At 69.8% G+C, this 109,043-nt stretch carries 118 protein-coding genes, 4 tRNA genes and 2 pseudogenes (1 of these 124 running past the window's edge); 75 read left to right on the forward strand and 49 right to left on the reverse strand.

Annotated features, from left to right (window positions below):
• The 4 genes from ACF09C_RS31795 to ACF09C_RS31810 form a co-directional block, all read right to left on the reverse strand.
• The coding region (locus tag ACF09C_RS31795; protein ID WP_362016990.1) for a hypothetical protein at window positions 1-197 on the reverse strand (197 nt) is incomplete at its 3' end.
• 270 nt (window positions 198-467) lie between these two features.
• Window positions 468-1,127 carry a LuxR C-terminal-related transcriptional regulator gene (locus ACF09C_RS31800; protein ID WP_392096971.1) on the reverse strand — a complete coding sequence of 220 codons (660 nt, stop codon included), beginning with the start codon at window positions 1,125-1,127 and terminating at the stop codon, window positions 468-470.
• Between the two features lie 121 nt (window positions 1,128-1,248).
• The gene (locus ACF09C_RS31805; RefSeq protein WP_392096550.1) at window positions 1,249-2,538 is read right to left on the reverse strand and encodes a sensor histidine kinase; all 1,290 of its coding nucleotides are present in this window, start codon (window positions 2,536-2,538) and stop codon (window positions 1,249-1,251) included.
• A 213-nt stretch (window positions 2,539-2,751) separates the two neighbouring features.
• Entirely contained in the window at window positions 2,752-3,909 is a 1,158-nt protein-coding gene (locus ACF09C_RS31810) for a sensor histidine kinase (RefSeq protein WP_392096551.1), read from the reverse strand.
• A gap of 203 nt (window positions 3,910-4,112) precedes the next feature.
• Here ACF09C_RS31810 and ACF09C_RS31815 point away from each other — a divergent pair, with 203 nt between their 5' ends.
• From ACF09C_RS31815 to ACF09C_RS31875, 13 genes are all read left to right on the forward strand, one after another.
• On the forward strand, window positions 4,113-4,520 hold the full coding sequence (locus ACF09C_RS31815) for an NADH-quinone oxidoreductase subunit A (protein WP_362429959.1): 408 nt from the start codon (window positions 4,113-4,115) through the stop codon (window positions 4,518-4,520).
• Window positions 4,511-5,083: an NADH-quinone oxidoreductase subunit B gene (locus ACF09C_RS31820; protein ID WP_392096552.1), complete on the forward strand. Its 573-nt coding sequence runs from the start codon at window positions 4,511-4,513 to the stop codon at window positions 5,081-5,083. Before ACF09C_RS31815 ends, ACF09C_RS31820 begins: the two co-directional genes overlap by 10 nt.
• Window positions 5,080-6,240 (forward strand): NADH-quinone oxidoreductase subunit C, encoded by a 1,161-nt coding sequence (locus tag ACF09C_RS31825; RefSeq protein ID WP_392096554.1) that lies wholly within the window; start codon window positions 5,080-5,082, stop codon window positions 6,238-6,240. The genes ACF09C_RS31820 and ACF09C_RS31825 overlap by 4 nt, the downstream gene beginning before the upstream one ends.
• The gene (locus ACF09C_RS31830) at window positions 6,237-7,205 is read left to right on the forward strand and encodes an NADH-quinone oxidoreductase subunit H (RefSeq protein WP_392096555.1); all 969 of its coding nucleotides are present in this window, start codon (window positions 6,237-6,239) and stop codon (window positions 7,203-7,205) included. Before ACF09C_RS31825 ends, ACF09C_RS31830 begins: the two co-directional genes overlap by 4 nt.
• Window positions 7,205-7,771, forward strand: coding sequence for a NuoI/complex I 23 kDa subunit family protein (locus tag ACF09C_RS31835; protein WP_392096557.1), 567 nt, complete (start codon window positions 7,205-7,207; stop codon window positions 7,769-7,771). The genes ACF09C_RS31830 and ACF09C_RS31835 overlap by 1 nt, the downstream gene beginning before the upstream one ends.
• Window positions 7,768-8,334 carry an NADH-quinone oxidoreductase subunit J gene (locus tag ACF09C_RS31840; RefSeq protein WP_362429703.1) on the forward strand — a complete coding sequence of 189 codons (567 nt, stop codon included), beginning with the start codon at window positions 7,768-7,770 and terminating at the stop codon, window positions 8,332-8,334. The genes ACF09C_RS31835 and ACF09C_RS31840 overlap by 4 nt, the downstream gene beginning before the upstream one ends.
• Window positions 8,334-8,729 carry an NADH-quinone oxidoreductase subunit NuoK gene (nuoK, locus tag ACF09C_RS31845; RefSeq protein ID WP_392096559.1) on the forward strand — a complete coding sequence of 132 codons (396 nt, stop codon included), beginning with the start codon at window positions 8,334-8,336 and terminating at the stop codon, window positions 8,727-8,729. The genes ACF09C_RS31840 and nuoK overlap by 1 nt, the downstream gene beginning before the upstream one ends.
• Entirely contained in the window at window positions 8,726-10,714 is a 1,989-nt protein-coding gene (locus tag ACF09C_RS31850) for an NADH-quinone oxidoreductase subunit L (protein ID WP_392096561.1), read from the forward strand. The genes nuoK and ACF09C_RS31850 overlap by 4 nt, the downstream gene beginning before the upstream one ends.
• 27 nt (window positions 10,715-10,741) lie before the next feature.
• Window positions 10,742-12,295, forward strand: coding sequence for a NuoM family protein (locus ACF09C_RS31855; protein WP_392096972.1), 1,554 nt, complete (start codon window positions 10,742-10,744; stop codon window positions 12,293-12,295).
• A complete protein-coding gene (locus ACF09C_RS31860; protein ID WP_392096563.1) occupies window positions 12,292-13,791 on the forward strand; it encodes an NADH-quinone oxidoreductase subunit N in 1,500 nt (499 codons plus the stop codon). The genes ACF09C_RS31855 and ACF09C_RS31860 overlap by 4 nt, the downstream gene beginning before the upstream one ends.
• An 82-nt stretch (window positions 13,792-13,873) precedes the next feature.
• Entirely contained in the window at window positions 13,874-14,329 is a 456-nt protein-coding gene (gene mscL / locus ACF09C_RS31865; protein ID WP_392096564.1) for a large conductance mechanosensitive channel protein MscL, read from the forward strand.
• A 220-nt stretch (window positions 14,330-14,549) separates the two neighbouring features.
• On the forward strand, window positions 14,550-15,413 hold the full coding sequence (gene htpX / locus ACF09C_RS31870; RefSeq protein ID WP_392096566.1) for a zinc metalloprotease HtpX: 864 nt from the start codon (window positions 14,550-14,552) through the stop codon (window positions 15,411-15,413).
• Window positions 15,410-15,811, forward strand: a complete 402-nt coding sequence (locus ACF09C_RS31875; protein ID WP_392096568.1) for a YccF domain-containing protein — start codon at window positions 15,410-15,412, stop codon at window positions 15,809-15,811. Before htpX ends, ACF09C_RS31875 begins: the two co-directional genes overlap by 4 nt.
• A gap of 41 nt (window positions 15,812-15,852) precedes the next feature.
• On the opposite strand, the gene ACF09C_RS31880 is transcribed toward ACF09C_RS31875, so the two are convergent.
• A complete protein-coding gene (locus ACF09C_RS31880) occupies window positions 15,853-17,109 on the reverse strand; it encodes an APC family permease (protein ID WP_392096570.1) in 1,257 nt (418 codons plus the stop codon).
• Window positions 17,110-17,168: 59 nt separating this feature from the next.
• On the opposite strand from ACF09C_RS31880, the gene ACF09C_RS31885 reads away from it, so the two are divergent.
• The gene (locus tag ACF09C_RS31885) at window positions 17,169-17,438 is read left to right on the forward strand and encodes a GlsB/YeaQ/YmgE family stress response membrane protein (RefSeq protein WP_362430033.1); all 270 of its coding nucleotides are present in this window, start codon (window positions 17,169-17,171) and stop codon (window positions 17,436-17,438) included.
• Between the two features lie 20 nt (window positions 17,439-17,458).
• Here ACF09C_RS31885 and ACF09C_RS31890 read toward each other — a convergent pair whose 3' ends face one another.
• From ACF09C_RS31890 to ACF09C_RS31900, 3 genes are all read right to left on the reverse strand, one after another.
• The gene (locus ACF09C_RS31890) at window positions 17,459-18,079 is read right to left on the reverse strand and encodes an alpha-ketoglutarate-dependent dioxygenase AlkB family protein (protein ID WP_392096572.1); all 621 of its coding nucleotides are present in this window, start codon (window positions 18,077-18,079) and stop codon (window positions 17,459-17,461) included.
• A complete protein-coding gene (locus ACF09C_RS31895) occupies window positions 18,079-18,576 on the reverse strand; it encodes a methylated-DNA--[protein]-cysteine S-methyltransferase (RefSeq protein WP_392096574.1) in 498 nt (165 codons plus the stop codon). Before ACF09C_RS31895 ends, ACF09C_RS31890 begins: the two co-directional genes overlap by 1 nt.
• A 172-nt stretch (window positions 18,577-18,748) precedes the next feature.
• Window positions 18,749-19,240 (reverse strand): YajQ family cyclic di-GMP-binding protein, encoded by a 492-nt coding sequence (locus ACF09C_RS31900; protein ID WP_362430021.1) that lies wholly within the window; start codon window positions 19,238-19,240, stop codon window positions 18,749-18,751.
• A gap of 181 nt (window positions 19,241-19,421) precedes the next feature.
• Between ACF09C_RS31900 and ACF09C_RS31905 the strand changes: the two genes are divergently transcribed.
• Window positions 19,422-19,503 (forward strand) — tRNA-Tyr (locus tag ACF09C_RS31905).
• A gap of 84 nt (window positions 19,504-19,587) precedes the next feature.
• Here ACF09C_RS31905 and ACF09C_RS31910 read toward each other — a convergent pair.
• A complete protein-coding gene (locus ACF09C_RS31910; protein WP_392096575.1) occupies window positions 19,588-20,244 on the reverse strand; it encodes an SDR family oxidoreductase in 657 nt (218 codons plus the stop codon).
• Between the two features lie 2 nt (window positions 20,245-20,246).
• Entirely contained in the window at window positions 20,247-21,536 is a 1,290-nt protein-coding gene (locus ACF09C_RS31915) for an amidohydrolase family protein (RefSeq protein ID WP_392096576.1), read from the reverse strand.
• Window positions 21,537-21,844: 308 nt separating this feature from the next.
• Here ACF09C_RS31915 and ACF09C_RS31920 point away from each other — a divergent pair.
• From ACF09C_RS31920 to ACF09C_RS31965, 10 genes are all read left to right on the forward strand, one after another.
• Window positions 21,845-21,917 (forward strand) — tRNA-Thr (locus ACF09C_RS31920).
• 44 nt (window positions 21,918-21,961) lie between these two features.
• Window positions 21,962-22,034 (forward strand) — tRNA-Met (locus ACF09C_RS31925).
• 88 nt (window positions 22,035-22,122) lie between these two features.
• Window positions 22,123-22,287 (forward strand): 50S ribosomal protein L33, encoded by a 165-nt coding sequence (gene rpmG, locus ACF09C_RS31930; RefSeq protein ID WP_003956487.1) that lies wholly within the window; start codon window positions 22,123-22,125, stop codon window positions 22,285-22,287.
• Between the two features lie 82 nt (window positions 22,288-22,369).
• Complete coding sequence (locus ACF09C_RS31935) at window positions 22,370-22,822, forward strand: MaoC family dehydratase N-terminal domain-containing protein (protein ID WP_362418420.1); 453 nt, start codon at window positions 22,370-22,372, stop codon at window positions 22,820-22,822.
• Between the two features lie 3 nt (window positions 22,823-22,825).
• Window positions 22,826-23,254 carry a MaoC family dehydratase gene (locus ACF09C_RS31940; protein WP_392096578.1) on the forward strand — a complete coding sequence of 143 codons (429 nt, stop codon included), beginning with the start codon at window positions 22,826-22,828 and terminating at the stop codon, window positions 23,252-23,254.
• 91 nt (window positions 23,255-23,345) lie between these two features.
• Window positions 23,346-23,915, forward strand: a complete 570-nt coding sequence (locus tag ACF09C_RS31945) for a TetR/AcrR family transcriptional regulator (protein WP_392096580.1) — start codon at window positions 23,346-23,348, stop codon at window positions 23,913-23,915.
• 87 nt (window positions 23,916-24,002) lie between these two features.
• Window positions 24,003-25,469, forward strand: a complete 1,467-nt coding sequence (locus ACF09C_RS31950) for an MFS transporter (protein WP_392096581.1) — start codon at window positions 24,003-24,005, stop codon at window positions 25,467-25,469.
• 112 nt (window positions 25,470-25,581) lie between these two features.
• Window positions 25,582-26,661, forward strand: a complete 1,080-nt coding sequence (locus ACF09C_RS31955) for a UDP-N-acetylmuramate dehydrogenase (RefSeq protein ID WP_392096583.1) — start codon at window positions 25,582-25,584, stop codon at window positions 26,659-26,661.
• A 261-nt stretch (window positions 26,662-26,922) separates the two neighbouring features.
• Window positions 26,923-27,447, forward strand: a complete 525-nt coding sequence (locus ACF09C_RS31960) for a SigE family RNA polymerase sigma factor (RefSeq protein WP_392096585.1) — start codon at window positions 26,923-26,925, stop codon at window positions 27,445-27,447.
• Window positions 27,447-28,418 (forward strand): hypothetical protein, encoded by a 972-nt coding sequence (locus tag ACF09C_RS31965; protein ID WP_392096587.1) that lies wholly within the window; start codon window positions 27,447-27,449, stop codon window positions 28,416-28,418. Before ACF09C_RS31960 ends, ACF09C_RS31965 begins: the two co-directional genes overlap by 1 nt.
• Window positions 28,419-28,461: 43 nt before the next feature.
• On the opposite strand, the gene ACF09C_RS31970 is transcribed toward ACF09C_RS31965, so the two are convergent.
• Window positions 28,462-29,094, reverse strand: a complete 633-nt coding sequence (locus ACF09C_RS31970) for an NAD(P)-dependent oxidoreductase (RefSeq protein WP_392096588.1) — start codon at window positions 29,092-29,094, stop codon at window positions 28,462-28,464.
• Window positions 29,095-29,187: 93 nt separating this feature from the next.
• On the opposite strand from ACF09C_RS31970, the gene ACF09C_RS31975 reads away from it, so the two are divergent.
• Window positions 29,188-29,847 (forward strand): TetR/AcrR family transcriptional regulator, encoded by a 660-nt coding sequence (locus tag ACF09C_RS31975; protein ID WP_392096590.1) that lies wholly within the window; start codon window positions 29,188-29,190, stop codon window positions 29,845-29,847.
• On the opposite strand, the gene ACF09C_RS31980 is transcribed toward ACF09C_RS31975, so the two are convergent.
• Both ACF09C_RS31980 and ACF09C_RS31985 read right to left on the reverse strand, forming a co-directional pair.
• On the reverse strand, window positions 29,844-30,887 hold the full coding sequence (locus ACF09C_RS31980) for an adenosine deaminase (RefSeq protein WP_392096592.1): 1,044 nt from the start codon (window positions 30,885-30,887) through the stop codon (window positions 29,844-29,846). The two genes, ACF09C_RS31975 and ACF09C_RS31980, sit on opposite strands and share 4 nt — an antisense overlap.
• A 121-nt stretch (window positions 30,888-31,008) precedes the next feature.
• Window positions 31,009-32,235, reverse strand: coding sequence for a pyridoxal phosphate-dependent aminotransferase (locus tag ACF09C_RS31985; protein ID WP_362418390.1), 1,227 nt, complete (start codon window positions 32,233-32,235; stop codon window positions 31,009-31,011).
• A gap of 203 nt (window positions 32,236-32,438) precedes the next feature.
• Here ACF09C_RS31985 and ACF09C_RS31990 point away from each other — a divergent pair.
• The 10 genes from ACF09C_RS31990 to ACF09C_RS32035 all read left to right on the forward strand — a co-directional run bounded on the left by ACF09C_RS31990 (window position 32,439) and on the right by ACF09C_RS32035 (window position 45,697).
• Window positions 32,439-32,511: transfer RNA gene (locus ACF09C_RS31990), tRNA-Trp, on the forward strand.
• 103 nt (window positions 32,512-32,614) lie between these two features.
• On the forward strand, window positions 32,615-32,902 hold the full coding sequence (secE, locus tag ACF09C_RS31995) for a preprotein translocase subunit SecE (protein ID WP_137993978.1): 288 nt from the start codon (window positions 32,615-32,617) through the stop codon (window positions 32,900-32,902).
• Window positions 32,903-32,944: 42 nt separating this feature from the next.
• Window positions 32,945-33,853, forward strand: a complete 909-nt coding sequence (nusG, locus tag ACF09C_RS32000) for a transcription termination/antitermination protein NusG (RefSeq protein ID WP_392096594.1) — start codon at window positions 32,945-32,947, stop codon at window positions 33,851-33,853.
• A 178-nt stretch (window positions 33,854-34,031) separates the two neighbouring features.
• The gene (gene rplK, locus ACF09C_RS32005; RefSeq protein WP_392096595.1) at window positions 34,032-34,466 is read left to right on the forward strand and encodes a 50S ribosomal protein L11; all 435 of its coding nucleotides are present in this window, start codon (window positions 34,032-34,034) and stop codon (window positions 34,464-34,466) included.
• Between the two features lie 78 nt (window positions 34,467-34,544).
• The gene (rplA, locus tag ACF09C_RS32010; RefSeq protein WP_392096597.1) at window positions 34,545-35,273 is read left to right on the forward strand and encodes a 50S ribosomal protein L1; all 729 of its coding nucleotides are present in this window, start codon (window positions 34,545-34,547) and stop codon (window positions 35,271-35,273) included.
• A gap of 147 nt (window positions 35,274-35,420) precedes the next feature.
• Window positions 35,421-36,365: a hypothetical protein gene (locus ACF09C_RS32015; protein ID WP_392096599.1), complete on the forward strand. Its 945-nt coding sequence runs from the start codon at window positions 35,421-35,423 to the stop codon at window positions 36,363-36,365.
• Between the two features lie 275 nt (window positions 36,366-36,640).
• Window positions 36,641-37,171 carry a 50S ribosomal protein L10 gene (rplJ, locus tag ACF09C_RS32020; RefSeq protein WP_362418377.1) on the forward strand — a complete coding sequence of 177 codons (531 nt, stop codon included), beginning with the start codon at window positions 36,641-36,643 and terminating at the stop codon, window positions 37,169-37,171.
• A 111-nt stretch (window positions 37,172-37,282) separates the two neighbouring features.
• A complete protein-coding gene (rplL, locus tag ACF09C_RS32025; RefSeq protein WP_392096600.1) occupies window positions 37,283-37,666 on the forward strand; it encodes a 50S ribosomal protein L7/L12 in 384 nt (127 codons plus the stop codon).
• A 543-nt stretch (window positions 37,667-38,209) separates the two neighbouring features.
• Window positions 38,210-41,692 carry a DNA-directed RNA polymerase subunit beta gene (gene rpoB, locus ACF09C_RS32030; RefSeq protein ID WP_392096602.1) on the forward strand — a complete coding sequence of 1,161 codons (3,483 nt, stop codon included), beginning with the start codon at window positions 38,210-38,212 and terminating at the stop codon, window positions 41,690-41,692.
• 105 nt (window positions 41,693-41,797) lie between these two features.
• The gene (locus tag ACF09C_RS32035) at window positions 41,798-45,697 is read left to right on the forward strand and encodes a DNA-directed RNA polymerase subunit beta' (RefSeq protein ID WP_392096604.1); all 3,900 of its coding nucleotides are present in this window, start codon (window positions 41,798-41,800) and stop codon (window positions 45,695-45,697) included.
• A gap of 67 nt (window positions 45,698-45,764) precedes the next feature.
• On the opposite strand, the gene ACF09C_RS32040 is transcribed toward ACF09C_RS32035, so the two are convergent.
• The 13 genes from ACF09C_RS32040 to ACF09C_RS32100 form a co-directional block, all read right to left on the reverse strand.
• Entirely contained in the window at window positions 45,765-46,028 is a 264-nt protein-coding gene (locus tag ACF09C_RS32040; protein WP_392096606.1) for a hypothetical protein, read from the reverse strand.
• The gene (locus ACF09C_RS32045) at window positions 46,015-46,254 is read right to left on the reverse strand and encodes a hypothetical protein (protein ID WP_392096608.1); all 240 of its coding nucleotides are present in this window, start codon (window positions 46,252-46,254) and stop codon (window positions 46,015-46,017) included. Before ACF09C_RS32045 ends, ACF09C_RS32040 begins: the two co-directional genes overlap by 14 nt.
• A gap of 15 nt (window positions 46,255-46,269) precedes the next feature.
• Window positions 46,270-47,184 carry a peptidoglycan-binding protein gene (locus tag ACF09C_RS32050; RefSeq protein WP_392096610.1) on the reverse strand — a complete coding sequence of 305 codons (915 nt, stop codon included), beginning with the start codon at window positions 47,182-47,184 and terminating at the stop codon, window positions 46,270-46,272.
• A gap of 103 nt (window positions 47,185-47,287) precedes the next feature.
• The gene (locus ACF09C_RS32055; protein ID WP_392096611.1) at window positions 47,288-47,689 is read right to left on the reverse strand and encodes an ATP-binding protein; all 402 of its coding nucleotides are present in this window, start codon (window positions 47,687-47,689) and stop codon (window positions 47,288-47,290) included.
• A gap of 30 nt (window positions 47,690-47,719) precedes the next feature.
• Window positions 47,720-48,361, reverse strand: a complete 642-nt coding sequence (locus ACF09C_RS32060) for a hypothetical protein (RefSeq protein WP_392096612.1) — start codon at window positions 48,359-48,361, stop codon at window positions 47,720-47,722.
• A complete protein-coding gene (locus ACF09C_RS32065; RefSeq protein WP_392096613.1) occupies window positions 48,361-49,461 on the reverse strand; it encodes a hypothetical protein in 1,101 nt (366 codons plus the stop codon). Before ACF09C_RS32065 ends, ACF09C_RS32060 begins: the two co-directional genes overlap by 1 nt.
• 12 nt (window positions 49,462-49,473) lie before the next feature.
• Entirely contained in the window at window positions 49,474-50,619 is a 1,146-nt protein-coding gene (locus tag ACF09C_RS32070; protein WP_392096614.1) for a hypothetical protein, read from the reverse strand.
• Between the two features lie 33 nt (window positions 50,620-50,652).
• Window positions 50,653-51,840: a hypothetical protein gene (locus ACF09C_RS32075; protein ID WP_392096615.1), complete on the reverse strand. Its 1,188-nt coding sequence runs from the start codon at window positions 51,838-51,840 to the stop codon at window positions 50,653-50,655.
• 41 nt (window positions 51,841-51,881) lie between these two features.
• A complete protein-coding gene (locus ACF09C_RS32080; protein WP_392096617.1) occupies window positions 51,882-53,081 on the reverse strand; it encodes a hypothetical protein in 1,200 nt (399 codons plus the stop codon).
• Window positions 53,082-53,130: 49 nt separating this feature from the next.
• On the reverse strand, window positions 53,131-54,057 hold the full coding sequence (locus tag ACF09C_RS32085) for a phage distal tail protein (RefSeq protein WP_362418342.1): 927 nt from the start codon (window positions 54,055-54,057) through the stop codon (window positions 53,131-53,133).
• A gap of 115 nt (window positions 54,058-54,172) precedes the next feature.
• The gene (locus ACF09C_RS32090) at window positions 54,173-55,432 is read right to left on the reverse strand and encodes a tape-measure protein (RefSeq protein WP_392096619.1); all 1,260 of its coding nucleotides are present in this window, start codon (window positions 55,430-55,432) and stop codon (window positions 54,173-54,175) included.
• Entirely contained in the window at window positions 55,429-56,634 is a 1,206-nt protein-coding gene (locus ACF09C_RS32095) for a phage tail protein (protein WP_392096621.1), read from the reverse strand. The genes ACF09C_RS32090 and ACF09C_RS32095 overlap by 4 nt, the downstream gene beginning before the upstream one ends.
• Window positions 56,635-56,664: 30 nt before the next feature.
• A complete protein-coding gene (locus ACF09C_RS32100; RefSeq protein WP_392096622.1) occupies window positions 56,665-57,534 on the reverse strand; it encodes a hypothetical protein in 870 nt (289 codons plus the stop codon).
• An 89-nt stretch (window positions 57,535-57,623) separates the two neighbouring features.
• Between ACF09C_RS32100 and ACF09C_RS32105 the strand changes: the two genes are divergently transcribed.
• Window positions 57,624-58,046: a DUF3592 domain-containing protein gene (locus ACF09C_RS32105; protein ID WP_392096624.1), complete on the forward strand. Its 423-nt coding sequence runs from the start codon at window positions 57,624-57,626 to the stop codon at window positions 58,044-58,046.
• A 98-nt stretch (window positions 58,047-58,144) separates the two neighbouring features.
• Here ACF09C_RS32105 and ACF09C_RS32110 read toward each other — a convergent pair whose 3' ends face one another.
• A complete protein-coding gene (locus ACF09C_RS32110) occupies window positions 58,145-58,378 on the reverse strand; it encodes a hypothetical protein (RefSeq protein WP_392096626.1) in 234 nt (77 codons plus the stop codon).
• Between the two features lie 306 nt (window positions 58,379-58,684).
• Here ACF09C_RS32110 and ACF09C_RS32115 point away from each other — a divergent pair, with 306 nt between their 5' ends.
• Complete coding sequence (locus ACF09C_RS32115) at window positions 58,685-59,482, forward strand: hypothetical protein (RefSeq protein ID WP_392096628.1); 798 nt, start codon at window positions 58,685-58,687, stop codon at window positions 59,480-59,482.
• Between the two features lie 34 nt (window positions 59,483-59,516).
• On the opposite strand, the gene ACF09C_RS32120 is transcribed toward ACF09C_RS32115, so the two are convergent.
• From ACF09C_RS32120 to ACF09C_RS32150, 7 genes are all read right to left on the reverse strand, one after another.
• The gene (locus ACF09C_RS32120) at window positions 59,517-59,717 is read right to left on the reverse strand and encodes a hypothetical protein (RefSeq protein ID WP_392096630.1); all 201 of its coding nucleotides are present in this window, start codon (window positions 59,715-59,717) and stop codon (window positions 59,517-59,519) included.
• A gap of 215 nt (window positions 59,718-59,932) precedes the next feature.
• The gene (locus ACF09C_RS32125) at window positions 59,933-60,223 is read right to left on the reverse strand and encodes a hypothetical protein (RefSeq protein WP_384147949.1); all 291 of its coding nucleotides are present in this window, start codon (window positions 60,221-60,223) and stop codon (window positions 59,933-59,935) included.
• An 88-nt stretch (window positions 60,224-60,311) separates the two neighbouring features.
• Window positions 60,312-60,914 (reverse strand): phage tail protein, encoded by a 603-nt coding sequence (locus tag ACF09C_RS32130; RefSeq protein WP_362418323.1) that lies wholly within the window; start codon window positions 60,912-60,914, stop codon window positions 60,312-60,314.
• Window positions 60,915-61,062: 148 nt separating this feature from the next.
• Entirely contained in the window at window positions 61,063-61,470 is a 408-nt protein-coding gene (locus ACF09C_RS32135) for a hypothetical protein (protein ID WP_392096632.1), read from the reverse strand.
• 595 nt (window positions 61,471-62,065) lie between these two features.
• Window positions 62,066-62,278, reverse strand: coding sequence for a hypothetical protein (locus tag ACF09C_RS32140; RefSeq protein WP_392096633.1), 213 nt, complete (start codon window positions 62,276-62,278; stop codon window positions 62,066-62,068).
• Window positions 62,272-63,018, reverse strand: coding sequence for a hypothetical protein (locus ACF09C_RS32145; RefSeq protein WP_392096974.1), 747 nt, complete (start codon window positions 63,016-63,018; stop codon window positions 62,272-62,274). The genes ACF09C_RS32140 and ACF09C_RS32145 overlap by 7 nt, the downstream gene beginning before the upstream one ends.
• A gap of 58 nt (window positions 63,019-63,076) precedes the next feature.
• Window positions 63,077-63,361, reverse strand: coding sequence for a WhiB family transcriptional regulator (locus ACF09C_RS32150; RefSeq protein WP_392096635.1), 285 nt, complete (start codon window positions 63,359-63,361; stop codon window positions 63,077-63,079).
• A gap of 239 nt (window positions 63,362-63,600) precedes the next feature.
• Here ACF09C_RS32150 and ACF09C_RS32155 point away from each other — a divergent pair, with 239 nt between their 5' ends.
• The 5 genes from ACF09C_RS32155 to tuf all read left to right on the forward strand — a co-directional run bounded on the left by ACF09C_RS32155 (window position 63,601) and on the right by tuf (window position 68,879).
• Window positions 63,601-64,050 carry a helix-turn-helix domain-containing protein gene (locus tag ACF09C_RS32155; protein ID WP_392096637.1) on the forward strand — a complete coding sequence of 150 codons (450 nt, stop codon included), beginning with the start codon at window positions 63,601-63,603 and terminating at the stop codon, window positions 64,048-64,050.
• Between the two features lie 472 nt (window positions 64,051-64,522).
• Window positions 64,523-64,894 (forward strand): 30S ribosomal protein S12, encoded by a 372-nt coding sequence (rpsL, locus tag ACF09C_RS32160; RefSeq protein WP_003948652.1) that lies wholly within the window; start codon window positions 64,523-64,525, stop codon window positions 64,892-64,894.
• 2 nt (window positions 64,895-64,896) lie between these two features.
• The gene (gene rpsG, locus ACF09C_RS32165) at window positions 64,897-65,367 is read left to right on the forward strand and encodes a 30S ribosomal protein S7 (protein WP_362418309.1); all 471 of its coding nucleotides are present in this window, start codon (window positions 64,897-64,899) and stop codon (window positions 65,365-65,367) included.
• 39 nt (window positions 65,368-65,406) lie between these two features.
• Complete coding sequence (gene fusA, locus ACF09C_RS32170) at window positions 65,407-67,536, forward strand: elongation factor G (RefSeq protein ID WP_392096639.1); 2,130 nt, start codon at window positions 65,407-65,409, stop codon at window positions 67,534-67,536.
• A gap of 149 nt (window positions 67,537-67,685) precedes the next feature.
• Window positions 67,686-68,879 carry an elongation factor Tu gene (tuf, locus tag ACF09C_RS32175; protein WP_362418303.1) on the forward strand — a complete coding sequence of 398 codons (1,194 nt, stop codon included), beginning with the start codon at window positions 67,686-67,688 and terminating at the stop codon, window positions 68,877-68,879.
• A gap of 212 nt (window positions 68,880-69,091) precedes the next feature.
• Here tuf and ACF09C_RS32180 read toward each other — a convergent pair whose 3' ends face one another.
• Genes ACF09C_RS32180 through ACF09C_RS32200 form a run of 5 tightly spaced genes read right to left on the reverse strand, consistent with a single transcriptional unit; the run spans window position 69,092 to window position 74,531 of the window.
• Window positions 69,092-69,793 (reverse strand): tpaF, encoded by a 702-nt coding sequence (locus ACF09C_RS32180; protein WP_392096641.1) that lies wholly within the window; start codon window positions 69,791-69,793, stop codon window positions 69,092-69,094.
• Complete coding sequence (locus ACF09C_RS32185; protein WP_392096642.1) at window positions 69,790-71,415, reverse strand: tpaE; 1,626 nt, start codon at window positions 71,413-71,415, stop codon at window positions 69,790-69,792. Before ACF09C_RS32185 ends, ACF09C_RS32180 begins: the two co-directional genes overlap by 4 nt.
• 2 nt (window positions 71,416-71,417) lie before the next feature.
• Entirely contained in the window at window positions 71,418-72,068 is a 651-nt protein-coding gene (locus ACF09C_RS32190) for a TOMM precursor leader peptide-binding protein (RefSeq protein ID WP_392096644.1), read from the reverse strand.
• A complete protein-coding gene (locus tag ACF09C_RS32195) occupies window positions 72,065-73,411 on the reverse strand; it encodes a YcaO-like family protein (protein WP_392096646.1) in 1,347 nt (448 codons plus the stop codon). The genes ACF09C_RS32190 and ACF09C_RS32195 overlap by 4 nt, the downstream gene beginning before the upstream one ends.
• A 43-nt stretch (window positions 73,412-73,454) precedes the next feature.
• Window positions 73,455-74,531 (reverse strand): hypothetical protein, encoded by a 1,077-nt coding sequence (locus ACF09C_RS32200; protein WP_392096648.1) that lies wholly within the window; start codon window positions 74,529-74,531, stop codon window positions 73,455-73,457.
• Between the two features lie 185 nt (window positions 74,532-74,716).
• Here ACF09C_RS32200 and ACF09C_RS32205 point away from each other — a divergent pair, with 185 nt between their 5' ends.
• From ACF09C_RS32205 to ACF09C_RS32215, 3 genes are all read left to right on the forward strand, one after another.
• Window positions 74,717-74,860, forward strand: a complete 144-nt coding sequence (locus tag ACF09C_RS32205) for a thiocillin/thiostrepton family thiazolyl peptide (RefSeq protein ID WP_078597647.1) — start codon at window positions 74,717-74,719, stop codon at window positions 74,858-74,860.
• Between the two features lie 325 nt (window positions 74,861-75,185).
• Complete coding sequence (locus ACF09C_RS32210) at window positions 75,186-77,912, forward strand: lantibiotic dehydratase (RefSeq protein WP_392096649.1); 2,727 nt, start codon at window positions 75,186-75,188, stop codon at window positions 77,910-77,912.
• On the forward strand, window positions 77,890-78,882 hold the full coding sequence (locus ACF09C_RS32215) for a thiopeptide-type bacteriocin biosynthesis protein (RefSeq protein WP_392096651.1): 993 nt from the start codon (window positions 77,890-77,892) through the stop codon (window positions 78,880-78,882). Before ACF09C_RS32210 ends, ACF09C_RS32215 begins: the two co-directional genes overlap by 23 nt.
• A 78-nt stretch (window positions 78,883-78,960) precedes the next feature.
• Here the strand turns inward: ACF09C_RS32215 and ACF09C_RS32220 are convergent, their stop codons facing one another.
• Window positions 78,961-80,163: a cytochrome P450 gene (locus ACF09C_RS32220; protein WP_392096652.1), complete on the reverse strand. Its 1,203-nt coding sequence runs from the start codon at window positions 80,161-80,163 to the stop codon at window positions 78,961-78,963.
• A gap of 220 nt (window positions 80,164-80,383) precedes the next feature.
• On the opposite strand from ACF09C_RS32220, the gene ACF09C_RS32225 reads away from it, so the two are divergent.
• On the forward strand, window positions 80,384-80,728 hold the full coding sequence (locus ACF09C_RS32225) for a hypothetical protein (RefSeq protein WP_392096654.1): 345 nt from the start codon (window positions 80,384-80,386) through the stop codon (window positions 80,726-80,728).
• A gap of 44 nt (window positions 80,729-80,772) precedes the next feature.
• Window positions 80,773-81,573 carry an NshR/TsnR family 23S rRNA methyltransferase gene (nshR, locus tag ACF09C_RS32230; protein WP_392096656.1) on the forward strand — a complete coding sequence of 267 codons (801 nt, stop codon included), beginning with the start codon at window positions 80,773-80,775 and terminating at the stop codon, window positions 81,571-81,573.
• 164 nt (window positions 81,574-81,737) lie between these two features.
• Here the strand turns inward: nshR and ACF09C_RS32235 are convergent, their stop codons facing one another.
• The gene (locus ACF09C_RS32235; protein ID WP_392096976.1) at window positions 81,738-83,642 is read right to left on the reverse strand and encodes a PIG-L family deacetylase; all 1,905 of its coding nucleotides are present in this window, start codon (window positions 83,640-83,642) and stop codon (window positions 81,738-81,740) included.
• Between the two features lie 420 nt (window positions 83,643-84,062).
• Between ACF09C_RS32235 and ACF09C_RS32240 the strand changes: the two genes are divergently transcribed.
• Window positions 84,063-85,241 carry a hypothetical protein gene (locus tag ACF09C_RS32240; RefSeq protein ID WP_392096657.1) on the forward strand — a complete coding sequence of 393 codons (1,179 nt, stop codon included), beginning with the start codon at window positions 84,063-84,065 and terminating at the stop codon, window positions 85,239-85,241.
• 15 nt (window positions 85,242-85,256) lie between these two features.
• On the opposite strand, the gene ACF09C_RS32245 is transcribed toward ACF09C_RS32240, so the two are convergent.
• Window positions 85,257-86,126, reverse strand: coding sequence for an RNA repair domain-containing protein (locus ACF09C_RS32245; protein ID WP_392096659.1), 870 nt, complete (start codon window positions 86,124-86,126; stop codon window positions 85,257-85,259).
• A gap of 296 nt (window positions 86,127-86,422) precedes the next feature.
• Window positions 86,423-87,295 (reverse strand): helix-turn-helix domain-containing protein, encoded by an 873-nt coding sequence (locus ACF09C_RS32250; RefSeq protein ID WP_392096661.1) that lies wholly within the window; start codon window positions 87,293-87,295, stop codon window positions 86,423-86,425.
• 485 nt (window positions 87,296-87,780) lie between these two features.
• On the opposite strand from ACF09C_RS32250, the pseudogene ACF09C_RS32255 reads away from it, so the two are divergent.
• Window positions 87,781-88,486, forward strand: a pseudogene (locus ACF09C_RS32255) (helix-turn-helix transcriptional regulator); the annotation flags it as partial.
• A 99-nt stretch (window positions 88,487-88,585) separates the two neighbouring features.
• On the opposite strand, the gene ACF09C_RS32260 reads toward ACF09C_RS32255, so the two are convergent.
• The 6 genes and pseudogenes from ACF09C_RS32260 to ACF09C_RS32285 form a co-directional block, all read right to left on the reverse strand.
• Window positions 88,586-89,266, reverse strand: coding sequence for a toxin glutamine deamidase domain-containing protein (locus ACF09C_RS32260; RefSeq protein WP_392096662.1), 681 nt, complete (start codon window positions 89,264-89,266; stop codon window positions 88,586-88,588).
• Between the two features lie 15 nt (window positions 89,267-89,281).
• Window positions 89,282-89,548 (reverse strand): annotated as a pseudogene (locus ACF09C_RS32265) (ADP-ribosylglycohydrolase family protein); the annotation flags it as partial.
• A gap of 249 nt (window positions 89,549-89,797) precedes the next feature.
• Window positions 89,798-90,880 carry an ADP-ribosylglycohydrolase family protein gene (locus ACF09C_RS32270; RefSeq protein ID WP_392096978.1) on the reverse strand — a complete coding sequence of 361 codons (1,083 nt, stop codon included), beginning with the start codon at window positions 90,878-90,880 and terminating at the stop codon, window positions 89,798-89,800.
• Between the two features lie 389 nt (window positions 90,881-91,269).
• On the reverse strand, window positions 91,270-93,474 hold the full coding sequence (locus tag ACF09C_RS32275; RefSeq protein ID WP_392096663.1) for a putative T7SS-secreted protein: 2,205 nt from the start codon (window positions 93,472-93,474) through the stop codon (window positions 91,270-91,272).
• On the reverse strand, window positions 93,474-94,136 hold the full coding sequence (locus ACF09C_RS32280; RefSeq protein ID WP_392096665.1) for a hypothetical protein: 663 nt from the start codon (window positions 94,134-94,136) through the stop codon (window positions 93,474-93,476). Before ACF09C_RS32280 ends, ACF09C_RS32275 begins: the two co-directional genes overlap by 1 nt.
• Entirely contained in the window at window positions 94,133-94,414 is a 282-nt protein-coding gene (locus ACF09C_RS32285; RefSeq protein WP_392096666.1) for a hypothetical protein, read from the reverse strand. The genes ACF09C_RS32280 and ACF09C_RS32285 overlap by 4 nt, the downstream gene beginning before the upstream one ends.
• A 534-nt stretch (window positions 94,415-94,948) precedes the next feature.
• On the opposite strand from ACF09C_RS32285, the gene ACF09C_RS32290 reads away from it, so the two are divergent.
• The 25 genes from ACF09C_RS32290 to map all read left to right on the forward strand — a co-directional run.
• A complete protein-coding gene (locus ACF09C_RS32290) occupies window positions 94,949-95,668 on the forward strand; it encodes a YoaK family protein (protein WP_392096668.1) in 720 nt (239 codons plus the stop codon).
• A gap of 464 nt (window positions 95,669-96,132) precedes the next feature.
• On the forward strand, window positions 96,133-96,441 hold the full coding sequence (rpsJ, locus tag ACF09C_RS32295) for a 30S ribosomal protein S10 (protein WP_003948644.1): 309 nt from the start codon (window positions 96,133-96,135) through the stop codon (window positions 96,439-96,441).
• Between the two features lie 13 nt (window positions 96,442-96,454).
• The gene (gene rplC, locus ACF09C_RS32300; RefSeq protein WP_361965481.1) at window positions 96,455-97,099 is read left to right on the forward strand and encodes a 50S ribosomal protein L3; all 645 of its coding nucleotides are present in this window, start codon (window positions 96,455-96,457) and stop codon (window positions 97,097-97,099) included.
• A gap of 4 nt (window positions 97,100-97,103) precedes the next feature.
• Complete coding sequence (gene rplD, locus ACF09C_RS32305; protein ID WP_352188384.1) at window positions 97,104-97,754, forward strand: 50S ribosomal protein L4; 651 nt, start codon at window positions 97,104-97,106, stop codon at window positions 97,752-97,754.
• Complete coding sequence (gene rplW, locus ACF09C_RS32310; RefSeq protein WP_352188385.1) at window positions 97,754-98,077, forward strand: 50S ribosomal protein L23; 324 nt, start codon at window positions 97,754-97,756, stop codon at window positions 98,075-98,077. The genes rplD and rplW overlap by 1 nt, the downstream gene beginning before the upstream one ends.
• 39 nt (window positions 98,078-98,116) lie before the next feature.
• A complete protein-coding gene (gene rplB, locus ACF09C_RS32315; RefSeq protein WP_362013644.1) occupies window positions 98,117-98,953 on the forward strand; it encodes a 50S ribosomal protein L2 in 837 nt (278 codons plus the stop codon).
• A gap of 12 nt (window positions 98,954-98,965) precedes the next feature.
• Window positions 98,966-99,247 (forward strand): 30S ribosomal protein S19, encoded by a 282-nt coding sequence (gene rpsS, locus ACF09C_RS32320; RefSeq protein WP_015035577.1) that lies wholly within the window; start codon window positions 98,966-98,968, stop codon window positions 99,245-99,247.
• Between the two features lie 42 nt (window positions 99,248-99,289).
• On the forward strand, window positions 99,290-99,637 hold the full coding sequence (gene rplV, locus ACF09C_RS32325) for a 50S ribosomal protein L22 (RefSeq protein ID WP_030208989.1): 348 nt from the start codon (window positions 99,290-99,292) through the stop codon (window positions 99,635-99,637).
• Window positions 99,637-100,470 carry a 30S ribosomal protein S3 gene (rpsC, locus tag ACF09C_RS32330; protein WP_392096671.1) on the forward strand — a complete coding sequence of 278 codons (834 nt, stop codon included), beginning with the start codon at window positions 99,637-99,639 and terminating at the stop codon, window positions 100,468-100,470. The genes rplV and rpsC overlap by 1 nt, the downstream gene beginning before the upstream one ends.
• Before the next feature lie 5 nt (window positions 100,471-100,475).
• A complete protein-coding gene (rplP, locus tag ACF09C_RS32335) occupies window positions 100,476-100,895 on the forward strand; it encodes a 50S ribosomal protein L16 (RefSeq protein ID WP_015035580.1) in 420 nt (139 codons plus the stop codon).
• The gene (gene rpmC, locus ACF09C_RS32340; protein ID WP_361445390.1) at window positions 100,895-101,119 is read left to right on the forward strand and encodes a 50S ribosomal protein L29; all 225 of its coding nucleotides are present in this window, start codon (window positions 100,895-100,897) and stop codon (window positions 101,117-101,119) included. Before rplP ends, rpmC begins: the two co-directional genes overlap by 1 nt.
• On the forward strand, window positions 101,119-101,400 hold the full coding sequence (gene rpsQ, locus ACF09C_RS32345; protein WP_362013647.1) for a 30S ribosomal protein S17: 282 nt from the start codon (window positions 101,119-101,121) through the stop codon (window positions 101,398-101,400). The genes rpmC and rpsQ overlap by 1 nt, the downstream gene beginning before the upstream one ends.
• Window positions 101,401-101,497: 97 nt before the next feature.
• Window positions 101,498-101,866 carry a 50S ribosomal protein L14 gene (rplN, locus tag ACF09C_RS32350; RefSeq protein WP_003956455.1) on the forward strand — a complete coding sequence of 123 codons (369 nt, stop codon included), beginning with the start codon at window positions 101,498-101,500 and terminating at the stop codon, window positions 101,864-101,866.
• Window positions 101,867-101,868: 2 nt separating this feature from the next.
• On the forward strand, window positions 101,869-102,180 hold the full coding sequence (gene rplX / locus ACF09C_RS32355; RefSeq protein WP_041130777.1) for a 50S ribosomal protein L24: 312 nt from the start codon (window positions 101,869-101,871) through the stop codon (window positions 102,178-102,180).
• Window positions 102,180-102,737 carry a 50S ribosomal protein L5 gene (gene rplE / locus ACF09C_RS32360; protein WP_030788262.1) on the forward strand — a complete coding sequence of 186 codons (558 nt, stop codon included), beginning with the start codon at window positions 102,180-102,182 and terminating at the stop codon, window positions 102,735-102,737. The genes rplX and rplE overlap by 1 nt, the downstream gene beginning before the upstream one ends.
• A gap of 5 nt (window positions 102,738-102,742) precedes the next feature.
• Window positions 102,743-102,928: a type Z 30S ribosomal protein S14 gene (locus tag ACF09C_RS32365; RefSeq protein WP_003956452.1), complete on the forward strand. Its 186-nt coding sequence runs from the start codon at window positions 102,743-102,745 to the stop codon at window positions 102,926-102,928.
• A gap of 264 nt (window positions 102,929-103,192) precedes the next feature.
• On the forward strand, window positions 103,193-103,591 hold the full coding sequence (rpsH, locus tag ACF09C_RS32370) for a 30S ribosomal protein S8 (RefSeq protein ID WP_030209003.1): 399 nt from the start codon (window positions 103,193-103,195) through the stop codon (window positions 103,589-103,591).
• A 21-nt stretch (window positions 103,592-103,612) separates the two neighbouring features.
• On the forward strand, window positions 103,613-104,152 hold the full coding sequence (gene rplF / locus ACF09C_RS32375; protein WP_361667570.1) for a 50S ribosomal protein L6: 540 nt from the start codon (window positions 103,613-103,615) through the stop codon (window positions 104,150-104,152).
• A 3-nt stretch (window positions 104,153-104,155) separates the two neighbouring features.
• Window positions 104,156-104,539, forward strand: a complete 384-nt coding sequence (rplR, locus tag ACF09C_RS32380) for a 50S ribosomal protein L18 (protein WP_015035587.1) — start codon at window positions 104,156-104,158, stop codon at window positions 104,537-104,539.
• Window positions 104,540-104,584: 45 nt separating this feature from the next.
• Window positions 104,585-105,190, forward strand: coding sequence for a 30S ribosomal protein S5 (gene rpsE, locus ACF09C_RS32385; protein WP_030201551.1), 606 nt, complete (start codon window positions 104,585-104,587; stop codon window positions 105,188-105,190).
• A complete protein-coding gene (rpmD, locus tag ACF09C_RS32390; RefSeq protein ID WP_005313525.1) occupies window positions 105,190-105,372 on the forward strand; it encodes a 50S ribosomal protein L30 in 183 nt (60 codons plus the stop codon). Before rpsE ends, rpmD begins: the two co-directional genes overlap by 1 nt.
• Window position 105,373: 1 nt before the next feature.
• Window positions 105,374-105,829 (forward strand): 50S ribosomal protein L15, encoded by a 456-nt coding sequence (gene rplO, locus ACF09C_RS32395; RefSeq protein ID WP_362013650.1) that lies wholly within the window; start codon window positions 105,374-105,376, stop codon window positions 105,827-105,829.
• Between the two features lie 452 nt (window positions 105,830-106,281).
• A complete protein-coding gene (secY, locus tag ACF09C_RS32400) occupies window positions 106,282-107,601 on the forward strand; it encodes a preprotein translocase subunit SecY (RefSeq protein WP_392096674.1) in 1,320 nt (439 codons plus the stop codon).
• On the forward strand, window positions 107,601-108,248 hold the full coding sequence (locus tag ACF09C_RS32405; protein ID WP_392096676.1) for an adenylate kinase: 648 nt from the start codon (window positions 107,601-107,603) through the stop codon (window positions 108,246-108,248). The genes secY and ACF09C_RS32405 overlap by 1 nt, the downstream gene beginning before the upstream one ends.
• A gap of 96 nt (window positions 108,249-108,344) precedes the next feature.
• Window positions 108,345-109,043, forward strand: partial view of a type I methionyl aminopeptidase gene (map, locus tag ACF09C_RS32410; protein ID WP_392096677.1) — the 5' portion only. It continues 138 nt past the right edge of the window; 699 of the gene's 837 nt are visible here — the first part of the coding sequence; it begins with the start codon at window positions 108,345-108,347; the stop codon falls past the right edge of the window.

A 109,043-nucleotide genomic window follows, 5' to 3' on the forward strand; every position in this document is an offset into this window, starting at 1 on the left:
TTCCCGAACGACGCCGTCTCCGAGGTGAACCTGTCACCCGTCAACTGCATACCGTCACCGGAGTCACCGGCGAACCGAATGATCACCCGATCGAGTCGGCGGACTTCCTTCTCGTCGCCGTGGTGGGGCGCCGCCGGGGCGCTGCGCTGCTCCCCGACCAGGGCCTCACCGGCCTCGCTACTGACCTGGCTGGTCACTGAACTGGACCTCCCTCGCGGCAAGGGTCTCTCCGCCAGAGGCGGGAGAAGGCTCGCGGGGCGGACGGCGAACCGCCCGGCCCCGTGGCCCACCCTACGACGGTGGGGTGGCCCTCCCCGGGACTTCTCGCATCGTGGACCTCGTTTTGAGATGCCCTCTTGCCCTGAATCGTCACGTTCTGTCGCCCCCCAGGATCTTCCGGAAAGTCGCGTTCCGCTCGTTCTTAGGTCTTAGGTCCGAATCCAGCCATCTGACAGAGTGTCAGGTAATCAGGAGTTCAGGTAGGTCAGCACGGCGAGTACCCGACGGTGATCCCCGTCACTCGGTGAAAGGCCCAGCTTCAGGAAGATGTTGCTGACGTGCTTCTCCACCGCGCCGTCGCTCACGACGAGCTGCCGCGCGATCGCCGAATTGGTCCGGCCCTCCGCCATCAGGCCCAGGACCTCTCGTTCTCGCGGGGTGAGGTTGGCCAGGACGTCCTGCTTGCGGCTCCGGCCGAGCAGCTGCTGGACGACCTCCGGGTCGAGCGCCGTACCGCCCCTGGCCACCCGGACCACGGCGTCCACGAACTCGCGGACCTCGGCCACCCGGTCCTTCAGGAGATAGCCCACGCCCCGGCTGGATCCGGCCAGAAGCTCGGTGGCGTACTGCTCCTCCACATACTGCGACAGGACCAGGACCCCCACTCCCGGGTGATCCTTGCGCAAGCGCACCGCCGCCCGGACCCCTTCGTCCGTGTGCGTCGGGGGCATCCGTACGTCCGCCACCACCACGTCCGGCAGCGCGCCCTCGGCCGCCAGCTCGGCCACGGTCTTCACCAGGGCCTCCCCGTCACCCACACCGGCGACGACCTCGTGCCCCCGGTCGGTCAGCAACCGGGTCAGGCCCTCGCGGAGCAGCACTGAATCCTCGGCGATGACCACGCGCACCCTGTCCGCCACGTCTTCCACGACCCTGAAGCCCCCATGTTCCGCTGATCTCTGCGGCTCCAGCATCGCACTACGACGCCCCTTCGGGGGCGGATCGCCCGGCTCCGCACGGTGCGAAGCGTCACGCCCTCCAGGGCAGCTCGGCCGTGATCGTCGTCGGGCCGCCGGCGGGCGAGTCCACGGCCAGGACCCCGTCGACCGCGTTGAGCCGCTCCGTGAGACCGGCGAGGCCCCGGCCCGCCGCCGTGTCCGCGCCGCCCCGGCCGTCGTCCCGCACCTGGAGCAGCAGCCGGTCGCCGACCCGCCACACGTCCACCCAGGCGCGCCGCGCCTCCGCGTGCTTGGACACGTTCTGCAGCAGCTCGGACACGGTGAAGTACGCGATGCCCTCGATCGCCGGCACGGGCCGGGTCGGGAGGTCCACGTCCACCGAGACCGGGACCGTGCAGCGCGAGGCGACCGCCGACAGGGCCGCGTCCAGGCCCCGGTCGGTGAGGACCGCCGGGTGGATGCCCCGGGCCAGGTCCCTCAGCTCCTGAAGTGCCACCTTCACCTCGCCGTGCGCCTCGTCGACCATCCGGGCCGCCGCTCGCGGGTCCTCCGCGAGCTTCTCCTTCGCGAGCCCCAGATCCATGGCGAGGGCGACGAGCCGGGCCTGTGCCCCGTCGTGCAGATCGCGCTCGATGCGGCGCAGGTCGGCGGCGGCGGTGTCCACGACCACGCCCCGGTCCGACTCCAGCTCCGTGACGCGGGTCGCGAGCCGCGACGGGCCGAGCAGCCCGGCGACCATCAGCCGGTCCACGGAGACCAGCGCGCGGATGATCCACGGGCCGGCGAGCACGAACAGCAGACCGACAGCGCTGGTCACGGCGATCTCGAAGGGGGAGTCCAGATAGAAGGCGTGCGTCCGGTCGCCGTACAGCTGGATGCCGTCCTGCCCCGCGTACAGCGGGAAGACCCACTGCCAGAGCGGGTACGTGAACATGGCCCAGCCGTACATCCAGAAGACAGCCGAGACGGTGAACGCGAAGATCGCCCACGGCATGTGCAGGAGCGCGTACAGCAGGTGCCGCCAGGACGCGCCGCTCTTCAGCGTCGCCCCCATCCACGACAGGGCCCCGCCGGTACGGCCCCGGGCCGGCTCGGGGGGCGCCACGTCGAGACCGAGCAGCCCGCGCGCCCGGGCGCGTTCCACGGCGCCGAAGCCCCGGCAGAGCGCGAGCGCGCCGGCCAGGACCGGGATGCCGAGGAAGGTCACCAGGAGACCGGCGCCGGCCGCGACGAGGGCGATGGAGAAGGCGAAGTAGAAGCAGCTGAGCGGCAGCCCGAGCGCCAGATAGCCGAACTCGCGCCAGGCGCGGGCCTCGAACGGCGCGCGGATCGCGGCGGGGAGACGGAAGGAGGCGGCCATCGCGGTGGTCCGTTTCTGCTCGGGGGAGGGGCGTCAGGGGTACGACACAAGGTTTCCGCGCGCGGGTCCCCGGGACCATGAGGGAGGTGGGCGTCTCCGCCCGGGGGTTTTCCCTACCAGGGGCGGGCGTACGGCCCGCTCAGGCCTGCACCAGGGGCGGGCGCACGGCCCGCTCAGGCCTGCACCAGGGGCGGGCGTACGGCCCGCTCAGGCCTACGCCCCCGCCGGCCTGCCCCGCCACGGCAGTTCCGCCGTGACCGTCGTCGGGCCGCCCTCGGGCGAGTCGAGGACGAAGAGCCCGTCGACCGCGCCCAGACGCTCCGCGAGCCCCGCCATGCCCGTACCGCCGTCGAGCCGCGCGCCACCGCGCCCGTCGTCCTGCACCTGGAGCAGCAGCCGGTCGTCGCGCCGCCAGACGTCCACGGAGGCGGACCGGGCCCGCGCGTGCTTGGAGACGTTCTGCAGCAGCTCGGAGACGGTGAAGTAGGCGATGCCCTCGATCGCCTCTGCGGGCCGCTCGGTCAGGTCGACCGTGACCTTCACGGGCACGGTGCAGCGCGCCGCGATCGACGAGAGCGCCGCGTCCAGACCGCGGTCGGTGAGGACGGCCGGGTGGATGCCCCGGGCGAGGTCGCGCAGTTCCTGGAGCGCGAGCTTCACCTCCCCGTGGGCCTCGTCGACCATCGCCGCCGCGGCCTCCGGGTCCTCAAGGAGCTTCTCCTTCGCCAGACCGAGCCCCATGGCGAGCGCGACGAGCCGGGCCTGTGCCCCGTCGTGCAGATCGCGCTCGATGCGGCGCAGATCGGCGGCGGCGGTGTCCACGACCACGCCCCGGTCCGACTCCAGCTCGGCGATCCGCCGCTCCAGCTCGTCCGAGGGCGGAAGGAGCCCGCGCACCATGACCCGGTCGACGGTGGACAGACCGCGCGCCACGAACGGGAGCACCGGCCAGAGCACGATCAGCGAGACGAGGGTGACGGTGAAGGTCACGATGCCCCAGGGCAGCCGGATGAAGCCGTACAGCATCGTCCGCCAGCCGACCGGGTCCTTCAGCGCCGTCCACAGCCAGTTGAGGAAGCCGTGCCGGCGGGGCAGCGGGCTGGGCTCCTCCACCCGTACGTCGAGCAGTGCGCGGGCCCGCGCCCGTTCGGACCGGCCGATCCCGCGCGCCCCGGTGAGGCCGAACGCGAGCAGCGGCAGTCCGACCACCGTGACGGCGAGACCGACGCCGATCGCGACCGCCACCACCGTGTAGACGAATCCGACCAGGCTGGTCAGGAGGTTGGAGAGGAGGAAGGAGATCTCCTTCCAGGTCTGCCGGCCGTACGCGGGGCGGACGGGCGGCAGCGGGGTGTCGGTCTCGGCGTTCATGTGCCAAGCGTGCCGGTCGGCGGGCCCGGCACGCCATGGGGTACGTAGGTGAAGGAGAGTAGGGGTAACCCCACTGTTCAACCCGTGACACACCTCTTACGGCATCTTTAGCAGGGCCTAGACTCCCGTGCGTACAGAACGCGCGTACAGAACGTGCGTACCGAACACAGAACGTCGAAGCGGGCAGGAAGCGAGGGGTGGACGTGCCGGATCCGACCGTACGGGCAGGCATCGGACTCGCGTCGGACTACTTCGAGTCGTACTCCGTCGTCGGTCTCCTCGCCGTCATCGGCGTGCTCTTCGTCGCCGTGGCGTTCGGCGCGGGCCGGCTGCTGCGACCGGTCGTCCCGACGCCGGAGAAGCTGCTGACGTACGAGTGCGGTGTCGACCCCGTGGGCGAGGGCTGGGCACACACCCAGGTCCGCTACTACGTGTACGCCTTCCTGTACGTGATCTTCGCCGTCGACTCGATCTTCCTCTTCCCGTGGGCGACCGTGTTCGCCGCGCCCGGGTACGGCGCGACGACGCTGGTCGAGATGTTCATCTTCCTCGGCTTCCTGGCCGTGGGCCTGCTCTACGCGTACAAGAAGGGCGTCCTGACATGGACGTGACCCCGACCCCGCTGCCGGCCCCGACGCTGGGCCCCCTGGCCCGCCTCGCGCCCGAGCCGATGAAGGTGGTCCTGAACTGGGGCCGCCGCTACAGCCTCTGGGTCTTCAACTTCGGCCTCGCCTGCTGCGCGATCGAGTTCATCGCCGCATCGATGGCCCGCCACGACTTCATCCGGCTCGGCGTGATCCCCTTCGCGCCCGGCCCGCGCCAGGCCGACCTCATGATCGTCTCCGGCACGGTGACGGACAAGATGGCGCCGGCGGTGAAGCGTCTCTACGAGCAGATGCCCGAGCCCAAGTACGTCATCTCCTTCGGCGCCTGCTCGAACTGCGGCGGTCCGTACTGGGACTCGTACTCGGTGACCAAGGGCGTCGACCAGATCATCCCCGTCGACGTGTACGTGCCGGGCTGCCCGCCGCGCCCCGAGGCGCTGCTGCAGGGCATCCTCAAGCTCCAGGAGAAGATCGCGCGGGAGTCCCTGGCGGCGCGCTACTCCGGCCCGTCGGTCGGCCAGCTGACGAGCGGCCTGGTGGCCGCGCCCGAGCCGGGCGGTGACAAGTGACCGGGAACGCGTACGACTCCCTCCCCGAGGCCGTGACCGAGATCTTCGGCGAGGAGGCGACGGCGGAGCGGGCGTACGACCTGCTGACGGTGGACGTCCCGGTCGGCTCGTGGATCGCCGCCCTCGAGATCGCTCGGGACAAGCTGGGCTGCACGTACTTCGACTGGCTGAGCGCGGTGGACGAGCCGGGCGTGGGCTTCCGCGTCTGCGCGCACGTGGCGGCGCTGGAGGGGCGCGTGGTGCGCCGTCTCCTCGTACGGACGACGGTCAGCCACGAGGCGCCGGTGCTGCCGACGGCGGTGCCGGTGTACGCGGGCGCGGAGTGGCACGAGCGCGAGACGCACGAGATGTTCGGCGTCGCCTTCACGGACCACCCGAACCTCGTCCCACTGCTCCTCCCGGAGAACTTCGAGGGCCATCCGCTGCGCAAGGACTTCGTGCTCGCGGCGCGCGTGGCGAAGGCGTGGCCGGGTGCGAAGGAGCCGGGGGAGTCCGATCACGGCGGCCCGAAGCGCCGCCAGATGCTCCCGCCCGGTGTCCCCGACCCCAACGACTGGGGCCCGATGAAGGGCCAGCTTCCCCCGGCCCCGGCCCGCCCGGCCCGCACCCCGCGTGCGGCGGGCGCGGGAGCGGGCGCCGGGGCGGCGGGTGCTGCGGGTGGCGCTGCCGGGGAGCGCCCGGTCCGGCGTGCCCGTACGGCCGCCGGGGGCTCCGCGAGCCAGGCTGCCACTCCGGAGACCCCGGCCGCGGAGGGTGCCGCCCCGGAGACCCAGGCCCCGGCGCCCGCGCGGCCGCCGCGCCGCAGCCGCTCGGCGTCCGACGGCTCGGCGAGCCAGGCGGAGGCCTCGCCCGCGTCGCCCACGTCGCCTTCCGCGCCGCCTCGCGCCCGTAGCTCGGACGCGCCCTGGCACCACGCCCGCCCGGCCTTCGACGACGGGGCGGCACCTACCGCCGAGCCGGCGGCAGCCCCGACCCCAGAGCCGGCGGCAGCCCCGGCCCCCGAGCCGGCGGCAGCCCCGGCCCCCGAGCCGGAGGCGACACCCGCTCCCGCTCCGGAGGCGGATGCCGAGACGCCCCCCAAGGCCGACCGGCCCGACGCCGACGCCGACCCCGACACGGACAACCCCACCCACCCCACCGGAGGCGATCCCGCGTGAACGACGTACTGGACGTCGCCCTCCGGCTGCTCGTCGTCTTCGCCGTGTTCCTCGTGCTGCCCCTCGTCGTCGGGCAGACCGAGCACAAGGTCATGGCCCACATGCAGGGCCGCCTCGGGCCCATGTACGCCGGCGGTTTCCACGGGTGGGCCCAGCTCGTCGCCGACGGGGTCAAGTTCGCGCAGAAGGAGGACGTGGTCCCGGCCAACGCCGACCGCCGCGTCTTCCAGCTCGCGCCCGCCGTCGCCCTCCTCCCGTACCTCCTGGTCCTCGTCGCCATCCCCATCGGCCCGAGCGAAGGCGCCGTCGGCCAGGTCCTCGACGCCGGCATCTTCTTCGTGCTCGCGGTCATGGGCGTCGGCGTGCTCGGCAGCCTCATGGCCGGCTGGGCGTCCGCCAACAAGTTCTCCCTGCTCGGCGGCCTGCGCACAGCCGCCCAGCTGCTCGCCTACGAGCTCCCCATGCTGCTCACCGCCGCCTCCGTCGCGATGGCCGCCGGCACGGTCTCCCTGCCCGGCATCCTGAACGCCTTCGAGTGGTGGTGGCTGCCCTGGCAGATCGTCGGCGCCCTGGTCTTCTTCGTTGCGGGCCTCGCCGAGCTGCAGCGCCCGCCGTTCGACATGCCGGTCGCCGACTCGGAGATCATCTTCGGCGCGTACACCGAGTACACCGGACTCCGCTTCGCGCTCTTCCTGCTCGCCGAGTACGCCGGCATCGTCGTCCTCTGCGGCCTCACCACCGTCCTCTTCCTCGGCGGCTGGCACGGCCCCTTCGGCGCCGACGGCCTCGGCTGGGTCTGGACGCTGCTCAAGACCGCGGTCCTCGCCTTCATCGTCATCTGGCTCCGGGTCAGCTATCCCCGGCTCCGCGAGGACCAGCTCCAGAAACTCGCCTGGACGACCCTCGTCCCGCTCGCACTCGCGCAGATCGCGCTCACCGGCATCGTGAAGGTGGCGATCAACTGATGTCCCCGATCCCCGGCTCCGGCCTCGCCAAGGGGCTCGCCGTGACGCTCCGCACGATGACGAAGCGCGCGCACACCGCGCAGTACCCGGACAAGCAGCCCGAACTCCCGCCCCGCACCCGCGGTGTCATCGGGCTCTTCGAGGAGAACTGCACCGTCTGCATGCTCTGCGCCCGCGAGTGCCCCGACTGGTGCATCTACATCGACTCCCACAAGGAGACGGTGCCCGCAGCCGCCCCCGGTGGCCGTGAGCGCAGCCGCAACGTCCTCGACCGCTTCGCCATCGACTTCGCCCTCTGCATGTACTGCGGTATCTGCATCGAGGTCTGCCCCTTCGACGCGCTGTTCTGGTCGCCCGAGTTCGAGTACGCCGAGACCGACATCCACGAACTCACCCACGAGCGCGACAAGCTCCGCGAGTGGATGTGGACGGTGCCGGAACCGCCCGCGCTCGACCCGCGCGCCGAGGAGCCGAAGGAGATCGGCGCCGCCCGCAAGGCCGCCGAGAAGGCCGCGGCCGCCGCAGCGGCAGCCGAGGCGGCCGAGGCCGAGGGGGACCAGCAGTGAACCTCGCCGTCCCCCAGCTCGCCGCCACGACCCCCGGCTTCCTCTCGCCCTCGGGCGTCGAGATCGCCTTCCTGCTCGTCGGTCTCGTCACCCTCGGCGCCGCCGTCGTGACCGTCACCACCCGCCAGCTCGTCCACGCGGCGCTCTGGCTGGTCGTGGCGCTCGGCGGGCTCGCGGTGGAGTACCTGCTCCTGACCGCCGAGTTCATCGCCTGGGTCCAGGTGCTCATCTACGTCGGTTCCGTCGTCGTCCTCCTTCTCTTCGGGCTCATGCTCACCAAGGCCCCCATCGGCCGCTCCCCGGACGCCGACTCGGGCAACAGGCCCGTCGCCCTGGCGGTCGCGCTCGTCGCGGCCGTCGCCCTTGTCTGGGTGGTCGTCGACGCCTTCCGTACGACCTGGATCGACCTGGACGGACCGGCCCAGGGCTCCACCGAGGTGACCGGCGAGATGCTCTTCCGGCACTGGGTGCTGCCCTTCGAGGCGCTCTCCGTCCTGCTGCTCGCCGCCCTTGTCGGCGCGATCGTCCTGTCCCGCAAGAACGCCAAGGAGGCCCGGGACTGATGCATCTCGCCTACCCCGCCGTCCTCGCCGCCCTGCTCTTCTGCGTCGGCCTCTACGGCGTCCTCGCCCGCCGCAACGCGATCCTGGTGCTGATGTCCGTCGAGCTGATGCTCAACGCCGTCAACCTCAACCTGGTCGCGTTCGACGTGTGGCTCCGCGACACCCTGCACGCCGGCCAGGCGCTCACCCTCTTCACCATCGCCATCGCCGCGGCCGAGATCGGCATCGGCCTCGCGATCGTCCTGATGGTCTACCGCAACCGCGGCAGCTCGGACGTCGACCGCCTCCGCGACACCGCCGAGTCGCCCTCCGACGACGACGGCTCCGACGCCGGCGATGACGAGCGGGCCGCGGAGCCGACCCCCGCCGACGAGAAGGCCGAGGCCACCGCGTGACCACCACGACCCTCGCCCTCCTCGTCCCCCTCCTCCCCTTCCTCGGCTCGGCCGCAGGCCTGCTCCTGGGCCGGACCGCCCCCGGCTTCGTCCGCCCGCTCGCGGTGCTGCCGACGCTCGCCGCCGCCGTCCTGGCCGCGCTCGTCGCCGTCCGGCAGGGCGGCGGGAAGACCATCGAGGCTGCCACGCAGCTCACCCCGACCGGCTCGGTCCCCATCGACCTGGCCCTGAACATCGACGGCTTCGCCGCCCTCGTCGCCGTGCTCGTCGGCGTGGTCGCCACCTGTGTGCAGGTCTACTCGACCGGCTATCTGCGCGACGACCCGCGCTACCCCTCGTACGCGGCGCTCGTCTCCCTCTTCACCTCCGCGATGCTGCTCGTCGTCTACTCCGGCGACCTGATGGTGCTCCTGGTCGGCTGGGAGATCATGGGCATCTGCTCGTACTTCCTCGTCGGCCACTACTGGGAGACCCCGGAGGCGCGCGCCGCCTCCCTCAAGGCCTTCCTGGTCACCAAGCTAGGCGACGTCCCCTTCCTGATCGGTCTGTTCGCGCTCGCCACCGACGCGGGCACCTTCCGGATCGACGGGATCCTCGGCGCCGTCGCCGCCGGCGCCCTGGACCACCCCACCCTTGTCGCGCTGCTGCTCCTCGCGGGCGTCGCGGGCAAGTCCGCGCAGTTCCCGCTGCACACCTGGCTCCCCGACGCGATGGCCGGCCCCACCCCCGTCTCCGCGCTCATCCACGCGGCGACGATGGTCGCCGCCGGCATCTACTTCGTCGCCCGGCTGCTGCCCGTCTTCGCCGCGTCGGCCGCCGCGATGACCGTGCTCGCCGTGATGGCCGCCGTGACGATGGTCGGCTCGGCGCTCGCCGCGCTCGCCCAGGACGACATCAAGCGCGTCCTCGCCTACTCGACCATCGGCCAGCTCGGCTACATGGCCGGCGCCCTGGCCGTCGGCGACCGCGGTGCGGCCGTCTTCCACCTCATGTCCCACGGCGCCTTCAAGGCCCTCCTCTTCCTCGCCGCCGGTGTCGTCATCCACGCCGCCGGTACGAACTCGCTCTCGGCCATGTCCCGGATGAGCGGCCTGACGAAGCGGATCCCCGACGCGTACTGGACGATGACCGTCGCCCTCCTCGCGCTCGCCGCCCTGCCCCCGTTCGCCGGCTTCTTCTCCAAGGAAGCCGTCCTCGTGGCCGCCGAGCACACCGCGCTCGGGGACCGGACCGTCGCGCCCGCCGGTGCCGGCTGGCTCGTCCTCGTCGCGGGTCTGCTCACCGCCCTCCTGACCGCCGCCTACGCGATGCGGCTCTGGCTCCTGACCTTCCGCGGCCGCGGCGCCGAGGTGCCCGACCACGGTCGCCAGCCGCTCGCGATGACCGCGGTGCTGTGGGTGCTTGCGATCCCCTCCCTCGGCTTCGGACTGACCGTCACATACCTCGACGACTGGTTCGACGGACACGCCCTCACCCCGACCGTCACCACCGCCGTCCTCGGCACGGGCATCGCCGTGGTCGGCGCCGCCGTCACCTACGCGGTCTGGCGGACGCTCGCCACCAAGGCCCCCGCCGTGGCCGCCCCCGCCCCCGAGGCCGCCGCCCCGCACGTCGCCCACCCCGACGCCGAGGCGGGCAAGGTCGAGGCCGAGGCCCTGCACCTGCCGCACCCCGCCGAGGACCCGGCCGACCCCGGTCGCGCCCTGCTCGGCCCCCTGCACCGCCCCGCGGCCGCCGGCTTCCACCTGGACGCCCTCTACGCCACCGTGTTCGTCCGCCCCGTCCTGGCCGCCGCCTCCCTGGTCCGCTTCCTGGACCGCGAGGTCGTAGACACCTATGTGCGCGGCGCGGGCACCGGAACCCAGTGGCTCGGCTGGCTCGTCCGCCGGGCCCAGACGGGCAACGTGCAGACCTACCTGAGCGCCCTGCTCGCCGGCTCCGTCGTCCTGGCGATCGCCGCCGTACTCGTCGCCGCCGGAGCGTGAGACGTGATCGATATCAGCGAATCCGTGATGCAGTTCCTTCTCGCGTTGATCGTCGCCGGCCCGCTCCTCGGTGCCGTCGCCGCTCTCCTCCCGGCCCCGCCCGGGCTGAAGGGGAAGTCGCCCGACCAGGCCGTGCTCCGCCACGGCGTGACCGTGACCGGCGTGATCCTGCTCGCCGCGATCGTCCTCGCGCTCGGCTTCGACCACGACCAGCCGTCGAAGATCCAGGCGAGCACGGACATCAAGTGGATCCCCGCGCTCGACGTGCGGCTCCACCTCGGTGTCGACGGCATTTCCCTCCCCCTCCTGGTCATGACCGCGCTGCTGACCTTCCTCTGCGCGCTCTACAGCTACTTCAAGATGCCGAGCGGCCCTTCCCCCAAGGGCTTCGTGGCGCTCCTCCTCGTCCTCGAGTCCGGCACCCTCGCGACCTTCGCCGTCCTCGACCTGATCCTGTTCTTCCTGGCCTTCGAGATGGTCCTCATCCCGATGTACTTCCTGATCGCCCGCTGGGGCGGTGCGGGCAGGCAGGCCGCCGCCTGGAAGTTCATCCTCTTCACGCTGCTCGGCTCCGTCGTCATGCTGCTCGGCCTGCTCCTCATCGGCGTGAAGGCGGGCACGTTCGACATGGTGGCACTCGCCGCTGACAACGGCCGCGGACTGTCCACAGCCGTGCAGGTCATCGCCGTGCTGTCGATCGGGATCGGGCTCGCGGTGAAGACCCCGATGTGGCCGCTGCACAGCTGGCTGCCGGACGCCCACACCGCCGCGCCCACGGTCGGCTCGGTGCTCCTCGCCGGCGTCCTGCTGAAGATGGGCACGTACGGCTTCGTGCGGATCCTGCTGCCGATCACGCCCGACGGGATGCGGACCTTCGCCCCCTACCTGGCCGCCTTCGCCGCCGTCGGCATCATCTACGGTTCCCTCGCCTGCCTCGCCCTCACGCGCCCCGGCGTCAACGGCGACCTCAAGCGGCTGATCGCGTACTCCTCCGTCGGCCACATGGGCTTCGTGCTCCTCGGCATCGCGACCATGACCCCCACCGGCGTCAACGGCGCCCTCTTCGCCAACATCGCCCACGGCCTCATCACCGGCCTGCTGTTCTTCCTGGTCGGCGCGGTCAAGGACCGGTACGGCACCGCCGACCTCGACACCCTCGCCGGGGCCACCGGCGCCGCCCTCTACGGCCGCGCCCCGCGCCTGGGCGGGCTGCTCGCCTTCGCCGCCGTCGCCTCCCTCGGGCTGCCGGGCCTGGCCGGCTTCTGGGGCGAGATGCTCGCCCTGTTCGGCGCCTTCGAACCGGCCGAGGGCCTCAGCCGCCCCGCCTTCCTCACCTTCATGGTCATGGGCGGCATCGGCACCCTCCTCACCGCCGCGTACCTCCTCCTGGTCGTCCGCCGGGTCTGCATGGGCGGCCCCCGGCCGAGCGGGGAGGGCGCGCTCGCCGACGTCCAGGGGTACGAGTTCGCGGCCTGGACCCCGCTCGTCGCCCTCACCGTCCTCGCCGGCCTGTGGCCCGCGGTCCTCCTCGGCCTCACCGACCCGGCCGTGCAGCAGCTCCTCGCGGGAGGAAACTCGTGACCCCCACGACCCTCGTCCAGTCCGTCGACTGGCTCGCGATCGCGCCGCCCACCGTCACCGCCGTGGTCGCGCTCGCCGTCCTCGTCGCGGACCTCTTCCTCCCCGAGCGCCACAAGCAGCTCCTCGGCTGGACCGCGATCGCCGGGCTCGTCGCCTCGATCGCCCTGCTGGTCCCGCTGCGTTCAGGGAACCGCTCGACCTTCTGCCTCACCACCGAACCGGCCGCGACCGCCGCCTGCAGCTACACCGTCGACCGCTTCACCCTGGTCATCCAGTTCCTGGTGTTCGGCGGCGCCCTGCTCACGGCCCTGCTGTCGCTCGCGGACACCCGCGACCGGCTGCCGGCGGGGGAGTACTGGTTCCTGCTGCTCTCCTCGGCGGCCGGCGCGGCGCTGCTGCCCGCCTCCCGCGACCTCGCGACCCTCGTCGTCGCCCTCGAAGTGGCCTCGCTGCCCGCCTTCGCCCTGGTCGGCATGCGCCGGGGCGACCGGCGCTCCAGCGAGGCGGCCCTGAAGTTCTTCCTCTCCTCGGTCACCGCGACCGCCGTGACCCTGCTCGGCGTGAGCTTCGTGTACGGGGCGACCGGCACCCTCCACCTCACCGAGCTCGCCCAGGCGCTCGACGACGTCCCCGCGCAGCTGGAGACCCTCGCCGGGGCGGGCGTGGCCCTCACCCTCGTCGGCTTCGCCTTCAAGACGGCCGCGGTCCCCTTCCATTTCTGGGTCCCCGACACCTACGTCGGCGCCCCGCTGCCCGTCGCCGGCTACCTCTCCGTGATCGGCAAGGCCGTCGGTTTCACCGGCCTCATCCTGGTGACCGTCGTCGCCTTCCCCTCGTACGCCGACATCTGGGGCCCGGCCCTGGCCGTGCTCGCCGCGCTCACCATGACGGTGGGCAACGTGGCCGCGCTGCGGCAGGTCTCCACGCGTGCGTGGAGCGCGGTCAGGCTGCTCGCCTGGTCCTCCGTGGCCCAGGCCGGCTACCTCCTGGTGCCGATCGCCGCTGCCGCGTACTCGGGCGACGACCAGATCGGCGCCACCGTCGCGTACGCCCTGATGTACGCCGTCGTGAACCTCGGCGCCTTCGCGGTCGCCGCCCTGGTGGCCCGTACGCACCCCGAGAACCGGATCGCCGACTACCGGGGCCTCTACGCGGCCAGCCCCCTCCTGGCGCTCACGATGGGCTTCTTCCTGCTCAACCTGGCGGGTCTGCCCCCCGGTATCATCGGCCTCTTCGCCAAGGTCACCGTCTTCTCGGCGGCGGTCGACGCCGGCCTCGGCTGGCTGGCCGTGATCATGGGCGTGAACGTCGTGATCGGCCTCTACTACTACCTGCGGTGGACAGCCCTGCTGTTCCGCGAGCCGGTCGGGGAGCGGGCCCACGCGCGCGTGCCCGCACCGATCACCCTGGCGGTCGCCATCGCGGCCGTCGTGGGCGTGGTGCTGTCGGGCTACCCGCAGTTCGCCCTCCGCTTCGCGGCGGACACCCTGTTCTGACCTCACGTCATCCCGTACGACCCCGGTACGACCCCCGTACTACCTCTCCCCCACAGAGAAAACGCATCAAGGAGCTTCACCCGTGCTGACCGGTTTCAAGGACTTCATACTCCGCGGGAACGTCGTCTCGATGGCCATCGGTCTGGCCGTCGGATCCGCGTTCACCGCCGTCGTCACCGGCTTCAGCAAGGCCTTCATCACCCCGCTCATCGGTCTCGCCACCGGCTCGGTCGGCGACTTCAGCGAGGCGAAGTTCAAGGTCGGGCAGACGATCTTCCCGTACGGCCTGGCCATCTCCGCCGCCATAGCGTTCGTGATCACCGCCGCGGTGCTCTACTTCTTCATCGTCGCCCCCATGACGAAGGTCCAGGAGAAGTTCGCCAAGGAGGAGGCGGCGGAGAAGTTCGAGATGCGCGACTGCCCCCGCTGCTTCACCGAGATCCCGGCCGTCGCCACACGGTGCGCGCACTGCACCAGCGAGGTCGAGCCCGTCGCCGCCGCGCTGGAGAAGGCCGGCATCCTCCCGGCCCCGCGCTGACGGCCCGCGCTGACGGCCCGCGCCGACGGTGCTCGGCCGCCCGCGCTGACGGTGCTCGGCGGCCCTCCGCCATCACCCGTACGGCGCACACCGGCCCCCGTGGGGGCAAGGGAACCGGAGCCTTCCGCCTGGCGTTGACCAGTACGGGAGGGTCCACTGGACGAGGTGGACACACCACCGAGCAAAGGGTTCCCCTGCCGCACCACTTGGAGGGCGTACCGTGCACCGCCGGCACAACGGGCTGAGGACCGCCGTACTCCTCGGAGGGCTCTCGGCCCTCATCATCGTCATCGGCAGCTTCTTCGGCCGTACGGGACTGATCGTCGCGCTCTTCGTGGCGCTCGGCACCAACGCGTACGCCTACTGGAACAGCGACAAGCTGGCCCTGCGGGCGATGCGCGCGCGCCCGGTGAGCGAGTTCGAGGCGCCCGCGCTCTACAAGATGGTGCGTGAGCTCTCGACGCAGGCCCGCCAGCCGATGCCCCGGCTGTACATCTCGCCCACCCAGGCGCCGAACGCCTTCGCGACCGGCCGGAACCCCCGCAACGCGGCCGTGTGCTGCACCGAGGGCATCCTCGCGATCCTGGACGAGCGCGAGCTGCGCGGAGTCATCGGCCACGAGCTGAGCCATGTCTACAACCGGGACATCCTGATCTCCTCGGTCGCCGGAGCGCTCGCCTCCGTGATCATGTTCCTGGTCAACTTCGCCTGGCTGATCCCGGTCGGCCGCTCCAGCGACGACGACGGCCCCGGTCTGCTCGGCATGCTGCTGATCATGATCCTCGGCCCGGTCGCCGCCTCGGTCATCCAGCTCGCGATCAGCCGCTCCCGTGAGTACGAGGCGGATGCCTCGGGCGCCCAGCTCACCGGCGACCCGCTGGCCCTGGCGAGCGCCCTGCGCAAGCTGGAGGCGGGCACGAAGCAGCTGCCGCTGCCGCCGGAGCCGAAGATCGAGACCGCGAGCCACATGATGATTGCGAACCCCTTCGGAGGGGGCAGAGGCCTCTCGAAGATGTTCTCGACGCATCCGCCGATGGCGGAGCGCATCGCCCGACTCGAACAGATGGCAGGTCACCGCCCGTGAAGACAATCCTGAACGTCATATGGCTCGTCCTGTGCGGCTTCTGGATGTTCCTCGGCTACATGCTCGCGGGCATCCTGCTGTGCATCACGATCATCGGCATCCCGTTCGGCCTCGCCGCCTTCCGGATCGGCGTCTACGCCCTCTGGCCCTTCGGCTACACGGTCGTGGACCGCCATGACGCGGGCGCGCCGTCCTGCGTGGGCAATGTCCTGTGGCTGATCCTCGCGGGCTGGTGGCTCGCGCTCGGCCACATCACCACGGGCATCGTCCTGTGCATCACGATCATCGGCATCCCGCTGGGCATCGCGAACTTCAAGCTGATCCCGGTCTCCCTGCTCCCCCTGGGCAAGGAGATCGTCCGCTCGGACCAGGCCGCGTACCCGTACCAGACCCACTGAGGCGCGCACCCGTACCCACGGGGACGGCGGCGGCGCGGCCCTCATCGACGCGGCCGCGCCTCCCGCCCCCGTCCGGGTCCCCGCCCCCGGCTGACCGCGTACGCGACCGTGCCGGCGGCGAGGACGCCGAGGCCCGCCAGGACGGCGCCCGGCGGCAGCGCGAAGGCCAGGGCCGCGCAGCCGGCCAGGCCCAGGGCGGCGAGGGGGCGGTGCGAGCGGCCCAGGGTCCACGCGGAGGCGTTGGCGATGCCGTAGTAGACGAGCACGCCGAAGGACGAGAAGGCGATCCCGCCGCGCACGTCCGCCGTGGCCGCCACCACGGCGACGACCGCGCCCACCGCGAGTTCCGCCCGGTGCGGCACCTGGAAGCGGGGGTGGACGGCGGCGAGCGCCGCCGGCAGGTGGCCGTCCCTGGCCATGGCAAGTGTCGTACGGGACACCCCGAGGATCAGCGAGAGCAGCGAGCCGAGCGCGGCGACGGCCGCCCCGACCACGACGACGGGCACCAGCCACCCCGCCCCGGCCGCGCGCGCGGCGTCGACCAGCGGGGCCGGGGAGGCGGCGAGGGCGGACGGCCCGAGGACGGCGAGGACGACCACCGCCACCGCCGCGTAGACGGCGAGGGCGATGCCCAGGGCGAGCGGTACGGCCCGCGGGATCGTCCGGGCCGGGTCGCGCACCTCCTCGCCGAGCGTGGCGATCCGCGCGTACCCGGCGAAGGCGAAGAAGAGCAGCCCCGCCGCCTGGAGCACCCCGCCCACCGTCACCTCGGAGCCGAGCGCGAGACGTTCGAGGCGGGCCTCGCCCGATCCGGACACGGTGACGACGAGGGCGGCGAGCACGGCGAGCACGACCGCCACGATCACCCGGGTCAGCAGCGCGGACTTGTGTACACCGCCGTAGTTCAGGGCCGTCAGCGCCACCACGGCCGCGACGGCCACCGCGTGGGCCTGCTCCGGCCACACGTACGCCCCGACGGTGAGCGCCATCGCCGCGCAGGAGGCCGTCTTGCCGACGACGAACGCCCAGCCCGCGAGGTAGCCGAGGAACGGCCCGAGGCGTTCGCGACCGTACACATAGGTGCCGCCGGAGGCCGGGTAGCGGGCGGCGAGCCTGGCGGAGGCCATCGCGTTGCAGTACGCGACGAGCGCGGCGAGCCCGAGCGCCGGCAGCAGTCCCGCGCCCGCCGCCCCGGCGGCCGGGCCGAGCGCGACGAAGATCCCGGCCCCCACCATCGAGCCGAGCCCGATGACGACGGCGTCGAAGACGCCGAGGGAGCGGCGCAGTTCGGGTGTCATGCACCGCACACTACGGGGGGCGTCGCAACCGCCTCCGCCGCCCAGGCGTCTTCGGGGGCATGAACGTCATCAGCTGGATCGTCCTGGGCCTGCTCGCGGGCGTCGTCGCCAAGGTCCTGCTCCCCGGCCGCGACCCGGGCGGGCTCATCGGCACGACCCTCATCGGCATAGCCGGCGCCTTCATCGGCGGCTGGATCTCGTCCACCTTCCTGGACCGCCCGATCACCACCGGTTTCTACGACACGGCCACCTGGCTCTCGGCCATCGGCGGCGCGCTGGTGCTGCTGATCGCCTACCGGATCCTCTTCGGCCACTCGCGCTCGCGCTAGGGCGCCGGCTCGGAGCCCCGTCAGACCCCCGTCTCGCGGAGGGTGATGTTGAGCCGCCCGCGGAGCCCGAGCGCGGGATCTCCGGTGCCGGGCAGCACCTTGGGGACACCGTGGTACGCGAACCGCGAGGGGCCGCCGAAGACGAACAGGTCCCCGGACGCCAACTCGACGTCCGTGTAGGGCCGTCCCCGGTTCTCGGTGTTCCCGAACCGGAACACGCAACGGTCCCCGAGGCTCAACGACACGACCGGCGCCCCGGACCGCTCCTCCTTGTCCTGGTGGAGCCCCATCCTGGCGTCGGAGTCGTAGAAGTTCACGAGCGCGGCGTCGGGCGAGAAGTCCGCCGCCTCCCCGAAGGCCTCGCGCACCGCGTCCCGCCCCAACGCGCGCAGCCACGGGGGCAGTTCCACCTCGACGACATCGAGGTACCGATACGGGACCCAGCGCCGCCCGAGACAGAGCGAGCGCACCGACATGACACCGCCGCCGGGCAGCACGGTGTGTTCGTACGTCAGGGGCCCACGCCCCCATTCCCGGCAGGCGGCCACCAACTCCCGCTGCCGGTCGAGGGAGAGCCACCCGGGCACATGCACGGCGCCGGGGGCGACGACGGCACGCGAGCGCGGAAAGAGCCCGTCCATCAACAGTTCCGCTCGATCCGGAGCAGCGACTCCTTGCGCTCCAGACCTGCCGCGTACCCCCGCAGGCTCCCGTCCGCGCCGACCACCCGGTGGCAGGGCCGCACCACGAGCAGCGGATTGCGCCCGATCGCGGTCCCGACGGCCCGCACGGCCGCCCCGGAGGTCCCGACCTTCCGGGCGATGTCCCCGTAGGAGACGGTGGTCCCGTACGGGATCTCCTCCAGCGCGCGCCAGACGCGCCGCTGGAACTCCGTACCGCCGTCCGCGAAAGCGATGTCGAACCGCTCGCGCCGCCCGTCGAAGTACTCGCCCAGCTGCCCGGCGATCTCCTCGAACACCTCGGGAGCGTTCCGCCACCCGTCCTCGACGGCGGCGCCACCCTTCTGCCCCGGCAACGACAGCGAAACCAACTCGACCGCCCCACCACCACCCCCGCCGGCCCGCCCGACGAGCAACATCCGCCCCAGGGGCCCGTCGACGTACGCGTACACGGTCATGGCGGTTCCTCTCCTCGCACTCCCCACGCCTCCAGTGTGCGAGCCCCACGGACACCCGGGCTGGCGGTTTTCGGACACGACGGTCCAGGGACGGCAAGGGCACAACGCGGGCAGCCGTCGAGGTGGTCTCGGCGTTGGGCCCCCGTTGTGCCCTGGCGTGCGGAGTCCGCGGTCAGCGGTAGTTCACGAACTGGATCGCGAAGTCGAAGTCCTTGCCCTTGAGCAGCGCCTGCACCGCCTGCAGGTCGTCACGGCTCTTCGAGCTGACCCGGAGCTCGTCGCCCTGGACCTGCGCCTTGACGCCCTTGGGGCCCTCGTCACGGATGACCTTGGAGACCTTCTTGGCGTTCTCCTGCGAGATGCCCTCGACGACCGACGCGAAGAGCTTGTACTCCTTGCCGGACAGCTGCGGCTCACCGTCGACGTCCAGCGACTTCAGCGAGATCCCGCGCTTGATCAGCTTGGTCTGGAAGATGTCGAGGATCGCCATCACGCGCTCCTCGCCGTTCGCCTGCATCAGGATCTTCTCGCCCGACCAGGAGATCGAGGCGTTGGTGCCCTTGAAGTCGTAGCGCTGGGAGATCTCCTTGACGGCCTGGTTGAGGGCGTTGTCGACCTCCTGCCGCTCGACCTTGGAGACGATGTCGAAACTGGAGTCGGCCATGACGTGTGGCTCCTTGCGTCGAATGCGTTGCGGTTGCGTGGCGTACGAGGCAAGCCTAGTCAGTCGATCACCCGCGGACCGCTGATCAATCCGGTGGCGAAGCACCCCTGAGGATCAGGTATCGTTTACGTCGTTGCCCCGGAACACCGCCGAAAAGCGGCTCCGAGCAGCGACATCCCATGGCGGTGTGCCCGAGTGGCCAATGGGAGCGGACTGTAAATCCGTCGGCTTAGCCTACCCAGGTTCGAATCCTGGCGCCGCCACGCGATGGAGAAGGTCCCCGGTGTTCGCACCGGGGACCTTCTTCGTTTTAGGGCAGGGGATGAGGGCCGTGAGGGGTCGGTGGGTCAGTTGCCCGCTACGGCCTTTACCGCGACCGTGACCGGGGTCGAGCCGCCGATCAGTTCCAGGGTCAGGCCCGCCGTCGCCGGGGTGTCCAGGAGTTCGGCCAGGACCGCCGCCACGTCGTCGCGGGTGACCGGGCCCCGGCCCGTCGTCGCCTCCAGGCGGACCAGGCCCTTGCCCGCGTCGTTCGTCAGCATGCCGGGGCGCAGGATCGTCCAGTTCAGGGCGCCACGCGCGCGTACGGCGTCGTCCGCGGCGCCCTTGGCGCGCAGGTAGACGTCGAAGACCTCGTCGCCCGGGTGGCCGGAGTCGGCGCCCATCGACGAGACCACGATGTACCGGCGTACGCCCGCCCGTTCCGCCGCGTCGGCGAAGAGGACCGCCGCCCCGCGGTCCACCGTGTCCTTGCGGCCCACTCCGCTGCCCGGGCCCGCGCCCGCCGCGAAGACGGCCGCGTCCGCGCCCCGCAGGGCCGCCGCGACGTCCTCGACGGTCGCCGACTCCAGGTCCAGGACGATCGGTTCCGCGCCGGCCGCCCGCAGGTCCTCCGCCTGGTCCGGGTTTCTGATGAGCCCCGCGGGCTCGTGCCCCGCCGCGGCGAGCAACCGCTCCAGACGCAGGGCGATCTGACCGTGTCCTCCAGCGATGACAATGCGCATACTCACGACCGTACGACGGGACCGGCCGGAGGGCTTCCCGGATCGGGGCGTTCCGGCCGCGCCTGCCGCGGCAGGTCGAGCGCCGCCGCCGAGTCGCAGTACTCCCGTACGGCGCTGGTCCGCGCCACCACCCGGCCCCGGTGCACCACGATCCGGCTGTACGCCAGGGACAGCACGCCCGACAGGCGCTCTCCGCGCACCGCGAGCAACTCGGCCGGAAAGCCGGCCTCCACACGTACCTCCGCGAGCCCCATCGCCCCGCGCGCCGCCGTGCTCACCGCCCCGTAGGCGTCCTCGACGGCCATCCCGCCGAGCGAGGAGAGCAGGTACGCCGCCTCCAGCGGGTCCCCGCGCCCCACCGGGTTGGAGACGTCCCGCAGCGCCCCGCTGCCGGCCGCGAGCCGCACCCCCGCCGACCGCAGCAGCCGCACCGGGGCGGCGCCGCGCCGCTCGGTCGCCTCGCAGCCGCCCTGGGGCAGGCACACCACCGTCACGCCGGCCGCCGCCAGCTGGTCCGCCGCCCGCCGCGCCGCGTCCGGGGGCAGCCGGGAGAGCCCGGCGCACGGGCCGATCGTCACGCCGGGCCGCAAGCCCCCCGCCATGGCCGCGAACCGGGCGAGCCGCGCCGGGTCGTCGGCGTCGGTGTGCAGGTCGACCGGGCAGCCCTGCTCGGCCGCCACCTCCAGGACCGCCTCCACGTAGCCGGCCGGGTCCGGATCGAGGTCCGGGCAGCCGCCCACCACGCTCGCGCCCATCTTCACGGCGTCCCGGAGCATCGCGAGGCCGTCCGCGCCCGCCGTGCCGGTCAGCAGCCGGGGCACCGCGACCGTCGTCAGGTCCACCAGGCCGCGCAGCGAGCGCCGGGCCTGGAGCACGGCCTCCAGCGGTCCGAGGCCGTGGACGTCGCCGATCCGCACATGGCCGCGCTGCGCGGTCGCGCCGTGGCCGAGCTGGAGCAGCGCCGCCTCGGTGGCCCGCCGCTGCACCTCCTCGGGGGCGTACGAGACGGGGCCGGGGGAGGGGCCCGGGGCGTCGGCGCTGAGCGCCGTGTCGGCGTGGGCGTGCGGTTCGGCGGGGGCCGGGAGCAGCAGATAGCCGGCCAGGTCGACGCGGGCGCCGACGGCGGTCAGGCTGCCCGCCGTGCCCACGGCCTCGATCCGGCTGCCGACCAGCCGTACGTCGACGGTCCGGCCGTCCGTGAGCCGTGCGTTGGAGAGCAGGAGCGAGGTGGCGTCGGTGGTGGCGGCGGACCGGTCGTCGGGCGGCTGGGGCTGCTTGCTGTCGGCTGACATCGGCCTCCTCAAGGCTCCTCGAGCTCACGGTCAGGTTCAGCTCAAGATCAAGATCACGCAGCGTGGGGCCGAGCCTAGGGGCGGTGCGGCCGCCCTTCGAGGAGGTGGGCAATAGTCGTACTGATGAGGCCACGTGTGGCGTACCTGTGGGGTGCATGTGGCCTGCGGGGCGCCCGTGGGGCGCCTGCGAGGTGCGCGGGATCGGAGCCCGTACGGGGTGCCGGGCGGCACGCGCGCGTGCCCGTCGACGGGGGCGACGAAACGGATTTGGGCGATCGGCGGAGGACCGTGTAATGTCTTCATCGCTCGCCCCAATAGCTCAGTCGGTAGAGCGTCTCCATGGTAAGGAGAAGGTCTACGGTTCGATTCCGTATTGGGGCTCTGGTGAGAAGGAACCCACCCTCGGGTGGGAACCGGATCATCAAAGCGGTGTAGCTCAGTCGGTAGAGCAAGCGGCTCATAATCGCTGTGTCACCGGTTCAAGTCCGGTCACCGCTACACACGGTAGCCGATTGTGGGGTCGGTCCTTCGATCGGCTACTCTTTTATGCGTTCATCCGTCCATCCGTCCGTCAAGGAGCACTCACGTGGCTGCCACCGACGTCCGCCCGAAGATCACGCTGGCCTGCGTGGAGTGCAAGGAGCGGAACTACATCACCAAGAAGAACCGGCGTAACAACCCGGACCGTCTTGAGATGAAGAAGCACTGCCCTCGCTGCAACTCGCACACTGCGCACCGCGAGACGCGCTAATCAGGCTCGTTCACGAGGCCGTCCCCGCCAGGGGGCGGCCTCGTGTCGTTTGTCGGCAACAAATCCAGGAGGTATCGAGTCCATGGCGCTCGACCAGTCCTTCGTGGGCCGGACCTATCCGCCCACCGCGCCCTACGAGGTCGGCCGGGAGAAGATCCGTGAGTTCGCCGAGGCGATCGCCGACGCGAATCCGGCCTACGTCGACCAGGAAGCGGCGAAGGCCCTCGGCCACCCCGATGTGATCGCCCCGCCTACCTTTGTGTTCGCGATCACGTTCAAGGCGGCCGGGCAGGTCGTCGAGGACCCGCAGCTGGGCCTGGACTACAGCCGCGTGGTGCACGGCGACCAGAAGTTCGTCTACACCCGGCCCGTGCGCGCCGGCGACCGGCTCTCGGTCACCACGACCATCGAGGCGATCAAGTCGCTCGCGGGCAACGACATCCTGGACATCCGCGGTGAGGTGCACGACGCGACCGGCGAGCACGTCGTGACCGCCTGGACCAAGCTCGTGTCCCGCGCGCCCGAGGAGGCCTGAGCCATGACCGCGAAGATCGCTTACGACGACGTCGAGGTCGGCACCGAGCTCCCGGCGGCCACCTTCCCCGTGACGCGCGCCACGCTCGTGCGGTACGCCGGTGCCTCGGGGGACTTCAACCCGATCCACTGGAACGAGAAGTTCGCCCGCGAGGTCGGCCTGCCGGACGTCATCGCGCACGGCATGTTCACCATGGCCGAGGCCGTCCGCGTCGTCACAGACTGGGCCGGCGACCCGGCCTCGGTCGTCGAGTACGGCGTGCGCTTCACCAAGCCCGTGGTCGTGCCGAACGACGACGAGGGCGCCCTGATCGAGGTCAGCGCCAAGGTCGCGGCGAAGCTCGACGACGGTCTGGTCCGGGTCGACCTGACCGCGATGTCGGCCGGGCAGAAGGTCCTGGGCATGTCCCGGGCCGTGGTCCGGCTCGCGTAACCGCAGCGCCAGAAGGAAGGGGCGGCCGCCTCGCGTGGTCGCCCCTCTCCCCGCGCTTGCATTGTTAGTGACTGAGTACTAACTTCGAAATATGGCCAGGATGAGTGCGGAGGAGCGACGCGAGAGCGTGATCCGTGCCGCCATGAGCGAGTTCAGCCGCGGCGGGTACTACGGCACGTCCACCGAGGCGATCGCCAAGCGCGTCGGCGTCTCGCAGCCGTACCTCTTCCGTCTCTTCCCCGGGAAGAGGGCGATCTTCCTCGCCGCCTCCGAGCGCTGCATCTCCGAGACCATCAAGGTCTTCGAGGACGCCTCGGAGGGGCTGTCGGGGGAGGAGGCCCTGCATGCCATGGCCGACGCGTACACGAGGATCATCGCGGAGGACCCGGACCGGCTCCTGATGCAGATGCAGGTGTACGTGGCGGTCGCCGCCGCCGAGAGGGCCGGTGACCACGAGTTCGGCGAGACCGTACGGGCCGGCTGGATGCGGCTCTGGGAGAGCGTCCGCGCGGCGCTCGGCGCCGACGTGAGCGAGACCACGACCTTCCTGGCGTACGGGATGCTCATCAACACCCTTGTCGCCATGGGCTTCCCGCCCGAGCACCGGGTCTGGGAGGGCTTCTACCCCTCTTCCAGGCGCGACGGCCGGCCGGCGGAGTAGTCCGACACCGTTTCCACGGTTCGGTGCTTCTCCATGGCCAGGAAAGTTAGTCAGCAATAACTAACCAACGGTACGAGAGGCAGAGCAATGAACCAGCCCGCAGCCCGCCGCGGTTCCGCCGTCTGGGCCCTCGTCATCACCAGCGTCGCCGGATTCATGGCGGCCCTCGACAACCTCGTCGTCACCACCGCCCTGCCCTCGATCCGCGAGGACCTCGGGGGCGCGCTCCACGACCTCGAATGGACCGTGAGCGCGTACACCCTCACGTTCGCCGTCCTGCTCATGTTCGGCGCCGCCCTCGGCGACCGCTTCGGCCGCCGCAGGCTCTTCGTCGTGGGCATCGCGGTCTTCACGCTCGCCTCCGCCGGCGCCGCCCTCGCCCCCGGCATCGACGCGCTGATCGCCGCCCGGGCCGTGCAGGGCGTCGGCGCCGCGATCATGATGCCGCTCACCCTCACCCTGCTCACCGCGGCCGTCCCGGCCGCCAAGCGCGGCATGGCGTTCGGCATCTGGGGCGCCGTCAACGGACTCGCCGTCGCCTCCGGACCCCTCATCGGCGGCAGCCTCACCGAGCACATCTCCTGGCAGTGGATCTTCTGGCTGAACGTTCCGCTCGGCCTCGCCCTGCTGCCGCTCGCCCGGCTGCGCCTGGCCGAGTCCTACGGCACCGGTGCCCGCCTCGACGTCGTCGGCACCCTCCTCGCCAGCGGCGGCCTCTTCGGCATCGTGTACGCGCTGATCCGCGGCCCGATCGACGGCTGGACCTCCGCGACCGTGCTCACCGGGCTCGTCGTGGGCGCCGCGCTGCTCGCCGGCTTCGTCCGCCACGGCATACGCGGCAAGGCCCCCATGCTGCCCATGCGGCTGTTCCGGAGCCGCGCCTTCGCCGGGATCAACGCGGCCAGCCTGCTGATGTTCCTCGGCATGTTCGGCTCGATCTTCCTGCTCAGCCAGTACATGCAGGGCGTCCTCGGCTACTCGCCCACCGAGGCGGGACTGCGGATGCTGCCCTGGACCGGCATGCCCATGATCGTCGCGCCGATCGCGGGCGCCCTGTCCGACCGGATCGGCGGCCGCCCGGTCGTCGCCGCCGGTCTCGTCCTGCAGGCCCTGGGACTCGCCTGGTTCGCGCTCGTCGTCACCGCCGACGTCTCGTACGCCGCCCAGCTCCCCGCCCTGATCATCAGCGGCGTCGGCATGGCGCTCTACTTCGCCCCGGCGGCCAACCTGGTCATGTCCAGCGTCCGCCCGTCCGAGCAGGGCATCGCGTCCGGCGCGAACAACGCCCTGCGCGAGGTCGGCGGCGCACTCGGCGTCGCGGTGATGGCCTCGATCTTCGCGGCGCAGGGCGGATACGGATCCGCGCAGCAGTTCGTCGACGGCCTGCAGCCCGCGCTCTGGGTCGGCTCGGGGGCCGTGGCCCTCGGCGCGGTCGCCGTCCTCTTCGCGCCGTCCCGGCGCCGGCAGGAGCGGGAGAAGGCGGGGGCGCGGGCGGAAACCGAGGGGGCCGGTACCGAGGCCGACGGCGGCAAGCGGGACGTGGTCGCCGCCTGACACCGAGCGGGCCGGACCCCGGGACGCAGCCGATCCAGCCGATCCGGCTACGTACCCGGGGCCCGGCCCGGTCGCGCACGGCGGGCGCGGGCCACAGCCCGTTGCGTGCGCCATGGCCCGTACTCTTGAGCGCGTGCAGGAACTCCACGACGCCCCCCTCGCCCCCCTGACCACCTTCCGGCTCGGCGGCCCCGCCGCGCGGCTCGTCACGGCCGTCACCGACGACGAGGTGATCGCCGTCGTCCGCGAGGCCGACCGCGCGGGCACCCCGCTGCTGGTCATCGGTGGCGGATCCAACCTGGTCATCGGAGACAAGGGCTTCGACGGAACCGCCCTGCGCATCGCCACGACCGGCTTCGCGCTCGACGGCACGAGGCTGGAGCTCGCCGCGGGCGAGGTCTGGACGGACGCCGTCGCGCGCACCGTCGAGGCCGGGCTCGCCGGCATCGAGTGCCTGGCCGGGATTCCCGGCTCCGCGGGAGCGACCCCGATCCAGAACGTGGGCGCGTACGGGCAGGACGTCTCGGCGACGATCACCGAGGTCGTCGCGTACGACCGCCGCGCCGAGGAGACCGTCACCCTCACCAACGCCGAGTGCGCCTTCTCGTACCGCCACAGCCGGTTCAAGGACGACCCGGAGCGTTACGTCGTGCTGCGCGTCCGCTTCGATCTCGAGGACGCGGACGGGTTGTCCGCGCCGATCAAGTACGCCGAGACCGCCCGCGCCCTCGGCGTCGAGGCCGGGGACCGCGTCCCGCTGGCGCGGGCCCGGGAGACGGTCCTCGCCCTGCGCGCCGGGAAGGGCATGGTCCTGGACCCGGCCGACCACGACACCTGGTCCTCCGGCTCCTTCTTCACCAACCCCATCCTGACGGCGGGGGAGTACGAGACCTTCCTCACGCGCGTCGCCGGGCGCCTCGGCCCGGACGTCACTCCGCCCGCCTACCCGGCGGGCGAGGACGGGCAGGTCAAGACCTCGGCCGCCTGGCTCATCGACAAGGCCGGCTTCACCAAGGGGTACGGCACCGGTCCCGCCCGTATCTCCACCAAGCACACCCTCGCGCTCACCAACCGCGGCGAGGCCACCACCGAGGACCTCCTCGCGCTCGCCCGCGAGGTCGTCGCCGGCGTGCGGGACGCCTTCGGGGTCACGCTCGTCAACGAGCCGGTGACGGTCGGCGTCAGCGTCTGAGGGCCCCCGGATCCGACGTGGGTTGGATCCAATAGATCGGATCCAACTCATCGGATCCGATCTGATGGCTCCGGCCCATTGGATCCGATCTATTGGATCCGATCTATTGGATCCGATCTATTGGATCCGATCTATTGGATCCAATCCCATGGATCCAATCCCATGGATCCAAAAATCCGTGGAACCCTTCGCGCTCCCCATGTTGTCGAGTGAGTGACAGGCTCCCGGGAAGCGGGGCCGCATGCTCGTCGAGGGGGAGCCGTGGAGGGGACCGGCCCACCGGAGTTCGCCGACTTCGCGGAGTCGGCGTACGCCTCACTCCTGCGCACCGCGCGGCTCCTGACCGGGGATCCGCACGCCGCCGAGGACCTCGTCCAGGCCGCGCTGGTCAAGGTCTACCTGCGCTGGGGCGGCGCGGGCCGCTGGGACTCGCCCCAGGCCTACGCCCGCAAGGTCGTCGTCAACCTCTACGCGACCTGGCGTCGCCGCCGCTGGCACACCGAGGTCGTGCGCCCCGGCGACGAGGGCGCGTCCGTGCCCGGTGCGCACGACATGGCCGACGGCGCCGACGCGCGCCTCGAACTGGCACGGGCGCTCGCCACGCTGCCGCGCGCGCAGCGCGCGGTGGTGGTGCTCCGCTTCTACGAGGACCTGTCCGTGGAACAGACGGCCGCGCTGCTCGGCTGCTCGCCCGGGACGGTCAAGAGCCGGACCAACAGGGCCCTGGAACGGCTGCGCGCCACCGGCGCGCTCGCCGGATACGTGGGAACGGGAAGGGGCGCGTGATGGACGACTCCGAGGACTCCCTGCGGCGCGGACTGCGCGACCTGGCCGCGGACACGGGTACGGACACGGGTGCGGACCAGGACACGAGCACCGTGCCCGTCGACGCCCTCAGCACCGCCAGCACCGTCAACACGGTCAACACCGTCATCGGGCGTGGTCGGCGTATCCGGCACCTGCGGCGCTCCCTCGCCGCCGGCGCGGCGACCCTCGCGATCGCGGGCGGCTCGGTCCTGGGCGTCCGCTGGGCGGACCCGGCCCCCGTGGCCACGCCCACGCCGCCGCCGTCGGAGCCCGCCACACCCTCGTACCCGTACGAGGGCGAGTACCGGCCCCAGCCGCCCTCGGGCCCCGGCGACCCGCTGGACACCGGGCCCCGCGTACCGGTCGAGAACACGCGCTACCGGTACGACCTCTCCGCCGCCTGCGACCTGCGGTACGCCGTCTTCGGCGGGCGCGTCTGGGAGCGGGTGGACGGGGGTTCCGCGGTCACGGTGCGGTGGGCGGACGACCGCCTGCGGGGGTACATGAGCTGGACGGACGGCCTCCGGGACCGCGTGGAGCCGGACACCGCGGTCTTCGAGACCGACACGTCCGCTCTGACCGGCCTGCGCTTCCGCCCGCTGGCCGGGGCCGCGCCGGAGTGCCTGGCCAAGGAGCCCGCGCGGCGCCACCGGGAGGCCCCGGCGGCCACCCTCGGCCCGGAGCGGCCCGTGCCGGGCGTGCGCTACCCGTACGACATGACCAAGGAGTGCGACATGCGGTACGCGGTCTTCGCGGGGCGCCTGTGGCGGGCCGAGGGCGACGGGCGCTCGCAGACGATCATCGACTGGGTGAACGACCTCCCCCTGGCGGCCTTCATGACCCTGGTGTCGGATCGGAAGGCGGTCTTCGAGTGGCCGTCCGGGCCTCTGGACACCCCGCGCACGACGACGTACCGCCCGGTGGAGGCGCGGGGCGACGACTGCCCGTGAGAGAGCGCCCCCAGCCTCCAGTCCCAGCCTCCAGTCCCCGCCCTCAGTACGCCACGCCCACCGGCTGTCCGATCGTCGCCGGGTCGTCGATCATCGCCAGCATGGCGTGGGCGACATCGGCGCGGGCGAGGGAGCGGCCCCGAGGCGGGGTGCCGCCGACGACCGAGCGGTAGCGGCCGGTGACGGGCTTGTCGGTCAGTTTCGGCGGACGGACGGAGGTCCACCGGGTGCCGCTCGCCGCCACCTCGGCCTCCATCACGCGCAGGTCGGCGTAGGTGTCCTTGAAGACCGCGTTGACGATCGCGAGCGCGGCCTTGTCGACGAAGGACTGGCCGTCCGGGACGGGGCCCAGCGGGGCCGCGCTGACCACGAGCAGCCGCCGGACGTCCTCGGCGTCCATCGCCGCGAGAACCGAGCGCGTGAGCTTGGCGGCGATGCCGGCGTCCGCGCGGCCGCGGGCGCCGAGGCCCGAGAGCACGGCGTCCTTGCCCGCGACCGCTCCGCGCAGCGCGCCGGGGTCCGTGAGGTCGGCGCGGAACACCTCCAGGCGCTCGCCGGTGACCGGGAGCCGCGCCGGGTCGCGGACGACGGCCGTCACGTCGTGGCCCGCGTCGAGCGCCTGGCGGACGATCTCCCGGCCGACTCCGCCGGTCGCTCCGAAGACGGTGAGCTTCATGACGCACCTCGCACTGCATCGGGTGGGTAAGTGTTCACTCACCACTAGAGTGGGTGAGTACTCACTCACCCGTCAAGTGTGGTTGGAGCCCGCGTGGACCAGGACCAGAAGCCGACCCGCGTCCGGATCGTCAGCGCGGCCCACGACCTCATGCGCACCGCAGGCCTGGCCCGCACCACGACGAAGGAGATCGCCAAGGCCGCGGGCTGCTCGGAGGCGGCGCTCTACAAGTACTTCCCGAGCAAGGAGGACCTGTTCGTGACGGTCCTCAACGAGCGGCTGCCCCAGCTCGGCGGACTCCTCGGCACCCTCGTCACCGACCCGGGCGGCCGGAGCGTGGAGGAGAACCTCACCGAGATCGCCCGCCAGGCCGCGCTCTTCTACGAGCAGACCTTCCCGATCGCCGCCTCGCTCTACGCCGAGCCCCGCCTCAAGCGTCGCCACGACGCGATCATGCGCGAGCTGGGAGCGGGCCCCCACCGCCCGATCGAGGGCCTCGCCGCCTACCTCCGCGCCGAGCAGCAGCACGGCCGCATCGGGCCCGGCGCCGACCCGCTGGCCGCCGCCTCCCTGCTCCTGGGCGCCTGCGTCCAGCGCGCCTTCGCCTGGGAGATGACCGGCGACGGCCGCCCCCCGCAGGACCTCGACACCTTCGCCGGCTCGCTCGCCCGCACCCTGATCGCGGGCATCGGCCAGGGCATCGGGCAAGGCAGCGGCGAAGGCCAGGAAGAGCCCCAGGGCCTTCGGCCCTAGCCCGCCGGGGCCGCCAGCCAGTCGTCGACGCCCGACAGGAGCTTGTGCCGTACGTCCTCCGGAGCCGCCGAGGCCCGGATCGACTGGCGGGCCAGCTCGGCCAGCTCCGGGTCCGTGAAGGCGTGGTGGCGACGGGCGATCTCGTACTGGGCGGCCAGCCGCGACCCGAAGAGCAGCGGGTCGTCCGCGCCCAGGGCCATCGGGACACCGGCCTCGAAGAGCGTCCGCAGCGGGACGTCCTCATGCTTCTCGTACACCCCGAGGGCCACGTTCGACGCCGGGCACACCTCGCAGGTCACGGCCTTCTCGGCGAGCTTGCGCAGCACCCGGGGGTCCTCCGCCGCCCGCACCCCGTGGCCGATCCGCGCCGCCCGGAGGTCGTCCAGGCAGTCCCGTACGGACGAGGGACCCGTCAGCTCGCCGCCGTGCGGGGCCGCCAGCAGGCCCCCCTCGCGGGCGATCGCGAAGGCCCGGTCGAAGTCGCGGGCCATGCCCCGGCGCTCGTCGTTGGAGAGCCCGAAGCCGACCACACCCCGGTCCGCGTACCGCACGGCGAGCCGGGCGAGCGTACGGGCCTCCAGCGGGTGCTTCATCCGGTTCGCCGCCACCAGGACCCGCATCCCCAGGCCGGTCTCCCGCGCGGCCGAGTCGACCGCGTCCAGGATGATCTCCATGGCCGGGATCAGACCGCCGAGCAGCGGGGCGTACGAGGTCGGGTCGACCTGGATCTCCAGCCACCCCGAGCCGTCCCGGACGTCCTCCTGAGCCGCCTCGCGCACGAGGCGGCGGATGTCCTCGGGCTCCCGCAGGCAGGACCGGGCGATGTCGTAGAGGCGCTGGAAGCGGAACCAGCCGCGCTCGTCGGTGGCCCGCAGCTTCGGCGGGGTACCGCTGCTCAACGCCTCCGGGAGATGGACGCCGTACTTGTCCGCCAGCTCGATGAGCGTCGTGGACCGCATCGAACCCGTGAAGTGCAGATGCAGATGGGCCTTGGGCAGCAGGGTGATGTCGCGGGAAACGTGCTCGGAAACGTGCTCCATTGAAGGATTTTGCCGCACCCGAATGGACGAACACAGCCCCTTTCCCCGATCGGGACCTTGCTAGAACGTAAAAACGGGCCCCCGGTTCCGGAGAACCAGGGGCCCGAGGGCGGAGCCGCGACTAGTCGCGGGCCTCCGCCAGCAGCTTCTGGATCCGGGACACGCCCTCCACCAGGTCCTCGTCACCGAGGGCGTACGAGAGCCGCAGGTAGCCGGGGGTGCCGAAGGCCTCGCCCGGGACGACCGCGACCTCGGCCTCGTCCAGGATCAGGGCGGCCAGCTCGACCGAGCTCTGCGGGCGCTTGCCGCGGATCTCCTTGCCGAGCAGCGCCTTCACCGACGGGTACACGTAGAACGCGCCCTCGGGCGTCGGGCACAGGACGCCGTCGATCTCGTTGAGCATCCGCACGATGGTCTGCCGGCGCCGGTCGAAGGCGCGGCCCATCTCCGCGACGGCCTCCAGGTCGCCCGAGACGGCGGCGAGGGCGGCGGCCTGCGCGACGTTGCTCACGTTCGACGTGGCGTGCGACTGCAGGTTCGTCGCGGCCTTCACGACGTCCTTCGGGCCGATGATCCACCCCACGCGCCAGCCGGTCATCGCGTACGTCTTGGCGACACCGTTGACCACGATGCACTTGTCGCGCAGCTCCGGCATGACCGCCGGCAGGGAGACGGCGGAGGCGCCGCCGTAGACCAGGTGCTCGTAGATCTCGTCCGTGAGCACCCACAGACCGTGCTCGACGGCCCAGCGGCCGATCGCCTCGGTCTCGGCCTCGCTGTACACGGCGCCGGTCGGGTTCGACGGGGAGACGAACAGGACGACCTTGGTCCGCTCCGTACGCGCCGCCTCCAGCTGCTCCACCGAGACGCGGTAGCCGGTGGTCTCGTCGGCGACGACCTCGACCGGGACACCGCCCGCGAGCCGGATCGACTCGGGGTACGTCGTCCAGTACGGGGCCGGGACGATGACCTCGTCGCCCGGGTCGAGGATCGCGGCGAAGGCCTCGTAGATCGCCTGCTTGCCGCCGTTGGTCACCAGGACCTGGGAGGCGTCGACCTCGTAGCCGGAGTCGCGCAGCGTCTTCGCGACGATCGCGGCCTTCAGCTCCGGCAGACCGCCGGCCGGCGTGTAGCGGTGGAACTTCGGGTTCTTGCACGCCTCGACGGCGGCTTCGACGATGTAGTCCGGGGTCGGGAAGTCGGGCTCACCCGCGCCGAAACCGATCACCGGGCGCCCGGCGGCCTTGAGGGCCTTGGCCTTGGCGTCGACGGCGAGGGTCGCGGACTCGGAGATCGCACCGATGCGGGCGGAGACCCGGCGCTCGGTCGGAGGGGTAGCAGCGCTCATACGGCCCATGCTCCCAGACCCGCTTCCCGCCCGGCACACAGGTTTCAGGGAGCGGACAGGAACGGTCATTCCTGGTCGTAGGCGGGTCGGCGGGGAGCCCCGGCTGCTTTCTGTTCGACGCGGGGCTCATGAACACGTACACTCACTGCTCGTTGGGCCTCACCGACCACGTCTCACGATGCGGTAGGTTGGGGAAGCCACAAAGGGTCGTAGCTCAATTGGTAGAGCACCGGTCTCCAAAACCGGCGGTTGGGGGTTCAAGTCCCTCCGGCCCTGCTACACACACCGCCAGGATGTGTGCGCATGTACGTACTTCAATGCACCGCCGTGCGGATCCACCCGGCACGGCACTGCCATGACCCGGGATCAGGTGAGAAGCGTGACGGACGCCGTGGGCTCCATCGACATGCCTGATGCCGAGGACGAGGCGCCGGACTCGAAGAAGAAGGCCCGCAAGGGCGGCAAGCGCGGCAAGAAGGGCCCTCTGGGCCGTCTCGCGCTCTTCTACCGCCAGATCGTCGCGGAGCTTCGCAAGGTCGTCTGGCCCACTCGCAGCCAGCTGACGACGTACACCACGGTAGTGATTGTCTTCGTTGTCATCATGATCGGCCTTGTCACCGTGATTGACTATGGCTTCCAGGAAGCAGTCAAGTACGTCTTCGGCTGACTTCTTGTTCCACCCCATCTGTAACCAGGAAGAAGCAGCCACGTGTCTGACCCGAACCTGAACGAGTCTGTGTCCGAGGACGAGCTCGACATCCTCGAGGCGGCCGACGAGGACCAGGCCGAGGCTGCTGACGCCGCTGCGGGCGAGGCTGCCGAAGAGGCCGCCCTCCACATCGAGGACGAGTCCGACGTCGAGGACGAGGACACCGACGAGGACGCGTCCGACGACGCCGACGTCGAGGAGTCCGACGAGGACGACGAGGACTCCGACGTCGAGGCCGAGGCCGAGACCGACGAAGAGGTCGTCGAGGTCGAGGAGGAGCCCGCCGCTCCCGTCGACCCGATCCAGGCGCTGCGTGACGAACTCCGCGGCCTGCCCGGCGAGTGGTACGTGATCCACACCTACGCGGGCTACGAGAAGCGCGTGAAGGCCAACCTGGAGCAGCGCGCCGTCTCGCTGAACGTCGAGGAGTTCATCTACCAGGCCGAGGTGCCCGAGGAAGAGATCGTCCAGATCAAGAACGGCGAGCGCAAGAACGTCCGGCAGAACAAGCTGCCCGGCTACGTGCTCGTCCGCATGGATCTGACGAACGAGTCCTGGGGCGTCGTCCGCAACACCCCCGGCGTCACCGGCTTCGTGGGCAACGCCTACGACCCGTACCCGCTGACCCTGGACGAGATCGTCAAGATGCTCGCCCCCGAGGCCGAGGAGAAGGCCGCCCGCGAGGCCGCCGAGGCCGAGGGCAAGCCGGCTCCGGCCCGCAAGGTCACCGTCGAGGTCCTGGACTTCGAGGTCGGCGACTCGGTCACCGTCACCGACGGCCCCTTCGCCACCCTCCAGGCCACGATCAACGAGATCAACGCCGACTCGAAGAAGGTCAAGGGCCTCGTCGAGATCTTCGGTCGCGAGACCCCGGTCGAGCTCAGCTTCGACCAGATCCAGAAGAACTGACCCTCACGGGCACATCGGTTCACCACGGTTTTCCGACCAGGTCAGAGTGGCTCTCAGAGCCGCTCTGACCTGCTCGGTTTTTAGCCGCACTGCTATACCCGTTATCGTGGTGCGGTATGCCTCCATCCGGATGACCGGATGGCGGGCTGAACACTCTCACTAGGACCCGGAGAGAGCAATGCCTCCCAAGAAGAAGAAGGTCACGGGGCTTATCAAGCTCCAGATCAACGCTGGTGCGGCCAACCCGGCCCCGCCGGTCGGCCCCGCGCTCGGTCAGCACGGCGTCAACATCATGGAGTTCTGCAAGGCCTACAACGCCGCGACCGAGTCGCAGCGTGGCATGGTCGTGCCGGTGGAGATCACGGTCTACGAGGACCGCACCTTCACCTTCATCACCAAGACTCCGCCGGCCGCCAAGCTGATCCTCAAGGCCGCGGGTGTGGCCAAGGGCTCCGCCGAGCCGCACAAGACCAAGGTGGCCAAGCTGACGGCCGCCCAGGTCCGCGAGATCGCCACGGTCAAGCTGCCCGACCTGAACACCACCGACCTTGAGGCCGCGTCGAAGATCGTCGCCGGCACCGCCCGTTCCATGGGCATCACGGTCGAGGGCTGATCACCCCCTCGTGACCTCCAGTGGTAGGGCCGGCGCGGCCCGCACCACGACTCCATACCTGAACCAACAGGAGCAGAAGTGAAGCGCAGCAAGGCTCTCCGCGGCGCGGACGCCAAGGTCGACCGGGAGCGGAACTACGCCCCCCTCGAGGCCGTCCGTCTCGCCAAGGACACCGCCACCACCAAGTTCGACGGCACCGTCGAGGTCGCCTTCCGCCTGGGTGTCGACCCGCGCAAGGCCGACCAGATGGTCCGTGGCACCGTGAACCTCCCGCACGGCACCGGTAAGACCGCCCGGGTCCTGGTCTTCGCGACCGGTGACCGTGCCGAGGCCGCGATCGCCGCTGGCGCCGACATCGTCGGTTCCGACGAGCTCATCGACGAGATCTCCAAGGGCCAGCGCCTGAACGAGTTCGACGCCGTCGTCGCCACCCCGGACCTCATGGGCAAGGTCGGCCGCCTCGGCCGCGTCCTCGGCCCGCGTGGTCTCATGCCGAACCCGAAGACCGGCACCGTCACCCCCGATGTCGCGAAGGCTGTCAACGACATCAAGGGCGGCAAGATCGAGTTCCGCGTCGACAAGCACTCGAACCTGCACTTCATCATCGGCAAGGTCTCCTTCGACGAGACGAAGCTGGTCGAGAACTACGCCGCGGCTCTGGAGGAGATCCTCCGTCTGAAGCCGTCCGCCGCCAAGGGCCGCTACATCAAGAAGGCGACCTTGACGACGACGATGGGCCCCGGCATCCCGCTGGACTCCAACCGCACCCGCAACCTCCTCGTCGAGGAGGACCCGGCCGCGGTCTGAGCCCTTCCGGCTCACTGAGTGGTCAAGCCGGCCCCCAGCCCCCCTCCGGAGGGGCCGGGGGCCGGCTTTTCACGTTGCGGGGCCGTCCTGGCGGTGGGATACCGTACGGATGACCGGTTAAGTGAAGATTTTTTGGGGTGGGGACTCATGGGCAAGGCCTCGTGGAAGCGCGCCGGCGTCTCGCTGGTCGCCGTGGCCGTCGTGGTCGGCGTCGCGGGCTGTCAGGACGGCGACGAGGGCAAGAAGAAGGCCGCTGAGGCGCCGGCGAAGCCGCAGCTGCAGACGCAGGCCGCGGTCACCAAGGTCATCCAGGCCGCGTTCGAGAAGACCTCGGCGGCCAAGTCGGCCAAGGTCAGGATGACCATGACGATGCCGGCCGGCCTGGAGGGCGGCGGCACGATGGAGATGACCGGCGTCCAGGGCTGGGACCCGGCGCTCATGGACATGACCGTCAAGGGCTCGATGATGGGCGCCGGGGACCCCGACGCCCCCGAGCAGGTGCGCATGATCATGCTCGACGGCGCGATGTACATGGACCTGGGCACCAAGGCGGCCGCCGAGATGGACGGCAAGCGCTGGATGAAGCTCGACCTCAAGGCCGCCGCGGAGCTGTCCGGGGACAAGAACCTCCAGAAGTCGATGACCGGCGGCCTGGAGAACATGAACCAGGACCCGGCCAAGCAGATCGCCCTGATGCTGGACTCGCCGAACCTGAAGCACGTGGGCCCCGAGAAGGTCGACGGCGTGGAGACCCAGCACTACAAGGGCTCGCTGACCCTGGAGCAGATGGTCGCCACCAACAAGTCCCTCGACGTGCTCTCCGAGCAGGAGCGCAAGGACCTCATCGCGAACATCAAGAAGTCCGGCGTCACGGGGTACGACACCGAGCTGTGGGTGAACGGCGACGGCTACCCGGTGAAGATGGACATCGGGATGAAGACGCCCCAGGGCGCGGTCTCGATCGAGGCCCACTACTCCGACTACGGCGCCAAGGCGGCCGTCCAGGCCCCGCCGGCCAAGGACACCGTCGACCTCTTCAAGATGCTCAAGGAGATCGGCGAGGCGGGCGGCGAGGGCGCCGGACAGGCCTGAGCCGGCTGGGCCGTACGGGCGGATTTGCTCCCCGCCGTATGCGTCGCGTACTCTTCCACAGAAGCCAAAGACCGCTGGTCGTTGCCGTGCTCTCGCAGAGGGTCCGGTGGCCGAAGGTTCGCTGAGATGCGAACGGCCCGCGCAGGTGATCGTGGAAGAGTTCCCGGTTCGTTTCGATCCGGTCGAGCTGTGCCCCGTGCGCCTGCGCCGGGGCGTTTTTCATTGTTCAGCCCCTTCTGAGCGGTCCTCATCACCCGGAAGGAGGCCGACGCTCTATGGCAAGGCCCGACAAGGCTGCCGCGGTAGCCGAGCTCAAGGACATGTTCCTGAGCTCGAGCGCCGTCGTGGTGACCGAGTACCGGGGTCTCACCGTGGCCCAGCTCAAGACGCTGCGCCGTTCGCTCGGTGAGAACGCCCAGTACGCCGTGGTGAAGAACACGCTGACCAAGATTGCGGCCAACGAGGCCGGGATCACCTCGCTCGACGACCAGTTCAACGGTCCGACGGGCGCCGCCTTCATCACCGGTGACCCGGTGGAGTCGGCGAAGGGTCTTCGTGACTTCGCCAAGGACAACCCGAATCTCATCATCAAGGGCGGTGTCCTTGATGGTAAGGCGCTCTCCGCCGATGAGATCAAGAAGCTTGCGGACCTCGAGTCCCGCGAGGTTCTGCTCAGCAAGCTGGCCGGTGCCTTCAAGGGCAAGCAGTCCCAGACTGCTTCGCTCCTCCAGGCGCTGCCGTCGAAGTTCGTCCGCACCGCGGAGGCGCTTCGCGTCAAGCTCGCCGAGCAGGGCGGTGCCGAGTAATTCGGCTCGCGCAATGATCGCCGCCCACTAGGGCGACGGTCGCAGCGGGCCGAACGTACGCCCGCCTACATGTACATCCGGCACCTGCCGAATTAGTGGAAGGACGCCATCATGGCGAAGCTGTCCCAGGATGACCTGCTCGCGCAGTTCGAGGAGATGACCCTCATCGAGCTCTCCGAGTTCGTGAAGGCCTTCGAGGAGAAGTTCGACGTCACCGCCGCCGCGGCCGTCGCCGTTGCCGGCCCCGCCACCGGTGGCCCGGCCGCCGAGGCCGTCGAGGAGCAGGACGAGTTCGACGTCATCCTCGAGGGTGCGGGCGACAAGAAGATCCAGGTCATCAAGGTCGTGCGTGAGCTCACCTCCCTGGGCCTGAAGGAGGCCAAGGACCTCGTCGACGGCACCCCGAAGCCGGTCCTCGAGAAGGTCGCCAAGGAGGCCGCGGAGAAGGCTGCCGAGTCCCTCAAGGCCGCCGGCGCCTCCGTCACGGTCAAGTAAGACCCTGCGAGTCTCCTGACTCGTTCTGGCGCCTCTCAGGCGCCTCGCCAAGGGCGATCACCCATCCGGGTGGTCGCCCTTCGGCGTGCTCGCGCACGGGCGTGGCGGCGGTCGTGGGAGCCGTCCGGGGCGGAGTATGGTGATCTTCGCCGTGCGCCCCGCTGACCGGGGGGCCTTGACGAACCGGACGCAGCGCGCAATTCTCAGGACGCGTCGTCACAACGATCCGTATCCGAGGCATGGATCGACGGCGGAACGGGCAGTATCGAGGTGCGCCGCACGGCGCGAGGTACCGCGGAGTTGAGAACAACGAGGGTCGCGAAAAACTCGCCCTGGACATCAGTGGGCCAAGTGGCTACACTGACCCTTTGCGCTGCCTGTTAGCTGCCCCCTGCCCGTCACCTGGGGCATACCCTCGCGAGAGCATTGTCGGCAGACCTGACCTGACCTGGGCTTTTGGCCAAATCGGGAAATGTCTGCCCCTGTGCGTCGCTGGGGACCGGTACGCGCGTAGTGAGTCCGAGCCCTCGGAAGGACCCCCTCTTGGCCGCCTCGCGCAACGCCTCGACCCATACGAACAACGGCGCCAGCACCGCCCCGCTGCGCATCTCCTTTGCAAAGATCAAGGAGCCCCTCGAGGTTCCGAACCTCCTCGCGCTGCAGACCGAGAGCTTTGACTGGCTGCTCGGCAATGCCGCCTGGAAGGCTCGCGTCGAGGCAGCTCTCGAGTCGGGACAGGACGTCCCCAGGAAGTCGGGTCTGGAGGAGATCTTCGAGGAGATCTCCCCGATCGAGGACTTCTCCGGGTCGATGTCGCTGACCTTCCGCGACCACCGCTTCGAGCCCCCGAAGAACTCGATCGACGAGTGCAAGGACCGTGACTTCACGTACGGCGCCCCGCTCTTCGTCACGGCCGAGTTCACCAACAACGAGACCGGCGAGATCAAGTCCCAGACGGTCTTCATGGGCGACTTCCCGCTCATGACGAACAAGGGCACCTTCGTCATCAACGGCACCGAGCGTGTCGTCGTCTCGCAGCTGGTCCGTTCGCCGGGCGTCTACTTCGACTCCTCCATCGACAAGACGTCCGACAAGGACATCTTCTCCGCCAAGATCATCCCGTCCCGGGGTGCCTGGCTGGAGATGGAGATCGACAAGCGCGACATGGTCGGTGTCCGTATCGACCGCAAGCGCAAGCAGTCCGTCACCGTCCTCCTGAAGGCGCTCGGCTGGACCACCGAGCAGATCCTGCAGGAGTTCGGCGAGTACGAGTCCATGCGCGCCACCCTGGAGAAGGACCACACCCAGGGCCAGGACGACGCGCTGCTCGACATCTACCGCAAGCTCCGTCCGGGCGAGCCGCCGACCCGTGAGGCCGCTCAGACGCTGCTCGAGAACCTCTACTTCAACCCGAAGCGCTACGACCTCGCGAAGGTCGGCCGCTACAAGGTGAACAAGAAGCTCGGCGCGGACGAGCCGCTGGACGCCGGTGTCCTGACCACCGACGACGTCATCGCCACGATCAAGTACCTGGTGAAGCTCCACGCGGGCGAGACCGAGACGATCGGCGAGTCCGGCCGGGAGATCGTCGTCGAGACCGACGACATCGACCACTTCGGCAACCGTCGTCTGCGCAACGTCGGCGAGCTCATCCAGAACCAGGTCCGTACGGGTCTGGCTCGTATGGAGCGCGTCGTGCGCGAGCGCATGACCACCCAGGACGTCGAGGCGATCACGCCGCAGACCCTGATCAACATCCGGCCGGTCGTCGCCTCCATCAAGGAGTTCTTCGGCACCAGCCAGCTGTCGCAGTTCATGGACCAGAACAACCCGCTGTCGGGTCTGACGCACAAGCGTCGTCTCTCGGCGCTGGGTCCCGGTGGTCTGTCCCGTGAGCGGGCCGGCTTCGAGGTCCGAGACGTGCACCCGTCCCACTACGGACGCATGTGCCCGATCGAGACCCCCGAAGGCCCGAACATCGGTCTGATCGGTTCGCTCGCCTCGTACGGCCGCGTCAACGCGTTCGGCTTCATCGAGACGCCGTACCGCAAGGTCGTCGACGGCCAGGTCACCGACGAGGTCGACTACATCACCGCCGACGAGGAGGACCGCTTCGTCATCGCCCAGGCGAACGCGACCCTGAACGACGAGCTCCGCTTCACCGAGCCTCGCGTCCTGGTCCGCCGCCGTGGTGGCGAGGTCGACTACGTCCCGCCGACCGAGGTCGACTACATGGACGTCTCGCCGCGCCAGATGGTGTCGGTCGCGACGGCCATGATCCCCTTCCTCGAGCACGACGACGCCAACCGTGCCCTCATGGGCGCGAACATGATGCGTCAGGCGGTGCCGCTGATTAAGTCCGAGGCCCCGCTCGTCGGCACCGGCATGGAGTACCGCTGCGCCACCGACGCCGGTGACGTGCCGAAGGCCGACAAGGACGGTGTCGTCCAGGAGGTCTCGGCCGACTACATCACCGTCGCCAACGACGACGGCACGTACACCACGTACCGGATGGCCAAGTTCTCCCGCTCGAACCAGGGCACCTCGGTCAACCAGAAGGTCGTCGTCTCCGAGGGCGACCGGGTCATCGAGGGCCAGGTCCTCGCCGACGGTCCGGCCACCGAGAACGGTGAGATGGCGCTCGGCAAGAACCTGCTCGTGGCGTTCATGCCGTGGGAGGGTCACAACTACGAGGACGCGATCATCCTGTCGCAGCGCCTCGTGCAGGACGACGTCCTCTCCTCGATCCACATCGAGGAGCACGAGGTCGACGCCCGTGACACCAAGCTCGGCCCGGAGGAGATCACCCGGGACATCCCGAACGTCTCCGAGGAGGTCCTCGCCGACCTCGACGAGCGCGGCATCATCCGGATCGGTGCCGAGGTCGTCGCCGGCGACATCCTCGTCGGCAAGGTCACGCCCAAGGGTGAGACCGAGCTGACCCCGGAGGAGCGTCTGCTCCGCGCGATCTTCGGTGAGAAGGCCCGTGAGGTCCGTGACACCTCGCTGAAGGTGCCGCACGGCGAGACCGGCAAGGTCATCGGCGTCCGCGTCTTCGACCGCGAGGAGGGCGACGAGCTTCCCCCGGGCGTGAACCAGCTGGTCCGCGTCTACGTCGCCCAGAAGCGCAAGATCACCGACGGTGACAAGCTCGCCGGCCGTCACGGCAACAAGGGTGTCATCTCCAAGATCCTTCCGATCGAGGACATGCCCTTCCTCGAGGACGGCACCCCGGTCGACATCATCCTGAACCCGCTGGGTGTCCCGTCCCGAATGAACCCGGGACAGGTCCTGGAGATCCACCTCGGCTGGCTCGCCAGCCGCGGCTGGGACGTCTCCGGTCTCGCGGACGACTGGGCGAAGCGCCTGCAGGCCATCGGCGCCGACCAGGTCGCCCCGGGCACCAACGTCGCCACCCCCGTCTTCGACGGTGCGCGTGAGGACGAGCTCGCGGGTCTGCTCCAGCACACGATCCCGAACCGCGACGGCGAGCGCATGGTGCTCCCCTCCGGCAAGGCGCGTCTGTTCGACGGCCGCTCCGGCGAGCCGTTCCCGGACCCGATCTCGGTCGGGTACATGTACATCCTGAAGCTCCACCACCTGGTCGACGACAAGCTGCACGCCCGGTCGACCGGTCCGTACTCGATGATCACCCAGCAGCCGCTGGGTGGTAAGGCCCAGTTCGGTGGCCAGCGCTTCGGTGAGATGGAGGTGTGGGCGCTGGAGGCATACGGCGCCGCGTACGCCCTCCAGGAGCTGCTGACGATCAAGTCCGACGACGTGACCGGCCGCGTGAAGGTCTACGAGGCCATCGTCAAGGGCGAGAACATCCCTGAGCCCGGCATCCCCGAGTCCTTCAAGGTGCTCATCAAGGAGATGCAGTCCCTGTGCCTCAACGTGGAGGTGCTGTCCTCGGACGGCATGTCCATCGAGATGCGCGACACCGACGAGGACGTCTTCCGCGCAGCGGAGGAGCTCGGTATCGACCTGTCCCGGCGCGAGCCGAGCAGCGTCGAAGAGGTCTGACGGGAGTCCGGACGGGGACTCGGTGAACCCACTGAGTCCCCGGCCGGCCCCAGGACCCCCGTTTCAGACCCCAAGACTTACAACCCTGAGAGGGATTGACGCATAGTGCTCGACGTCAACTTCTTCGATGAGCTCCGGATCGGTCTGGCCACCGCTGACGACATCCGTCAGTGGAGCCACGGCGAGGTCAAGAAGCCCGAGACCATCAACTACCGCACGCTCAAGCCCGAAAAGGACGGACTCTTCTGCGAGAAGATCTTCGGTCCGACCCGGGACTGGGAGTGCTACTGCGGCAAGTACAAGCGTGTCCGCTTCAAGGGCATCATCTGTGAGCGGTGTGGCGTCGAGGTCACCCGCGCCAAGGTGCGCCGTGAGCGGATGGGCCACATCGAGCTCGCCGCTCCCGTCACCCACATCTGGTACTTCAAGGGCGTTCCTTCGCGCCTCGGATACCTGCTGGACCTCGCGCCGAAGGACCTTGAGAAGGTCATCTACTTCGCCGCGTACATGATCACGTTCGTCGACGACGAGCGTCGTACGCGTGACCTGCCCTCGCTGGAGGCGCACGTCTCCGTCGAGCGTCAGCAGATCGAGAACCGCCGCGACGCCGACCTCGAGGCCCGCGCCAAGAAGCTCGAGACCGACCTGGCCGAGCTGGAGGCCGAGGGCGCCAAGGCCGACGTGCGCCGCAAGGTGCGCGAGGGCGCCGAGCGTGAGATGAAGCAGCTGCGCGACCGTGCGCAGCGCGAGATCGACCGTCTCGACGAGGTCTGGAACCGCTTCAAGAACCTCAAGGTCCAGGACCTGGAGGGCGACGAGCTCCTCTACCGCGAGCTGCGTGACCGCTTCGGCACGTACTTCGACGGTTCGATGGGTGCCGCGGCGCTGCAGAAGCGCCTGGAGTCCTTCGACCTGGACGAGGAGGCCGAGCGCCTCCGCGAGATCATCCGTACCGGCAAGGGCCAGAAGAAGACCCGTGCGCTCAAGCGCCTCAAGGTCGTCTCCGCGTTCCTGCAGACCGCGAACAGCCCCAAGGGCATGGTTCTCGACTGCGTGCCGGTGATCCCGCCGGACCTGCGTCCGATGGTGCAGCTGGACGGTGGCCGCTTCGCGACCTCCGACCTGAACGACCTGTACCGCCGTGTGATCAACCGCAACAACCGTCTGAAGCGTCTGCTCGACCTCGGTGCCCCCGAGATCATCGTGAACAACGAGAAGCGGATGCTCCAGGAGGCGGTCGACGCCCTCTTCGACAACGGCCGTCGTGGTCGCCCGGTCACGGGCCCCGGCAACCGTCCGCTGAAGTCCCTCAGCGACATGCTGAAGGGCAAGCAGGGTCGATTCCGTCAGAACCTGCTCGGTAAGCGTGTGGACTACTCCGCGCGTTCCGTCATCGTCGTCGGCCCGCAGCTCAAGCTGCACCAGTGCGGTCTGCCGAAGGCCATGGCGCTCGAGCTCTTCAAGCCGTTCGTGATGAAGCGCCTGGTCGACCTGAACCACGCGCAGAACATCAAGTCCGCCAAGCGGATGGTCGAGCGCGGCCGCACGGTCGTGTACGACGTCCTCGAAGAGGTCATCGCCGAGCACCCGGTTCTGCTGAACCGTGCGCCCACGCTGCACCGCCTCGGCATCCAGGCCTTCGAGCCGCAGCTGGTCGAGGGCAAGGCCATCCAGATCCACCCGCTCGTCTGCACCGCGTTCAACGCGGACTTCGACGGTGACCAGATGGCCGTCCACCTGCCGCTCTCCGCGGAGGCGCAGGCCGAGGCCCGCATCCTGATGCTGTCCTCGAACAACATCCTCAAGCCGGCCGACGGCCGTCCGGTCACGATGCCGACCCAGGACATGGTCCTCGGTCTGTTCTTCCTGACCACCGACGGTGAGCTCCGTGACACCAAGGGCGAGGGCCGCGCGTTCGGCTCCACGGCCGAGGCCATCATGGCGTTCGACGCCGGCGAGCTGGCGCTGCAGTCGCAGATCGACATCCGCTTCCCGATCGGCACCGTTCCGCCGCGCGGCTGGGTTCCCCCGGTCGCGGAGGAGGGCGAGCCGGAGTGGCAGCAGGGTGACTCGTTCCGTCTGCGTACGTCGCTGGGCCGCGCGCTCTTCAACGAGCTGCTGCCCGAGGACTACCCCTTCGTCGACTACTCGGTCGGCAAGAAGCAGCTCTCCGAGATCGTCAACGACCTCGCCGAGCGGTACCCCAAGGTCATCGTGGCGGCGACGCTCGACAACCTGAAGGCTTCGGGCTTCTACTGGGCGACCCGTTCCGGCGTCACCGTGGCCATCTCCGACGTCGTCGTTCCCGAGGCGAAGAAGGAGATCGTCAAGGGCTACGAGGCGCAGGACGAGAAGGTCCAGAAGCAGTACGAGCGCGGTCTCATCACCAAGGAAGAGCGCACTCAGGAGCTCATCGCGATCTGGACCAAGGCGACCAACGAGGTTGCCGAGGCCATGAACGAGAACTTCCCCAAGACGAACCCCATCTTCATGATGGTTGACTCGGGTGCCCGAGGAAACATGATGCAGATGCGTCAGATCGCCGGTATGCGTGGTCTGGTGTCGAACGCCAAGAACGAGACGATCCCGCGTCCCATCAAGGCGTCCTTCCGTGAGGGTCTCTCCGTCCTCGAGTACTTCATCTCGACGCACGGTGCCCGTAAGGGTCTGGCCGACACCGCCCTGCGTACCGCCGACTCGGGTTACCTGACCCGTCGTCTGGTGGACGTCTCGCAGGACGTGATCATCCGCGAGGAGGACTGCGGCACCGAGCGCGGTCTGAAGCTGCGGATCGCCGAGCGGGGCGCCGACGGTGTCCTGCGGAAGACGGACGACGTCGAGACCTCCGTGTACGCGCGGATGCTCGCCGAGGACGTCGTCGTGGACGGCAAGGTCATCGCGCCGGCCAACGTCGACCTGGGTGACGTGCTCATCGACGCCCTCGTGGGCGCCGGCGTGGAGGAGGTCAAGACCCGCTCGGTCCTGACCTGTGAGTCCGCCGTCGGTACCTGTGCCTTCTGCTACGGCCGTTCGCTGGCCACCGGCAAGCTGGTCGACATCGGTGAGGCCGTCGGCATCATCGCGGCCCAGTCCATCGGTGAGCCCGGTACCCAGCTGACGATGCGTACCTTCCACACCGGTGGTGTGGCCGGTGACGACATCACCCAGGGTCTGCCCCGTGTTGTCGAGCTCTTCGAGGCCCGTCAGCCCAAGGGTGTCGCCCCGATCTCGGAGGCGGCCGGCCGCGTCCGTATCGAGGAGACCGAGAAGACCAAGAAGATCGTCGTCACCCCGGACGACGGCAGCGACGAGACGGCGTTCCCGATCTCGAAGCGTGCCCGTCTGCTGGTGGGCGAGGGCGACCACGTCGAGGTGGGCCAGAAGCTCACCGTGGGTGCCACCAACCCGCACGACGTGCTGCGGATCCTCGGTCAGCGCGCGGTCCAGGTCCACCTGGTCGGCGAGGTCCAGAAGGTCTACAACTCGCAGGGTGTGTCGATCCACGACAAGCACATCGAGATCATCATCCGGCAGATGCTGCGCCGCGTGACGATCATCGAGTCCGGCGACGCGGAGCTGCTGCCGGGCGAGCTCGTGGAGCGCTCGAAGTTCGAGACCGAGAACCGTCGGGTCGTGACGGAGGGTGGCCACCCGGCCTCCGGCCGTCCGCAGCTGATGGGTATCACCAAGGCCTCGCTGGCGACGGAGTCCTGGCTGTCGGCCGCCTCCTTCCAGGAGACGACCCGAGTCCTGACGGATGCGGCGATCAACGCCAAGTCCGACAGCCTCATCGGCCTCAAGGAGAACGTCATCATCGGTAAGCTCATCCCGGCCGGTACGGGTCTGTCCCGCTACCGCAACATCCGGGTCGAGCCGACCGAGGAGGCCAAGGCCGCGATGTACTCGGCCGTCGGCTACGACGACATCGACTACTCGCCGTTCGGCACCGGCTCCGGCCAGGCCGTTCCGCTGGAGGACTACGACTACGGTCCGTACAACCAGTAAGCGAGTCGCTTGATCGACCGAAGGGCGGTCACCCCGTTGCGTACGGGGTGGCCGCCCTTCGGGCATTTCACCGGGCCGCGATCTCCCACAGGGCGAAGCCCAGGCCGGCCGTGGCGGTGAGGGCGGCGATCGAGGCCAGCGGCCAGCGGGCGCGTTCCAGTTCGTCGAGGCGGGCCTCGTGGTCGGCGAGCTGCTTGTCGGTCTGGTCGCTGCGCTGGACGAGGAGCGCGAGCGAGCCGTCGACGCGGGCGAAGCCGGCCTCCAGCGTGCCGCGGAGGCGCTCCAGTTCCAGCGCCACCGCCACCGGGTCGTTCGGGTCAGCCTCGGTCATCCGCCGCCCCCTGGGTGGTGCGCAGCCAGGAGGGCAGCAGGTTCTGGACGGCCGGTACCGCCATCACCCGGGTCAGGGCGGCGGCGACGGCGAGCGCTCCGGCGACCCAGGGGAGGGTCGCGGGGAGGCCTGAGGCGTCGACGATCGCGGGGAGGACGACGGCGATGCCGACCGCGCTCTGCAGGACGGTGCGGACGGTCCGCTTCGTGTTCTCGGACAGGGCCATGGGGGCTCCTCGGGTTCAGGTGGTGTGGGGGACCTTGAGCGCGTTCCAGGAGGTGGCGCCCGGCCAGCCGTCGGCGTCGGTGCCGCGGAAGCCGAGCTTGCGCTGCCAGGCGGCGTACGACTGGCGGTCGGACTCGGACCAGCGGGGGCTCGGGCCGACCTGGTAGCGGCCGCACCCTTCGGCCATCAGCCGGCGGCCCATCGCCGTGATGATCGGGGAGCTCGGGGTGGTCTTGAAGAACGCGGTGCCGGGGAACGGCTGGTAGCGCGGCGGGGCGGGCTTCTGCGGGGTGGTCGGGGGCTGCTTCGACGGGGCGGCGCCGAGCCGCTTCTGGACGCGCTCGCGCATGCCCGGCATCGCGAAGCCGCGCGGGTCGCTCTTCCAGTCCGACCACTCCAGGTGGCCGATGACGGACTTGGCGCCCCAGCCGTGGGCGCGGCAGAGAGCGGCGGAGGTCCGTTCGATGGCGTCGAGCTGGGCGGCCGGCCAGGGGTCGGCGCCGTTGCCGAGGTTGATGCACTCGAAGCCGTAGAAGCGGGAGTTGCCGTCGACGGCCCCGGCGCTGCCCTGGTGCATGCGCGGGGCGGGCGGCCGGGCCCCGTACGCCTCGGTGATCACGGCCTGGAGGACCGAGGGATCGCCGCCGCCGGCGTGGTTGGCACGGCCGTTGGCGACCAGATGGACCGTGCCGTCCTTGGCGATCACGCCGTGGCAGAGCGGGCCCGGGAGCCCGGAGTAGCCGTTGTAGCAGAGCTCGACGGAGGAGGCGGTGCCGCTGGAGACGGTGTGGTGGATCATCACGCCGACGACGGGGCCCCAGGCGCCGGTGTGGTTGCGGTGATGGGTGCGCCAGCCGTCGTGCTCGACGACCTTGACGCCTTCGGCACGGAGCGCGGCGACGAGCCGGTCCGCGGTGAGGGGAGTGGCCATGGGTGACCTCCGGGTTCGGGGGCATGGCGGGGGGCGGGCATGGGGGCATGCGGGCATGAAAAAAGCCCGCTCGGGGGGCGGGCGTACGGTGTGCGGAGGGTGATTACGGAGTGGGCTCCGGCTCGGGCTCCGGTGCCGGTTCGGCCGGCGGGGCCCAGGTCGCGCAGAGCGTGGCGTAGGCGGCGCGGCGGTGCTCGAAGTCGGCGAGGGCGGCCGCGACGGCCTGCTGGACGGCGGTGGGGTCGGGGACGACCGGATCCGCGTCCAGCGGGTTGACGACGACTGTGGCGTAGCCGCGCAGGGCGGTGCCCGCCTCTCCGACGGCGGTGATCTGGGCGGTGACGTAGACCGCCGGGTACGTGCCGGTCAGCTGGTCGGGTTCGAGCGGGCCACCGAGGGTGTTGTCGTACAGGCGCACGCTGATGGTGTGGCCGCTCTCGGTGACGGTGCCGCGGCCGGCGTAGTCGATGGCCAGGCCCCAGGGCTGGTCGGGGTCGGGGATCACGGGTGGCTCCTTTCGAGGGGGTCGGGCGGGTCAGGTCTGGCGGCCGTGCAGGAGGACCGGCTGGGCGTAGACGTTGCCGGAGCCGCTCGTGACGATGCCGTGGATCTCGAACGTGCTGGTTGCCCCGAAGCCGCCCTGCATGTCGGCGATGACCGGGCCGGTGTGGTCGAAGGTGCTGCCGGCGGCGACGGTCGGGCCGAACTGGGCGCCGTCGACCATCACCCGGATCTGGCCGACGGCGGTGCCGGAGATCCGGGTGTACATCCGCAGCCGTATCTTGGGCTGCCAGATCGGGTTCTGGGACTGGGCGATGGTGGTCCAGACGGTGGCGTTGGTGGCCGGCCAGTGCGCGCTGGCCATGCTCTGCGGCGGGAGCATCGACAGCCACGGCCGGGCGAGACCGCCGGTGAGGATGTCGTCCGAGAGAACCTCGTGGCCGAAGGAGTCGTTGACCCGCAGCACCGGCTTGGTCGCGCCCGGGCCGCTGCCGCTGATCTGGACGAGGGTGGTGGCCGTGCTCGGGTCCTGCGGGTCCGTCTGCCGCTTCACCGTGAGTGAGCCGTTGACGACGTCGTTGAGGGCGGGGCGCGTGTTCACGGCGGTGGACAGGGCCTGGATCCGGCGCTCCATCTGGATCAGCCGGTCGATGATGTCCTCGGGTAGCTGGGTCATCATGCCTCCTCGATGTAGAGCTCGGCGGTGTCGGGGCGGCCGCGCTCCGGGGGGCTGACCTTGACCCCGATGACGCGGTAGCGACGGTCGAGGCCGCCGGGGTGCCACTCGTCGGTGATCCGGATCCGGGCGGTCCGGCCGAGGAGCGCCGGCGGAACGATCCCGCCGAGCCTGATGCTGATCTGGGGGATGAGCACGGATCCGGCGGCCTGGGCCAGGTTGGCGGCGGCCAGGGAGTTCAGCGTCGGGACGTCGCTGACCTCGTTGTGGTCCGAGGACAGGTCGACCCGCGGCCAACCGGCGTTCAGGAGGGTCGTGTCGACCTTCTCCGCCGACATGGTCGGCCGGGACTCGGCGGCGGCGTTGGTGTTCGCCGACGCGCCCCGGGCGAGGGCGGTGGTGCCGCCGCGGGTCGCGTCGTCCGGGAAGGAGTACGACAGTATGGCGCCGGGCCGGTCGAAGATCATGTCGGTCGCGCCGGTGCGGATCTTCGGGTGGCCGAGCCGGAGCTGGCGGATGCGCTCGCCGGTGACCGGGTCGCGGTAGACGAGGATCTGCTGCTCGAAACCGTTCTCCTGGGCGGCGAGCTGGTCGAGCGCCTCCTGGTAGACGGTCTCGTCGCCGAGCCGCCAGGCCGCCGTCCGCTTGACCGGGGAGGTCTCCGTGCCGACGGCGATACCGCTCTGGCCAAGACCGGCCTGGACCTCCGTCCACAGCCGGCGGGCGATGACCAGCTGGTCGGTCGGCGTGGTGTAGGTGATGTCGGTGCGGATGCGTCGGCGGGTGGCGTACGAGTCGAAGGTGGCCGCCTGGATGCCCAGGGTCAGCACACCGCGCCCGCTGGACTGCAGCGTGGTGGTCCAGACGATGCCGCCCCACCACAGGTCCCCGCCGCGTTCCAGATAGACGGTGGTGCGGCCGGCCAGAACCTTGCGGACCCGGTCGGCCATCTCCTTGTTGGGTACGGGGACGGTGCCGGACAGAGAGCCGGCCCGGCCGATGTAGTCCTCGAACTGGACGTCCCGCAGCGGCAGGATGTCGATGGTCTGGTCGGTGGACAGGTCGCAGAAGATCGCCCGGTAGGGCGTGTCGAGTGCCATCGCGAACCCCCTTTACAGGACGTAGGTGGCGGAGACGTACACGGTCCGGCCGGTGGGGATGACCGCGGTGGGCGTCCAGGAGCGGAGCGTGACCTGGGCGGTGGTGGCGTAGATCGTGCCGACACCGCACCCCTGGGTGTCCGTGGCCGTCGTGTCGAAGGTCATGGCGGGGGACCAGCCGGCCGGCAGGGTGCACAGTGGCTGCTCGGGGATGCTGCCGTTGGCGGGTGCGGTGATGTTCGCGCCGGTACGGGTGAGCGACACCCGCACCATGACGACACCGGCGCGGGTGCGGCGGCCGGAGAACGAGCCGAGACTCCAGCCGGTCAGCGCCGTCGCACCGGTGAAGACGGGCTCGATGTCGTACGGCGCGTGGTAGTTGACCCATGCCGTGCCGCTCCACCGCTGCAGCACGCCGTTGTTCTCACGGAACTGACCGGGGTAACTGCCCGTCGACAGCGTCCCGTTGGTGGCGATACCGCCGATCTCCTTCGGGTAGGCGACCCAGGATGTGCCGTCCCAGCGCTGGAGGTAGTGGGAGTTGTCGTTGTCCTGGTACTGGCCCGGGTACGCGCCGGCCGTGCCGGCGTTGTTGTACACGGGCAGGATGCCGCCGGCGCTCACGACCGTGGTGCGCAGGTCGGTGACGACGCCGCTGTCGCCCCAGCCGACGCCGCCGGTGCCGGCCGAGGCTCCCGCCTTGACCCGGATGGAGAACAGCGTGAGCGAGAGCGGGGGCGGGGTGGGAGCCACCGGTGTGGCGGCGGCCTCACCCCGGACGATCTCGACGGTCGCCTCGTACTTGCCGCCCGCGTCGGCGTCGTGGTCCTGGACGCGGAGGACGACGAGGTCGATGCGGGGGTTGAGGGGGTCGCCGTCGCCGAAGGTGAGGGTGATGTCCTCGTCCAGGGCGACGGGATAGGCGCCGTCGGTGGTGGCGCCCTGGACGACGGCCCTACCGTGGTAGACGGTGGCCGTCATCGGGCCGTTGCCGCTCAGCCACAGACCGCCGACCCGGAACTTGCCGTCGTACGTGCCGGGCAGGACGCCGGAGCGGGAGGCGAGCGGGTTGGCGGGTGTCGTGGCGCCCAGCGAGGTGATACGGGTGTTCTGGCGGGTCTGCCCAGTGGGCAGGAGCCAGCCGGAGCGTACGGGCATGGGGTACTCCTGTCGGACGGTCTGCGTGCCGGGTCAGTTCTGGGGGGTGACCATGATGAAGATGTTGTCGAAATTGCCCTTGACCGCTGTCGTGTTGGCGCCGACCTTGAACATGGCGGTCATCGTGTAGGTCAGCCCGGGCGTCATGCCGTAGAAGCGCGTCACGGACGCCATCGACGAGGCGGTGGCGCTGGTGTGGACGACGGCGATCTCGTCGTTCTCCGTGTACCAGGCCGTGGTTCCCTGCGTGATCCGGAGAGCCATCCAGGCCGGCGTGGTCGCCGCCGAGTTGATGCGAGCGCCGTAGTTGACCACGACGGCACCCGACGCCGGCGCGACGAAGCTGACCTGGAGGGGGGTGTCGGTGGTCTCCGAGAGCGTCGGGGTGTACGTGGTCGACGCCGTCCATCCCGCGTCGTTGGTCCCCGTGAAGTACGGCCCCGGGACCGCCGACCTCCACGCCGAACCGTTCCAGCGCTGGAGTACGCCGCCCGCCGAGTCCCGGTACTGGCCCGTGTAGCTGGCGGTGAGGGTGCCCGCGCTGTTCGGGACGATGCCGCCGAGCGAGGACGGGTACGACACCCACGCGCCGCCGTCCCAGCGCTGGAGCGCGCCGCCGGAGTCCTGGAACTGTCCCGGGTAGGCGCCCGGGACGACCGGGCCCTCGACGGGGAGGATGCCGCCGAGGGAGACGACCGGGCTACGCAGGTCCTTCAGCGCGGTGTTCCAGTTGATGCCGCCGTTGCCCGCGCTGGCCCCTGCGGGGACCGTCACCTCGTACAACGGGAGGCTGCGCGGCGGGACGCCCGGGGCCTTCGGGGTGGCCTCGGCCTTGCCCACCAGGACCTCGACCACGGCCTCGTTGCGGCCAGGACCGTCGTACAGCGGGTCGTAGACCTTGAGGACGACGAGGTCGACGCGGTTGTACTGGGCGTCGCCCGGCCCGAAGGTGACCGTCTCCGCGGCCGGGAGGGCCACCGGGTAGACACCCTGGGAGATGTCGCCCTGGATGACGGCCCGGCCCTCGGAGACGGTCGCCGACATGGCGGAGGCGCCGGTCATCCAGAAGCCGGAGAGCCGGTGCTGGCCGTTGTAGGAGCCCGGCAGGATGCCGGAGCGGACCTGGACGGGATTGGTCGGGGTGGTCGCCCCGACCTGGTTGAGGCGGGTGTCCTCGCGGGTCTGGCCGGTCTCGTTGACCCAGCTGCTGCGCAGGTTCATGGGGTTCTCCAATCAGGAAGGTGTGGGGTGGGCGGCGGAGGTCAGGACTTGACCCACTCGGCGGTCAGCGTGCAGGCGTAGCCGGAGCCGCCGAGCGTCTTCACCGCCGCGGTGTGGCTCTGGTACGCGGCCAGTTGCAGCGTGTTCCCGGCGTTGAGCTTGAGCAGGGCGCTGCCGCCCACCGCGATCGCGCCGTTGCCCGCCGGGGTGAGCCAGGTCGCGCGCTGCACCCCGGAGCCGTTGACCACGAGACGGGCGCCGCGCATGCCGGTCTGGGCGTCGTTGGCGAACACGGCGTGCCCGGAGACGCGCCACCAGCCGGTGCGCGGCACCGTGTAGGTGTGGGTCCCGTTCCAGCCGGTGGCCTCGTCGACGTCGACCGTCGGCAGGTTGAGCGCCGTCCAGGTGTTCGGCGTGATGCTCTGCACGTGGGCCGACAGCGTCTGCGAGGCGCAGAACAGGATGCTCGCCCGGCCCTGCGCGTACTGCCAGGCCTGGCCGTCCCAGCGCTGCAGGACTCCGGAGTCGTCGCGGTACTGACCCGCGTACGTGCCGGTCGTCGCCGTGCCGCTCGGAGCGATGCCGCCGAGCGCCCGGGGGTAGGAGACCCAGGTCGTGCCGTCCCAGCGCTGGAGGGTGGAACCGGCGTCGCGGTACTGGCCGATGTAGGCGCCCTTGAAGCCGCTGGTGGGCGTGATGCCGCCGAGCGCGACCACCGGCCAGTGCTGGGTGGTGACCCCGCCGGTGGTCCAGGCGACGCCGCCGGTACCGGCCGAGGTCCCGGCCCGGACGGTGACCGTGTAGAGCGGGAGGGTGGAGCCGACGCCGGGGGCGGGTGCGACCGGAACGGCCCGCGCCTCGCCCTTGACCAGCCGTACGACCGCTTCCGTGGCGCCGGTCTTGTCGTACGTGTCGTCGACGACGGCCAGCTCGATCAGGTCGATCCGGTCGTACTGCGGATCGCCGTCCTCGAGGGTGAGGGTCTGCGGTGAGACGGCGGCGACCAGGTAGGCGCCCTGGTCGGTGACCTTGCCCTGCACGATCGCGCGGCCCGTGCCGATCACGCACTCCATCGGCGCGGTCCCGGTCAGGACGAAACCACCCGGCAGGATGCCGGGGCGGGAACGCAGCGGGGTCTCCTCGGGGCTCTGGCCACTGGGTGTCAGCAGGGCGGCGAGGGCGAGGCGGGTGTCCTCGCGGGTCTGGCCGGTGGCGGTCAGCCAGGCGGCGGTGACGGTCATGGTGCGCCTCTCTCTTCGGGGATGGTCGGAGGGACGGTGACCGGTCGGCTCACCACTCGGCGCTGCGCCAGCGGACCGTCATCAGGGATTCCTGGCCGGCTCCGTCGGGCCGGAACGCCAGCTCGGTGCGGCCCGGCTCCAGGAGGAAGAGCTCCTCGGGGCTGGAGTCGGCCATCGCGGTGTGCCGGCGGGAGGCGGTGTTGTTGAGCGTGACCGTGCCCTCGGCGGTGTCGACGACCAGCACGTCGCCGGCGGCCAGATCGATGGCGTACCGCAACCGGCGCCGGCTGGTCCGCTCGGTGACGGTCGGCATGGAGCACGGTCCGTGGAAGGCGATCACCGGGTGGGTGGCGGCCGAGCCGGTGTTCTCGGCGACGACGTCGCCGGTGGACGTGGCCTGGCCCCAGTCGAGGGGCCAGGTCAGCGGCCAGGTCAGGCCGGACTCCGGCTGCGGGGCGACGGTGGTGACGGTCTGCTCGTTGACGGCGTAGCGGCGCGGGTCGGTGGCCAGCCACTGGACGGACATCTTCGAGCTGCCCTGGGTGGCGAAGCCCTGGTCGGCGGGGATGACCCGCTGCGCGATCCGGGCGCGTACGGTGAGCAGTTCGCCGTGCAGCCGGACGGTGAGCCAGCGCTCCTCGTCGAGCAGGGCGAGGGCCTGCCGCAGGGCACGGACGGCCGCCGTGGCGGCGCTGTACTCCGGTACGAGCACGACCGTTCCGCCGACCTTGCGCGGCTTGGCGTACCGGGAACCGGGCCAGGCGCCGTGCGAGGTGGGCCGCTCGGCGTCGGACGAGTCGTACTCGGGCAGGTCCTCCCAGCCGGTGAGACCGGAGCGGTCGACGGCGAACGGGGTGCCGGGGCCGATGAGAAGCCCGGCCCACTGGATCTGCCCGTCCTGGGTGATCAGCGAGCCGGGCGCGAGGTCGGCGGTGAATTCGGTTCCGGTGGCGTATGCGGTTGTGGTCTCGGCCATGGGGCCGTCACCTCACTTCTGATGGGGCGTCAGTGGTGGGCGGTCATCGGTGCGCGGTGCGCGGTGCGCGGTGGGCGGGTGCGCGGTGCGCGGGTGCGCGATCGGCGGTGGGCGGTCATCGGTGCGCGGTCGCGAGGAAGAGCAGGTCCTCGGCGGTCGACCGGGGGCCGGCGCCGGGCTTCTCGTGGAAGTCCCGGACGCGGTGCGGCCTCGGGGGTGCTTCGGTGAGGGCCGGGACGCGGCGGTTCTCCAGCTGCGCGAGCGAGTCGATGCGGTAGTCGTCCGGAGAGCCGGGGGAGACGATGCCGCCCTCGGCGAGCATCGGGATCTTGTCGAGTTCGACGCCGAACTTCTTGCCGGTGAGGGGGATCTCGAAGCTGAGCTTGTTCAGTCCGTCGATGATCCAGTTGGCGAAGGCGATGAGGCCGTTGATGGGCCCCTTGACGACGCCGAGCACGCTGCTCATCCCGCCCTCGATCAAGTCGCCGATCCCGCGCAGGGACTTGGTCACCGCGTCCTTCGCGGTGCGGAAGAACCCCGGCACCTTGTCGGTGATCCAGCGGCTGATCGGCTGGATGGCGCTCTTGATGCCGCCGATGGTGCGGGACGCGACGGTGCGCAGGGCGTTGGAGGCGGAGCGGACGGCGGAGCCGATCCTGGAGATCCCGCCGATCGCGGATCCGACGATCTTGAGGGCGGTCCTGAACACGGTGAGGTAGGCCTTGACGTACGTCCCGACGGCCTGGCCGAGGACCTTCATGATCGGCTGGATGAACGTCCAGACGGCCCTGAAGCCCTTGAGTGCCTGCTCGAAGACCTGCTTGATGATCCGTTGGCCCGTCTCCGAGGTGAGGGCCAGTTCGATGAGGTACGCGGCGATGGGCACGATCAGGCCGACGAGGAAACCGAGCGGGTTGGCCCGCATGGCGACGTTGATGCCTGTCATGGCGACGGCGGCGACGGTCATGACGGTGCCGAAGGTGCCCATCAGGCCGGAGACGAGGTCGGCGACGGGCAGCAGCGGCAGGAGGATCCCGAAGACGGCTCCGGCGCCGGTGGCGATCTTGGCGGTGGCGGTGCGGGCTCTGCCCGCCGCGGTGCCGATCCGCCGGACGCCTGTGGGCGCGGCGGACCGGCGGATCCTGGCCACGGTGGTGGCGGTCCCGGCCGCGCCCTGACCGAGGCCGCGGAGGGAGGTGCCGGCGTTGCGGATACCGGCGGCGATGGAGTCGAGCGCGCCGGCCGCCTGTTGGGCGTCCTTCTTGAGCCGCTGGAGCGAGGTGCCCGCCTGGGCGAGCCCCTGTCGCAGCGAGTCCATGACCGGGGCGACACCCCGGAACGGGTTCGGCATCGGCGCCACGGCCATGGCACTCATCCGCGCGCCTTCACCAGGTACATGAGCGCCTGCGCGGTCGAGTGCGGGTCGCTGCCGCGGGCCGCGTGGTAGTGCTCGATGTGCAGCCCGGCGCCGGCGCCGGCGCCGACGGCCTGCGGGCCCTGGGCCATACGGGCGCGGCGGGCGGTCAGGGCGAGCAGCCGGTCCAGCTTGGAGAGCGGCAGGACGGCCTCGGCCTCGCCGGCCTCGGCGAGGATCGCCGGGACACCGCCGGTGCGGGGCATGACGACACCACCCGTGGCGAGCATGGGGATGGTCGGCAGGTTGACGCCGAAGGTCTTGCCGCCGACCATCGGCACCCAGCCGGGAACCGTGACCTTGACCTTGTTCAGGGCGCCGATCATCCGGTTGATCAGCCCGATGACGGAGTTGATCGGGCCCTTGACGCCGTTCTTGATGCCCTCGAACGCCCGGGACGCGATGTCCTTGAGGCCGTTCCAGATGGACGACATCTTGTCCTTGACGGCGCTGAACGCCTTCGGGATCGCGGTCTTGATCCAGTTGACCACCGGGGTGATGACGGCCTTGATGCCGTTCCAGACCGTGCTGATGACGGTCTTGATCGCCTTCATGACCGTGGTGATGACCGTCTTCCAGATCTTCACGTAGGTCTTGATGACGGTGGCGACGGCCTTGACGACCGTGGAGATGGCCTTCTTGATGCCGTTCCAGACCGTCTTGATCAGAGAGCCGGCCTTCTTCATGATCGGCCCGACGGCCTTCATGACGGAGCTGATGACGGTCTTGATGGCGCTGAACGCCTTCTTCATGATCGTCTGCATGGTCTTCGAGCGGGCCGCCATCTCGACGATCGTCTCGATGAGCGGCATGAAGAGTTCGAGCAGGCGGGCGAGGATGTTGCCCTTCATGGACCTGTTGAGCTTGTCCTGGCCCTTGGCGGCCTTACCGGCACCGGACTCGTACTTGCCGAGCTTGCCGCCGGCCGACTGAGCGGTGTTGCCGGCCTTCTTCATGGCGCGCTCGGCCTGGTCCGAGGCGGTCTTCAGGTTCTTGAGCTGGGTGCTGGAGCCCTGTGCCGCGGTCCTGAGATTCTTGATCTGCCCGTTGGCCGACCGGCTCGCGTCCCCGACCTTCTTGACCGAGGAACCGGCCCCGGACGCCTGCGTCTTGAGCGTACGCAGGGAGTCGGACGCCTTCTTCATGGAACTGACGAGAGACATGGGTGTACCTCCTTCCGTCGTGGGGGTGGGTCAGGAGCCGCCGGCGCCGGCGATGGCCGCGGCGGCGTCTGCCGCGTCCTGCTTGAGGGTCTGGAATCGGGTCTGCAGGTTCTGGCCGGCGCGGTCCAGCTTCTCGGCGGCTTCCGTGGCCGAGCGGAGGTCCTGCGGAATCTTGTTGGGCGCGAAGTCCGCCATGTGGCCCTTGAGGGTGCCTGCTTCCCGGGTCACGTCCTTGAGCCTGTCGAGGTCCGTGTTGTCGATCGCCAGGGCGATCTTCTCGACGCCCTTGCCCGTCCTGCCGAGCGACCGGCTCGACGGCATGTCGCCGATGAGCTGGTTGAAGGTCCGGATTTCGGGGTTGACCGCGATCAGGGCGTCCTTGAGGTTTCCCAGCTCGGTGGGGCTGAGGGCTCCTCGGGCCATGGCGATGATCGGAGCGGCCTCGGCCTCGGCGCGAGGGCGGGCCCAGGGAATGCCGCTGTCGGTCATTGCGAGGATCCGGCCCTGAGAAGCTGGGTTGCTACGCCGGCCGATTTTCCTCGTTAGCTTCTCAAATCCCGCGTTGAACAGCTTTCCGAGGTCGAAGACCTTTCCCAGCATCATGACGCCGAGGGCGCCCAGGGCCAGCGGAATGAGGCTGGACAATTCCTTCTGGTCCTTGATGGCGGCAAGCAGGTCCTTGAAGCCCAGCCCTTCGAGGAGGGCCTCCCACCATGCCTTGGTCTCGTCCTTTCCGCCCTTGACCGCTTCGATGATCTCCTTTGCCTTGGCGTCGAGTTCGGCCTTGGTGGCGGCAGCCGGAGGCGGAGTCTTGTTGGCGTTGACGGCCTTGCTGACTTCTTCGAGCTTCGTTTTCACCTCGCCAATTCTGGCGAGCAATTCTGCGTGATCGTCGGCCATGATGCTCCCTCGAATCTTTTCTCGGGGTTGACCCGGTAGGCAGGCCGTTGCTAGCTTTTTTGGATCGTGTGAACTGGGGAGGGGTCGCAGTGGGGCAGGTCTTTTATGTGGTGGGAGCCTGTCTCGCCATCGTGGGGGGATTTGCCGCCCTCGTGACGACCGGAAATGTCCTGATGTTTCTCCGGCTGCGCGCCCTCGAACGCCGGGGCGTCGAGGGGGAAGCGGTCTCCTACGCCCATGACGTGATGAACGGCAAGATCCGCGTCCACTACCGGGTCTCTCTCCCGGAGGGGGAGCGCGAAGGGGACTTCTACGAGCTGCAGCTCCAGGAGCCGGACCCGGTGGGGACGGTGGTTCCCGTCGTCTACGACAGGAAGCGGCCGTCGAGGGCGAAGACGGGTGCCCTGGAGGGCATCGACTCCTCCTCGGAAGGCTGGATCGTGAAGTACGTCACCGGCGGCGGGCTCGCCCTGCTCGCGCTCGGGATCGTGCTGGCCAACCTCTTCTCCTGACGCGCTCGGCGCCAGTGGCCGTGAACAGCACGACAGCCACCTGCTCCCACGAAGAAACGGGGACAGGTGGCTGTTGCTTCGGTTGCGCCTGCGGCGGTTCAGTCCTGGCGTGAGGCGCGGTCCTTGCGGGTGTCGCCGCTGGAGGTCCGACGGGTCTCCGCGAGGGCGTCGCTCCAGCCGGCCGTATAGGCGAGGGTCTCGCAGCGGGAGACCTCGGCGTACAGCCTGCCGAGCAGCGCTCTCTTGTCGAGGGCGACGGGTCCGTCGAGGAGCTGGCGGAGGCGGTCCTGGAGCGGGATGTGCGGTCGTGATGCCCCGGCCTGCTGAGTCATGGACGCCTGCCTTCCGTTGCTTGCCCGTGCCTGCGTGGCGGCGCCGCGGAGTGGAGGGCGAGGGCGCCACGATTCGAACGTCTGTACGAGTAGAGTGTGGAACACCTGTTCGGTGTTTGTCGAGCAGGAAACGCCTGACGGTGTGTCTTCCGGCCTGAACCCGGGCCAGGTTGGCTCCGGAATCTGAGCCTGTGTTCGACAGGGGTAACCTGGATGCCGCGTTCCCCGGACCCGACTACTTCGGGGGGCAAGGGGCCGCGCGGGGGCGCGCGGGGGGATTCCCTGGGGGTGGAAGGCAACTGACGCATGGATACGGAGCCGGGTGACAACCGGCAGGAGCGGGCCGTCGACTGGTTTGCCTCCCAGCCCGACCTGCCCCATCTCTTCGCGCTTCTCTCGGAGCTGGTCCATGTCCACGGGCACGCGCCCGAGGAGCTTGTCGTTCTCCCGAGGGCCGAGGTCGACCGTCGGGAGACGACCGCCTTCACCTCGGGTTGGGTCGAGGCCGTCTCGGACGAACTGCCGCGCATCCGCAGGGAGTACGAGAAGCGCGTCGCCGATGCCTACGCGCAGGGACAGAGTGACGCGCGTGGAGTCCGCCGCCCTCAGCGCGGTACGAGCGCCGGCTCGGAGGGCGCGCAGGTCATCGCGCTGCCCTTCGCCCGGCTCCTCGAACCGCCCGCGGCCGTCGTGGAGGCCGAGGAGCGGGTCCGCAGGGAGCGCGAACAGTTCGAACGGCAGCCCGAGCGAGGTGAACGGCCCGAGCGCGCCGAGCAGCGACCCGAGCCCGAACCCGAGCACCAGACCGGACCCGAACCGGAGTCGGAACTCGACGTCCTCGTGACCGCCCACGAGAGCCGCGCCCGCAGGAACGCCCAGCCCGTACGGAAGGTCGTCCGGGGCAAGGGCGGCCGCCCGATCGTCCCGCCGTTGGGCGTATCCGGACAGCCGAGCGGCGGCACGGAGCGCCGCGACCCCGACCCCGCCGCGCCCGAGTCCCGCCACGGCGGGAAGGGGCGCCGACTCTCCGAACGGGCACGGGCTCTGGAGGAGGACCTGGCTGCCGAGCGAGCACAGGAAGCGCCCCCGGAGCCTGCTCCCTGAAGGGAACGGGCTCCGGGGGCCGCGGGCGTCGGCATCAGCCGAAGAATCGGGCGAGTGCGTGGGGAGAGGGCCCCTCGCTCGCCTCGGCGGCCTCGGCCGCTCCCTCCTGGTCCTCGCCATCGTCCGCCGCCGCGTCGGCAGGCCGCGGTACGGGCTTCGGCGGTTCCGGCGCGTCGTCGTCCTCGCTGGTGTTGACGCTGGCGAACATCCAGTTGGCGACGGCCAGATGGTCCACCGTGGCGGCGAGGAGATGGTCGGTGATCGACCAGTCGGCGGCCTCGCCGTGGAGTCCGCGCTGGACGGCGCTGTCCCGCGGCAGGTGCTTGATCAGCAGCGTGACCCGCCGGCTGGAGAGCTCACCCCGGTGCCAGTCGAGGAGATCGGTGCCGTAGTAGCGGAGCAGGTCCGCCTCAAGGGCCTCGGCGTGTTCGTCGACGAACTCGACGAGGCTCAGTCTTCCCCCAGGCCGAGCCCGGTCTCCTTGCCGTAGGCCTCGAGGATGGCGGCGATGTCCTGCATCGTGATGTCGTGCTGCTCGAAGCGGTTGAACTGCTCCTCACCCATCAGGAGCGCGAGCAGGCCGTCCACGTCGTTGTCGTCGAGCTTGCGCAGGCCCTTGGCGGTCGCGCGGGACAGCTCGGTGGGCAGGGTGTAGGACTCGCCGTCCAGCTCGAAGGACCAGGCGCGGCCGTGGGCCTCCTGTCGCTGGGCGCGGGCGGCGTTGACGTCGAAACGGGCCATGGTGATGCGTACTCCTTGTTCGAGTGGGTGAAGAGGAGAAGGGGTGGGGCGGGACGGCGGCCGGCCGTCCCGCCCCGGGTGGAGAAGGTCAGACGGTCGCGGAGTACTGGCTGTCCTTCATGAGGAAGGAGGCCAGCGGCTTGCCGTTGCCGTTCGACATGGCCGTGAAGGTGATGCCCAGCTGCGACGCCGCCTTGCGGGCCAGCTTGATGTCGTCCGACGCGGTGACCTGGCCGCGCGGGATGATGAAGCGGTACGTGACCGCGGTCGTGCCACCGGCCTTGACGTCGGTGAACTCCAGGCCGAGGGCGCGCACGTCCGCGAACGGACGCTCGGCGATCTCGTACTTGTAGGTGTCGGTCGCCGGGGCGCCCACCGCCTCGACCTTTCCGCCGCCCATGAAGAACGGCAGCGTGGACTCGTTGAACTGGAGCATGGAGAACTTCAGCGAGAGGTCACGGGCCGAGTAGATGTAGTGCACCGGGGAGACCGACTGCCACGAGTCGATGGCCTCCAGCTTGTCCTTCTTCGAGAAGGTGACGCCGTCGCCGGTGGTGAAGCCGAGGTCCGTCCAGGACGCCCAGTCGGTGGCGGAGTCGGCGCCGAAGGCCGGGATGTCGGTGCCGGCGTTGGCCACGTAGAGCTTGCCGACGCCTGCGACGCGGATCTCGGCGGAGTTGTTTCCAGCCATGGTGGGTTTCTCCTTGGGATGAGGGAGGGGTGGGGCGCCGCACCGGGCGTCGGGCCCGGGTACGGCAAAGGCCCCGCCGGACGGCGAGGCCTGGTCTGTGGGGTGAGCGTCCGTCAGGGAGCCGCACGGGCTCGGGGGACGCTCGGAATCAGAAGACGCTGAGGGAGAGCTGGATCACGCAGAGGTAGCGGTTGGCGCCCCGGTAGACGTAGTCGGGCAGCCAGCGCGGCCCGTCCTGCTCCTCGACGTCGCTGACGAAGTTGACGCCGATCTTCTTGCCGATGGTGGCGAGCAGCGCGCGCCGGGCGCCGTTGGCGAGCACGTGGGCCGCCTGCTTGGTCGGCCCGTACACCTCGAACTCGATCAGCGGCTTGTCGACGTGCAGGTCGCCGATCCAGGCGCCGCCGCGGCGGTTCACCAGGACGGCGCTCTGCGTGCCGTCGAAGCCGGCGGGCGCCTGGACGGCGATCGTGGCGCCGGCCAGGGCCGGGTCGGCCTTGAGGACGTCGACGACCAGCTTCTCGACGTCCGGGAACGCACTCGGGGGAGTGGTCATGACGGTTCTCCTCAAGAGGGGAAGGGGAGGGCGGGACGGGTGGTGCGGGGTGTCGCTTGTGGTGCGGGGCGCCGTCCGGGGCGCTCGACGCGGGGAAGGGGGAGGGGCGCGGAGCGCTCCCGGACGGCGAACGGCGAAGCCGTCGCCCGTTGTTCGGGCACAGCTCCGCCGCTGCACCAACTGTGACAGAGAGCGTGCGCGCACGCAACTAGTTCCGGGAGTCGGGTGGGGTCACCCGGCCGGGGAGGGGGTCGATCGGCCGGGGCGCGGGCGCGGGGCTACCTCCGCAGCCAGCCCTTCTTGGGGGATCGTCGAGAGGGGCCGGCTCCCGTGCCATCACCAGCTCCGCGACGCTGACGCGCAGGTGCCGGGTCTGCTTGATCGGGTCCGAGGTCCGCTCGTACCGCTTGCAGGAAGACCTCTGCACGAGCCGACTCGTCTCAGACGTACGGAACACGAGACGACCCTCCCTCTTGGGCGGGGTGCCCCCCGACCCTCTGAGTCGTCCGACGTTGCACCGGACTGTAGGTATACGACGAAGCGCCCCGTGTCTCTCCAGGAGACACGGGGCGCTTCGTCATGCGGGGTTTGTCAGTCATGCGGTACGAGGACGGCGGCGGGCCGTTCGTTCCGCCGCGAACACGTCCTCCAGGCGGAAGAGTTGGGCCCGGCCCGCCTTGCCGGCCGCCCGCAGGTGGCCCAGCTGGACCCACTTGCGGATCGTCGCCGGGGCGACGCCCGCCTCTTCGGCGGCCAGGGGGCCGGGGATCAGGGCCGGCAGGGCCGACAGGCCCGGGGTCTTCAGCACGTGCGCTCCTCGTTGTCCGTGGCGGTCGTCGCGTCCATCGCCGTCTCGATCTCCTCCGTACGCGCGCCCGCCGCCTCCGCCAGTTCGGCCCACTCCGTCTCCGGCCACAGGTGTCGGTACGCCGGGTCGTCCTGGCAGCCGCAGTCGTCCAGCGCGCACGTGCAGGCCGGGTTCACGCACAGCACCGCACGGCGGTCGGGGAACGCCCGCAGCGACACCGAGTCGCACCACGGGCAGCGGCCCGAGACGCGGACGACCGTCTCCGTGTCGCCGAGCGTCCGCGCGCACCGCCGTGCCATCCGGCGCAGCTCGTCGCGCACGTGCCGGGCGAGGTCCGGGTGGGCCGCGATCCGGTCGAGCAGTGCCGTCGTCCGCCGCAGCCGCTCCACGACAGGGGCGCGGCCGGGGCGGGGGAGGCCGAGCCGGGCGCGTGCCGCCTCCTCCAGCTCCACGACGCCGTCCGTGATGTCGCGGATCGCGTCGGAGACGTGGAGGCGGATCGGCGCGGCGCCGTGGCCGGGGACCACGAGGCCGTGCCGCTGCTGGAGCAGCAGGGCCTCCCGGCGCTCCTCGCGGATCAGGTCGTCCCGGCCGGGGTGCGGGGCGGCGGGCGCTGCGCCGGTGGGCGAGCGGCGGCCGGGCGCGAGCTCCTCGGCGAGCTCGGGGAACTGGCGGGCGAGGGAGGCGGCCCACAGCGCGATGTCGGTGAGGATCCGTTCGACGGCCGGCTCGGTGAGGATGCGTTCGGCAGGGATCCGGTCGGCGGTCGGTTCGGCGGGGATCCTGTCGGCGGCGGGCTCAGCCACGGACGCTCCCGGCGGAGGCGGAGGCGGAGGCGGAGGCGCGGGTGCGGCGCGCGGCGACGGGGCGGCCGTTGCGCCACAGGCGGCCCGCGCACACGCCGTCGAAGTAGCTCTCCGCGGGCGCCACGGCGGCCTCGCACTCGCGGCGGACCGGACAGGCGGCGCACGCGCGCAGAGCCGGAGCGGCCTGCTGGGGGCGGCGGGCGAAGACGACGGACGGGGAGAGGCCGACGCACGCGGCGGCGGCCTGCCAGGAGGGAGAGGGTTCGGGTAGGAGCAAGGTTCTTCTCCACGGTCCGGGCCACCGAGCCCTGGGGCCGGTGCGACTCCTGGGACTCATGAGGCCGACGAGTGCGACGGCGAGTGAGAGAGTGACATGTTGCGTGCGAGCGCGCAACAAGTTTGTGGAGTCACCTTCACCGATTCGACACGATTGCGCGCCCAAAAGCACGTAATTCTTTGCGCGCAAGCACGCTAGAGTGAGGCGCCCGGAGGTGGGGGAGTTAGAGGGAGCGTTACATGAGCACTCAAGGGCTCGACGAGTTCGCAGGCTGGGTGGAAGGCCTGATGAGAGCGCGCGGCTACGACATCGACAGTCCGCGCGGTGGAGGAAAGTCCCGGATCGCTGACGAGGCCGGTGTGCACCGCGCCGCCGTGACCCGGCTGCTGCAGCGGCAGAGCATGCCCGACCTGGAGACCATGCGCAGGATCGCCCCCCTTCTCGGGGTCTCCGTACGCGACATGCTGATCCGGTCCGGCCGGGTCACCCCCGACGAGCTGCCCCTCGCCGCGGACCTGCTGCCGCCCGGCGACTGGCAGCCCACCCTGGAGGACTTCGCCCGCTGGCTCGGCGTCCCGGACGAGCGGATGGGTGTCTTCGTCAAGGTCGTCAACCAGTTCCTGGAGCCCGGCGACGAGGAGAGCGAGCCACGCGCCCCCGGCGAGCCCCGCCGCGCCACCCGAGACTGACCCCGCGGGCGCGACCGGGAGGTCGTGCCCGCTCCCCGGCCCCCTGGGGGTCCGCAGGCACCCCCAGGCGCCGGCCCGGCCCTGGCACCCGGCGGCTTCCGCGCCCGGCGCTTGTGTGCCGCCCCGGCGGCTCCCGTGCCCCGCCCCTCGCGAGGGGCCCGGGGGTTCGGCGCGACGGGCGGCGCCCCGGCCGCGCCGGGATTCGTTCTCCCGCGTCGACCGGCCCCTCCGTGTGCGTGGGCATTTGTTTTGACCGGAGTCCATGCGATAGGTACGCTCAGACCTTGTGCCTGGGGTGTGCCTGGGCTCGTGTGCGTGTCCTCAACCGCATGGCGAGTTCAACTACGGCCACCGCAATCTGCGCCCCTTTCCGCCCTCGGCGGAGGTCCGCAGTATTCGACACACCCGACCGCGTGGGTCGGTGGCGTGTTCCAGGTTAGTTTGACGACGGCACACAGAAACCGGAGAAGTAGTGCCTACGATCCAGCAGCTGGTCCGGAAGGGCCGGCAGGACAAGGTCGAGAAGAACAAGACGCCCGCACTCGAGGGTTCCCCTCAGCGTCGCGGCGTCTGCACGCGTGTGTTCACCACCACCCCGAAGAAGCCGAACTCGGCCCTCCGTAAGGTCGCGCGTGTGCGTCTGACCTCGGGCATCGAGGTCACGGCCTACATCCCGGGTGAGGGCCACAACCTGCAGGAGCACTCCATCGTGCTCGTGCGTGGTGGCCGTGTGAAGGACCTGCCGGGTGTTCGTTACAAGATCATCCGCGGTTCCCTCGACACGCAGGGCGTCAAGAACCGTAAGCAGGCTCGCAGCCGCTACGGCGCCAAGAAGGAGAAGTAAGAATGCCTCGTAAGGGCCCCGCCCCGAAGCGCCCGGTCATCATCGACCCGGTCTACAGCTCTCCTCTTGTCACCTCGCTGATCAACAAGATCCTGCTGGACGGCAAGCGCTCCACCGCCGAGCGCATCGTCTACGGCGCCATGGAAGGCCTCCGCGAGAAGACCGGCAACGACCCGGTCATCACGCTGAAGCGCGCCCTGGAGAACGTCAAGCCGGCTCTTGAGGTCAAGTCCCGCCGTGTCGGTGGCGCCACCTACCAGGTGCCGATCGAGGTCAAGCCCGGTCGCGCCTCCACCCTCGCGCTGCGCTGGCTCGTGGGCTACTCCCGCGCCCGTCGCGAGAAGACCATGACCGAGCGCCTCATGAACGAGCTCCTCGACGCCTCCAACGGCCTCGGTGCTTCGGTCAAGAAGCGCGAGGACACGCACAAGATGGCCGAGTCCAACAAGGCCTTCGCGCACTACCGCTGGTAGTCGCAACCCACATCGAGACCGAGAGAAGACTGAGCCGATATGGCTACCACTTCGCTTGACCTTGCCAAGGTGCGCAACATCGGCATCATGGCTCACATCGACGCGGGCAAGACGACCACCACCGAGCGGATCCTGTTCTACACCGGCGTCTCGTACAAGATCGGTGAAGTCCACGACGGCGCTGCCACGATGGACTGGATGGAGCAGGAGCAGGAGCGCGGCATCACGATCACGTCCGCCGCGACGACCTGCCACTGGCCGCTCGAGGACGTCGACCACACCATCAACATCATCGACACCCCGGGCCACGTCGACTTCACCGTCGAGGTGGAGCGTTCGCTCCGCGTGCTCGACGGTGCCGTGACGGTGTTCGACGGCGTCGCCGGTGTCGAGCCCCAGTCCGAGACTGTCTGGCGTCAGGCGGACCGCTACGGCGTTCCGCGTATCTGCTTCGTCAACAAGCTCGACCGCACGGGTGCCGAGTTCCACCGCTGCGTCGACATGATCGTGGACCGCCTCGGCGCCGTCCCGATCGTCATGCAGCTCCCCATCGGTTCCGAGATGGACTTCCAGGGTGTTGTGGACCTCGTCCGCATGAAGGCCCTGGTCTGGTCCGCCGAGGCGACCAAGGGCGAGATGTACGACGTCGTCGACATCCCGGCCTCCCACGCCGAGGCCGCTGAAGAGTGGCGCGGCAAGCTGGTCGAGACCGTCGCCGAGAACGACGACGCGATGATGGAGCTCTTCCTCGAGGGCACTGAGCCCACCGAGGAGCAGCTGTACGCCGCGATCCGTCGCATCACCATTGCCTCCGGCAAGGGTGGCGGCACCCCGACGGTCACCCCCGTGTTCTGCGGCACCGCGTTCAAGAACAAGGGCGTTCAGCCCCTGCTCGACGCGGTCGTGCGCTACCTTCCCTCCCCCCTGGACGTCGAGGCCATCGAGGGCCACGACGTCAAGGACGCCGAGGTCGTCGTCAGCCGCAAGCCGTCCGACGAGGAGCCGCTGTCGGCCCTCGCGTTCAAGATCGCGAGCGACCCGCACCTCGGCAAGCTCACCTTCGTCCGGATCTACTCCGGTCGCCTGGAGGCCGGCACCGCGGTGCTGAACTCCGTCAAGGGCAAGAAGGAGCGCATCGGCAAGATCTACCGCATGCACGCGAACAAGCGTGAGGAGATCGACTCGGTGGGCGCCGGCGACATCGTCGCCGTCATGGGCCTGAAGCAGACCACCACTGGTGAGACGCTGTGCGACGACAAGAACCCGGTGATCCTGGAGTCCATGGACTTCCCGGCGCCGGTCATCCAGGTCGCGATCGAGCCCAAGTCCAAGGGTGACCAGGAGAAGCTGGGTGTCGCCATCCAGCGTCTCGCGGAGGAGGACCCCTCCTTCCAGGTCCACTCGGACGAGGAGACCGGCCAGACCATCATCGGTGGTATGGGCGAGCTTCACCTCGACATCCTCGTCGACCGTATGCGTCGCGAGTTCAAGGTCGAGGCCAACGTCGGCAAGCCGCAGGTCGCGTACCGCGAGACGATCCGCAAGGCCGTCGAGCGCGTGGACTTCACCCACAAGAAGCAGACCGGTGGTACCGGTCAGTTCGCCAAGGTGCAGATCGCGATCGAGCCCATCGAGGGCGGCGACGCCTCGTACGAGTTCGTGAACAAGGTCACCGGTGGCCGCATCCCGAAGGAGTACATCCCTTCGGTCGACGCCGGCGCGCAGGAGGCCATGCAGTTCGGCATCCTGGCCGGCTACGAGATGACTGGCGTCCGCGTCATCCTTCTCGACGGTGCGTACCACGAGGTCGACTCCTCCGAACTCGCGTTCAAGATCGCCGGTTCGCAGGCCTTCAAGGAGGCCGCGCGCAAGGCTTCTCCCGTCATCCTTGAGCCGATGATGGCCGTTGAGGTCGTCACGCCCGAGGACTACATGGGTGAGGTCGTCGGCGACATCAACTCCCGCCGTGGCCAGATCCAGGCCATGGAGGAGCGCAGCGGCGCTCGCGTCGTGAAGGGCCTCGTGCCGCTCTCGGAGATGTTCGGCTACGTCGGAGACCTCCGCAGCAAGACCTCGGGTCGCGCAAGCTACTCGATGCAGTTCGACTCCTACGCCGAGGTTCCCCGGAACGTCGCCGAGGAGATCATCGCGAAGGCCAAGGGCGAGTAACTCACCCGAGTGCACGCTTTAGGCTTGACACCGTACGCCGGGGCTCGGACTTCGAACCCGAAGAGGAGCCCCCGGCGGACGGCATCCCAGCAAAGATCACCTGGCGCCGATGAGTAAGGCGTACAGAACCACTCTCCAGGAGGACCCCCGTGGCGAAGGCGAAGTTCGAGCGGACTAAGCCGCACGTCAACATCGGCACCATCGGTCACATCGACCACGGTAAGACGACCCTCACGGCCGCCATTACCAAGGTGCTGCACGACGCGTACCCGGACCTGAACGAGGCCTCGGCCTTCGACCAGATCGACAAGGCTCCTGAGGAGCGCCAGCGCGGTATCACCATCTCCATCGCGCACGTCGAGTACCAGACCGAGTCGCGTCACTACGCGCACGTCGACTGCCCCGGTCACGCTGACTACATCAAGAACATGATCACGGGTGCGGCGCAGATGGACGGCGCCATCCTCGTGGTCGCCGCCACCGACGGCCCGATGCCGCAGACCAAGGAGCACGTGCTCCTGGCCCGCCAGGTCGGCGTTCCGTACATCGTCGTCGCCCTGAACAAGGCCGACATGGTGGACGACGAGGAGATCCTGGAGCTCGTCGAGCTCGAGGTCCGTGAGCTCCTCTCCGAGTACGAGTTCCCGGGCGACGACCTGCCGGTCGTCAAGGTCTCGGCGCTCAAGGCGCTCGAGGGCGACAAGGAGTGGGGCCAGTCGGTCCTGAACCTGATGGCCGCCGTCGACGAGGCGATCCCGCAGCCCGAGCGTGACGTCGACAAGCCGTTCCTGATGCCGATCGAGGACGTCTTCACGATCACCGGTCGTGGCACCGTCGTCACCGGTCGTATCGAGCGTGGTGTCCTCAAGGTCAACGAGACCGTCGACATCGTCGGTATCAAGACCGAGAAGACCACCACCACGGTCACCGGCATCGAGATGTTCCGCAAGCTGCTCGACGAGGGCCAGGCCGGTGAGAACGTCGGTCTGCTCCTCCGTGGCATCAAGCGCGAGGACGTCGAGCGCGGCCAGGTCATCATCAAGCCCGGTTCGGTCACGCCGCACACCGAGTTCGAGGCCCAGGCCTACATCCTGTCGAAGGACGAGGGTGGCCGTCACACCCCGTTCTTCAACAACTACCGCCCGCAGTTCTACTTCCGTACCACGGACGTGACCGGCGTCGTGACCCTCCCCGAGGGCACCGAGATGGTCATGCCGGGCGACAACACCGCCATGTCCGTCGAGCTGATCCAGCCCGTCGCCATGGAGGAGGGCCTCAAGTTCGCCATCCGTGAGGGTGGCCGGACCGTCGGCGCCGGCCAGGTCGTCAAGATCACCAAGTAATTTCACTTGGTCGATCGGGGTGACCCGGTTGCTCTGAACTGAGCACACAGCACCAAGCAAGGGCCCGCACGGCAGCACGCCGTGCGGGCCCTTCGCCGTCCCGTGCCGGTCCCGTGACCGCCGTGGGGCCGCGTACGGACGACAGTGGCCCGCACCACCACTCGGGTGGGGCGGGCCACGGTCATGCGCCGTCTCGCGGGGACAGCCCCCGCTCAGTCCTGTGGGGGATGCGCGTACGTGGTGGCCAGCAGCGAATGGCGGGAAGCGCCGTCGCTCTGGACCAGGCGATGCACGGACGACGGGATGAACCCGCCGAACAGGGTGCCGACGAGCCCCAGAGCCTGGAAACGGAAGTTGAGGTCGTAGGTCGCCATCGCCACGCGGTTGGCACTGACGCGGTAGCCGTGCGCCCCGGCCCAGGTGTCGGCCTGGTCCAGGTCGGCGTACATCGCCACGATCCCCGCGGCCGTCGCGAACTCGCGCTGCACGCCGAGGTTCTCGAGCGGCCCGATCGCATCGAGCCCCGCGAGGTGCCAGCTGCCCTCAGCCGTCACGCGGTACAGGCCCGGCGGGACGCCCTCGCTGCGGAGCGCGAAGACGAAACCCTCCAGCGGGCCTGCCTCGGCATCGAGTCCCCAGTCGGTACGGTCCCGGCGGATCACCTCGCCCAGCAGGGACAGGACCACCGCCGTGCGTACCGGCCGCGGCGCGTAGTGCAACGAGGACCGCCGCCGGTCCAGCGTCTCCCGCAGGTCGTGCACCGGCCGGAGCTCGCCGGCCTCCACGGCCGGCTCGACGGGCACGGCCTGCGGGAACTCCACCGGCCGTCGCTCCGCCGCCCGGCCGTCCGAGGTGCTCGACCGGGAGCCGAAGCCCTCCAGCACGGCGGTCATGGACGTCAGATCGCTTCTCATGCCGTACCTCCCAGGGTTGCCACAGCGGCGACGGGCTCGTCGGACGGTGTCGTGCCGAGCACCCGGGCCAACGCGTCGTCGTCCCAGTCCGGACGTGGCGCGAAGGCGAGCCCCAGGTGCTCGGCGACCTCGCGGGCCGCGGCCAGGTTGCACCCGGCGTCCAGGAAGACGAGCCGGAAGCCGAACGTGCCGTACTTGGTCATGACCTTCTTCAGATCGCCGGTGACGACGATCTCGCAGGGCGCCGTGCCCTCGGGCACCTGGCTGGAAACAGCCGCGAGCGAATGACTGCCCTGGGCGTACACGTAGATCCCCGCGGGCAGGACGCGATCGTCGCGCAGCACCACGTAGGCGTTGGTGCAGCCGATGTTGCCGGAGGCCGCGGTCCATCGCTTGACCCGTTCCGGGGTGCTCTCCTCGTCCTTGATGCCGAAAGCGACCTTCAGCACCGTGCTCAGGGACTCCAGGGTGAGCGGGACACCGCCGCCGGACGGATCGGGCCGCCGGGCCCCGGCGAGGGAGGCGAGATCGGCCGCAGGAAGGGGGGTGTGCCGACGGCTCGGCCAGTCCTTGAACTGCGCCTGCAGCCGGAGGTTGGACGCGTAGTAGTGCGCCTGGTGGTCCTTGGGGGAGAGGAACGCCCGCGGTGGCATCGCCACCGACGCCTCGTAGACGGAGCCGGCCGGCGCCCGCGGCGCGAGCGGACCCGCGGTCCAGGAGCAGCGCGGGCATCCCGGCCGGACGGTCGCCGGCCGGTACACCGTGGACAGGGTCGAGGTGTCCGTCACGCTGGAGTCGGTCGGAAGGTGCGAGATGGCGGCTCGGGCGAGCAGGGCAACGACGTGGTGCGCGGTGACTCCGGCGACGAGGTCGGCGAGGTGCGCGGGCAGCTCGCCGGACAGCTCCGCCTCGCCGTGGCTGCCGCACTCCAGGCAGGGAGTGAGGGAGGCGTCCGCGTAAGGGCCGACGGTGAACGCCCGGGCGTCGGCGCGTACCCGCAGCAGCGGTCGGCCGTCCTGCCGGCACCGCTCCTCGGTGGCGGCGAGGAGAGCCGCCGAGTCGACCGTCTCGAAGAAGACGGTGAGCTCTCCCGGGGTGCCGGACGGGCCGGAGGATGCCGCGGAGAGGGGCACGTCCTCCAACGACCGACGGGCCGCGGCGACGAGCGCGGGGTCGCCCTCCAGCCGCACCGAACGGTCGGCCAGGCGGGTGACGGCATCCGCCCAGGACAGGTTCGCGCCCGTGGAGTTGCCCAGCCTGGACAGGAAGACGGCCCACTCGGGAGCCACGTCCGGTTCGTCGCCCGCCGGGGCCTCCTCGACGGCACCGGCCGTCCACAGCAGGGCCAGGCACTTGTAGACCGTGGCCTCGTCGAACCCGACCTTCTCCGCCAGCTCCGCGTGGCCGCGGGTGCCGTCGCACGCCTCGGTGAGGGGGATCAACCCCTCGCGGGCGAAGGCCCCGGAGAACACCTGGGCCCGATCCGCCCCGTCGAGCACGACGGCGTCCCCCGAGCGGCGCATGCGTACACCGCGCCGCAGGACGGGCCTGACGGGGACCGTCAACTGCATGTCCGTCCGGGCGGCCTGCCCGATCTGTTCGGCCTTCATCTCGGCAACCATGATCAATTTCCTCCTTGCCGCAGCAGTTCCGGGAACGGCATCGCGTCGTCCGGGCGCTCCCGCGCGAACCGGTCCCCGCACCGCGGGCACCGGTCGACCGACACCGTGGACGCCGCGGAGACGGCGCCCGAGACGAGGCTGAAGCTGCGCACGGTGGCTCCCGCCGCGGCCGGTTCCGCGGTGAGGTCGGCGAGCGCGAGGTCCAGCAGGCCGGACGCGACGGCCAGGTGCAGGGGGCCGAACCCCTCGGGCAGACCGACGAGGGCCGCGTCCATGTCGTACGGGCGGGCCGTGCCCGCGTGTTGCGCCGTGCGCTTTCGGTAGCAGGCGTAGCAGGCCGTTCTGCCCGGGGCCACGGCCGGCCCGCACAGGAGCTTGGTCGGCAGCAGCTGGAGCCCGACGGACGGAGTGCCCCGCTCGGCGCAGACCCGGTCGACCTCGTCGCGGAGTTCGGGCGCCCCGCCGGAATGGACGGGGACGACGACGTCCGCCCGCGGGGCGGAACCGTCGAGGAACTCCTCGAAGGACACCCGGAGTTCCCCCGGCGCGCGGCGGTGCTCGGCGAGCTGTCGCCCGAAGGCGTCGCGTACGAGATACAGGCATCGCGGACGAAGGTCCTGCGCCATGTTGGTCTGCTCCTTCTTCCCGCTCATGCGAACGCCTGCGGCTCGGGGTTCAACGCGTCCTCGGGGTGGCTGGTGAGGCCCATGGCCCGGGGCGCCTCGTACAGGCGTGGGGTGCCGAGAAAGCGCTCGGCGTGGACGAAGGACACGGGCATCGCCTCCGGGACGAGCACCTTCACCGCCCGCATCCCCACCTGGCGTGCCTCGTCCGTGGTGATGTCGACGACGAGTGCCTCCGCCCCGCGGGCGGCGAGCCGGGCGACCACGTCGTCGAGCGGGTCCGCCCCGGCGGGAAGGCCGGGCATGGCGTCGAGACCGTATGCGGGGCGTTCGCCGTCCAGCAGGAAGTCGAAGACGTGGCGACGCTCGGGGGGCGCGTTCCGGACGGCTCCGCCGACCACGCTCACCTGGGAGGGGTCGGCTTCGCGGCCGGCGTACGCGGAGACGTAGCCGCGCAGGGCGACCCGCAGGGACGCCAGCTCGCGGTAGATCTTGCCCAGTGCCTTCTCGGGGCGGACGTCACAGGTCGCGGCGACGATCTGGGCGAGCGTCGGATCGGACTCGGAGAGCTGGACGCCGTAGATCACCGGGACACCGAAGTCCGTCGTCGCGTCGAACAGCCGGACCCGGAGGTCGGTGGAGGTGCCGACCCGGTGGAGTTCCCGGGTGTCCGCGTCGAGGAGGTCGGGGTCGACGTGCAGTTCGGGCAGGCGTAGCCGCTGGAGCCAGACCAGCGCGATGGAATCCCGCTCGACCACCTCCAGCAGGCCCCCGAGCACGGCGGCCCGGACATCGGAATGCACCGCCGCCCCTGTCGTGATGCCGCGGGTGAACTTCTCGGACTCCGAGGAGTAGGGCATGTGCAGGTACACCGAGATGGCGGGGACGAGCACGGGCACCTGGCGGGTGAGCGACCACGCCCGCACCCAGCGGATGGGGACGGAGGGGTCGTACTCCGTCAGTCTGCAGTCGTCGTGCGCCAGTTCCGTGGGAGAGCACCTGGGCCACCGTGAGGGCGAGACGAAGTCCTCGGTGAGGTCGTTCTCCGCGGCGACCACCATGGCGTCGTCGTCCCACGCGCACGTGGAGTACCGCTCGAGCGCTTCGGCGACGGACAGCAGCCGGGCCCGGTCGGGCGTGAGTCCCGTACCCGCGCCGTCGGAGTTTCCGGTGTCCTCGTCGGCGGCCCACGTGCGCAGGTTGGAGAGGGCGCGGGACGGCACCCCGAGGTACGAGAGCTGGACCGCGAAGGGCGGCTCGCCCTCACGCACCGGCAGCGGTGCGGTGCGGGACACCAGCCCGTACGGGGAGACGAGTTCCTCCAGCCGGCGCAGCTCGTCCGGAATGGGTTCCGTGTGCCTGTTCACATACATGTGGATCTTCTTCCTGCGGTCGTGTGTCCGCTCCCGTGCTCTGTCACGCGACGGCCGGCGAGGGGAGGGCGGCCATGGTTTTCGCCAGCCCGTCGAGGTCGTCCTGGAGTTCCAGCATCGATTTGCCGCAGACCTCCTCGTTGGCACGTGCGACGACGTAGCAGAAGACGTACCGCTCCGCGAGGCTGAAACCGAGGGTGTAGAGCGAGCTGTACAGCACGCTCGTCTGCAGCCGGAAGGCGAGGAAGTCGGCGTCGCGGTGCATCAGCCGGTCCAGTTCGGGGCTGGGCGGTGTGTGGAACCGGGTGGGCTCCACCGGGGCGCCCCGCTCGCGGACGAGGTCTTCGAGACTGTGGCCGGCGTTGACGAGCGAGCCGTCGAGGAAGGCCTCGGACAGGCGGCCGGACTCCGAGGTGACGAACTCCGTCCAGCTGCGGACCTGTGCGTCGTCCGACGGTTCGCCGTCCGGGTCGCCGCAGGCCTCGATGAATGCCCGTACGGCAGGCCCCACCTGTTCGTAGAACCTCGCGCAAGCCGATTCGAATGATTCCGGATTCTTGGTGCGGAGAAAGACCGCTTCGAAATGCGATCGGTAGCTCAGCATGCGGACAGAAAGCAGTTCTTTGAATTCGAGATCGGCCGTGAATCGCTGCGGAGAATTAATAAGAGTGGCGCGCATATGGGCGACCATGAGTCGCAGCGCGCCGAGTGCTCTCGGCAGCTGGCTCTCGTCCCCTGCGGTCTGGTTCAGGAAGCCGAGAAGGGTGGGTGCGGCCTTCTGGAAGAGCCGCTGCGAGGAATCGGAGAATCCGGTTCCGCTGAATCCTGCGTTCCACAACGGGGACGGGACCGCGTCGCGCGGCACCTCGTCGACGCCGGCGTCGCACCCGTGCTCTCGGGCGAGTCTCTGCACGTCAGACCGGATCCCGTCGGGGTCCGACACCCCGTCGAGGCTGACCTGGAGGACGTCTCCGCCGCCCCGCCCGTCCTGGGTGCGGACGAAGTAGTAAGGGTCATGACGCCCTACCAGTTCTGGCGAAAACAGTGCGCGTAGGAGTGGCGCAAAAGTGTCGGTGTATTTTGCGCCATCGGGCTGCGGGATGCTGGCGAAAACATGCAAGAAGAAGCCCCCAGATGTGAGTGCGCGCCATGCGGGCGCCCGCGTGATCTTGGTCCGACGGTAGCCCGAATGGTCAAGTAGAAGGGCTCGGGAAGGGCTGTGATCTAAGTCACTCGAGCGTATGTTGCCGAAGATCGATTGGCCGGGTTAGGTTCGAATCACTTCGACGAAAGGGGGTGAACGCAATGGAGCAGCAGATCGAGCTCGACGTTCTCGAGATCTCGGACCTTATCGCTGGCGCTGGTGAGAATGACGACCTCGCGCAGGTGATGGCCGCCTCGTGCACGACCACGAGCGTCTCGACGAGTTCCTCGTCGTCCTCGTCCTGATCGCAGGACTAGGAATTAGTTGAGCCACCGTCGAGGTGCACCTCGGCGGTGGCTCACTTACGTTCCAGCGCAGTTGTTCGAGTGTCGAACCATCGGGTCATGTCCGGGGGTGTGCCGAAACGGGGACACCGTGCTCCGGAGCGACGGCCCGGCCCGCGCCGCCGGCGGCGGCCGGAACGGGAGCGCGTAGCTGGTTGCGGGCGCGAAGCTGATTTTCGAAGACAGGGCCGGCGGGCTCGTGCGGCGGAGACCCTTCGTCGAGGCGCGCCCCTGACGACCGCACGCCGTGGCGCGCCGACCCGCGTGACGAAGTTGGGGGAGTCCCATGGATGTGAACATCAGTCCGTATGTCGTCTACAGGCGGAGTCGGCTTCCGCTGGGCGAGCTCGGCGGGATGTCGTTCACCGCCGCCTGGTCGCGCATCGATGAACTGCATGCCCTGCGGGAAGACATCCGCGCCCGTGCGGGCGGCCTGGCCGACCGTCTCGGCGAAGCCGTACCGACGCTGGCCGACGATGTCCGGGCCACGTTGATCAAGGTGCGCCGCGATGTCCACAATCTGCGGCACGACCGCGTGGCCGGACGACTCGAGGAGCTTCGCCCGCACCTCGACGCGGACCTGTTCGCCGGGGTCGAGACCTGGTGCGGACTGGGTCTGCGTGCCTCGGAGTGCGAGCGCGAGGGCGAGAGCGAACTCGAGCGCGAGAAGTCCCTGGCCGCGGAAGGGTTCCCGGCGCTCTTCGAGCACGACGCGATGGCCCGCAGCATTCAGCTCTCCGGAGACCGCCTCTACCACGGTCTGCGCGACTTCGTCATGGGCACCGGACCGGCGATCAAGCCGAGCAAGGCCCGCCTGCGGGAGTCGTCGCTCGTCAACTTCGCCTACCGGGCGAGCCTGAAGCCGTCACCGTTCGGCCGGTTCACGGAGATCGGCGCCTTCCCGCCGGACGCCCCGACAGCCACGACAGCTCTGGCAGCCCCGACCGCTCTGACAGCCACGACCACCCCGACCGCTCAGGCGGATCCCGCGGATCCCGGCGGCCGGACACCGGAGGAGGGGCCGGCCCCGTCCGTCACGCGGCTGAACCGCCTGCTCGTGAACTGGGTCCTCGCCGCGATGCCACGGCTGCCCGGTGGGCTGGAGGCGGGACACCTGGTGCTGAACTCGACCCTGCGCGCGGGCGCCGACTCCATCGAGTTCGTCGCTGTCGCCCCCGGTTCCCGGGAAGAGGGGAAGATCGCCTCCGAGACCGTCCTGCGCGTCCGCCGCGAGGCACTCTTCAACGCCCTGCTGGCGGCCATGCCCGGAGGCTCGGCGCCGACCGCCGAAGTGCTGCGCCGGCTCACCGAGGTCACGGGCCGGGACGCCGTGAGCCGCGAGGTCGTCCACGGCCTGATCCGCGCCGGCGCCCTGTTCTTCCGGCCGGACGTCGACGACCACGACCCCGACTACGCGGCGAAGCTGGAGGAGGCCCTCGCTGCCGGCGCCACCGCGGAGACGGCCGCACTGCGCGACCACTTCGCCGAACTGCGCCGACTGGAGACGGACTTCGCCGCCGCGCCCGCCGCGGACCGCCAGAAGATGCTCGACGCGGCCTACGCGGCGATCAACGGCATCGCCGAGCTCTGCAAGGTGTCGCCGCCCCCGGAGGACGTCCTCAAGTCACCGGTCTTCGAGGACACCCCGGCCTCCGCCGGGCCCCAGGCGTGGAGCCTCCCGACGGTGGAGCGGAGCATCCCCGCCCTCACGGGCCTCTGGCGCCTGGCCTCGATGCTGGACAACGGCCAGATCAAGCGACTGGGGCTGCACGCCTTCGCGACCCGGGTCCTCGGGGAACGCACCAGCATGCCGTTCATCGACTTCTTCCAGGCCTTCTCCTCGTTGAGCGACCGCGAACAGGCCGACGTGTTCATGGGACGGGACGTCGACGCGGTCGACCGGTACATGACGCAGCGGGCCGAGGCCCTGCGCACGATCCGGGACCACCTGGTCCCCGAGAACGGCGCTGTGCACCTGGACCCCTCGGTGATCGAGCGGGCCTGTGAGGGCGTGGAGGGCATCCGGCACACCGAGTCGGTGACGTTCCGCGCGCAGTTCGCCCGGAACGTACTGCCGGACAGGGACCGGACCCTGGTCGTGAACGGTCTGCTGACCGGCTACGGCGTCTACTTCTCGCGCTTCGGATCGTTCGTCCGCGGCCAGGGCGACTGGTCCCTGCCGGACGCGCAACGCGCCCACCTCGACCGGCGGTTCCCGGGCACGGCCGACCTCAACTCCGTCCTCGGGTTCAACTTCAACCTGCACCCCCCGGTGACGAGCCGGGTCGTGAACTACCCCGGAGCCGTGTCGCTCGGGGCGGACCGCACGGTGTACACGATCGACAGCCTGGAAGTCCGTGTGGAGCCGGGCACCGCGGCCCTGCGGCTCTGGCACCCGGACACCGAGGAGTTCGTCGACCTCGTCCCCATGAACTTCATGACCCCGGTCGGCGTCCCGCTGCTCTACCGGCTGCTGGAGGCGCTGTCCCCCTCCAACCGCTACCTGTGGAAGCCGCTCGAGGACATCCAGGACGCCGGGGGACCCGTGGAGTACGGCGACACCGCGCCCCGCCTCGTGGTCGGCGACGTCGTCGCGGAGCGAAGGTCCTGGAACATCGCGGCCGCCGACATCCCCATGCTGCAGGACCTGAGCCGCGACTCCTACGACGCGCTCGTCGCGTTCGACGCGTGGCGCCGGTCCCGCGGCCTGCCCCGCCACGCCTTCGTGCTGTGCCAGACGGCCGAGGAACGTGACGTCATGGCCGGCCGCAGCCGCAAGGTGACGCGGCAGTGGGCGGACTACGCGCACCTGCGACGCGCCAGCGTCCACAAGCCGATGTACGTCGACTTCCGGAACCCCTACCTGGTCCGGAGTTTCGCGAAGTCCGCGCTGTCGCGCGGCGACGTGCTCGTGTCGATGCGCGAGTGCCTTCCCTCGGTGGACGACTACGGTCCGGACACTGGCTGGACCGCGACAGAGGAGTTCTTCGTTGAACTATGCACGGACAAGTAGCGGTCGGACGGGGACGGACGAGTGGCGGGTGGTGCACGTCCACGTCCCCCACTCGCTGCACACCCCCTTCCTGTGCGACGTGGTCGAACCGCTGCTGCGCGCCGAGGGCCTGCGGGACCACTTCTTCTTCCTCCGCTACTGGCAGGGCGGGCCCCATCTGCGTCTGCGGATGCTGTGCGGCCCCGGCGCGGGATCCGCGGAGGCGGCCGAACGGGTCGTCGAGGGTCTGGAGCGGGCCATGCCCGAGTTCGGGGTCCAGGCGCGGGACGAGTACGCGCTCGGACTGACGATGCAGGAGGAACTGGCGCGGCTGGAAGGGGAGGATCCCCGAGCCGGCCGGCCGGTCGGGACGCTCGAACGGGCGCCCTACGAACCGGAGTACCGCAAGTACGGCGGCCAGGAGGGCGTGGAGATCGCCGAGAGGGTCTTCCGGAGGTCCTCCCTGGCCGTCCTCGACCTGCTGCGACGGCAACCGCGCGCGTGGGTCGACGAGCGCCGGGCCCCGATCGGGGAGGCGGCGAGGATCATGGCCATGTTCCTCCACGGGGCCGGCTACGACCCGGAGGCCGCCTCGCTCTTCCTGCGGGAGTACGAGGAATGGTGGAGCACGTACGCCCCCGAGGAGATGCGCCGAGCCTGGCCCCGGCTCTACGACAGCACCTCGGCCCAGCTCACGAGCCTGTGCGCCTCGATCTGGAACGACGGTGCCACGGACGACGTGTTCCACGAGATCAGCGTGGAGGCCACCGCCCGCGCCCGGTCCGTGACCGGTGCGCCCGACGGGCAGGACGCCCGCGAGCTGCGTCTGGACGGCACACCGTACGCGGGCTGTCTCTCGAACTACGTGCACACGACCAACAACCGCCTCGGGCTTGTCCCCGCGGCCGAGGGTCTTGTCGCGTACCTCGTGCGACGTGCCCTGGACGATCTGCCGCGCCGGCCGGCCCGGGACGGGGCCGACGGCCGGTAAGACCTCCGGCCCGGGTGCGGCTCCCTTTCGGGGGCCGCACCCGGGCCGAAGCGCGCGACGACCGTCAGCAGACGACCGTCAGCAGACGACCGGGAGCTTGTGGAGGCCGTACACCCCCATGCTGTCCTTGAAATGCAGCTCCGACACCGGGGCGGCCAGCTTCAGGCCGGGGACCCTGGCGACGAGGGTGTTGAACACGACCTCCAGTTCGAGCTTCGCGAGGTTCTGCCCGATGCACTGGTGGATACCGTGACCGAAAGCCAGATGCTGCTTTCCGCCGCGTTCGAAGTCCAGCCGGTCCGGGTCGGGGAACACCGCCTCGTCGTGGTTGCCCGAGGCGCTGAGACCGATCACACCCTCGCCCGCACGGATACGCACACCCCCGATCTCGATGTCCGCGGTGACCACGCGCGAGGTCACCTGGTCGGCGATGCTGAAATAGCGCAGCAGCTCGTCGACGGCCTGGGGCGCCAGGGCCGGGTCGGCCTGGAGCTTGGCCCGCTGGTCGGGATTCTCGAGCAGCGCCAGGACTCCGAGGGAGATCATGTTGGCCGTCGTCTCGTGGCCGCCGACCAGCAGGACGTTGGCCATTCCGACGAGTTCCGCGTGGGAGAACGTGCCGGTCTCGCGATTCTTCACGACGAGCCTGCCGAGGAGGTCGTCGCCGGGATTCTCCTCCTGGGCGGTCACCAACCGGTCGAAGTAGGCGTGGAGTTCCTGGTGTGCGTCGTTCCGCTCCTGCGGATCGGCGTCGACCGACACCAGCTTCTCGGTCCGGTCCTGGAAGAACGCCCGGTCTGCGTAAGGGACTCCGAGGAGTTCGCAGATCACCAGGGAGGGGACGGGGAGCGCCAGCGCCCCGACCAGATCGACCGGCCCCTCGCCGGCGAGCAGGGCCGAGACGCACTCGTCCACGATCTCCTGGACGCGCGGACGCAGCTGGGACACCCGCTTGGCCGTGAACTCGCTGATCAGCATCTTGCGCTGCGCGGTGTGCACCGGGGGGTCCATGGCGAGAAGCACCGGCCGCATCTGCTCCATGACCTCCACCGGCACGTCGAAGTGCAGCGGGTAGCCCGGGTGGGCGAGGTTCGAGCTCACATCGGGGCTGGCGAGCAACTGCCGTATGTGTTCGTGCCGGGTGAGCAGCCAGGCGGTCCGTCCCGAGGCCAGGGTGACTTTGCTGATGGGCTGTTCGGCACGGAGGGAGGCGTACTCCCGAGGCGGATGGAGGGGGCAGCCGCGGGGGTAGGGAAAGGAGGTTTCTTGACGTTCGGTCATGGTTCTCTCCGAAGATGGAACAAGGGAATCGTCTTACTGCGCCTGACTGCGCGTTACTGTTCCATCCAAGCGGATGAGACGCTCAGTTCGAGCTCGAACGGCCCAATGAGGCGGATCTCACGGCGATTTCTTCACCGCCGGATCCGATGTCGGTCCACCTGATCCGGAGTCATGAATTCCGACCCCTTCAATCATGCTTGCCAACAAGGAGTTAGAAGCTATGTACCTGTCGATCGTCATGTGGGATCTGAAGAAGTCGGAAGCGACGGTGGAGAGCCTCCGGGAATATCTGCGGGACTATGCGGTGGACGCCTACTCCACGCTTGAGGGGATGCGGCTCAAGGCGTGGTTCTCGGACACCGAACGGCAGTTGTGGGGAGCGGTCTACCTCTGGGACAGGGCTGATCAGATGCCCGGCCTCTACAAGGTCAGCAAGGTGATCGACCTCATCGGCTATCCCCCCACCTCGGTCGGGGGATTCGGGATCGAGGCGATCGCCGAAGGGAAGAGCGTGCACGAGACGCTGGCCGGCCTGGGGGTCGCCCTGGAGGGCGGGGCGCCGTAGCCCGCCCGGTTTGTGCTAGCGTCTGGACGGTGGACAATCCTGATGTGATTATCGAACGTTCCGACCCTGCGGTGCAGCGCATCATCGATGTCACCAAGCATTCGAGGTCGGTCGTCCGGACCGTGCTCATCGAGGACATCGAACCCCTTCTGCAGAGCATTCACGCGGGAGTGGAGTTCATCGAGGTCTACGGCATCGAGACCACACCCCTGCCGGGCGACCTGATGGCCGCCTGCGAGAAGCGGGGAATTCCGGTCCGGCTGCTCGCGTCCGCGATCGCCAATCAGGTGTTCAAGACCGAGAAGAAGCCCAAGGCTTTCGGTATCGCCAAGGTGCCCCGGCCCGGACGCTTCGCGGACCTGGCCGATCTGAAGGGCGACATCGTCGTCCTGGACGGCGTGAAGATCGTCGGCAACATCGGCGCCATCGTGCGGACGGCCTTCGCCCTGGGCGCCTCCGGCATCGTTCTCGTGGACAGCGATCTCCCCACCATCGCGGATCGCCGTCTGATCCGGGCCAGCAGGGGCTACGTCTTCTCCCTGCCCATCGTCCTCGCCACGCGGGACGAGGCGCTCCGGCACTTCCGGGACAGCGGGATGCGGACCATGGTCTTCGAGGCCGACGGGCGCCTCACGGTCGGGGACCTCGGTGGCATCGACGAGCGCATCGTGCTCATGTTCGGCAGTGAGAAGACGGGACCGTCCGACGAGTTCGCGGGCGGCGCCGCCGAATCGGTCTCCATCCCCATGAACCCCGCCGCCGAGTCGCTCAACGTCTCGGTCTCCGCCGGTATCGCGCTGCACGGGCGTGCGGCCCGGAACCTCGGCGGGCTGCCGGCGGCCTGACGACCGCCGCCGCGGAACTGTGAAGAGGGCCCCCGGCCCGCCGTGAACGGCGGAGCGGGGGCCCTCTTCGTTGGTGCGTACCGCCTTCGGCTACGAGTGCGAGGTCGCCGTTGCGTACCGCCTTCGGTTACGAGTGCGAGGTCGCCGTTGCGTACCGTCTTCGGCTACGAGTGCGAGGTTGCCCCGGAGCGTCGTGCCGGGCGCCACACCCACGGATGGGCGTCCGCGCCCAGGCCGACGGCGACCGGACCGCCAGGGAGCAGCCGCAGCGCCGGCTCCTGCACGGCGGCCGTGCCCTGCGTACGGGTCCAGAGCCGGCCGCCGCGGCGCAGCTGGACGCGGCCGCGCAGGTCCCGGCCGAGCAGGACCGTGCCCTCCGCGTCGGCCGCCGCGGTCACCGGGCCGTACCCGTCGAAGGAGGTGTTGCCGCGACGCTGCGACAGCAACTCCTTGGCGGCGGGCTTGCGGTAGTACACGTCGAGACCGGTACGGCCCCGGCCCGGCACGGCGGCGACCGGGTCGCCGGCCAGCGGCAGCGGGGCGGCCGGGACGGAGTCGATCCAGTGCTGGACGGCCTTGCGGCCCGTGGCCAGGACGTGGACGCGCCCCTCGGCGTCGACCACCACCTCCAGACCGTCCTGTATCTCCTCGCGGCCGGGCAGCGCGCGCCACGGGGACCAGGTGCCGTCGGTGGACCGCACGCGCGTCGACACGCCCTTGTCGGCGTTGCGGACGAAGAGGTGGACCCGGCCGTCGGGGGTGGTGGCCGCGACCGGCACGCCTATCCGGCGGCCCCGGTCGTCCTTGCGCTCCGGGTTGCCCAGGCCGCGCCAGGCGAGGAACGGGCCGTCGGGGGAGCGCTGCTCCAGCAGGACGACCTCCCGCTTGTTCGGGCCGCCGCGTCCGGTGAAGGCGGCGAACCGCACCCCGAAGAGCAGGACCCGGCCGTCCGGCAGGGTCGCCGAGCCGAGCGCGGGTGCGAGCGGGCCGCCACCCAGGTCCGTGGGCTCGCCCCACAGTCCGGTGCCGCGCTCCGTCTCCCGCCAGCGGACCGCGCGCAGCCCCAGCACCCCGTAGGCGTCGAGCCGCCCGTCGGGCCGGGCGACTACGGCCGGTCCCGCGCCGGGCCAGCGGTAGTGGGTGGCGCGTACCCAGCCCTTGGCCTGCCTCAGCGGGCTGCCGCCGCCGATGCCGTAGTCACCGCAGCCGGAGGGGTTGCCGCACTCCCAGGCGGGGTTGCCGCCGTAGTTGAAGAGATGGCCGGCCTTCTCGTTGAGGACCTGCGCGGGGAGGTTCTTGGGCCAGTGCCGGTTGTAGTAGCCGCGGAAGGCGGTCGCCACGAACGCCGGTATCTGCCCCGAGCCCTGCTGGGCGTCGGCGACCCAGCGGATGAGCGCGGTCCAGCAGAACTCGGCGACCGCGGTGTGGACGCCGTGGTCGGAGTAGCCGGGCTGCTCGGCGTCCTTCTTGCGGGCCGCCTCGCTGCTGATCTGGATGTCGGGGTCGGGGTCGAGGGTGTGCACGACGGTCGGCCGGTAGCGGTCGAGGAGGCCGACCAGGACGTCGACAAGCTGGTTGTGGTCGTAGGTGTCGTGCCGGTCGACGGGGGAGTCGGCGGGTATGTGGGTGCGCAGTTCGAGCGCGCGGTCCTTCCAGAGGTTGACCAGGGCCATATAGCGGCGGGGCGCGTGCTCGGGCAGGTTGAGGAAGATCAGCTCGACCCGGCGGCCGCCGTTGATGAGCGTGTTGATCTCGGCGCGCCGCCCGCCGTGGAGGGTGGTGACGCCCTTCTGCCAGGGGGTGAACTTGTCGAGCCCGAGAAGCGTCGCGTACGCCTGGCGCAGCCCCTGATGACGCGAGGACGAGTAGGCCGCCCGGTCGGGCTTCGCCGGGGGCATGCCCTTGATCCGGTTCACACCGGTGTGCTCGCCTGCCGTGACGTAGACGGAGACCAGGGGAACCCCGGAGTCGAGCATGCGCTGGGTGTCCGGGTTCATGAAGTACAGGTCGTCGTCCGGGTGCGCGGCGAACTGCATGAGCTGCTCGCGGCGGGTGCTGATGATCGGCATCCCCGGCGCGGGATCGGCCGCGGGCTGCTTCCGGCGGGGCGGTTCGGGCACGGAACACCCGGCGAGGGCGGTGCCACCGAGAGCCGCACCGAGCGCGGCGCCGGCCGCGAGAACCCGGCGTCGCCGGAGCACCCCGGACCTGAGCAGCTCGAAACCGTCCACTGTTCTTTTCCCCCGTACTACGCGCACGTGCCCTGGAATTCACGGGGGGCCTGGTGGAGGCCCGCATCCGCGACTGGCTAGACGGGTTTTCGAAGGGGGAGGTTGCGTGCGAATTCGCTCACGTGCGTGAGGGGTGAACGAGGGTGAACGAGGGTGAACGGGCAGGTCACGGCAAGATCACCGACCTCGTCCCGCGCGCACGCCCCACCGGCTGTCGTGGCACGCTCCTGTCCGCACACATGATCAGGGGTGGGAAACGTGAGCGAGAAAGACAGGCCGGTCTCCGACGAGGAGTGGGCCGCGTTCGTCGAGGCGGCGAAGCAGGACGGGATCAGCACGGGCGGGGGTACGCGCTGGACCGCGCGCGGCCGAAAGACCAGGCCCGCGCGCCCTGATCCGCTACGGGAGGGGGAGCAGGAGCGGGAGCGGGGGCGGAAGCGCGGGGCCGTACTGGAGCTTCCGGGCTGGCGCACCGGCCCGGCGTGGCAGGAGCGGGACGGGCGGCGCAACCGCAGGCGTCAGGTGAAGGGGGTCGCGGGCTTCGCCGTCGCCCTTGCCGTACTTCTCGTCGCCCTCCGCCCGGAGCTGGTCACCGACCACCTGCCCGAGGGGCTGGGGGGCCCGGGGGACACCACGCCGCTGGCGGCCGAGAGTACCCGCCCGACCGCGGCGCCGTCCGAGGAGACGTTCCCGGACGAGCCGACCCCGCGCGAGCCGTTCCGTGGTTCCCCCGCGCTGAGGTGGGCCGACGGGGCCGCCGGGATCGAGACGCCGCGCGCCGAGGCCATGGGCTGGATGTCGAAGGACGAGGTCGCGGCCGCGCTCAGCGCGGCGAAGGAGTTCCTCGTCGCCGCCAACCTCGACCCGGTCGTCGTCGACGGCGGCCGGCCGACGGCGGCCCTGGCGCTGCTCGACCCGCTTCAGCCCGACGTCCGCTCCGGCATGGAGAAGGGCCTGACCAGGGCCACCGAGAAGAACGACCCCACTTTGTTGTTCAGCCGGTTCAGCCCGGCCGAGGCGAAGCTCGTGGGGTCAGTCGTGAAGACGCGGGGGCGGATGACCCTTGAGGCCGGCAAGGGCGCGGACGCGAACCGCGTCCTGATCCACACGGACTACACCTTCGTGTACCCCGTGGTGAAGGTGCGGCCGGGCGCCGACGAGGTCGCGCGCACGATCGCCCGCCGCGAGATCACCTTCGCGCTGCCCGACCCGGCTGTGTACCGGGTGACCAAGGGCAAGTTGTCGGTGAGCAGCATGAGTTCGAGCGTCGGCAACAGCGACTGCGACGGGCCGACGGACGGGTTCTTCCACCCGCTGTTCCGCGAGGACCTCCAGGCGTCTCCGGGCTCGGGCTCGGGCCCGGCCACGGACCCGTACGACCGGAGCAAGGGCCTCGGCGACCTCCCGAAGGAGTGCGGAAGGCTCACCCGCAGCTGAGCGGGGGAAGCCGAGCTACGTATCCGCGCCGGCCGCCGCCTCACGGCTTGTGTCACCGCTCCCGAGTGCGACGGTCACGCGGACCCGCATGGGCCCGTCCTCCCTCCGGGACAGCAGCACGACCTCCCTGACCTGCGCCGTCACACCGCCGATGAGGGCCTCGGCGGTCGTGGCGAGGGTGTGCGGATCGCGGCTGCGGCCGAGGGAGAGGTGCGGGGTGAACCCCCTGGCCCGGTCCCCGCACAACGGGAACCGGGCCTCCAGACCGGACCGCAGCCGCGCCCACGGCTCCTCGCCGTCCGCGCACGGGTCGAGCCATACGGTCGCGTCCTCACGGTGCCCGAACCAGTGCACTCCCTCCAGGCGGGCCCGGAACGGCGGCACCTCCCGCGCCGCCGCCGCGACGAGCGGGGCTGCCCGCTCGAAGTCCGCCTCCGGTACGAAGCCGAAGAGCACGTTCACGTGCGGCGGCCACCGGTGGATCTGCCGGTCGTGCGCGCGACGCACGTGTTGGATGGCGGGCCACAGCCGGCGGGGCGGTATCCACGCGACGGCGGTCCGCCCGGTCGGCGGCACCGCGAGCACCTCACCGGGCGGTACGGGCCCCTCGACCCGGGGCGGCAGCACAGCATCGAGCCGGTCGACCCCGGTGGCCCGGTCCCAGACGACCTCCCCGTCGACCTCGAAGAACACCACCCGATGCCAGGGAACCTCCCCACCGGGCACGAAGTCGGGGAGGCCGACGCGCTTGGGCTGGTCCGTCCCGCGCTCGTGGATCCCCATCACGAACCGCTCGGGGTCGAAGCGGTCGTCCCACAGCACGCGGTGGTAGATCTCGTCGCTGGTGTGCACGCGGGGCGAGTGCCCGCGAGGGGGACGGCTCACTCGGGGGCTTCTTTGCGTGGCGTGGCGCGGGGCCTTCGCGAGCCTCTGGCGCCGGCCGCCCTCGTTCTGAGTGTGGCGACCTCCGGCGGTGCGTCAAGGGCGCTCCCTGCGGTCGCGTCGGCTGCGCCGATTACACCCTTGACCCACCACCTCCGGTCGCAGGCGTTTCCGCGACCGGAGCGATGCCCGGCCCCCCACCCGCCGGGCTGCAGGCCGGTCGCGGGGTGGAGCGATGCCCGGTCTTCCGGGTGGCCCGGCCCCGCCAGAAGCTCGCGAGGGCCTGGACCTCGACGTACTCAGGCGGCCCGCGTTTCGAAGGTCGGTCTGCACGCGCGGCAGTGGCCTGGTTCCGGGGCTCTGAAGGCGCGGTCGCAGGTGTCGCAATTCTGGAGGGGGTCGGGGGCCTGCGCTGCGGCCGGTAGCGGTGGTGGCAGGAGGGCGGTGAGTCGGTGGGCCAGGAGGCCGGCCGGGTGGGCCAGGTCGTCGGGGAGGTTCGCGGCGAGCGCGCGGACGATGGCCTTGGGGTGGGCGCCGCGTTCCAGCCAGGTGGCTACGGCGGGAGCCAGACGGTGGATGTCGCGTTCGGCGAGGAGGAGCCGGGGCTCGTGGCAGCGCAGGCCGGCGAGGACGTCGGCGGCGGGTCGGTGCGCTTCCGGCAGCGGCGCGGGTGGAGTGGGTGGCGGGGCCGGGGATACGGGGCGGGGTACGGGTTCCGGGCGTCGCGCAGGCCCGGCGGGAGGCTCCGGCGGCGGAGGCGGCTCGGTGTCCGGAGGTGGCCAGTGATCCTGCGGCGGCTCGTGGTCCCGGGGCGTCGTGCGGGCGGGGGCTGGTTCAGCCCCTGGTCGGTTGTACGAGATCGTGCGCGGGGCGAGTCGGCCGTTGGGGAGGCGTTCGTTGAAGCGCTTGAGGTAGCCGTGGGCCTCCAGCTCGCGCATCGCACCGGCGATGCGCAGCTCGCTCTCGGGGAACCACGCGGCGAGGGCTTTGATGCCCACGGACGCACCAGTGGGCAGCGACTGGAGGTGGACGGCGAGCCCGATGGCGAGCAGGGAGAGCTCACGGTGCTGGGCGAGGTGGTTGCCGACGACCGTGTAGCGGGTCGTGTGGCGGACGTTGACGTGAATGAGCCCGGAGGCGCGCGAGGGCGCGCTAGGCTGCGGGGAAGCCATCAGGAAGCTACTACTTCCGTGTTGGTCAGGCCCTCGATCGGGATCGCTAGTCCCGGCCGGGGGCCGACGTCTGTCTGCGTTGTGTGGCGAGAGCATATGCCAGGCAACCAGCCCCGAATCCAGCCCAGTTGGCGCAGATCACCCGTGCGGGTGACGGCGAGTGATGGAGAGTCGCGGCGAGCGGCGGGGGAGGCTGGAGGGGTTGGGAGGGGTATTTCCTCTCTTGGTTCTTTAGCTCTTATAAGCGTCGTGCGTCACCGCATCGCGGCCGTTCGCGACGCGGTCCCGATCTCCGCCCAGACCGTCTTCCGCGGAACGGGCCCCGAGCTGACACCCCACCCGTCCACAACCTCCCGGGACAGAACAACTAGCCCGCACCCGGGGCCGACGACCGGCAGGCGGTCACCACGGGTGTCCGTCGCCTCGACGCGGAGAGCGTCCTCCGTGGCGCGAAGCGTCAGGCGGAAGTCCCTGCCGGCTGGGAGATCAACCCGGACGACGAGTCCGGCGCGGCGGTCGGGGCAGCGGTGGGGCGCCAGATCAGGATGTGGCGGGAGGCCAAGGGCCTCCGCGCGGCGGAGTTCGGCGAGCTGGTCGGTTACGGCGAGGACCTGGTCCGGAAGGTGGAGCGGGGGGTACGGATCCCCCGTCCGGAGTTCCTGGACAAGGTGGACGAGGCCCTGGGGGCGCGTGGGCTGATCTCGGCCATGAAGCGGGACGTGGTGGAGGTTCGGTACCCGAAGAGGGTGCGGGACTTGAAGAAGCTGGAGGCGCGAGCGGTCGAGTTCGGGCTCTACAGCACCATCAACATTCACGGTCTGCTGCAGACCAAGGACTTCGCGCGGGCCCTGCTGCGCACGTGGCGCCCGGCGTGCGGGCCGGAGGAGCTGGAGCGTCTGGTCGCCGCTCGTCTCGATCGGCATTCGGTGTTCGAAGGGTCTCCCGGCCCCGAGCTCAGCTTCGTCCAGGAAGAGGCGACGCTGCGGCGGCCCATCGGGGGGATGGTCCTGCGCGCTCAGCTCGAACGCCTTTTGGAGGTAGGGGGAGTTGCCCAACGTCGAGATCCAGGTGATGCCGACCGTGCGCGCTGACCATCCCGGTACGGCCGGGCTGATCGAGGTGCTGAAGTTCGGGGATGGCACCGCCGTGGGGCGCTCTGACGGAGACTTCAACGGCCGCCCGGTCTCCGAAGTCACCGAAGGCCCCCACCTCGCCTTCGCCCCGCGCGCGTGGGCGGGATTCGTCGCGTACGCCTGCGAGGGCTGACGCTCCCCCACGCGAAGAAACGGCTCAGCGGGCGGAGGTCGGCAGTGCCCGGTGGAGGACCAACTCGCGTACGTGCGTGGTGTCCAGCTCCGCCAAGGCCGCCGTGACGCCGTCGATGAGGACCACCCGGCCCTCGTTGTTGTGGGCGTAGATCAGGTTCCCGGTCGCTTCCTGGCCGCCGACCTCGCGGCGTACCCACACGAGCCCGCGCGTGTCCGGGCCCGGTTCCTGCAGGGCCCTGATCACGTCGTCCCAGTCGGTCACCGGCAGCGGCGCGAAGCCGGGGAAGTACCTGCGGTTCAGCCTGTCCCACCAGGCAGGGGCCTCGTGGGCCGGGCGCCAGGGCAGGGCGATCGACCGGTGGCCCCCGAGTGTGGAGTGCAGGGCCGCGACGCAGCCTCGGGCGTTGATGCGGCGCGCCTGGTTCCGCACGCGCGCGGTGGCCTCGCGTGCGGAACCCTGTTCCAGGTCCGCCAGCGGTGCGCTGGGCGCCGGGTGGAACGGGGAGCTTCCGTCCTTGGGCACGACGAGCGAGGCCGCGAGCATCGGCGAGCGCGGGTAGCCGGGCTGTGGGAGGGCCCGGCAGGACAGCAGCCAGGCCGTGTCCGTCTCGTACACGGGGTGCGGTACGGCGAGCTCGACGAGCCCGCCGTAGATCGCGCCCAGCCAGGCGGTCGCCTGCTGTACCGGGTTCGGTGTCTGCATCGTCGACGTGCGTCCTCAGTCCCAGGCCGCGCCCAGGACGGTGAGGCGGTCGCGGTACTCGATCACCTCACGCCACTCCGGCGGCCAGTACTTGATGCCGTGCCGCGCTCCGGCGAAGGCGCCCGCCAGGGCGGCGATGGAGTCGGAGTCGCCGGAGGAGTGCGCGGCGCGCCGCAGCGCGGCTCGCGCATCGCCGTCGACGACAAGAAAGCAGTACAGAGCTGTCGCGAGCGCTTCCTCCGCGACCCAGCCGGCTCCGACCGCGGCGCTGGGGTCCAGGTCCATGTTCAGGAACTCCGTCGGGTAGCCCATGGCGTCCCCGAAAGCGAGCCCGAACAGCACGCCGCTCGCCGGGCGACCGGCCGGACGGTGTGCCAGTTGTACCGCTCAGGGCCGCCCGGCTGGATCAGAGACTGGAGGTCCTCTTCGAAGCGGGGGTTGGTCGTCCGTTCGACGAAGCGGGGGGCATTGTCCTGTTCGAGGTTCATTCGAGTCTTTCTGTTTCCGGGCAGGGCTTCACCGCAGATCAGCTCAGTAATCCCACAGGGAGCCGAGGGCCACGATGCGATCCCGGTACTCCAACACCTTGACCCACTCCGGCACCCAGTACTTGGGCCCATGCTTCGCCCCGGCGAAGGCGCCGGCGAGGGCTGCGATGGAGTCGGAGTCTCCGGAGGAGTGCGCTCCTCGCACGATCGATCCACGAGCGTCGCCCTGGAGGACGAGGAAGCAGTACAGGGCGGCGGCAAGGGCTTCCTCGGCGACCCAGCCGGGCCCGACCGCCTCGGAGGGATCACGCTCCATGTCTGGGGTGCGGAGCGCGTCGGACACCTTGTCGAGGGCGCGCAGGCATTCGTCCCAACCGAATGCGATGTACGACGCGGGGTCCGGGGCCCCTGCCTTTTGGGCCAGGTTTCCCAGCCAGTCGGTGCGATACGTATGCCGTGACTCCCGTGCGTACGAGCGCAACTGGGGGAGGAGATCGTCAAGGTCACAGCCGTGCGAGAGGAGCCAGATGGCTTGGGCCGTCAGGTCACTCGCGGCGAGCGCGGTGGGGTGGCCGTGCGTCATCGCTGCCTGCAGCTGCGCGATCCCCGAGCGCTGCTCGGCCGACAGGCCGGGTACAAGGGCGACGGGAGCCACGCGCATGTTCGCGCCGCAGCCCTTGGAACTGATGACCGTGGCGTCCTGCCACGGAATGCCGCGTTCCAGTGCTGCGCACGCGTTCAGACAGGTCTGGCCAGGGGCGCGGTTGTTGTCCGGCGAGCGCAGCCACGCCACGAGGTGCTTGCGCAGGGCCGACTCGACCTGGGCGGGGGTGACGGACTGTGCCGCCCCCCAAGCCCCTCCTGTCGCGCGGGGACTCGTGGTGATGTCCGCCAGGGCTTCCCCGACGGCCAGCGCCATCTGGGTGTCGTCGGTCACCCGCACGATGTCGCCGGGGGAGAGAGGCAGCTCCATCTTTTGCCAGGGACCGAACGTGGCGGTGATCTGCTCCATGGTCAGGAACTCGGTGGGGTAGCCCATGGCATCCCCGAGCGCGAGGCCGAGCAGCACCCCCCTCGCCGCGCGCCACGGCCGCGCCCTGGGGGGATGCCCGGCGAGATCTTCGATCACGTCGGAGTTCGGAGCCTCAGCAGCCGAGCCTGGCACGACATGGCTGTGACTGGAAGGGCTCTGGGCCGCCATCTCGGCCAACGCTTCCGAAGGCGAGAGGCCGCGAGCCTTGGTCTCACGCAGCCGATCGATCCATGCTTCGCCCGAGACAGCGCGTCGACCGACCCAGTCGGCGGCCTCATCCTCGTCGTTTGCCCATACATAGCCGATTACCGCACCGTCGGTGTTTGCCACGGCGACGTACTGAACGGGTTTGCTGGTCTGGGAAACATATTGCGGAGGGCCAGCTGAAATATGCACCACCCCGTCGTCCAAGGTGTGCGGAGGGGTTGTCCGCTTGACGAAGCGGAGTTCTTGCTTCTTGTCGTTCATCTGCGGATTCCTTCTTAATTCCTCGACAGGACTTCCCCGTAGATCTGCCATTGGCCATTTTCGTCTTCGAAGGCCCGTGTCACGCGGTAGTTCGTGCCCCGCCCGAGCAGAAGCTCCCGCTCCCCGTTGCCGTAATGGCTGACCTTCTCCAACCACAGGGCATCGGTACCTTCGGGGACGCGCAGGTGCAGGATGCCCTGCTTGCCCTCGAAAGCCCCTACCGGATGATCGCCGAGTGAGGTGGACATATAGCCCGGGTCGCTCTCAGTCCTGCCCACCAGTTCCTCAGGCCTCCTGACACCGAGGTGGCCCACATCCTGCCCGCGTACCACCATGACATCCTCCGGCACCGGGCGGCCGGCGAGCCCCTTGTCGACCTCCTCGATGTTACGGAGGACATCTGGGGTGCCGAGGTCGGGATTCCCTCTGAGGTATCCGTTCATTTCCTTGTAGGTGGCGTAACGAGGATCCGCTGCTCCGGAGTGTTCGTCCGAGTAGTCGAAGAGCGACTTCTTGGTCGGGTCGGGAAGGCCGCTTGCGTAGTCGTTCCAGTGCTCCCGGCCGTAGGCGATCGCGTCGTTGCTGTGGGGGAAGGAAACAGCACCGTCGCTCAACTCGGCGGATGCGACCTGGTGCTTCTGCTCCGGGCTGAGGCCCCCGAACTCATCCGCTGAAACATGCGGCTCGTACGTGAAGCCACTGTCGCCGTGCCCCCCAGGCCCCTCATTGACCCCCTTCAGCTCCGGATACTGGTCGTCCAGGAACTCCTGGGCCGTCTTCGGGTCCACCGAGTCCGCGTGGACGGCCGGCTCGTCGACGTGGTGGGTGGGCTGGGCGAGGTCGTCCCACTTCGGGGCCACCGTCGCCTCGTCGGCCAGGGCGGTGGGGGTCGGGTGGGCGGCCGAGTCGGTGATCGTCCAGCCTGGAGGCAGCTGGGAGACCGCGTTGTCGGCGGCGCCGGCCGCGTTGTCGGCCATGCCGACCGTCGGGGGCCAATGGGGCTGAGGAGGGATGTTGTCCCCGTAGCGCACGCCCGCCGTCGCCGGGTTCGGCACCGCCGCCTGCAGCCCCTCGCGCGCGGCGGCGCGCAGGCCGCCGCCGGCGAAGCCCGTGCCCTTCGTGCCGAACAGTTCGGGGATGAGACGGCCGAGGAACTCGGCCGGGTCCTTCTTGAACCCCTCGACGGCGGCAGTCACCACGCGCTCGGGGTGGGCGACCGTGGAGACCAGGCCGGAGAGCGTCATCGAGACGTTCTGCATGTACTCGGCCGGGTGCGTCAGGTTGTACGGGTCGAACGGGATCAGGCCCCGGGCGAAGTTGACGAGCCCCGCCGTTCCCTTGAGGACACCGCCCACCACATGGGTCATCTCGGCGTTGTAGACCTGGAACCCGTCGACGATCTCGTTGCCGAGACGCGACAGCGGCGGCGGTTCGGCCGGGGCGTGGGCGAGGGCCTTGTCCACCCTGCCCTGGGCGTCGCTCGCGGCGGCGTTCCGCTGCTCGCGGGCCTGGGCCAGCCGGGCCCTGGCCTCTTCCATGAGCGACTTCGCGGCGCTCTCAGCCTGTGCGGCTTCGGCGGGCTTCTCGGTGGCACCGGCCGCCTTCTCGGCGGCGACGACTCTGGCGACCTCCTCCGCGGCCCGCTTGCCCCTCCGGTACATGTCGATGGCCTCGCCCGCCTGGCCCTGCGCCCACCGCACGGTCTCCGCGTACGCCTCCAGTGCGGCGGCGGCCGTCTCGCACGCGTCGGACGCGTGGAGCCACTTGGTGGGGTGGACGCCGAACTTCTCGCGGAAGGACTCGCCGCCCAGGCCCTTCCAGCGCGAGGAGTCGACCTTCCGCATGCCCTGGCCGACCTTCTCGAAGGCCGTCCGGAAGTCCTTCAGGTGCCCCGCGCTCTCGAGGATCTTGGCGGGGTTGCCGTGGACGAGCTCATTGGCCTCCTCGGTCTGGCCGAGCTGCTTCTCGCCCGGGGTCGCGCCGAGGTCCGACGCGACGCCGTCGCCCCAGTCCGTGACCGCGTCGGCGGCCCCGTGCATGCCGTACGAGTCCAGGCGCTCGCCGGCCTTGTCGGTCGCCCAGTCGACCCCCTCGCCCAGCGCCTTCTTTCCGGTGTCGATGCCGTCCTCGATGGCGCCGAGACCGTCGTTGATGCCGTCCTCGATGCCCTTCCCGAGGTCACCGAGGCCCTTGCCGATGTCGTCGAGCAGGCCACCCATCAGCCCTGTCCACCACCCGGCTGCTGCGCGGCCGCGGCGCGCTCCTCCGCCGAGGGGCCGAACATGTCGTCGAGCGCCTCTTCGTACTGGGCCTCGGTGACGCCGGCGTGGGAAGCCACCTGCTGCGGGCTCAGCCCGGGCAGACCGACCGTGTGGGAGGTGGCCAGATCGCGTCCCGCGTCCTTCCAGCCCTGGATCGAGTTCTCCTTCGCCCGCTCGAACGACTCGTCGCTGTAGTCGGCCCCGCCGAAGACCCCGGACGTGGCGACGTCACCCCAGCTCTGCTTCGTGACCTCGTCCTCGGTCGCATACGGGTTGCCGATCGCGGCGTTGGTCACGATCTTGAACGTGCCCTCCACGTACTGCTCGGTCTCGTAGTACGTACCGGCCGAGAGGCCCGTGGCCATGGCGAAGGCGTTGCCCTCGTTGATCAGGGCGCGCACCCCCCACTCCCAGCGCTCGCAGAACGAGGAGAACTTCTCCGTCAGCCCTTCGTGGCCCAGCGCCAGACCGGGCAGCGCGATGTCGCCGAAGCCGCGCCCGGCGCCGGCCCTGCTGTCCATCCCGAGTTCCTTGAGCTCGCTCAGCGCCAGCGTCAGGCCGTTCGCGATCTCGCCGAGACCGCTCGTCGCCAGTTCCTCGTTGCCCCCGCCCCCGCTCATCGCGCGGCCCCCCACTTCGCGTCCACCGCCGCCGTGACCGGCACGACTCCGACGACCGGTGGAAAGAGCACCGCGTGCTCGGCGCCGTCCGCCGCGTCCAGGGCCACGCCGCACGGCACCCCCGCGCTCGGCACGGCCACGTCCAGCAGCTTGGCACCGAGCACCGTCTCGTACTCCCACTCGACGCGGCCCTCGTCCTGGGTGAAGGCGTACCGGGCCAGCGCCGATTCGTCGGAGAACGCCAGGATCCACCGCACTCCGCCGAAGTCCGCGGTCAACCAGGCCCCATCCCGGCGCGGCACGACCACCGCCGTCGTCCGGAAGAGCTGCAGCACCGCGTCGAACTCGCGCCGGGCCTCCGCGGCGGCGTCCTGCGTGGCACCCGGCTCCGGCTCCGGCTGCGGCGGAGACCACGGTGGTGCGGAGCTCGGTGGGCTCGACGGAGGGGACCACGGTGCGGGAGACCAACCCACCTGCTCCCCGTCCGGTGTGGAACCGGTCGCCCTCGTGGGCTCGCCCTGAGGCTCGCCGGGCATGTCCGCGTAGTCAGCCAGCCGGGACCGCCGCAAAGGCCTGCCCGAGCTCTCCCCGTGCTCGATCACCGCGCCACCTTGGCACAGCGGACGAGGTGGTTCCCAGCCGCGTGGAGCCAATCCGTCCATGTCCGGGCAGACCGGACGGTCGACTGCGAAGACAGTGTGTGCAGAGTGCGTTCGCCGCGTGTGCGACGGGGGAGTGGAGCAGGCGGCGAGGCGGGCGCAGGGCTCGACCGTCGCCGGGCGGGACGACCACCCGCGTCTTATGGTCCGGGTATGAAGCCCAGGCCCGGGCGGGCGCTCACGTCGATCATGGTCGTGCTCACCCTGACCACCGGCATGATCGAGGCCGTCAGCTTTCTCGCGCTCGGGCCGGTCTTCACCGCCATGCAGACCGGGAACCTGCTCCTGCTGGCGTTCGCGCTCACCGGTGCCGCGGGGCTCTCGCCGGCCGCCGCCGGGGTGTCCTGTGCCGGGTTCGTGGCCGGCGCGGTGCTCGGGTCGCTGTTCGAGTCGAGCGTGGACGCTCGTGAGCGTCGGTGGTTCGCTCCCGCGCTGCTCGCCGAGGGGGTGCTGCTGGGCGCCGGGGCGCTCGCCGCCTGGCACGCCGGGGTCGACGGGCCCCCGGCGGCGCCCGCGGGCGGACACCATTTCGGGGTGATCGCCTTCGTCGCGGCCGCCATGGGGGTCCGCAACATCACCACCCTGCGGGTGCGGGTCCCCGACGTGCCCACGACGCTGTCCACGCGTGCCCTGACCGCGTTCCTCGGCGGTCTGCCGCATGTCGCGGACCCGCGCATCGGCTCGGGCGCCCGCCACGAGGGGCGACGGTTCGCCTCGATCGGAGCGATGTTCGCGGGGGGTGTCCTGGGCGCCTGGATGCTGCGCGAGGGAGTCGGCCCGGCCGTCGTCCTGGCCGTTCCGTGCCTGCTGGTCCTGCTGCTCGGGGCCGGTTCCTGGGCCGTGCCCGCGCGGCGTACGTCCGAGCCCGGCTGACCCCTCCGGGAGGGGGCCACGGCCCGCACGGGCTCCCGATCAGCGCCGATCCGGCCCCCTCGGAGGGTCGGCGTTTGACTTGCGTCACGTCCGGGGTATTCTCTCCGGCTCGATTGGCCAGCCCAGCATCCCGTATGGCAGACTGTCGGGGTTGCTCGGTTGAGTGCCGATGCTGCGCGCCTCCCGTCGGGAGGACCGGAAGCGAGTCCCACAGTACTCGTCGACCCCTCGGGTCGGACGTACGGGAATCTTCCGGGAAGTGTCAGCGGGGTGCCGGCCAGGCACTCGGGTGGTGTTCTGCCCCCCGGCTTCGCGGTTCTGGGAACCGCACCCCCTTGGTTGGGAGATCCCTAGGGATTTCTGCGTAGAGGGAGTGCGACACGCCCGACCGCGTGGGTCGGAGGCGGAGTCAAGAGATCCCCCGAGTACCAGAGCGTTACTAGACAAAGGACTACTGAGTAGCCATGGCGGGACAGAAGATCCGCATCCGGCTCAAGGCCTACGACCACGAGGTCATCGACTCCTCGGCGAAGAAGATCGTCGAGACGGTGACTCGCACTGGTGCGTCGGTCGCGGGCCCGGTGCCGCTGCCCACTGAGAAGAACGTGTACTGCGTCATCAAGTCGCCGCACAAGTACAAGGACTCGCGCGAGCACTTCGAGATGCGCACGCACAAGCGCCTCATCGACATCCTCGACCCCACGCCGAAGACGGTTGACTCGCTCATGCGCCTCGACCTGCCGGCGGGCGTCGACATCGAGATCAAGCTCTGAGGTGACGCGCGAGATGGCTAAGAACATCAAGGGCATCCTGGGCGAGAAGCTCGGCATGACGCAGGTCTGGGACGAGAACAACCGGGTCGTCCCGGTGACCGTCGTCAAGGCCGGCCCCAATGTCGTGACCCAGGTGCGTACCAACGACATCGACGGCTACGAGTCGGTCCAGATCGCCTTCGGCGAGATCGACCCGCGCAAGGTGAACAAGCCCCTCAAGGGCCACTTCGCCAAGGCCGACGTCACCCCGCGCCGCCACCTGGTGGAGCTCCGTACCGCTGACGCCTCCGAGTACACGCTCGGCCAGGAGATCACCGCCGAGGTCTTCGAGGCCGGCGTGAAGGTCGACGTCACCGGTAAGAGCAAGGGCAAGGGCTTCGCCGGTGTCATGAAGCGCCACAACTTCCGTGGTGGCAAGGCTTCGCACGGTGCCCACCGCGTGCACCGCAAGCCCGGTTCGATCGGTGGCTGCGCCACCCCGGGCCGTGTCTTCAAGGGCATGCGCATGGCCGGCCGCATGGGTAACGAGCGCGTGACCACCCAGAACCTGACCGTTCACGCCGTTGACGCGGAGAAGGGCCTGCTCCTGATCAAGGGTGCGGTTCCTGGTCCGAACGGCGGCCTCGTCCTGGTCCGCACCGCGGCCAAGGGGGCCTGAGGATATGAGCACCATTGACATTCTGTCGCCCTCCGGCGACAAGACCGGGACCGTCGAGCTCCCGGCCGAGATCTTCGAGGCCAAGGTCAGCATCCCGCTGATCCACCAGGTCGTCGTCGCGCAGCTGGCCGCCGCCCGTCAGGGCACGCACAAGGTCAAGACGCGTGGCGAGGTCCGTGGTGGTGGCAAGAAGCCTTACCGCCAGAAGGGCACCGGCCGCGCCCGTCAGGGTTCGACCCGCGCCCCGCAGTTCGCCGGTGGTGGCGTCGTGCACGGTCCCGTGCCGCGTGACTACTCGCAGCGCACCCCCAAGAAGATGAAGGCCGCCGCCCTCCGCGGTGCCCTCTCCGACCGGGCGACCCACTCCCGCATCCACGTCGTCTCCGGCGTGGTCGAGGGTGGCATCTCCACCAAGGCCGCCAAGACGCTGTTCGGCAAGATCTCGGAGCGCAAGAACCTGCTCCTGGTCGTCGAGCGTTCCGACGAGGCCGCGTGGCTGTCCGCCCGCAACCTGCCCCAGGTCCACATCCTGGAGCCGGGCCAGCTGAACACGTACGACGTGATGCGATCCGACGACGTGGTCTTCACCCAGGCCGCCCTCGAGTCCTTCGTGTCTGGCCCCAAGGCCGCTGACAACGAAGGGAGCGAGGCCTGATGTCCGAGGCCACGATCACCAGCAAGACCTTCACGGACCCGCGTGACATCCTCGTCAAGCCGGTTGTTTCCGAGAAGAGCTACGCGCTGCTCGACGAGAACAAGTACACGTTCATCGTTGCGCCCGGCGCCAACAAGACCCAGATCAAGCAGGCCGTCGAGGCGGTCTTCTCGGTCAAGGTCACCGGGGTCAACACGATCAACCGTCAGGGTAAGCGCAAGCGCACCCGCACCGGTTTCGGCAAGCGCGCCAACACCAAGCGCGCCATCGTGACCCTTGCCGAGGGCAACCGTATCGACATCTTCGGCGGCCCGACCGCCTGACGGCGGTCGAGTCGTCCGGAATCGGACGAGGACTGAGAAATGGGAATCCGCAAGTACAAGCCGACTACGCCGGGCCGTCGTGGCTCCTCCGTAGCCGACTTCGTCGAGATCACGCGGTCCACGCCGGAGAAGTCGCTGGTCCGCCCCCTGCACAGCAAGGGCGGCCGTAACAACGCCGGTCGTGTGACCGTTCGCCACCAGGGTGGCGGACACAAGCGCGCCTACCGCGTGATCGACTTCCGTCGTCACGACAAGGACGGCGTGCCGGCCAAGGTCGCGCACATCGAGTACGACCCCAACCGCACCGCGCGCATCGCGCTGCTGCACTACGCCGACGGCGAGAAGCGCTACATCATCGCGCCGCGCGGTCTGCAGCAGGGTGACCGGATTGAGAACGGCCCTGGCGCCGACATCAAGCCGGGCAACAACCTCGCGCTCCGCAACATCCCGGTCGGTACCACGATCCACGCGATCGAGCTCCGTCCCGGTGGTGGCGCCAAGTTCGCCCGTTCCGCGGGTGCCTCGGTGCAGCTGCTCGCGAAGGAGGGCACGATGGCCCACCTTCGTATGCCCTCCGGTGAGATCCGCCTGGTCGACGCGCGCTGCCGCGCGACCGTCGGTGAGGTCGGCAACGCCGAGCAGTCGAACATCAACTGGGGCAAGGCCGGCCGTATGCGGTGGAAGGGCGTTCGCCCGACCGTCCGTGGTGTCGCGATGAACCCGGTTGACCACCCGCACGGTGGTGGTGAGGGCAAGACCAGCGGTGGTCGTCACCCTGTGTCCCCGTGGGGCAAGAAGGAAATGCGTACTCGCGACCGTAACAAGGCCAGCGACAAGTACATCGTCCGCCGCCGCAAGACGAACAAGAAGCGCTAGGAGCGGGTTTAGATGCCGCGCAGTCTCAAGAAGGGACCCTTCGTTGACGGCCACCTCGTAAAGAAGGTGGACGCTCAGAACGAAGCCGGTACCAAGAACGTCATCAAGACCTGGTCCCGTCGCTCGATGATCATCCCGGCCATGCTCGGCCACACGATCGCGGTGCACAACGGCAAGACCCACATTCCGGTGTTTGTCACCGAGTCGATGGTCGGCCACAAGCTCGGCGAGTTCTCGCCGACGCGCACCTTCCGGGGTCACGTCAAGGACGACCGGAAGTCGAAGCGCCGCTAGTAGCGGGGTGGAATGACCATGACAGACACTGGAAGGACAACCATGGAAGCCAGGGCCCAGGCGCGGTACATCCGCGTTACGCCCATGAAGGCCCGCCGTGTGGTGGACCTTATCCGTGGCATGGATGCCACGGAGGCTCAGGCGGTCCTGCGTTTCGCCCCGCAGGCCGCGAGCGTGCCGGTCGGCAAGGTGCTGGACAGCGCCATCGCCAACGCCGCGCACAACTACGACCACAGTGACGCCTCTTCGCTGTACATCAGCGAGGCGTACGTGGATGAGGGCCCGACCCTGAAGCGGTTCCGTCCGCGTGCCCAGGGCCGTGCCTACCGGATCCGTAAGCGGACCAGCCACATCACCGTGGTCGTCAGCAGCAAGGAAGGAACCCGGTAATGGGCCAGAAGGTTAACCCGCATGGGTTCCGGCTCGGCATCACCACGGACTTCAAGTCCCGCTGGTACGCCGACAAGCTGTACAAGGACTACGTCAAGGAAGACGTCGCCATCCGTCGGATGATGACGTCCGGCATGGAGCGCGCCGGCATCTCGAAGGTTGAGATCGAGCGCACCCGTGACCGCGTGCGGGTGGACATCCACACCGCGCGTCCCGGCATCGTCATCGGCCGCCGTGGCGCCGAGGCCGACCGCATCCGCGGCGACCTCGAGAAGCTCACGGGCAAGCAGGTCCAGCTGAACATCCTCGAGGTCAAGAACCCCGAGGTCGACGCTCAGCTCGTGGCCCAGGCCGTTGCCGAGCAGCTGTCCTCCCGCGTCTCCTTCCGTCGGGCCATGCGCAAGAGCATGCAGTCCGCCATGAAGGCCGGCGCCAAGGGCATCAAGATCCAGTGTGGTGGCCGTCTCGGCGGCGCCGAGATGTCCCGCTCGGAGTTCTACCGCGAGGGTCGTGTGCCGCTGCACACGCTCCGTGCGAACGTCGAGTACGGCTTCTTCGAGGCCAAGACCACCTTCGGCCGCATCGGCGTGAAGGTCTGGATCTACAAGGGCGACGTCAAGAACATCGCCGAGGTTCGCGCCGAGAACGCCGCAGCCCGCGCCGGCAACCGTCCGGCTCGTGGCGGCGCTGACCGCCCGGCCGGCCGCGGTGGCCGTGGTGGCGAGCGTGGCGGTCGCGGCCGCAAGCCGCAGCAGTCGGCTCCCGCCGCCGACGCCCCCAAGGCCGAGGCTGCTGCCGCTGCTCCGGCTGAGAGCACCGGAACGGAGGCCTGACCGAAATGCTGATCCCCCGTAGGGTCAAGCACCGCAAGCAGCACCACCCGAAGCGCAGCGGTATGTCCAAGGGTGGTACGCAGGTTGCGTTCGGCGAGTACGGCATTCAGGCCCTCACTCCGGCGTACGTGACCAACCGCCAGATCGAGGCGGCTCGTATCGCGATGACCCGCCACATCAAGCGTGGCGGCAAGGTCTGGATCAACATCTACCCGGACCGCCCGCTGACCAAGAAGCCTGCCGAGACCCGCATGGGTTCCGGTAAGGGTTCGCCGGAGTGGTGGATCGCGAACGTCAAGCCCGGTCGGGTGATGTTCGAGCTGTCCTACCCGAACGAGAAGATCGCGCGCGAGGCCCTGACCCGTGCGGCCCACAAGCTGCCGATGAAGTGCAAGATCGTGAAGCGCGAAGCAGGTGAGCTGTGATGACCGCCGGTACCAAGGCGTCCGAGCTGCGCGAGCTGGGCAACGAGGAGCTTGTCGCCAAGCTCCGCGAGGCCAAGGAAGAGCTGTTCAACCTCCGCTTCCAGGCGGCGACGGGCCAGCTCGAGAACCACGGTCGGCTCAAGTCCGTCCGTAAGGACATCGCCCGGATCTACACCCTGATGCGTGAGCGCGAGCTGGGCATCGAGACGGTGGAGAACGCCTGATGAGCGAGAGCAACGTGACTGAGAACAGCGAGCGCAACGCCCGCAAGGTCCGCGAGGGCCTCGTCGTCAGCGACAAGATGGACAAGACCGTCGTCGTCGCTGTCGAGGACCGCGTCAAGCACGCGCTGTACGGCAAGGTCATCCGCCGTACGAACAAGCTCAAGGCTCACGACGAGACCAACGCTGCCGGCATCGGCGACCGCGTCCTCCTGATGGAGACCCGGAAGCTGTCCGCCACGAAGCACTGGCGCGTCGTCGAGATCCTCGAGAAGGCCAAGTAAGCACTTGAAGGGGTAACCCTTCGAGTTCGTTCCGCCAGGCTCGGCAGGGGCATTCCGGTGCCCCTGCCGGGAACCGGCAGACAATCAGGAGATAGACGTGATCCAGCAGGAGTCGCGACTGCGTGTCGCCGACAACACTGGTGCCAAGGAGATCCTTTGCATCCGTGTTCTCGGTGGTTCCGGTCGCCGCTACGCGGGCATCGGTGACGTCATCGTCGCCACCGTCAAGGACGCGATCCCCGGTGGCAACGTGAAGAAGGGTGACGTCGTCAAGGCGGTCATCGTTCGCACCGTCAAGGAGCGCCGCCGCCAGGACGGCTCGTACATCCGCTTCGACGAGAACGCCGCTGTCATTCTCAAGAACGACGGCGACCCTCGCGGCACCCGTATCTTCGGCCCGGTCGGCCGTGAGCTGCGCGAGAAGAAGTTCATGAAGATCATCTCGCTCGCGCCGGAGGTGCTGTAAGCATGAAGATCAAGAAGGGCGACCTGGTCCAGGTCATCACCGGTAAGGACAAGGGCAAGCAGGGCAAGGTCATCACGGCCTTCCCCGCCGAGAACCGCGTCCTGGTCGAGGGTGTCAACCGGGTCAAGAAGCACACCAAGGCCGGCCCCTCGCAGGCCGGTGGCATCGTCACGACCGAGGCGCCGGTCCACGTCTCCAACGTCCAGCTGGTCGTTGAGAAGGACGGCAAGAAGGTCGTCACGCGCGTCGGTTACCGCTTTGACGACGAGGGCAACAAGATCCGCGTTGCCAAGCGGACGGGTGAGGACATCTGATGGCTACCACCACCACTCCGCGTCTCAAGACGAAGTACCGCGAGGAGATCGCGGGCAAGCTGCGTGAGGAGTTCTCCTACGAGAACGTCATGCAGATCCCCGGCCTCGTGAAGATCGTGGTCAACATGGGTGTGGGCGACGCCGCCCGCGACTCCAAGCTGATCGAGGGCGCCATCCGCGACCTCACCACGATCACCGGTCAGAAGCCGGCCGTCACCAAGGCCCGTAAGTCCATCGCGCAGTTCAAGCTGCGTGAGGGCCAGCCGATCGGTGCGCACGTCACCCTCCGTGGCGACCGCATGTGGGAGTTCCTGGACCGCACCCTGTCGCTCGCGCTCCCGCGCATCCGCGACTTCCGTGGTCTGTCCCCCAAGCAGTTCGACGGGCGTGGCAACTACACCTTCGGTCTCACGGAGCAGGTCATGTTCCACGAGATCGACCAGGACAAGATCGACCGTGTCCGGGGTATGGACATCACCGTGGTCACCACGGCGACCAACGACGCTGAGGGCCGCGCCCTTCTCCGTCACCTCGGCTTCCCGTTCAAGGAGGCGTAAGCGAGATGGCGAAGAAGGCTCTCATCGCGAAGGCTGCCCGCAAGCCCAAGTTCGGCGTGCGTGCGTACACCCGCTGCCAGCGCTGCGGTCGTCCCCACTCCGTGTACCGCAAGTTCGGCCTGTGCCGCGTCTGCCTTCGTGAGATGGCTCACCGTGGCGAGCTGCCGGGCGTGACCAAGAGCTCCTGGTAATTCCCTCCCACCCGTCGCCCGACCACCGCCCCTCAAGGGCGGCCCTTCGGGCCGGCGGATTGGATTGGGATAACCGGAGTCTCTCGGTAAGCAAAGGGTTGGCGGAGGCCCACCCCTCCATGGCTTAGGCTAGGAGGGTTGGGCGTCCGCCGCCCGTACGACTTACTACGCCGTAGGTCCCCGCGCCGCACCCGTCCCGCCCCTGTGTGGGGAGAGGGATGGCGCATACAGGAAACCCCGGCGAGAGAGGCCGAAGGCCAATTCATGACCATGACTGATCCGATCGCAGACATGCTCACGCGTCTGCGTAACGCGAACTCGGCATACCACGACACCGTGACGATGCCGCACAGCAAGATCAAGTCTCACATCGCGGAAATCCTCCAGCAGGAGGGCTTCATCACGGGCTGGAAGGTCGAGGACGCCGAGGTCGGCAAGAACCTCGTCCTCGAGCTCAAGTTCGGTCCGAACCGTGAGCGCTCCATCGCGGGCATCAAGCGGATCTCGAAGCCGGGCCTCCGGGTTTACGCGAAGTCCACCAACCTGCCGAAGGTTCTCGGCGGCCTGGGCGTGGCGATCATCTCCACGTCCCACGGTCTCCTGACCGGCCAGCAGGCAGGCAAGAAGGGCGTAGGTGGGGAAGTCCTCGCCTACGTCTGGTAGTCGGGAACGGAGGAATAGCTAATGTCGCGTATTGGCAAGCTGCCTATCCAGGTTCCCGCCGGCGTGGACGTCACCATCGAGGGCCGCTCGGTCACGGTGAAGGGTTCCAAGGGCACCCTGACCCACACCGTTGCCGCTCCGATCGAGATCGTTAAGGGCGAGGACGGCGTTCTCAACGTCACCCGTCCGAACGACGAGCGTCAGAACAAGGCCCTTCACGGCCTGTCCCGCACGCTGGTGGCCAACATGATCACCGGTGTGACCCAGGGTTACGTGAAGGCGCTCGAGATCAGCGGTGTCGGTTACCGCGTTGCCGCGAAGGGCTCCAACCTGGAGTTCCAGCTCGGCTACAGCCACCCGATCCTGGTCGAGGCGCCCGAGGGCATCTCGTTCAAGGTCGAGTCGCCGACCAAGTTCTCGGTCGAGGGCATCGACAAGCAGAAGGTCGGCGAGGTCGCGGCGAACATCCGCAAGCTGCGGAAGCCCGACCCGTACAAGGCCAAGGGCGTCAAGTACGCCGGCGAGGTCATCCGCCGCAAGGTCGGAAAGGCTGGTAAGTAAGCCATGGCATACGGTGTGAAGATCGCCAAGGGCGACGCTTACAAGCGTGCCGCCAAGGCCCGCCGTCACATCCGCATCCGCAAGAACGTGTCGGGTACGGCGGAGCGTCCGCGCCTCGTCGTGACGCGTTCCAACCGCGGTATCACCGCTCAGGTCATCGACGACCTCAAGGGCCACACCCTTGCGTCCGCGTCGAACCTGGACGCGTCGATCCGCGGCGGCGAGGGTGACAAGTCCGCGCAGGCCAAGCAGGTCGGTGCTCTCGTCGCTGAGCGCGCCAAGGCCGCCGGTGTCGAGGCTGTCGTGTTCGACCGTGGTGGCAACAGGTACGCCGGGCGCATTGCCGCTCTGGCTGACGCCGCCCGCGAAGCCGGGCTGAAGTTCTAAGCCCCGGTTCCGGGACTAACGGACGTAACAGAGAGAGGTAATCCAATGGCTGGACCCCAGCGCCGCGGAAGCGGTGCCGGTGGCGGCGAGCGGCGGGACCGGAAGGGTCGCGACGGTGGCGCCGCTGCCGCCGAGAAGACCGCGTACGTCGAGCGCGTAGTCGCGATCAACCGCGTCGCCAAGGTTGTCAAGGGTGGTCGTCGCTTCAGCTTCACCGCGCTGGTCGTGGTGGGCGACGGTGACGGCACCGTGGGTGTCGGTTACGGCAAGGCCAAGGAGGTGCCGGCCGCCATCGCCAAGGGTGTTGAGGAGGCCAAGAAGCACTTCTTCAAGGTCCCCCGTATCCAGGGCACCATCCCGCACCCGATCCAGGGCGAGAAGGCCGCGGGCGTCGTCCTGCTCAAGCCGGCTTCCCCCGGTACCGGCGTTATCGCCGGTGGCCCGGTGCGTGCCGTGCTCGAGTGCGCCGGCGTTCACGACATCCTGTCGAAGTCGCTCGGCTCCGACAACGCGATCAACATCGTGCACGCGACCGTGGAGGCCCTGAAGGGCCTGCAGCGTCCCGAGGAGATCGCGGCTCGCCGTGGTCTGCCGCTCGAGGACGTCGCCCCCGCGGCTCTCCTTCGTGCGCGTGCGGGAGCGGGTGCGTAATGGCCCGTCTCAAGATCACGCAGACGAAGTCGTACATCGGTAGCAAGCAGAACCACCGCGACACCCTGCGTTCGCTCGGGCTCAAGCGCCTGAACGACGTGGTCGTCAAGGAGGACCGCCCCGAGTTCCGCGGAATGGTGCACACCGTCCGCCACCTCGTGACGGTCGAGGAGGTCGACTGACATGGCGGAGAACAACCCGCTGAAGGTCCACAACCTCCGTCCCGCCCCGGGCGCCAAGACCGCCAAGACCCGTGTGGGTCGTGGTGAGGCGTCGAAGGGTAAGACGGCCGGTCGTGGTACGAAGGGCACCAAGGCCCGTTACCAGGTTCCGCAGCGCTTCGAGGGTGGGCAGATGCCCCTCCACATGCGTCTGCCGAAGCTCAAGGGCTTCAAGAACCCGTTCCGCACCGAGTTCCAGGTCGTGAACCTGGACAAGCTGGCCGCGCTCTACCCGCAGGGTGGCGAGGTCACGGTGGCCGACCTGGTCGCCAAGGGTGCGGTTCGCAAGAACCAGCTCGTCAAGGTGCTCGGCACCGGCGAGATCACCGTGGCGCTGCAGGTTTCGGTTGACGCCGTCTCCGGCTCCGCCAAGGAGAAGATCGCCGCCGCTGGTGGCACCGTCACCGAGCTCGTCTGAGTCTCGGCCTGACAGCACGGAGCCCGGCCGGTTCCCCCTCGGGGGAGCCGGCCGGGCTTCTTGCGTGCCGGGCCCCTGTGGGCGGCCGGCGAAGGGGCCGCGCGAGGCCACTCGTCCGGGTGCGGCCGGTCGTGACGACCCCGGCCCGGGGCCGTCCGGCCGCTGAGGCCGCGTGAGGGGGCGTCGAGGGCTCGTACGGGCTCGTACGTGGGCGTACGGGGTCTTAGGGGACTCCCGTACGGGGCCGTGGGGGCACGAACTCCTCGAACGGTGGCCGATACCGGGTTGACGTGCCCAGGAGACGTTTCCCGCTGGCTGTACGGCCGGGTATGGTAGCGGCTGTTAGCTTCCCCGGCAGTCTGCGCTTGTTGCGTGCGGCTGCCGTGTTCTGTAACCGCTCACATTCAAACCGTCACCCTCACGCGCGTAACGCGGGGGTCGCAGGAGGCACCGTGCTCACCGCGTTCGCCCGGGCGTTCAAGACGCCCGACCTGCGCAAGAAGCTGCTCTTCACGCTCGGCATCATCGTGCTGTACCGCCTCGGGGCACACATCCCCGTACCCGGTGTCAGCTACCAGGCCGTGCAGCAGTGTGTGGACCAGGCGAGCCAGGGCAACAACTCCCTGTTCGGCCTGGTGAACATGTTCTCCGGCGGGGCACTGCTGCAGATCACCATCTTCGCGCTCGGCATCATGCCGTACATCACGGCGAGCATCATCCTGCAGCTGCTGACCGTGGTGATCCCTCGCCTGGAGGCCCTCAAGAAGGAGGGGCAGTCGGGCACCGCCAAGATCACGCAGTACACGCGTTATCTGACGATCGCGCTCGCCGTCCTCCAGGGCACGGGCCTCGTCGCCACCGCCAAGAGCGGTGCGCTGTTCAGCGGCTGCACGGTGGCCAACCAGGTCGTTCCGGACCCGTCCATCTTCACCATCGCCACCATGGTCATCACGATGACCGCCGGTACGGCCGTCGTCATGTGGCTCGGTGAGCTCATCACCGACCGCGGCATCGGCAACGGCATGTCGATCCTGATGTTCATCTCGATCGCCGCCGGCTTCCCGGGCGCGCTGTGGAAGATCAAGGTCGAGGGTGACCTGGCCGACGGCTGGATCGAGTTCGGCACCGTGATCCTCGTCGGCTTCGCGATGGTCGGCCTCGTCGTCTTCGTCGAGCAGGCCCAGCGCCGCATCCCGGTGCAGTACGCGAAGCGGATGATCGGCCGCAGGTCCTACGGCGGAACGTCCACTTATATCCCGCTCAAGGTGAACCAGGCAGGTGTGATTCCTGTCATCTTCGCCTCGTCGCTGCTCTACATCCCGGCCTTGATCGCTCAGTTCTCCAGCTCCAGCGCGGGGTGGAAGACCTGGATCGAAGCCCACTTCGTCAAGGGTGACCACCCCTACTACATCGCTACGTACTTCCTCCTGATCGTGTTCTTCGCCTTCTTCTACGTGGCGATCTCGTTCAACCCCGAGGAAGTCGCGGACAACATGAAGAAGTATGGTGGCTTCATCCCGGGTATCCGGGCTGGTCGACCTACTGCCGAGTACCTGAGCTACGTGCTCAACAGGATCACTTGGCCGGGCTCGCTGTATCTGGGTCTGATCGCTCTTGTGCCGACGATGGCGTTGGCGGGCTTCGGCGGTGCCAATGCCAACTTCCCCTTCGGTGGGACGAGCATCCTCATCATCGTGGGTGTGGGGCTGGAGACCGTGAAGCAGATCGAGAGCCAGCTCCAGCAGCGCAATTACGAAGGGTTCCTCCGCTGATGCGAATCGTCCTCGTCGGACCGCCCGGGGCCGGGAAGGGTACGCAGGCCGCGTTCCTTGCCAAGAACCTGGACATTCCGCACATCTCCACCGGTGACCTGTTCCGTGCCAACATCTCTCAGGGCACGGAGCTGGGCATGAAGGCCAAGGCGTACATGGACGCCGGCGACCTGGTGCCCGACGAGGTGACCATCGGGATGGCCAAGGACCGCATGGAGCAGCCCGACGCCGTCAACGGCTTCCTGCTCGACGGCTTCCCGCGCAACGTGGCCCAGGCCGAGGCGCTGGACGTGGTCCTGAAGGCCGAGGACATGCAGCTGGACGCGGTCCTGGACCTGGAGGTCCCCGAGGACGAGGTCGTGAAGCGGATCGCGGGTCGCCGCATCTGCCGCAACGACAGCGCGCACGTGTTCCACCTGACGTACAACGCTCCGAAGACCGAGGGCGTCTGCGACGTCTGCGGCGGCGAGCTCTTCCAGCGCCCGGACGACTCCGAGGAGACGGTCCGCCGGCGCCTGGAGGTCTACCACACGCAGACCGAGCCGATCATCGACTACTACCGGGCGCAGAACCTGGTCGTGACGATCACGGCGCTCGGCAAGGTGGACGAGGTCACCGCGAAGGCGATGGCCGCGCTCAAGAAGTAACCCTGGTTCGTTCGACACGGCCGCGGTGCCCCTGGGGGGCGCCGCGGCCGTATCGTTGTTCTGTCCCTGGTACGCGTAAGGAAAGGCCCCGCCACGATGGTGCAGATCAAGACCCCCGAGCAGATCGCGAAGATGCGCGAGGCGGGGCTGGTCGTCGCCGCCATCCACGCGGCCACGCGTGAGGCGGCCGTGCCGGGCGCGACGACGAAGGACCTGGACGAGGTCGCCCGCAAGGTCATCGCGGACCACGGCGCGAAGTCGAACTTCCTGGGGTACGGCGGTTTCCCCGCGACGATCTGCACCTCGGTGAACGAGGTCGTCGTCCACGGCATCCCGGACGAGAAGACCGTCCTGAAGGACGGCGACATCATCTCCGTCGACGCCGGCGCGATCATCGACGGCTGGCACGGCGACGCCGCGTACACCGCCTTCGTCGGCACCGGTCACTCCCCGGAGCTGATCGAGCTCTCCCGGGTGACCGAGGAGTCGATGTGGGCCGGTATCGCCGCGATGAAGGCCGGCAACCGGCTGGTGGACATCTCGCGGGCGATCGAGACGTACATCCGCCGGCAGCCGAAGCCGGGCGGCGGCAAGTACGGCATCGTCGAGGAGTACGGCGGCCACGGCATCGGCACCGAGATGCACATGGACCCGCACCTGCTGAACTACGTCACCCGCAAGCGCGGCAAGGGCCCGAAGCTGGTTCCCGGCTTCTGCCTGGCGATCGAGCCGATGGTGGCCCTCGGCACCCCGCGCACGGAGGTCCTGGAGGACGACTGGACGGTCGTCTCCACG

It is taken from the genome of Streptomyces sp. NPDC014870, from assembly GCF_043081505.1.
Classification (GTDB): domain Bacteria; phylum Actinomycetota; class Actinomycetes; order Streptomycetales; family Streptomycetaceae; genus Streptomyces.

Excerpts from the sequence above, each read along its gene's own strand:
- ACF09C_RS32070 (WP_392096614.1), bottom strand. The coding sequence starts at position 50,619 with ATGCCCGTACGCTCCGGCTGGCTCCTGCCCACTGGGCAGACCCGCCAG.
- ACF09C_RS31835 (WP_392096557.1), top strand. The coding sequence starts at position 7,205 with ATGTCCCCGATCCCCGGCTCCGGCCTCGCCAAGGGGCTCGCCGTGACG.
- rplK (WP_392096595.1), top strand. The coding sequence starts at position 34,032 with ATGCCTCCCAAGAAGAAGAAGGTCACGGGGCTTATCAAGCTCCAGATC.
- ACF09C_RS32180 (WP_392096641.1), bottom strand. The coding sequence starts at position 69,793 with ATGAGAAGCGATCTGACGTCCATGACCGCCGTGCTGGAGGGCTTCGGC.
- ACF09C_RS31980 (WP_392096592.1), bottom strand. The coding sequence starts at position 30,887 with ATGGAGCACGTTTCCGAGCACGTTTCCCGCGACATCACCCTGCTGCCC.
- ACF09C_RS31945 (WP_392096580.1), top strand. The coding sequence starts at position 23,346 with ATGGCCAGGATGAGTGCGGAGGAGCGACGCGAGAGCGTGATCCGTGCC.
- ACF09C_RS32190 (WP_392096644.1), bottom strand. The coding sequence starts at position 72,068 with ATGAGCGGGAAGAAGGAGCAGACCAACATGGCGCAGGACCTTCGTCCG.
- ACF09C_RS31900 (WP_362430021.1), bottom strand. The coding sequence starts at position 19,240 with ATGGCCGACTCCAGTTTCGACATCGTCTCCAAGGTCGAGCGGCAGGAG.
- ACF09C_RS31890 (WP_392096572.1), bottom strand. The coding sequence starts at position 18,079 with ATGGACGGGCTCTTTCCGCGCTCGCGTGCCGTCGTCGCCCCCGGCGCC.
- ACF09C_RS31895 (WP_392096574.1), bottom strand. The coding sequence starts at position 18,576 with ATGACCGTGTACGCGTACGTCGACGGGCCCCTGGGGCGGATGTTGCTC.
- rplF (WP_361667570.1), top strand. The coding sequence starts at position 103,613 with ATGTCGCGTATTGGCAAGCTGCCTATCCAGGTTCCCGCCGGCGTGGAC.
- rpsG (WP_362418309.1), top strand. The coding sequence starts at position 64,897 with ATGCCTCGTAAGGGCCCCGCCCCGAAGCGCCCGGTCATCATCGACCCG.
- ACF09C_RS31855 (WP_392096972.1), top strand. The coding sequence starts at position 10,742 with ATGCAGTTCCTTCTCGCGTTGATCGTCGCCGGCCCGCTCCTCGGTGCC.
- ACF09C_RS32090 (WP_392096619.1), bottom strand. The coding sequence starts at position 55,432 with ATGAGTGCCATGGCCGTGGCGCCGATGCCGAACCCGTTCCGGGGTGTC.
- rpmD (WP_005313525.1), top strand. The coding sequence starts at position 105,190 with ATGGCCCGTCTCAAGATCACGCAGACGAAGTCGTACATCGGTAGCAAG.
- ACF09C_RS31955 (WP_392096583.1), top strand. The coding sequence starts at position 25,582 with ATGGCCCGTACTCTTGAGCGCGTGCAGGAACTCCACGACGCCCCCCTC.
- rplB (WP_362013644.1), top strand. The coding sequence starts at position 98,117 with ATGGGAATCCGCAAGTACAAGCCGACTACGCCGGGCCGTCGTGGCTCC.
- ACF09C_RS32045 (WP_392096608.1), bottom strand. The coding sequence starts at position 46,254 with ATGGCCCTGTCCGAGAACACGAAGCGGACCGTCCGCACCGTCCTGCAG.
- rplD (WP_352188384.1), top strand. The coding sequence starts at position 97,104 with ATGAGCACCATTGACATTCTGTCGCCCTCCGGCGACAAGACCGGGACC.
- ACF09C_RS32210 (WP_392096649.1), top strand. The coding sequence starts at position 75,186 with ATGGATGTGAACATCAGTCCGTATGTCGTCTACAGGCGGAGTCGGCTT.
- ACF09C_RS32365 (WP_003956452.1), top strand. The coding sequence starts at position 102,743 with ATGGCGAAGAAGGCTCTCATCGCGAAGGCTGCCCGCAAGCCCAAGTTC.
- ACF09C_RS31880 (WP_392096570.1), bottom strand. The coding sequence starts at position 17,109 with ATGACACCCGAACTGCGCCGCTCCCTCGGCGTCTTCGACGCCGTCGTC.
- rplO (WP_362013650.1), top strand. The coding sequence starts at position 105,374 with ATGGCGGAGAACAACCCGCTGAAGGTCCACAACCTCCGTCCCGCCCCG.
- ACF09C_RS32290 (WP_392096668.1), top strand. The coding sequence starts at position 94,949 with ATGAAGCCCAGGCCCGGGCGGGCGCTCACGTCGATCATGGTCGTGCTC.
- ACF09C_RS32405 (WP_392096676.1), top strand. The coding sequence starts at position 107,601 with ATGCGAATCGTCCTCGTCGGACCGCCCGGGGCCGGGAAGGGTACGCAG.
- rplJ (WP_362418377.1), top strand. The coding sequence starts at position 36,641 with ATGGCAAGGCCCGACAAGGCTGCCGCGGTAGCCGAGCTCAAGGACATG.
- ACF09C_RS31935 (WP_362418420.1), top strand. The coding sequence starts at position 22,370 with ATGGCGCTCGACCAGTCCTTCGTGGGCCGGACCTATCCGCCCACCGCG.
- ACF09C_RS32115 (WP_392096628.1), top strand. The coding sequence starts at position 58,685 with ATGGATACGGAGCCGGGTGACAACCGGCAGGAGCGGGCCGTCGACTGG.
- ACF09C_RS32040 (WP_392096606.1), bottom strand. The coding sequence starts at position 46,028 with ATGACCGAGGCTGACCCGAACGACCCGGTGGCGGTGGCGCTGGAACTG.
- rpmC (WP_361445390.1), top strand. The coding sequence starts at position 100,895 with ATGACCGCCGGTACCAAGGCGTCCGAGCTGCGCGAGCTGGGCAACGAG.
- ACF09C_RS31915 (WP_392096576.1), bottom strand. The coding sequence starts at position 21,536 with ATGTCAGCCGACAGCAAGCAGCCCCAGCCGCCCGACGACCGGTCCGCC.
- ACF09C_RS32220 (WP_392096652.1), bottom strand. The coding sequence starts at position 80,163 with ATGACCGAACGTCAAGAAACCTCCTTTCCCTACCCCCGCGGCTGCCCC.
- rplC (WP_361965481.1), top strand. The coding sequence starts at position 96,455 with ATGGCTAAGAACATCAAGGGCATCCTGGGCGAGAAGCTCGGCATGACG.
- rplX (WP_041130777.1), top strand. The coding sequence starts at position 101,869 with ATGAAGATCAAGAAGGGCGACCTGGTCCAGGTCATCACCGGTAAGGAC.
- rpsC (WP_392096671.1), top strand. The coding sequence starts at position 99,637 with ATGGGCCAGAAGGTTAACCCGCATGGGTTCCGGCTCGGCATCACCACG.
- ACF09C_RS31805 (WP_392096550.1), bottom strand. The coding sequence starts at position 2,538 with ATGGCCGCCTCCTTCCGTCTCCCCGCCGCGATCCGCGCGCCGTTCGAG.
- ACF09C_RS32080 (WP_392096617.1), bottom strand. The coding sequence starts at position 53,081 with ATGACCGTCACCGCCGCCTGGCTGACCGCCACCGGCCAGACCCGCGAG.
- ACF09C_RS32135 (WP_392096632.1), bottom strand. The coding sequence starts at position 61,470 with ATGACCACTCCCCCGAGTGCGTTCCCGGACGTCGAGAAGCTGGTCGTC.
- ACF09C_RS32250 (WP_392096661.1), bottom strand. The coding sequence starts at position 87,295 with ATGGCTTCCCCGCAGCCTAGCGCGCCCTCGCGCGCCTCCGGGCTCATT.
- ACF09C_RS31985 (WP_362418390.1), bottom strand. The coding sequence starts at position 32,235 with ATGAGCGCTGCTACCCCTCCGACCGAGCGCCGGGTCTCCGCCCGCATC.
- ACF09C_RS32195 (WP_392096646.1), bottom strand. The coding sequence starts at position 73,411 with ATGTATGTGAACAGGCACACGGAACCCATTCCGGACGAGCTGCGCCGG.
- nuoK (WP_392096559.1), top strand. The coding sequence starts at position 8,334 with ATGCATCTCGCCTACCCCGCCGTCCTCGCCGCCCTGCTCTTCTGCGTC.
- ACF09C_RS32060 (WP_392096612.1), bottom strand. The coding sequence starts at position 48,361 with ATGACCCAGCTACCCGAGGACATCATCGACCGGCTGATCCAGATGGAG.
- rplR (WP_015035587.1), top strand. The coding sequence starts at position 104,156 with ATGGCATACGGTGTGAAGATCGCCAAGGGCGACGCTTACAAGCGTGCC.
- ACF09C_RS31950 (WP_392096581.1), top strand. The coding sequence starts at position 24,003 with ATGAACCAGCCCGCAGCCCGCCGCGGTTCCGCCGTCTGGGCCCTCGTC.
- ACF09C_RS32225 (WP_392096654.1), top strand. The coding sequence starts at position 80,384 with ATGTACCTGTCGATCGTCATGTGGGATCTGAAGAAGTCGGAAGCGACG.
- rpsH (WP_030209003.1), top strand. The coding sequence starts at position 103,193 with ATGACCATGACTGATCCGATCGCAGACATGCTCACGCGTCTGCGTAAC.
- rplV (WP_030208989.1), top strand. The coding sequence starts at position 99,290 with ATGGAAGCCAGGGCCCAGGCGCGGTACATCCGCGTTACGCCCATGAAG.
- ACF09C_RS32280 (WP_392096665.1), bottom strand. The coding sequence starts at position 94,136 with ATGAGCGGGGGCGGGGGCAACGAGGAACTGGCGACGAGCGGTCTCGGC.
- rplE (WP_030788262.1), top strand. The coding sequence starts at position 102,180 with ATGGCTACCACCACCACTCCGCGTCTCAAGACGAAGTACCGCGAGGAG.
- fusA (WP_392096639.1), top strand. The coding sequence starts at position 65,407 with ATGGCTACCACTTCGCTTGACCTTGCCAAGGTGCGCAACATCGGCATC.
- rplL (WP_392096600.1), top strand. The coding sequence starts at position 37,283 with ATGGCGAAGCTGTCCCAGGATGACCTGCTCGCGCAGTTCGAGGAGATG.
- rpsE (WP_030201551.1), top strand. The coding sequence starts at position 104,585 with ATGGCTGGACCCCAGCGCCGCGGAAGCGGTGCCGGTGGCGGCGAGCGG.
- ACF09C_RS32125 (WP_384147949.1), bottom strand. The coding sequence starts at position 60,223 with ATGGCCCGTTTCGACGTCAACGCCGCCCGCGCCCAGCGACAGGAGGCC.
- ACF09C_RS32065 (WP_392096613.1), bottom strand. The coding sequence starts at position 49,461 with ATGGCACTCGACACGCCCTACCGGGCGATCTTCTGCGACCTGTCCACC.
- ACF09C_RS31965 (WP_392096587.1), top strand. The coding sequence starts at position 27,447 with ATGGACGACTCCGAGGACTCCCTGCGGCGCGGACTGCGCGACCTGGCC.
- ACF09C_RS32100 (WP_392096622.1), bottom strand. The coding sequence starts at position 57,534 with ATGGCCGACGATCACGCAGAATTGCTCGCCAGAATTGGCGAGGTGAAA.
- rplP (WP_015035580.1), top strand. The coding sequence starts at position 100,476 with ATGCTGATCCCCCGTAGGGTCAAGCACCGCAAGCAGCACCACCCGAAG.
- ACF09C_RS31885 (WP_362430033.1), top strand. The coding sequence starts at position 17,169 with ATGAACGTCATCAGCTGGATCGTCCTGGGCCTGCTCGCGGGCGTCGTC.
- ACF09C_RS32185 (WP_392096642.1), bottom strand. The coding sequence starts at position 71,415 with ATGGTTGCCGAGATGAAGGCCGAACAGATCGGGCAGGCCGCCCGGACG.
- ACF09C_RS31810 (WP_392096551.1), bottom strand. The coding sequence starts at position 3,909 with ATGAACGCCGAGACCGACACCCCGCTGCCGCCCGTCCGCCCCGCGTAC.
- rpsJ (WP_003948644.1), top strand. The coding sequence starts at position 96,133 with ATGGCGGGACAGAAGATCCGCATCCGGCTCAAGGCCTACGACCACGAG.
- ACF09C_RS32110 (WP_392096626.1), bottom strand. The coding sequence starts at position 58,378 with ATGACTCAGCAGGCCGGGGCATCACGACCGCACATCCCGCTCCAGGAC.
- ACF09C_RS32095 (WP_392096621.1), bottom strand. The coding sequence starts at position 56,634 with ATGTCTCTCGTCAGTTCCATGAAGAAGGCGTCCGACTCCCTGCGTACG.
- ACF09C_RS32275 (WP_392096663.1), bottom strand. The coding sequence starts at position 93,474 with ATGGGTGGCCTGCTCGACGACATCGGCAAGGGCCTCGGTGACCTCGGG.
- rpsS (WP_015035577.1), top strand. The coding sequence starts at position 98,966 with ATGCCGCGCAGTCTCAAGAAGGGACCCTTCGTTGACGGCCACCTCGTA.
- ACF09C_RS32205 (WP_078597647.1), top strand. The coding sequence starts at position 74,717 with ATGGAGCAGCAGATCGAGCTCGACGTTCTCGAGATCTCGGACCTTATC.
- ACF09C_RS31940 (WP_392096578.1), top strand. The coding sequence starts at position 22,826 with ATGACCGCGAAGATCGCTTACGACGACGTCGAGGTCGGCACCGAGCTC.
- ACF09C_RS32260 (WP_392096662.1), bottom strand. The coding sequence starts at position 89,266 with ATGCAGACACCGAACCCGGTACAGCAGGCGACCGCCTGGCTGGGCGCG.
- rplW (WP_352188385.1), top strand. The coding sequence starts at position 97,754 with ATGTCCGAGGCCACGATCACCAGCAAGACCTTCACGGACCCGCGTGAC.
- ACF09C_RS32085 (WP_362418342.1), bottom strand. The coding sequence starts at position 54,057 with ATGGCCGAGACCACAACCGCATACGCCACCGGAACCGAATTCACCGCC.
- ACF09C_RS31970 (WP_392096588.1), bottom strand. The coding sequence starts at position 29,094 with ATGAAGCTCACCGTCTTCGGAGCGACCGGCGGAGTCGGCCGGGAGATC.
- ACF09C_RS32235 (WP_392096976.1), bottom strand. The coding sequence starts at position 83,642 with ATGCCGATCATCAGCACCCGCCGCGAGCAGCTCATGCAGTTCGCCGCG.
- ACF09C_RS32015 (WP_392096599.1), top strand. The coding sequence starts at position 35,421 with ATGGGCAAGGCCTCGTGGAAGCGCGCCGGCGTCTCGCTGGTCGCCGTG.
- ACF09C_RS32075 (WP_392096615.1), bottom strand. The coding sequence starts at position 51,840 with ATGAACCTGCGCAGCAGCTGGGTCAACGAGACCGGCCAGACCCGCGAG.
- ACF09C_RS32155 (WP_392096637.1), top strand. The coding sequence starts at position 63,601 with ATGAGCACTCAAGGGCTCGACGAGTTCGCAGGCTGGGTGGAAGGCCTG.
- ACF09C_RS32130 (WP_362418323.1), bottom strand. The coding sequence starts at position 60,914 with ATGGCTGGAAACAACTCCGCCGAGATCCGCGTCGCAGGCGTCGGCAAG.
- rpsQ (WP_362013647.1), top strand. The coding sequence starts at position 101,119 with ATGAGCGAGAGCAACGTGACTGAGAACAGCGAGCGCAACGCCCGCAAG.
- ACF09C_RS32050 (WP_392096610.1), bottom strand. The coding sequence starts at position 47,184 with ATGGCCACTCCCCTCACCGCGGACCGGCTCGTCGCCGCGCTCCGTGCC.
- ACF09C_RS31910 (WP_392096575.1), bottom strand. The coding sequence starts at position 20,244 with ATGCGCATTGTCATCGCTGGAGGACACGGTCAGATCGCCCTGCGTCTG.
- ACF09C_RS31820 (WP_392096552.1), top strand. The coding sequence starts at position 4,511 with ATGGACGTGACCCCGACCCCGCTGCCGGCCCCGACGCTGGGCCCCCTG.